Below are 115,343 nucleotides of genomic sequence, written 5' to 3' on the forward strand. Positions count from 1 at the left end.
CTATGCTCCGGGGACGCTGGGCAGACTCTCGTTTCATTTTTTGGATAGCTAACGAACCTGACACACTCTATTTAGCGAATATTTGCCGATTTTCAAAAGTAACGAATCGTAGACACCCTATGCCTCCATTCCCCCTGTTTTACCGCCCATTTCTACCCAACATAGCCCATTTAACGTCGCTGAGATTTGTTAGATTTCTCAATTCAATCGAATCAGTTGGTTCGTTAGATTATGATGAAAAATGAGTACTGAGCATATATGCCACGCCTCTCTTCATGCCCCATCTGGATTTCCCGAGTTCTTTATTGTACTCTAAATGCTGTGACTTCAAAGCTCAGGACATTTGTCCTTGGCGTTCAGAGTCAATTTATCATTTAATAATAGAAGTCGAAGTGATTGAATAAGGAGCGTACATATGAGAGGAATTATTTTTGCATTACTGGGCGGCGCGTGTATCACGCTCCAAGGTGTTGCCAATACTCGGATTAGCACCGACATGGGCACATGGCAAGCCGCTACGATTACACAACTGACAGGGTTCATCTTAGCGGCGCTGATCCTAATGTTTGTTAGAGACACCAACCTTCAAGGACTCAAACAAGTAAAACCTATGTACTTGGCTGGAGGTGCTTTTGGCGCTGTCATTATTTTCAGCGAAGTGACGGCCATTCAGCAAATTGGGGTTACGTTCACGATCTCGGCCCTGCTCATTGCTCAGCTGTTCCTGACTTTTCTGGTGGATAGTAACGGATGGTTCGGCGTGGTGAAACAAAAGATGAAACTGCCGCAATTTCTGGGCATTGCCTTAATGGTGACTGGTGTCATTATTATGAAACTATAGTTTTTGGAGAAGGATTGAAACATATCGTCGGGGGTGAATCACAGCGTGCAAGAGATCCATAACGAGCAACAATTAATACAATATCTGAAGCAATATCAACTCGAAACTGTATTTCACGAGCCCCTGCGTACACATATGACGTTATGCCACTTTGAGAAGTGTGAACTGATCTGTCGTGAAGGGGAAACTTCCGAATATTTGTACGTACTGGTCGAGGGTAAAATCAAGATTTTCACCACCTCCGCTCAGGATAAAACGCTGGTGCTTTGTTTCAAAACACCGCTTGAAGTCGTCGGTGACATAGAGTATGTCCGTGAAAGCGATATTGTTAATACAGTTCAGGCCGTGTCACCTGTGGTGATGCTTCGCATTCATTATCAATGGCTTGCTGAGCTTGCCAGCGATTATGCACCTTTACTTAAATTTTTGCTTAAAATCATCTCTCACAAATTCTACATTGACTCGAATTTTTCCAATTTCAACCTGATGTATCCCGTTGAGGTTCGTCTAGTCAGCTACCTGCTCTCCATCTCAACAGAAGAAGCGGGCAATGTCGTTCATGAAGAGCTGGACGCGTTCAATCTGACCGACATCGCGAATCTGATCGGCACCAGTTACCGACACCTGAACCGGGTCATCCAGAAGCTCTGTGCAGACGGGTTAATTGAACGACATCAGGGATTGATTATGATCAAGGACCGGGCGGGTCTACGTGAAATAACAGGCCACAACATTTATGAATAAGGAGTTCGACAACCATGTTAATCACAGGTATTTCGCTTGCGCTACTGGCAGGTGCACTTGTCAGTCTGCAAACGATTTTTAATAGTAAAGTCAATGAACGCACCGGTTCATGGTCTACAACAACGATGGTGCTTTTCACCGGATTCATTGCTTCTTTCCTCATCTCCCTGCTAGTGGAGGGCAAAAATACATTCAGCTTCCAGCATATGCAACCCTGGTACTGGCTCAGTGGAGCCATCGGCGTTGGCGTGGTCTTCTGTCTCGTGCAAGGCATGAAGCTGCTTGGTCCCACATATGCCATCTCGATCGTGCTAACATCCCAACTGAGTTTTGCTCTATTGTTTGATTCCATGGGATGGCTCGGTCTGGAGCAAATTCCTTTTTCGTGGAATCAGCTGCTCGGTGTACTTGTCATTGTTGGGGGAATTGTATTGTTCAAGTTCGGTGGGGGGAAATCGAAAAAATCAGAGCAGTCCCCTGGAACGTTGCAGTCTGACTCGTAAACGAACAAAAAAGAGTGTCCGTCCAATCCCATAGATTGGTCAGACACTCTTTTTATACAATCAAACCACATATCGTTTCGTTATCTTAAACAAACTCTACGTTGTGGTAAACTTGCTGAACATCTTCAAGGTCTTCAAGCGCATCGATCAGTTTCTCGAACTGAGCTTGTGCATCCTCTGGAAGTTCAATATGGTTTTGCGCAAGCATGGTCAGCTCGGCTACTGTGAACTCAGTAATACCAGCAGCTTTGAATGCTTCTTGTACAGCGTGGAATTGATCCGGTTCTGCATATACAATTACAGCATCGTCTTCGTCCACGATATCACGTACATCCACATCTGCTTCAAGCAGAAGTTCCAGTACTTCCTCGGAGTTTTTGCCTTCTATACCAATAACCGCTGTTGGATCAAACATGTAAGCAACAGAACCACTGACACCCATGTTGCCAGCGTTTTTGTTAAACGCAGAGCGCACTTCAGGCGCTGTACGATTCACATTGTTAGTGAGTGCATCAACGATGACCATCGCACCATTCGGTCCGAAGCCTTCATAACGCAACTCTTCATAGTTCTCATCCCCGCTGCCTTTTGCTTTTTCCATCGCACGATCAATGATGGCTTTGGGTACATTATACGTTTTGGCACGTTCCAGCACGACTTTCAGTGCACGGTTCGCTTCCGGGTCCGGTTCGCCCTTCTTGGCAGCTACATAGATCTCAACGCCGAATTTAGCGTAGACCCGGCTCGTGTTTGCATCTTTTGAAGCTTTCTTTTCCTTGATATTATTCCACTTACGACCCATATCGTTTCCGCTCACTTTCAACATTTAATCTGCTTTCTACTATGCCATTATATCTTGTTGAGCGTACTTCAACAAGTTAATACACACGAAATAATGGGAATAACTGCGGTGATTATCCATCTCCATTTGAAGATTAGCTTCAGTTTATCCTCTCATAAATCTCTCAGCAGCAACTAACGTTACCTCTATTCACTCCATATATAGCAGACAAGAAGCACCCCATAAAGGAATGCTTCCGCCCTAAATCAGTCCTAATTTCAGTTATCTTACTCGGTCAATTAAGCGTGAAATTGTCGACCATCCAACACTTCAGGAACATAACCCGCACGAATGACAAAGTCTCCGAAATGTTCCCCTTCATTGCGCTCCTTGGCATACTGATTCACCATTGGAGTTAACGTGTCCAGAATCTCAGTTTCACCAATGTTTTCTTTGTACAACTTATTCAAGCGATGTCCAGTGAAGCTGCCACCGAGATACATATTGTATTTCCCTGGTGCTTTACCGATAAATGAAATCTCTGCCAGCATAGGTCTTGCGCATCCGTTCGGGCAGCCGGTCATCCGAATGACAATTTCTTCGTCTCTCAGCCCGGCTTCGTCGAGTACAGGCTCCAGTTTGTCGATCAGGGACGGCAAGTAACGTTCGGACTCAGCCATCGCAAGGCCGCAGGTCGGAAACGCAACACAAGCCATTGAACTTCTGCGCAGCGCTGAGTAATGTGCACCATCAGTCAGATTATATTGCTGAATGAGTGCTTCAATCTTTTTCTTTTTCTGGCTGCTAATATTACCGATGATTAGATTTTGGTTCGCAGTCAGACGGAAATCACCCGTATGCACTTTGGCAATTTCACGTAAACCCGTCATGAGAGGATATCCATCAACATCCTTTACACGACCATTCTGAATGAACAGCGTGTAGTGCCATCTGCCATTATTACCTTTTACCCAACCATATCGATCTCCGTTAGTCTCAAAATGATATGGACGTGCCGCATCCAGTTTCCATCCCAGACGGGTGGTCAGCTCTTCGACAAACCACTCCACACCACGATCATCCAGCGTATATTTGAAACGAGCATGTTTACGAACTGCACGATCTCCATAATCACGCTGAATCATAACTGTTTTCTCTGCCACATCAATCATTTGCTCCGGCGTACAGAAACCAATGACTTTGGACACCTGAGGATAGGTTTTGGCGTCACCATGAGACATCCCCATCCCACCACCAACGGAAACGTTGAAGCCTTGCAACTTGCCATTCTCCACAATAGCAATAAAGCCAAGATCCTGTGAATAGACGTCCACATCATTGGATGGTGGTACAGCAATACCGATTTTGAACTTCCGTGGCAAATACACTTTGCCATAGATTGGTTCAACTTCTTCGTCCGAGTCCTGGGAATCAACCACTTTCTCTCCGTCCAGCCACAGCTCATGATAAGCCCGGGTCCGAGGGTCCAAATGATTGCTCACCTGACATGCCCACTCATACACTTCAGCATGCACATCAGATTGATTCGGATTCGGGTTACACATCACGTTACGGTTTACGTCACCACATGCAGCCAGTGTGCTTAACAACGAATCGTTCACTTCGCGAATGGTGTTTTTAAGATCCCACTTCAGTACGCCATGCAGTTGGAAAGACTGACGTGTAGTCAGACGAATCGTCTCATTCGCATATTTATGCGCTACCCGATCCATCATCAACCACTGCTCCGGGGTTACAATCCCACCGGAAGCACGCACACGTAACATGAATTGGTATGCAGGCTCCAGCTTGGATTTGTGACGCTCGTTACGCAGGTCACGGTCATCCTGCATATAACTACCGTGGTGTTTCATCAGACGGTTGTCGTCCTCTGGAATAGCCCCCGTGATACGATCAGCCAACGTTTCGGTCAGACTTCCGCGCAAGTAATCACTTTTGATCTTTATATCTTCCACATCGCTATTCGTGCGCTGTGGGTTAAGTAAGTTATTATAAACCATGCTGCTTTCTCCTCTCGTCTCTGCGGGATGGTGCAATCCGGCTGGGCCGGTGATTAATAGACGTCCCGCTGATAACGTTTCTCCTGCTGTAACCGTGTCAGATATTCCGATGCCTGCTCAGGCGATAAACCGCCTTCTTGTTCAAGAATCGTGGTGAGCGCAGCATGCACATCATGTGCCATTTTTTTCTCGTCACCACAGATATATACGCTTGCACCTTCCTGAAGCCACTGGTACAGTTCTTTGCTGTGTTCCAGCATGCGATGTTGTACATACACTTTCTGTTCCGTATCACGTGAAAAGGCTACATCCATCTTCGTGAGCACACCATCTTTGAGCCAACGTTGCCATTCCGTCTGGTACAAGAAGTCCGTGGCGAAATGCTGATCTCCGTAGAACAGCCATGTCTTGCCCTCTGCTCCTGTCTCTTCACGCTCACCAAGGAAAGATCTGAACGGCGCCACACCTGTACCTGGGCCAACCATGATGATCGGTGTATCCGGGTTCTCAGGCAGCTTAAAATTCGGGTTATGCTGTATATATACAGGCAAGGTGTCGCCAGCTTCGATTCGTTCAGCCAGATGTACCGAGCATACACCGTAACGTTCTCTGCCACGTGCTTCATAACGTACCGAACGAACAGTAAGATGAACTTCATCCGGGAAAGACTTCGAACTACTCGCTATGGAGTATAGACGTGCCGGAATTTTGCGAAGAGCAGCTACAAATTCTCCGGCAGGAATCCCTTTCAGATTATAATCATGAACCAGATCCAGCAGATCACAGCTATTCATGACCGTGCGGAATTCGGAATCATCTGCGAGTAACGCTGTCAGGCCACTCCCAGGATTCAGTTTCGAAAGTTGTTCCACGACGGGTTTCGTCACAGCTGTAATTTCAAAATAACGCAGCAACGCTTCTTGCACAGATGCCTGATCGCCGTTTTTATTCACGGTCACGCGTTCATCGGCATTCCATCCCATGACTGCAATCAATTCCTCCACAAGGCGCGGATGATTCTCAGGGAATACCCCAAGGCTGTCACCTGGCTCGTAGTCCAGGCTGGAACCTTCCAAAGACAACTCAATGTGGCGTGTTTCACGGTCCGATCCTCTGCCATTCAGATTGAGATTCTCCAACACTTCAGCCTTGAATGGATTCGTGCGATCATATTCGGATTCCCCGCCGCTCACCGCAGCTGTAACAGCCTCCGTGGTTACCGTACTCGCAGCAGCAGATGTACTGCTTAAGGATGCCAGTACTTCATTCATCCACTCTGCAGCTGCTTCATCAAAATCAACATCACAGTCCACGCGTGGTACAAGGGCTGTACCACCCAACTCCTGCAACCGATTATCGAAGTCCTTACCTGTCTGACAAAAGAACTCATAGGAGGTATCTCCCAGAGCCAACACCGAGTAACGAAGTCCTTCAAGCTTCGGAGCCCGTTTGCTGTTCAGGAATTCATGCAGCGGAATCGCATTATCCGGTGGTTCGCCTTCGCCATGCGTACTGACGATGATGAGGAGATTTTCAATTTTCTTGAGTCCGTTCGGTTTGAAATCTCCCATCGATGACAACGTTACCTGAAGACCTTGCTCTTCAAGTTTCTTGGCCAGCTTTTTCGATAGGCCACTGGAATTCCCGGTTTGTGAACCAAAAAGCACGGTAACTTCCCGGGATACTGGCGGAGCACTGACAGGTGCAATACCTGTAGCTGGTGCAGCCTGTACCAGGTTAGCTGGAGCTGTTATTGTCGCGCTTGCCTGAATTGCTGCAATATATCCGCTCAACCAAGTACGTTGTCCATCGGTCAATGTAGGAATAAGACGATTAAGCAGTTCAACTTGTTCTTGATTAAAAGGGCTGTTTGTCACTTGAAGTTCCACTGTTTGCCACCTCGCGCATTGCTTCGATTTTAATTCCGACTAAAATCATCACATTAATTTAATTTCTTCTCTCTAAAACCTAACACACCGGGTGTTAAGGGTCAATTTCGATGATTTTATAGCATTTATCAGTTTCGCTGATAAAGGACAAAAAACAACAAAAACCCTCCTTTTCAAATCAAGGACGGTTTTTGTTTTAATTTTAATTTGGCGGCCAGCTCAAGTTGAAGTTGAAAGTGGAATATAGTCACTAAAATGATCTCCAAGCACTCTGCTTTTATCTCCGTATACTCTGTCCAAGTGATTTTCTCCCCACAGACATATGCGGTCAATGATGTCCTGTAGTGTCAAGCCGTACTCTGTCAGCTCATACTCTACCTTGGGCGGAATCTGGGGATGAATGATCCGATGGATGATTTCATTCTTTTCCAGTTCACGCAGCTGCTGGGTTAAGACCTTCTGGGTAATGCCAGGAATGGCTCTGCGAAGTTCGCTTGTTCGTTTTTTACCTGATATCAGCTGGTGCAGAATAAGAATCCTCCATTTTCCACCGACTAGTTCCAGCATTGCCTGCACGCCACTCTCATATTTTTTCATTTCTTGTTCCACTTGTACTCCCCCATAATTCACATATATGTATACCCGTTATTAAAAGTAACCGAAGAACCCCAAAGTATCTACAGCACTCTCAGGTGCGTACTTCTCAAGAAGATGTCATGAAACTTATAATAACATTGGTCAGAATGTTTAACCAAAATAAAAAGAAAAAAGGATGGTTACTCCTACATGAAAGTTAAACTGGTCGTTACTCACCCAAGACAGGATTCCCTAACATTTGCCGTGATGAATCGTTTTATAGAAGGTATGCAGGAGAATTCCCATGAAATCGATATCCTCGATCTATATCATGACGGATTCGATCCCCTATATCGTGTAGAAGATGAGCGAGACTGGCAAAATCCCGATAAACAGCATGCCCCTGTGATTCGCAAAGAGCTGGATCGTGTGCTTGCGGCTGATGCGATTGTATTTGTTTTCCCGATCTGGTGGTACAACGTTCCCTCCATGCTCAAAGCTTATCTGGACAAAGTATGGAACATGGGGCTGCTGAACAAGGCAAACTCCAAAAAGGCACTGTGGATTGCACTAGCTGGGGGGACGGAGGCTTCATTCCATAAATACGACTATTACAACATGATTTCGAATTATCTGAATAACGGTATCGCGGGTTATGCAAGAATGCAGGAATCCCGAGTCGAATTCCTCTATGAAACCATTTCAGAATCCAAAGAACATATCGAAGGCTTGCTTGAGCAAGCATATCAAATCGGCAAACATTACAATTAACAATTCGCAGATATTACAGATAATAATTCGCAGACATTAGAGATAACAACTGCAAAACGATAGGAGGTTACTCGTTCGTTGAGTAACTGACTTTTCGCCCATGACGGGCGTACAATCAAGAAGGCTTACTCCAACCTGGGTTCCAGGTTAAAGTAAGCCTTCTTTTTCACACGCTACGATTCTGGTGTAACATCATTTCTTCCATACCAGTTTGCTCATCATCGCATATAACAACGTAGCCGATTCAGCTCGGCTCGCTTCGGCAAGTGGTTTCACCTCACCATTGTATCCGTGAGCGATGCCCAGATACACAAGTAATGCCACACTATCCCGGGCATAGGAGCGAATCTCGGAAGCGTCGCGGAAACGAGTAAGGTTATCTGTTACAGCCGTCTCGGAGTCAACCAGTCCAGCCGCCGCAAGTGCCCTCACTGTCAACGTCATCATCTCTTGACGAGTGATCGCGGACTCTGGCAAGAAGCGCCCGTCACCGGTACCACTGGTGATACCTAGCGAACGCGCAGCTGTAACTGCTTCGTAGTACGGAGCAGTTTCGTTTACATCAGAGAACGCATTCCCGGATGCAGCATTCAAACCCAGCGCAGTCATCAACCATTGCATGTATTGGCCGCGGGTCATCTCCTCTTTTGGATGTAACTGCGTGGAATCACCGCTTGCCTCAGCATCAATTACACCTCGGACAGCCAAAGCCTCCATTGCTTTCTTGGCCCACTGCACTTCTGCAAGATCTGTGAATGTCTGCTCCACAGGCACAACAGCATAATTTCCTGTGAGTGATGTTACGGAAAATACAAGCTGCCCGCTTTTTTGATCGTAGTAACTTTGCGGCAATGGGGTTGCCACACCGTTCGCGCCAATGGCAAATGCTACAATCCGATCCTGCTGAGCATTTTGTGAGGATTGGAATGGCAGACGAACTATTAACTGGCTTTCCGATGGCCATGGTTGACCATCCAGTTGAAGTTCAAGCTGGACTCCATATTTCGTGCCAAGCTGATCTGCGACTGTTTTTGGCAGCTCCGTTCTGACCAATCGGATTGATGCAATCCCATCACCAACGATATCCTTTGTTAACAGTGTCGCAGGAAGCTCCAACGTTCCCAGCTCTGTAACAATGTTGAACACATGTGACTCACCCTGATCTATCAAGGCAGCGGCAGGCAGAGACAATTCATATGCCGTTGCTCCCGAAACCGGCTTCAGCCGAAGTTCGACCAAGCGCTGGCCCGCATCTGTTGAGGGGGCAACTTTAAAAGCATCTTTAATCGTTGAAGCATCCACGTTGGACTGCACTAAACCCTTCTGATCTGACTGTCCCTGCAACTCCAGAACAGAACGGTCCTTTTCCGGTTTAGGTTGTGGTACCGCATTCTCTGCACTTGGGTTACCACTTCCTGATTGTCCGCCATTGCTGGATGAACCAGAAGCATCTCCTGGATTTCCACCGGAATTGCCGCCTGGACTACCGCCCGAACCAGGGTCCGTGCCTCCAGGGGAAGGAACAGATGCTGGCACCTTCACTGTCAACGGTATAGTCAGGGCTCTACTGTCGTCAGAAGTTCGAGTAATTTCCAACTCCAGTGTTACTGTTGTTTCCTTGGATGGTGGGACAATCGTTCCATCGGTTTGAATGACCGACGGTACCGAACTGGAAGCGATCTTCACCGTGAAACCTTGCGGCACGGATGGTAACTTCAGTTTTTTCGCACCTGCGGAAGGCTGTTCCAATGCTGTGATGCCTGTAGCTACATCGGCAGCGCTCTGCTGAGCCGTATGCACCTGATAAGCGGAAGATACACCTCTCAAGGATTGCCCCGTCGCATCCAAAGCTTCCACTTTGTAATAATATTCCGTGCCGGGGTTCAGTTCACTGTCCGTGTACTTCCGTCCATTGCCACTGTAAACCACCTTATACTCCCCTTGCTCACGATCTGAGCGGTAGAGCTTGTAGCTTGCTGCACCAAGATGAGCATCCCAGCGAAGCGTTGCGCTCGTTGAATCTAACGCATCAGCAGTAAGGCCAGCACTATCATTTGCAGGTGGAGCGGCGTCAGGTTTAACGATCATAATCCAGCTAATCATCGGGTCTTGCGATGCCGTGTTGCGCACGGTCAGTTCTAGCTTGTTGTCCGACACGCTGATGCCTTTATGGGCTCTAACACTGGCAGGCGTAAAAGTAACTGCTCCGGTATTGGTGCCATTGATGATTAAATTCGCTCTGCGCGATGTATTGGTCCACGGATCGTTGAATCCGGCGTACACATCGTATGACCCGTTTGGCACATCAAATCTATAGGTTAAGTCCGTGCCTTTAGGAGAATTGCCGACATTGCCACCGTTCAGATAACGTACGGTCGAGAATATATCCCCGCCATTCGAACCGGATGCCAGTGCATCTGCGCTGACATAACCCCAATTACGTCCCTCAGCCGGAGCGTACATCTGATCCGCAGTTTCCGGGTTCGCAAGCGTTCCTTTCATATAAGCACCCATGAGACTGTAATCAGCCGTTTCGTAACCTCCGCTATTCACGAAATAGAGTGTATTCTCCGGAATGACATTTACGCGAACTGCCTGCTTTTTGTTGTTATATTCCGGTGTCGTTACCTGTAATGTGAGCGGTCCTGGCTTGGCAAAATCTTCTGCCGTCATGGCCCGGTTATCAATCGTCCATACTGCTGGCGTTGATACCAGTGCTCCACCGTCGCGCACATTCAATGTTGTTGGCAGGGATGGTACTTTGCCAAGCGCCACAGCTTCTGGCAACGGATCAGCAATATCAACCTTGCCCATCGAATTCAGCAGATCAGGTGTCCAGCTGTTATACCACTTGATCGCGATGTCGGAGCCTATTCCAAACTCAATTGGCAAGAACACGTATTTTGCAGCGTCATTCGAGAAATTGCCACCATTCCAGGTATCCCCCACGTAAATGAATTTTCCTTTTTCTGGATCGACCGGAATGACGGAAGTGGTCTGTGTGCCAAATGCTTTGCCTGGATCGGGATCACTCGGCAACGTGCGCACGAACGGATTGGTCTGCGTTGACCACGGGCCAAAGATGTTGTCCGCCACCGTCACTTTGTTTTCGTTAGGGGCCCAGCCAGAAGCTCCGGAAGTCAAAATATAATATTTCCCCTGATACTTGAACATCGCCGGTGCCTCGCGTTGCCCTCCCGGGAACACACGCACGTAATCGACGCCGTATTCCGCCTGATAGGTGGAATCTCGTACCGGATTGCCTTTGTCATCCGTTCGTCCTTCCTTATGCCACCCTGTTACGTCACTGTAGTCTTCATTCAGTTTGGAGATATAGAGCGTCAGGTTTTCCTCACTGGAGTAGATCAGATAGCCAGTGCTGTCATCGTCCTTGAACAACGTCATGTCACGTGCCATACCCCGGTCGCTTGGGAAGAAATCTTTCTCCCCTTCGGGAGCTCTGTCCATGCGGTAACTCTTCTGATACACAAAAGGCCCTGTTGGAGAGTCGCTGATCGCATAACCGGCCCGCGCCTTACCGTAATTCGCATTATCGTTATAGGGGTCCTTGTCGCCGTCCATGTGGGCCCACATCACATATTTCTTCGTTTTGTCGTTGTAGATGACCTTTGGTCGTTCAATAATCCGTCCTTTGCGGATATCTGCCCAGATATCCACGCGGTCTTCACGCCCCGCATACAATTTGGAGATCAACGGGTCATTGTCAAAATCATCCATGGATTGAAGTGTTGTTAAAGCCATGCCTTCATCCGTCCAATTCATCAGATCCTTGGATGAATACACACGCACACCGACAGCTGGCCAGCCACCCGTGTGGTATTCACCATACCAGTAATACATCTCCGTCTGTTCATCATAGAAAAAGCCTGCCCCATGCGCATCAATCGGCTTACCGTCCAGATCTGGCCACAATTGCCCTGGTGTAATGCTTGTGCGAACTGTGGCAACACCAAGCGGTGCGGATGCTGGAGAAGTTACGCCTTCCACGGTCGCCTGAATGATGTAAAAATATCCTGTGCCCATCGTCAGACCGCTATCGTTAAACGTGTTTTCATTGCCACTATAGACCTGCTGATACGTACCCGTAGCACTGGTTGAACGGGACACGATATACGTTACATCAGATCCAGGCAAGACATTCCACCCCAGAGAGATTGATGTGTCCGTCACAGCTGTGGCAGCGAACTCTGCTGGAGAGTCAATGGAGTATGTCGTGGCTTCTGCAACAGTGAATGCTGACTCCCCAGCTGCGTTATAGGCTGTTACGCGATAGCTGTAGCTGGTGCCCGGCTCAAGTGCATTATCCGTGAATGTGAGCCCTTTCCCTTCGTATATCTGCTCGTATTGCTCACTGCCAGATTCGGCCCGAACCACGCGATAACCAGTTGACTTGTCCACAGCGGACCAAGATAGCTTCACGCTTGTGGCATTGAGTGCTTCGGCCTTTAGTTCGCCCGGAGCCTGTGGTGCTGCGGCTGTCGTCCGAACTTCCAGCGGAGCAGTCCATAATGATTCGGTTAGGCCTCCGTATTCATAAGCGAGCCTGTAATAATACACCGTATCCCCGCTCAATCCTTCATCCATGTGTTCCAAAGTTCCGGTACTGGTTGCCAGAGAATAACCGCCTTCAGGCGTAGAGGAACGGTACAAGCGATAGGCTGATGCTCCCGCGATTTCAGACCATTGCAGTGAAACCGAAGAAGCCGTCTGCTCAGCAATAGAGAGCTGAATATCGTTCCCAGGCGGTTGCTCGGCAATGGTCACGTCATCTGCATGTACCGACTGCCACTTATTCCGAATGCCCACAGTACCTGACCCGTATGTAGGATCGACCAGATCAAATACCAACCGATCGGAGCCGTTTTCCGCGATATACCCGCGAATGGTGGTACCTGATAACACCACTTTGAGCGTGTACCATGCGTTTTTGGCAAACGCATAATCCACCGTTTTCAGAGGTGTGTCTGATCCGTTCACCCGTTTGGAGAAAACGAGTTTATTATTGGGAACCTGCATTTGAAAATAGTAAAAGTTGCTCTTATCCTGAAACCGCGGCAATATTCCCGGATACCCCTGACCGGCTCCCGTGTAAAATCTCATGGACACGGTCATGTCCGACATGGAGTCTCCAGTAGAGATGATGCCTTCATTGGTATCACTCTGGAAAAGCGTGAAGTTGGACGTATCTGTCGGGTCCGCGAGTACTTCCCAATTGCCTGAGCTTACGTTCCACGCAGGTGATTCCGTGTAATTACCATCCGAAAAATCGTCCTGCAACAACGTGGCGGGTATACTGCTCAGATCGGCATACGCCTTACTCGGCAACATCAACGGTCCCGAAGACAGCGCAAGTGTTGCAGATAACATAAATATCATGGGTTTCCTGAGTTTATCCAATGTTCATTCTCTCCTTTGGCGTGAAAGATGAAAGCATGGTTCTTGTATGCGCGGTGTTGTTGTTCAGCCTATCCTTAGCAACCAGTGGTCAGTAACGAGCTCTTGTCCACCTCCTTATTTTAATGAAACCGGTTTCATTGGAGCGCAAAAAAAGACCCGTCTTCCCTTCTAAGTGCAATGATACTCATACGGAATACCGTGTTTTCTTTGCCCCTATGCAGTGAAACAGGTTTTTAATATATAAATGTAATCGCTTTCCTGAATTATATTATTGCCTTATTCAAGCTGTCAACTGTGAATTGGGCTCAAACATTTTTCGTTAAAACCACGCAAAAAAGGCGCGAGTTCTGCTTGTTCTGCAAGCAAAATTCGCGCCTTTTCTCACGCTTCGAGCTTGTTCGCAAGCTCGTACATGATTCGTAATCAAAAGCGGACTTTTTGAACAACCTCTATTTAGAATACCTTTGTTGTCCACGACTCACAGTTCCACGTCTCCGTAACGACATCACGGTAGAATTCCGGTTCGTGGGAAATCAGAAGAATACTGCCTTTGTAAGCCTTGAGCGCACGTTTCAACTCTTCCTTGGCATCAACGTCCAGATGGTTCGTCGGCTCATCGAGCACAAGCAGGTTGGTTTCATTATTGATCAGCTTACAGAGACGCACTTTAGCTTTCTCGCCACCACTCAGTACAGCTACCTTGCTCTCAATGTGTTTTGTAGTCAAACCACATTTTGCAAGTGCAGCACGCACCTCGAATTGGGTATACGAAGGAAACTCCTGCCAGATCTCTTCAATACACGTATTGTAGTTGGCATCCTTCATCTCTTGCTGGAAGTAACCAATCTCCAGATGTTCACCACGTTGAACGGTTCCTTCCAGAGCTTGAATTTCACCCAGAATACTGCGCATCAGGGTTGTTTTACCAATTCCGTTCGCACCAACGAGGGCAATCTTCTGTCCACGCTCCATACGCAGATCCAGTGGTCTGGACAACGGTTCGTTGTAACCAATCACAAGTCCTTTGGTTTCAAAAATGAGCTTGCCGGATGTTCTTGCATCACGGAAGTTGAACTGCGGTTTCGGTTTCTCCTTGGCGATCTCAATGACATCCATCTTGTCGAGTTTCTTCTGTCTGGACATCGCCATATTACGTGTAGCTACACTTGCTTTGTTCCGCGCTACAAAGTCCTTGAGGTCAGCGATCTCTTGTTGTTGGCGTTTGTAAGCCGACTCCAGCTGCTGTTTTCTCATCTCATGCACTTCCTGGAAGTGATCATAATCGCCCACATAACGAGTTAGATTCTGGTTCTCCATGTGATAGATCAAGTTGATTACACTGTTCAGGAACGGAATATCGTGAGAGATCAGAATAAAAGCATTCTCATATTCCTGCAAATAACGTTTCAGCCATTCGATATGCAATTCATCCAGATAGTTCGTAGGCTCATCGAGCAGCAAAATATCGGGTTTTTCTAGCAGCAGCTTGGCAAGCAATACTTTGGTACGCTGTCCACCACTCAGGTCATTGACGTCTTTATCCAGACCGATATCCGTCAGACCCAGACCACGTGCGGTTTCATCCACTTTGGCATCGATCATGTAGAAATCCTGGTTTGTCAGTGTATCCTGAATCGTACCCACGTCTTCAAGCAGTTGTTCAAGCTCCTCCGGTGTAACATCGCCCATTTTGCCATACATATCATTCATTTCCTGTTCCATATCAAACAAGTACTGGAACGCGCCGCGAAGTACGTCACGGATCGATTGGCCTTTGTTCAATACAGCATGCTGGTCCAGATAACCAACACGCATCCGTTTGGACCACTCCACCTTGCCTTCATCCGGCTGAAGTTTTCCTGTAATAATGTTCATGAAGGTGGATTTACCTTCACCATTGGCCCCGATCAGACCAATATGTTCGCCCTTCAACAGGCGGAATGAAACGTCGTTAAAGATAGCACGGTCACCAAAACCGTGACTTAATTTTTCTACATTTAATATGCTCATTCATGACACCTTTTCTATATAGACTTAATTCTTTGTATATTATAAGCGTTATATCCTGCACAACTCAACGCCATATTAAAAATTATTCCACCTTTTTGTCTGAAATTTGCCTTATATGAAAGTATGGGTTAAAATTTTGCCTTAACGAATTACTATTATATAGAACGGAGCTCTTCGAAGAGCATCAGGTGAAGATTATGATTGAAGTGAAACAATCCAAGTTGGGTGATGGTGGTGAGTTTAACCGCGGGGTATTTGCTACCGTTGATATTGCCAAAGGAACGCTTATCCATCAGGCACCCGTTGTGCCTTACCCAAATGAAGATCATGAGCATGTCGAAAAAACGATTTTGGAAGATTACGTGTTCGAATATGGGGCGAATCATACCGCGATTCTGCTCGGCTACGGCAGTCTGATCAACCACTCCTATGAACCTAACGCTACTTACGATATCAATTTTGATAACCACACCTTTGACTTCTACGCGTATACAGACATCAAAGCTGGAGAAGAAATCGTGATCAATTACAACGGTGAGGAAGACAGTATGGACCCGTTATGGTTCCTGGACGATTACGAGGAGCGTATGCTGGAGTTCAATAAGTCCAATGATGATGAGGTTGAAAAAGAGACCGAACCCCAGTCCCTGGATACGGACCCGAGTAAATAAACGTTAAACTCAAGTAAAGTTCGCAAGCACTCTATTGTATGTGCGAAAAGAACTCACTGACCCCGGTGAATGATGAAATGAGTAACTGAAGACTTTTCATAGTCCAAAGTTTAAACACACAAATAAGCAAGTCCTCCGTTAGTGGAAGACTTGCTTATTTGTGTTGTCTTGCTTTCTAAACCAGGTACACGTGTTCATGTTTCATTGTTTATCGTGCATCTTAACTTGTTTTAATCTGTAATCGGCGGATCTGTATGCAAGTCTTGATCGGGTGTCGTGGATCTCCACTTGGTAAAGGCTACCTCGAAACCTGCTCGCTTTGGTGAACACAGAAATGGACCAGCATGTTTGTTCGTCGGATAGGCAAAACGTGCAACCCGAATCGTACGCCAAGGATGCTCATCTGTGCGAGCACGAATGACAACAGCCTCATTACTGTAGGAGGCTCTGATTGTTACGATTCGTCCACCCCACTCTGGCACAGGAGAGAGTGACCAATCTGAATACGTATCCGTCACGACAGCTCCAACATGTGCCACGCCATCATTAACCTCAACTCCAGCCTTGATCCATTGGTCTTCTCCGTACCATAACATTAGTCCAGCCTGATCATACAATTCGGTGAATGAGCTTAGATCAAACGATACCTCAATCGCTTCCGTTCCGTCCCATGGAGCAAGCATGGCGTGTCCATCCCGATGACAGAACCCGTAGAATGTGTTCTCCCAGAAGTCACTGCCTTCCCGAGCTTCCACAACGAAACGATCCCCATCCATCCGTGCAGCAACGGGTTCCTTCGTCCACTTTCCTTCATGAAGCCCAATAAAATCCGATGACATCGTTGTTTTCATCCTTCCTTCCATCCCAAAGGGGAGTTCATCATCACTTCTAAATTAAAGAACCCAGGTCCGATGCAGCAGTAGGATATGCAAAATTCATGGTGTTTAACTGATCGATAGTCAGATTGAACTGAATCGCCATTGCAAAAAGATTGATCAATTCTTCTGTTTTGCTCCCGAGCACATGTGCACCCAGAATACGCCCGGTTGATTTGTCGATCACCACTTTGGCCATGGCAAATTTTTCATGAGTTCGCTTGTAAGTATACCATTTCGACATATCATTTACCTGCACCTCGTAGCCCTCTTTCTTGGCTTGTTCCGTGCTCATACCTACAGCTCCAAGGGCAGGGACAGTAAACACAATAGAAGGCATCACTTTATAATTTGGTTTGTGTTGATTTCCCTCCAACAAATTGAACGATACAGCCCGGGATTCCTGACCTGCTAACGGGGTTAAAGGCAACCCTTTTGTATCCGTTACATCGCCAGCAGCATACACTCTCGGATTACTTTCACTTTGTAAGTACTCGTTCACCGTAATCCCCTTTTTGCTGTAGCTGACGTTGGCTTTCTCCAATTCCAGCCCATCCACATTAGGAACACGCCCGGCTCCATGAACGACAAGTCCGCACTGCCACTGGTGATCTGCACCATTACGTGTGCCATGAACAACATAGGCGTTCCCCTCTTGCCGTATGGACTTCACCTCCGCATTCAAGTGAACATGAATGCCGATCTCTTTCGATTTTTGTAACAGAGATTCCACCAGCTCCGCATCAAAAGATTTTAAGGGCTGATCACTCCGATGCAGGATATGGACTTCCGTCCCGGCTCTGGCCGCAATATGCGCAAACTCAAATGCAATGTATCCACCACCTACCAGAACTAAACGATCCGGCAACTGTTCCAGATCCAGAAAGTCATCACTATATATAAGATGCTCTGAGCCCTCAATCTCAAGTGGCGCAGGTCTTGCACCGGTAGCAATCAGGATGTGTTTGCCATGGAGCACTTCTTCTCCAACTTGAATATGATTTTCATCGACAAATGAAGCTTTACCATGGAACGTATCCATTCCGGCCTGTTTGAATTGATCTTCACTTGCTCTAGGTATGCTCTCGGTAAAGGTGCGTTTAAAGGCCATAAGTTCAGACCAGTTGATGGTCGCCTGTCCCTGAATTCCTTTTCCTTGCATCCGTTCATTCCAGTCAATCAGCTCAGCCGCTCCAGCCAGCACTTTCTTGGGATCACAGCCACGCAGTGCACACGTTCCGCCGAACTCACGTTCATCAATTACAGCGATTTTCCAGCCAGCTTCAGCGCAACGGGTGATAACAGAGCTTGCCGCGCTTCCTGTGCCAATTGCAATCAAGTCATACGTTTCTTGTGTCATCATGGTTCCTCCTCATCCTTTTGGTGCATCTATTGCAGGGATGCCTGAAGTTACAGCAATCCAGCCTGTTTAAGGTACTCTGCTGCAACCTGTTCAGGATTCTCTCCCTCTACGTTCACGTCATAGTTCATCTGACGCATCTCATCATCCGTAATTTTGCCAGCAAGCTGATTCAGCACCTCAACCAGTTGTGGATATTGATCTGCCGTTTCTTGACGCAGTATCGGCGCACCTTGATACGGCGGGAACAATTCCTGGTCATCCTCCAGCACAACGAGTTCATATTGTCTCAACTCACTGTCTGTGGAGTAAGCATCAACGAGATTAATATCTCCGCGCTGAAGAGCACCATAGCGAAGCTTGGGTTCCATTGTTGCAACGTTTGGGAATTCAATCCCATACTTTTTCTGTATGCCAAGGTATCCGTCTTCCCGATCCGAGAATTCAAGTGTGAATCCTGCTTTGATCTGCTGCTCAACCGGTTTGAGATCCGAAATGGTCTTGAGATTGTATTGATCTGCGATGCTCTTTGGAACGGCCAACGTATACGTATTGTTGTAATCCATAGGGTTCAGCAGCACCATGTTGAACTGGCTTAACATTCCGTCTCTTGCTTGTTCGTAGACCTCGGTTCGATCCGTACTCACAGCCGTCTCCTTCATAAATTCGGAGATCGCTGTCCCCGTGAATTCGGGATAGATGTCAATATCACCCGACTTGAGTGCATTGAAAAGGAATGGCGTTTTACCCAATCCGGGTTTTAGTTCAACGGTCAGGTCTGTGTCTTTTTCGATTAACAATTTGTACATATTAATGAGAATTTCGGGTTCCGCCCCCAATTTCCCGGAAATGACGAGATCCTTCTGACCACCACGTGCCACGAAGGGAATGGTAATCACAAGTATCGCGATTATTGCCAGCGAACCAAGGGTAACCAATGTTTTCTTGAAGGATAACCGCTGGAACTGACGTAATAGTACATCAAACAAAATCGCCAGCAATGCGGCCGGAATGGCTCCAAGAATGATCAGTGCCGTATCGTTCCGATCAATGCCCAGCAAGATTAATGCACCCAAACCTCCTGCGCCGATCAAGGCAGCAAGTGTCGCCGTTCCTACAATAAGCACCATCGCGGTCCGAATTCCGGCCATAATGACAGGCATCGCCAGTGGCAGTTCCACTTTGATTAGACGTTGCCAACTATTCATGCCCATCGCATTCGCCGCTTCCACCATGGAAGGATCAACTTCGGATATGCCTGTGTACGTGTTGCGGAGTACCGGAAGCAGCGCATACACCACCAGTGCAATGATTGCAGGAAGTGTGCCTATGCCGAATAACGGGATGAGCAATCCGAGAAGCGCCAAGGAAGGTATCGTCTGCAACACAGCCGTAACCCCAATAATCGGTTCAGCGACTTTTGGCTTGCGTGTCAAGTAAATACCAAGCGGAATAGCGATGAGGACAGCAAAGAACAATGCGATAAATGAGATCTGAATATGTTCCAGCAGAGCAGACAACAACTGACCTTTGCGCTCACTGAACACCTCCGTGAATCTACTCATGTTCTTCACCTCGTTCCTGTAACTGACCAGACCAGTATTTCATCAGATCAACTCGACTGATCTCGCCAATAATCTGGCGGTTACGTTCAACCAGCAGATGGTCATGGGAAGCCATGATATCAACTAATTCCGTTAACGTAATGGATACAGGAACGGCAGTTTTGGCTGATTTTGGCACATGACCCGGTGAGAGTGGTGACATGATGGATTCGAGATCAAAATCAGATTGTGAACTCGTATCGGTGTTAGGACTTCCAACAAATTCACGTACGAAATCATTAGCTGGCTGTCGGATCAGTTCTTCCGGGGTGCCTACCTGCAAAACCTGTCCATCCTTCATAATGCAGATGCGATCCCCCAGCTTCATCGCTTCCTGAATATCATGGGTGACAAACACAATTGTTTTTTTCATCTGACGCTGGATATCCAGAATATCGTCCTGTAATTTCTCCCGACTCATTGGATCGAGTGCACTGAACGGTTCATCCATCAAAACTATCTCGGGATCGGCAGCGAGTGCACGCAACACACCAATTCTCTGCTGTTGTCCTCCGGATAACTCGGACGGTTTACGCTCACTGTACGTATCTCCGTGCAAACCCACCATGTCCAGTAACGTATGTACACGCTCCTTGATTTGATCTGACTTCCACTTTCGCAGTTCAGGAACAACTGCAATATTTTCGGCAATTGTCATATGCGGGAATAGTGCAATCTGTTGCAGCACATATCCTATATTCCAGCGCAATTCGTGAATGTTGTATTCATCGATTGGGCGTTCATTAATGCGCACTGTTCCATCTGTTCGTTCAATCAGGCGATTGATCATTTTGAGCATGGTGGTTTTGCCACATCCACTCGGACCAATCATGACAAACAGTTCTCCCTTGTTAATGTTGAGGTTAACCTGACGCAAAGCCGTTGTTCCATCAGGATATTGTTTTGATACATTTTCGAACTGAATCATTCGCTCTCTTCGCCCCTTTATCTAGGGCGTGTTTCAGACACGCCCTAACATTCATCTTCATCTATTTCCCCAAAAGTGTGTTCGTATAATCACTGCTTTCCTTAGTGTCCCTTGTTAGGGAGAGAACCATATTCGAATCAACGATGTCAACATGCTGGTAGACATGCAAAAAGACGGGCACTAGGCACCGTCTTCTCATAATATGAAAATGTTTCTTCCATTATTTCCATACTTCCATATGATTCTGAATAAATTGCTCGAATGAAATCGGGTTATTCCCCGTTAATTTTTTCACCGTATCCGTCGTCTGATCTTCTCTCCCCTCCTCCCGGATAGGCACATCCAGTCCTGCGAGGGCAGTAGCGTATTCTTCTGACATTCCTGCGCGAATCATGCTATTCCTCAATTCATCATCGGACAAAGATTCATGCTGGATGGACTGACCCAGTACACGGCTCAAGACGTCTGCAACCTGTCCATAGGACAACGTCTCCGGCCCTGTAATAATATGCTCCGTATTATGAGGAACAATATCCGTCAGAGCATGGAACACAACTGCCGCGATATCATCTGCACTAACAAATCCAATTTTCCCTTCACCCGTAGCACTGTATATTTTCCCGAGTTGTTTCGTCGTCTCCCGATGCGGTCCCTCCGTAAAGTTCTCCATAAAATAGGAAGGCTGCAATACAGCCCACTCAGGAGCATGGGCTTTTATATACTGATGTACTTTGCCAAAAATAGGGCCATCTCCATCAATTGAAGCACTGCCAAGTAAAACGAATCGCTTAACGCCGTTCCACAATGCTTCCTTGATGAACGGAATGATGACGTCTTCTGGGTTCATATCCATGACTGGCATGACAAGGTACACCTGATTCACATTTTTCAGCGCCAGCGCATATGTCTCGGAATCATACCAATCAAAATAGACATAATTATCGGCAGAACCAGAAAGAGATGGTTTAGTTCTTCCTGCCAAACGCACCGGATAATGATGCTTTTGAAGTATGGCCGCAACACGGCTTCCTGTCTTTCCATTAGCTCCGGTAATAAGTGTCAACGGTTTATCATTGATCATGCTTGTTTCCTCCTAAGTCCGATTCGAGTACGACCATCGGATTCCAATAGTCTTTATAATGTGTAATTTTTTCATTAGAGTGGCTCACTACAGAGATGTACGTTTGGTTGTATGGCTTGCCTGTAACTAATGAACGCCCTTTACAAGTAAATTCAGCCACAAACTGTTGTTTCGTGGAATCAGCCAAGATCACCGGTTCAGAAAACTGCTGAATTTCAATCATCTCCAGTAGATTATGAAGATGATTCGTAATTGCGGCTTTGCCTTCCAGTTTCTGAGGATATCCTGCTGGTGCATATGGGAATTCGAAAATAGCGTCAGATGTATATAGCTCCAACCATTGTTCTAGTTTTCCCTCCAGTAGCAATTGAGTAAATCCATGCATGATCCGATACGGTATACTATTGCCCGCTTCCAACTGCTGAGATTGTGTCATCCTTATTTCCTCCTTCAGTTTGTTTGGTGTTCTTTTTCCAGACCAATCGGTCTATAATAGTCAAAAAATAAACGCTCTAAGCGTCCATTTTCAAGAAAACGTAAAGAATTCTTACTCAAATCATGTAAAACGTTAATCCATAGCCCTTAGGGTCATCTGTACAAAATCTCGTAGCGCTTCTGCGCTTGCACCGCTCTTCGCTGTAAAGGTCAATGAGAGTCGGGAATAATTCAGAAAACGGGCAAGCCCGGGCAATTCTTCCTCTGCATGCCTCAATTCGCCACTCCTCTGGCCTCGTAACAGCGCAGTATGGAAAACATCTTCCATTTGTTGGTTAGTGGTTTGAATAAAGGCCGCGATTTCGTGATTTTGTGGTGCCTGTTCAACCGCGCTATTAATGATGAAACATTCATTACGACGTTCGTTGTCTGTCAACACGTTAACCGCTTCGTTGAACAACTCGGTCACGCCTTGCCTCACACTTGTGCATTCGTTTAATAGTTTGATCCCCGCCTCTGTCTTCTGCTGAATATAGAATTTAAGAGCAGAGACAAATAAATCATGTTTAGTTCCGTAGGTGTCATACAGGCTTTGCCGCGCAATGCCAAGTTCACTCAGCAGTAAGCTCAAAGATGTACCTTCATAACCGTACGCTCCAAATACAGACGTTGCTTTTCTTAGAACAGTCTCCGTGTCGAACTCCTTGGCTCTTCCCAATTTAAGACCTCACCTCCCTATTCATTAACTAAAGAATACCTTTTCCAGACTGATCAGTCAAGAAAATAAATGCTTTGATTTTTGCCAAAGTGGTATAATGGGAATAGAAGCTGAATGAATTCTTTTACCATTTACCAACCATGACCACATATAAAGGAGTGTACCTATATGTATATTCAAATTACAGATTTGGCTGCAAAACGATTGACGGAAAGCCTGAATGACCAACCTGGATATTTCAAAGTGATCTATGACTTGGAAGGTTGCGGATGTAACGGAGTTATCGCTATTATCATTGTTGATGAACTTGCGGCTCTCGACGCGCAGATTGAAACCAATCTGGTGCCATTCTATGTTGATCCGAAGCAGCAGCTAAACCTTGAACAACACATGAAGCTGGATACAGAAGAGAATTATCCTTCTTTCAAATTAAGCAGTGATTCTGGTGTGCTCAGCGCCAACGTTCGCGTTCGTGACACCCGTGCAGTAACTGCGGGAAGCTCCGGTGGATCCGACGCCTGCATGCTGTAACACAGTCTCCAGCATATTCGAAGTAATCTAGCATTATCTCTCTTCACATCAAAAGCCGTTGCATCTAATGCAACGGCTTTTTCATGTATACTGCCTCTACGAGAGTTGAAGAAGAAGAATCTAGCAAACTTTGTTTACAACTCGGAAACAATTGGAGAACCTATGGATATAATCCTCTAGTATACTCGGTATATAGATTCATATATTCCGAGGAGGAACACACATCATGAAATCTTTTACTCGTAAATCCATCATATCTACAATTCTCATAGGCTCTGTTGTAGCAGGTTCTGCTTTTACTACGTTTCCCATCACTTCAAGCCTGAATCCTGTCGCGTCTGCTGCAAGCTCCAGCTTCACTCAATTTCTGCATGATAATGCACCTGGTCGTACAATCAAAACGATTAAAAATGTGGCAACTGTGACCAATGTGTCCAGTACGGTTGTACTTGTCAATAAAAAGAGAAATCTACCTTCAACTTATGCACCTCAAGATTTGGTTTTACCTAATATTCCTTTTAGCTTCTCAGGTTCCAGTCCGAAGAAACAAATGCGTAAAGTGGCTGCAACCGCGATAGAGAAATTATTTGCCGCTGCCAAAAAAGACGGCATCGATATCAAAGCGGTGTCGGGCTATCGCTCGTATGCGACTCAGAAATCGATCTTTGACCGTAATGCCAGCATCAAAGGTGAAGCTGTTGCCAATAAAACAAGTGCTCGGCCAGGACAAAGCGAACATCAAACGGGTCTAGCCATGGATATCTCCAGCGCTTCGGCTGGTTACGATCTTCAGCAAAGCTTTGGCAACACCAAAGAAGGCAAATGGCTGAAAGCCAATGCCCACAAATACGGCTTCATCATCCGTTATGGCAAAGATCAGGAGAAATTGACTGGTTACTCCTATGAGCCATGGCATGTACGTTATGTTGGGGTATATATTGCTGGTGAGATTACCAACCAGAAACTTACGCTGGAGCAGTATTTGGAACGTGCCAAATAAGACAGGTTTGAACCCAGAGCTTAGACAGTTATGTGATTAGATAAAAGAAGCGTGACTATAGATAACATGGCTGAAGGAGAAGATGGGGCCACAACTGGCCCTCTTCTGCTTCAATTTTTCATTTACACACTTCATCATGTCCCAACGATTTTTCTAAAGACCAGTGGCAGTCTCTTCAGACCTTCTGTTCCAGCCCAAGAGCCTACTCCTGCAAGTATTACATTATGGCACAAATAAAGTGCGACATTGTACACGATAGGGCCTAGAATAATCTCCACGACTACAAAACGTTTTAACGTCGAAGATTGGATCACATATACCCGAAATTCATGAGGGTCATGTCCTCCCATATACCTTGCGATCAATGCTTTCATGAATCACCTCTAGTGTTTTATTTTAGCGTATGGCAGACGATCCTTGTCTTATTCTAAAATAATACTTACATAAAGTAACTAAGTGTGTTATAGTCAGTTTATAAATCATACATAAGCGAGGGAAACTACCATGAGTGAGTTGGAGAATCTAGTCAAAAACCGTAGATCGGCCGTTATTTTTGAAGAAGGAATTGAAATTTCGGATTTGGAACTGCAAGAAATGTTTGCCCTGAATAAATTTGCACCATCTGCCTTTAACCTGCAACACACGCACTATCTTGTGATTAAAGACGAGGAACAGAAAGAGAAAGTCTATGAGGCTTCCCAGCAATATAAGGTAAAAACAGCTTCTGCAGTCATCGTGGTATTGGGCGACGTCAACGCGCATCATCATATCCGCACGATTAACGAAGGCCTGCTGAACCTGGGCGCTCTTACTCCGTTCCAATACGAGCAGGAATCCCAAAGTGTCACCGAATTTTACGAATCTCGCGGCAGATTCTTCCAACGTGAGGATGCGATTCGCAATGCCAGCCTGTCTGCCATGCAATTGATGCTGATCGCTCAGGATCGCGGTTGGGACACTTGTCCAATGATTGGTTTTGACTCGGAAGAACTGCAACGGAGTCTGGAAATCCCTAACCATTACGTACCCGTTATGCTGATCACCATCGGCAAAAAGTCGGAAGCCAAACAGCGCCCACGCGGTTACCGTAAACCGATTAACGAATATGTTAGCTTTAACAAAATGCACGCTGAATAACATATAATATAAGTTGAACTAACATTTACACGATAACGGAGAGGACAGAAAAAACCTGAAAAAGCGAAGCGTTCGCCTAAAAGCTTTCTGAAAGAAAGCTGCATCGGAAGCATACGCTATCCCCGGATTTTCCCCTTTAGAAAAGGAATGGAATTAAAATCTGGGGATAACAGCGATTGGAAGGTTGTTCTGTCATCGTAGTGTCAGTGTAAATAATCTTTAGTTCAACACAACAAAAAAGCCACGATCTCGTGGCTTTAATACGTTTCATAGATCAACGTATCCAACATGTGAAATTCATCGTCAAACTCCGCATATATGTACAGTCGACCAGCAGGTGTATCCCCCGCATCATAACCCAATCGGAAATATTGATCTCCCTGAAATTCTGCATCAGCCAAAATCAATGCATTGATATCTTCGTCCGGATGACCCTCGGCAATGGTTTTAAGTGCCTGCTCACCTAGCATGTCCCACCGTTTCCACGTCTCTTCCATATATGGGGATAAGTCCTCCATCTCTGTCTTAGTTGAAACCTGTGCAGTGACTACCAGTTCTTTATCCTGAATAAGTAAGCTCATCTGATAGTTGGACATCGAGACGTCATACTGAAACAACCCCATACCCGGAACTTCATGATTGGATTCAAACATTAGATTATCTGCATACTGCAGTCTTTCCATCTTGGGATTAGCGCTATAATCCAACTCGGTTAATTTGTTCTCGGAACAGTACAACTCTTTTAGTTGTACGTTATGGCGAATATCCAGCTTGCTAATATGGTTGTTAAAACAACGGACACTCTCTAAAACCATATTTGAACGAAAATCCAACTGTTTGATATGATTGTGGTTACAACGAAGTTCAATCAAGTTTGGACAACTTGTTACATCAAGTTCTAACATGTAATTGTTGGCGCAATCAAGTCGCCGCAGTTGCTTATTGTGTTCAAGTTCAAGTGAGAAAAGAGCGTTATAACTGCAACTAAGTTCCTCCAACTGCTCAAGGGGCTCCGAAGCCAGCTCCGACAACATATTCCAATGACACTCCACCGTTATAAGTTTGGAATTATGAGAAAGATCCAATTTGCGAAGTCGATTAAAACTGCAATCCAGCACCTGCAATTCCGAATTGGAACTGAGGTCCAGTGTAAGAAGCTGATTCTCTCTGCAACGTAATATCCTCAGCTTGTGATTCTGAGTAAGATCCAGACCGGTCAATTGATTATAGGCACAATCCAACTCTTGAAGACCCCTGAAATACTCGATTCCATTAAGATTGCTAATATTGTGATTGGAAAGTTGCAATATCTCAACCTCACAAACGTCACTCTCCTGAATGACATCCCGCTGATCACAAAAATGATCCAACACAACTTGCCTGAAACGTTTATCCGTGAAGACATAAGTAATATCCATGTATGACGCCTCCCCCTCTCGTTTTGCTCTATTGGAACAGTCTTCCAACATATTATCACTATTCTATGAGTTTCGTCGCCGGGATTCAACAATTACCTAAGCAAATTCTTTTATACCATGTTAGCATCCAACATGTAAGAGAAAACCATATAGAGAGGATGATTTTCATGGAAATGGTTATCGAAAACCTTCCGTCATACCGTATCGCCTATGTTCGACAAGTTGGTCCGTATGGGCCTGCCAATGCTCAAGCGATGAATACGCTGAAACAATGGGCAGACAAAAAACAACTGCTTCATGAATCAGCAATTTTATTCGGTATTCCACAAGATGACCCGGCGAGCACACCTCCTCAGAACTGCAGATATGATGCCTGTATTGTTATCACTGAATCTGAACGTCTGGAAGATGAGTTTGTTGAGATAGGCGAGTTATCAGGCGGAGATTATCTCATCTGTAAAGTGAAGCACACGGCAGAAGCTATTCAGCAAGCATGGAATGTGATCATCCCTCATTTACAAACAAGTGGTTATCGGATGGACAACAAGCCGGTTATAGAACGATATCGTTGGGAGCTGCTCAATCAGCATTATTGCGAGATATGTGTGCCTGTAAGACCCGTGTAATCCATGTTACGAGGAAAAAAAAGTGACTTCAAATTGAAGTCACTTTTTCGTTCAGGTAATATTACTGCTACTATTTATGTTGAACTAATCATTTACACGATAACGGAGAGGACAGAAAAAACCTGAAAAAGCGAAGCGTTCGCCTTTATCCCCGGATTTTCCCCTTCGGAAAAGGGAATCAAAAAAATTCTGGGGATAACAGCGATTGGAAGGTTATTCTGTCATCGTAGTGTCAGTGTAAATAATCTTTAGTTCAACTTATATAACTAAATTAGATATTAAAATGCCCAGTTGCCTCTACGGAATACCGGCTCGATTGTACCGTCTTGTAACTCACCATCGATATCCAGTTCAGCGGAACCAATCATGAAATCAACGTGAGTCAAGCTCACATTGCACTCATGCTTCAGCAGCTCTTCGTTCGACATGGTTGTGCCATCTTTCATGTTGAATGGATACGCACTTCCCACAGCCAAGTGGCAAGATGCATTTTCATCAATACCCGTATTGTAGAAAATGCGATTCAGGTTGGAGATTGGGGAGTCATGTGGTACTAGTGCGACCTCACCCAGATAACGTGCTCCTTCATCGGTGGCAAACAGGTTCTTCAAATGCTCTTCACCGGATGCTGCCGTAAACGCTACAACCTGTCCATCCTTGAATGTGATTCTCATCTGGTCTACCAGTTGCCCGTTCAGGTTCAAAGGCATGGTGCTGCTGACATATCCATTCACTCCGCTGCGCTTAGGCATAGTGAATACTTCTTCAGTCGGCATATTGGCGACCGTGTATACGCCTTGTTTATTTTCGCTACCACCGCCACCCCAGATGTGGTTGTGGACCAATTCAATTTTCAAGTCTGTACCTGGCGCACGGTAATGCAGGCTTTTATAGTTCTTTTTATTCAACAAGTCTCCCATTGCAGTCAAGGTTTCCAGATGCTCTCTCCAATTTTGTACGGCGTCTCCGCCATCCACACGGTTCATTTTGAAGATGGTTTCCCACATCACATTGATCCGGTCTTCTTCCGGGATGTCGGCAAATACTTTGTTCGCCCAAGCTTTGGTTGGGGCCTTGATCAGACACCAGCTAATTTCATGGTTGCGTGTGTATTTAGCATATCCGCGACGTGCGTGTGCAGCTGCCTTAGTAGCACGGGAAACGCTGTCGGAGTCAATTCCATTATACAGTTCAGGATCTGGAACTTTGATCGTCAGGGTAGCGCCGCCTGCTTCTGCAAACTTCTCCATCATATCCGCTTTCCAGGCTGGATAATAGTCAAAGCTGTCATTGGAACCATGTTCAAAACGACTGCGGGTAATGTTGTCGTCATCGAAGTCCACTTGTACATAGTTTGCACCAGCCGCATAGGCTTTTTGCACAATCAGACGTGTGAATTCAAGCGTTTCGATCGGTGCAGTAACGAGCAGATCCTGTCCTTTTTGAATATTCACGCCAACTTTAACAACTAGTTCTGCGTATTGTTCCAATGACTTTTCAAAGGTCTGTTCAAATTGACTCATGGTTGTGTTCACTCCTGTTTCATATATTATGGCATGGTTTGCAAACTTGGGATCTGTTGAGTGGCCTTTACAGCGAAGGATCGTTCTTTAGATCGTCGTTGTCTCCAAATTTTCTTCATCGTATTTTTCAAAGGTTAATATTCGGAGACAAATACGACCGCTATCGCTTCTGCAGAATCGATTCCTTCTCTTTCACTACGCAGGCTTAATATCTAAAATTTCATCTATACAAAATGATCTAACCATTACGTTTTTCTTGTTCACGTAACTCGATCCGGCGGATTTTACCAGAGTTGGTCTTTGGCAGATCCGTAACAAATTCGATCTTACGTGGATATTTATAAGGTGCTGTGATTTCCTTGACGTGGTGTTGCAGTTCACGCATCAGTTCCGGTGAAGCCAGTGAATCGTCTCTCAACACAACAAAAGCTTTGACAATATTGCCACGGATCTCATCCGGACTTGCAACCACCGCACATTCCTTCACACTGGCGTGTTTCATGAGTGCTTCTTCCACTTCAAATGGTCCAATCGTGTAACCCGAACTGATGATAATGTCGTCACTGCGACCTTCAAACCAGAAGTATCCTTCTTCGTCTTTGCGTGCACGGTCCCCTGTTACAAAATAATCGCCACGCTGACTCGCTTCCTTCCGTCCCTCATCCTGATAATAGGACCGGAACAAAGCTGGCATCTCTTTGTGTACCGCGATATCTCCTACTTCACCCGGAGGCACAGGTTGTCCCTCATCGTCAATAATTTCAATCAATCCAGGTGTAATTGACTGACCCATCGAGCCAATACGTACAGGCGCATCTTTGAGACTGCCGATTAACAACGTGCTCTCGGTCTGTCCATATCCGTCCCGAATAGTCAGGTCAAAATGACGTTGGAAGATTTCAATAACTTCCTGATTGAGCGGTTCACCCGCTGAAACAGCACTGCGCAGATGAGCCAGGTCATAATGTCCAAGATCATCTGCTTTGGCCATCAACCGATATTCGGTTGGTGTACAGCAAAGGACATTAATCTGATGTTCCTGCATCAGTTCCAGATAACGCTTGGGCTGGAATGATCCATTGTAGACCAGTCCAGTCGCGCCTCTTCCGAGTACCGACAGGAACGGGCTCCAGATCCATTTTTGCCAGCCAGGTGCAGCCGTTGCCCATACGGTATCTGAAGGTTGAATATCCAACCATAATGAAGAAGCGATCCGCAGGTGGGCATATCCCCAACCGTGGCTATGTACAACTCCTTTGGGATTACCAGTTGTGCCCGAAGTATAAGCAAGGATAGCCGTATCATCACGATGAGTCTCCACCGCAGCCATCTCTTCGGGTTGATTCTGCATTAACTGATGCACATTGACCCAACCTTCAGCAGGTACGCTAACTTCTTCATTCGGTGATGCCACGATGCGATGTGCCAGTGACGGCAGATCCGCGTCCATCTTTTCCACTTCTGAGGTCGTCTCTGACCATACAATAACAGCCCGCGCCTCAGAGTGACGCAGACGATATTCCAGATCTTTTGCCCGTAACATCTCGGAGGAAGGAATAACGGCAATCCCCAGTTTCAGACAAGCAATATAAATGACATAGGCAATAATACGGCGTGGTACCATGACCAACACCCGATCACCCTTCTCTAGTCCAAGTTCACGCAAACCTCCAGCAAGACGATTCGCCTGCTTGAACAAATCACCATACGTGATCTCTTCCACCTCTCGTTGATCGCTGAGCCATCTAAGTGCAATCCGCTCTGATGGATGATTCTCCATCTCGGATGTCAGGTTATAGCTTTCAGGCGAAATCCACTGTTCAAAGTTCAAATGGAGCCTCTCCTTCGTAGTTCAATTGTATAGCTTCTATATATTATACTCTAAATCCTAGGACCAGGTGCTATGAACTAGGTTCATTCTGAAAAAAAATAAACATAGGTCAATTAATGAACTATTATAATAGATCTTATCCTATAATGAAAATGACATATACAAAATGGCGCCTTCCTGATTGATCAGGTAGGCGCCATTTTCATTCTTCATTTATATTACATTAATTTTACCTAACAATAATTTTCACACAGCTATACTGTGTATGTTACCACGGATAATTACCCATTCCGTCCAAAATGCTTTCGATCTCATTCAACTCTTCCGTTGTCAGATCCGGTGCGCTGAGCGCAGCTACATTTTCTTCAATCTGGGACACACGGCTTGCCCCAATCAATGCAGAAGTTACACGGTTACCACGCAAAATCCAGTTCAGAGCCAGTTGGGAGATCGTTTGACCTCTTCGCTCCGCAACCGCCTGAAGCGCATCGAACTTGGCAATCCGTTCGTCCGTGTAAGCTTCTTTTTTCAAATTGCCTATTGGATTGGCGCGTTCCTCCTTGATCTTATCGACATATTTATTCGTCAACTGACCGCGGCCGAGTGGACAGAACGCAATTGAACCTACGCCTTGCTCATCCAGTACGTCCTGCAAACCGTCTTCAATCCAGCGATTCAACATCGAGTAGTTTGGTTGATGAACCAGGCATGGCGTACCCAGACGACGAAGAATGGTTACCGCTTCTTGCGTCTGTTCTGCATTATAATTGGACAAACCTACATACAGTGCTTTACCTTGCCGCACGATATGATTCAATGCCGTCATCGTTTCTTCCAATGGCGTATCCGGATCTGGACGGTGATGATAGAAAATGTCCACATAATCCAGTCCCATCCGACCAAGACTTTGATCGAGACTGGCAATCAGGTTTTTGCGGGAACCCCATTCGCCGTAAGGTCCACTCCACATATGGTAGCCTGCCTTCGATGAGATAAGCAGTTCATCCCGGTAAGGACGAAGATGTTTTTTGTAAATCACGCCAAAGTTCTCTTCCGCTGATCCTGGAGGTGGACCATAGTTATTCGCCAGATCGAAATGGTTAATTCCCAGGTCAAAGGCACGCAAAATCATCTCTTCCTGAATATCCAATGTACGGTTGCCACCAAAGTTCTGCCATAAACCCAGCGCAATTTGCGGCAGTCTGATTCCGGATTTGCCGGAACGTACATATTTCATCTCATCATATCGTTGTTCACTCGCAGTATAGGGCATCGTTATTCTCACTTTCCTGTAAGGTTTGTTGAATTCCTTTTCATCTTAGACATTTTCCTGGATAAACGATATGGCATTTCACTTTGAACATATGGAATAATGATTGTTATCTATATATACTAATGTTAAATTATTAATCTTTTCAGCTATGTAGTATGTTAAAATGCAAGATGAGACGAAATCGTACAGGAGTGAATACCCTTGATTACGTATATGTTCAAAAACAATCATTTTCAGGAGCTTCAGCTCCTACATTATGGCACGGAAGCCTGTACACCAGGTCACCACTTTGGCCCTGCCATGCGAGACTATTATAAAATTCATTATATTTTGAATGGCAAAGGCACCTTCGAAGTTGGTGGCAAAACGTATAGCCTGCACAAAGGACAAGGATTTCTGATCGTTCCGCATTCCGTCGTGCATTACGAAGCAGATCAGGATGATCCATGGGAATACAGCTGGGTTGCTTTTCAAGGCAGCAATAGTTCTTCCTTTTTACAGCAGGCCTGTCTGTCCGAGCATCACCCGATTTTTGAGCTGGGTAATGAGGATGACGAGATGCGATCCTGCCTGCACCGAATGATCAATTCCCGCAATACCCACAAAGGCTGGGAGATTAGCATGACTGGTTTGTTGTATCAATTCTTCTCTATTTTGATTGATCAGGCTAATTCAGAGCATCTTCAACCCATGCCGGATTATTCGAAGGAAACGTACGTTACGCAGGTAATGGACTTTATTGAAATGAACTATGCCAATGCCATTACCGTTCAGTCCATCGCGGCCCATGTCGGTTTGCAGCGCAGTTACCTGTGCTCTCTCTTCAAGGACCAGATGGGAAGCAGTATTCAGTCGTATCTGGTCCATTATCGGATGCGCAGGGCAGCCGAATTGACCCTTGATCCCGGTCTGACCATTGGTGATATTGCCCGTTCTGTGGGCTATACGGATCAATTGCTTTTCTCTAAAATGTTCAAAAAAGTAATGGGCGAAGCGCCCACCTACTACCGCAAACATAAAACAGCACCCTCCCAGTTAAGTTGTTAATTGGGAAGGTGCTGTTTTTGTTAATCGTTTATCCTTACAATTGTTATTCCTTACATTCTATACGTTGGTTTATACCGTCTCCGGCATGGATATGCCAACAACTTGCACTTTGATTTCATCGACCATGACGCCGGCTAATTGTTCTACAGCCTGTTGAACATTATGTTGAAGTTCACGGCAGACTTCGTGCATCTTGTTGCCATATTGAATATTAATTCGCAGCTGGATGGTTGCCTGATCGTCTTTGACGTGTACGTCAATCCCTTTTTGCAGACTCTTGCCGCTGATACTCTTGGCAATCCCTTCAGTCAGTCCAACGGACATGGAGGATACACCAGCCGTTGATTGAGCCGCCATTCCCACGATCTTGGATAACACATCGTTCGAGATGTGAATGGTACCCATTTGAACAGATTGAGGTGCGATATATTCAGGTTCATTGTATTGTTTTTCGATAATTTCAGACATGTGCTCCACTCCTTCGAATAATTAAATTCTATGCATTCTGCCATTTGTCCTTGAAGAACATGTTATAGATTCGAACCAAAAGAATTTTAACGATCATATAAACCGGGATAATAATCAGGATGGCAATAATTCCACCCAAGTCCCCTGCACCCAATACCAAAATGATGGTCGTGAGCGGGTGAATATCGAGCTTTTTGCCGAATACGTACGGTGCAACCAGGTTGTCCTGAATCTGCTGAGCGACAAGAATAATAATCAGAGACCAGATGGCAACCGATGGTGATACCACGAGACCCATGATCACAATAGGCACGGACGACACAATCGCTCCAATAAACGGAACAAAGTTCATAATAACCGCGATCACCGTGAGCAGTAATGCGTACGGCAGTCCAATGATGAGGAAACCGATATACATCAGTACACCCAACGCCAGATTGACCAAAACTCTTCCCACGATAAAACCACTCAACGCCTGATCAATCTCAATTACAACATCACGGCTGTCATTTTGGAAACGTTTTGGAGCGATATGTGCCAATTTACGACCAAATTTCTCGCCTTGTAACAGCATATAGAACAAGAGGATCGGAAGTGTAAACAAGATGATCGCAAAACTGGAAACAAGTGAGAAAAATCCACTTACATAGTTAGTTACAAAGTTAAATCCTTTGTTGATATACTCCGTGATCTGGGAGAAAGGTGTCGAGCCCTCAGGGAACAAGGCCTGAATGGCACCATTTTGCTCCAGCTCTCTCAGCTGGTCACTTAATGAATTAATTAAACTTGGTGCGTTATCAACCAGATTGATCAGTTGCTCACGTAACGATGGCCATAAACCAATGATGAAGAACACTCCCAGAATAGCAATAACCAGATAGATTAGCAAAATACTTAGCGTGCGATTTATTTTCTTTTTCTCCATATAATTCACAAGCGGCCTTAGCAGATAATAAAAGAACACCGACAACATCATCGGCACGGTAATGACCGTGATCATGGTGACGAGCGGCTGAAAGATGAAGCTTACACGTGATAATAAATAGATATTAACCAATATCAGCGCCAGTGCAATACTGAACCGGACAAACGTATTTACTTTGAACAAAATATTTCCCCCCACATGGACATTTCTTCTCTTATTTAATTTGGAATCTCAATGGTAAACACGGTGGTCTCTCGCCCACGCCGGGAAAGGATCAGCCGTCCGCCCATTTTCTCCGTATTACGTCGTGCGATGGACAAACCAAGTCCGGTGCCTCCGGTCGCTGTCCGCGCCTCATCCCCTCGTACAAACGGGTCAAAGATCGTTGACCATAGTTCTTGAGGTATGCCCACTCCGTTATCTGCCACCTCTATCACCACATGGGTATGAAGCGGAATGAGTTCGACGCGCAGTTCGGTCCCGATTGGATTATAAGACAGAGCATTGGTAATCAGATTCTGGATGACTCTGGATAACAGCTCCGGATCGTACCTCGCGTAGATCACCTCATCAGGAACAAGTACATGAAGGACAAACTGTTTCTGTTCAATCTCCCCATAGGTATCTGCCATAATCTCGCGCAGGAATTCTCCAATCTCTCTTCTCTGAATATGCATGCGAAAATCGGGCGAATCCACCTTGAGCAGCTCCAGCATATTCTGTATCATGCGTGCAACTTGAACAGACTTGTTATAGATGTATCCCAGATATCTTTGCTGTCTATCCTTGTCCTCCCCACGTCCTTCCACCAATGCCTGCGCATATCCCTGTATGGATGTTATCGGTGTCTTCAGATCATGTGATAAGTCTACAATCAGTCGCTGTTTGCTCTCTTCGGCGTAACGTTTCTCCGCAGAGGTGTTCTCAATGACATCCGCCATGTAGTTGAAAGTCTCACCTATCTGGACAAATTCCCTCTCGGCTGAGATCGACATCCGTGTACTATAATTTCCCTGTATCATCTGCGTAAGACCCGAGGAGAGGATACTGAGTGGTTTTTTGATTCTCCGTGCGACCCAATAGCTATAGACAAAGATCAACAATAAAACCAAACCGATGCCAATCATAATGTAAAAGGATAATGGATGTTTCAGATTAGTAATCAACTGATTATCATTAATTCGCACGCTGACCAGATCACGCGGGATTTTGAGCAATACATACGCTGCCGCTCCTTCTGTCGAGAGGGGAGTGATCGAATAATAGTATTCCTGGTCACTCCGATTTTCCAATCCATCATATAGATCAGCTTCACTGTATTGCGTGATCGCATCTTGCTTGTCTCCCACATGATGAATGACATTGCGATTCGCATCCAGAATTTCAATCCAGCCCCCGCTATCCTTGAGACGTTGAATCTCTGTGTCTTTGCCTTTCGACACCGAACCTCCACCGGAATAAAATTCGTTCTCCAGCTCCTCCACATACATGTGGGCTTCAACATTCAGATTCGGGTCTACCACCTGATCCGAAATGCGAAAATCCACGACATCAAGTGAAACCATAAGGTACACAATCAATACCAGTAACAGCAAAAAGAAGTTGAACAGCAAGAAGTCCAAAGTCAGGGATGTCTGCAACAGTCGCTTTTCTCTAGCTTTCCATGGGCGCTTCAATTTTGTATCCAAGTCCCCTTATCGTTTTGAGATATTCCGGTTGTCTGGAGTCACGCTCGATCTTCTCCCGAATGTTGCTGATATGTACCATAATCGTGCTGTCCTCGTGCGCATAATAGTCGCCCCAGACCGCTTCGTATATTTTTTTACGGGTGAACACTCGGCCAGGTTGATCAAGCAACAATTCCATAATTTTATACTCTGTAGAGGTCAATGTTACAGGACTTCCTGAACGAAAAAGGATACATTGGGATCGATCCAGCGTCAGATCACCTAATACCAGATTCTGTTCTTTCGCTTCGGGGATCTCCGCTGCATCAAATTGATTAACTCTTCTGAGCAACGCCTCTACTCTGGCGACAATCTCAAGCGGGTTGAACGGCTTCGCTATATAATCATCTGCCCCAAGTCCAAGTCCAAGGATTTTATCGTGATCCTGACTTTTAGCGGATAGGAACAGTACAGGCATGTGATATGTAGCTCTGATCTGTTTGATCAACTGCAATCCATCCATTACAGGCATCATGATGTCCAGTATGACCAGATCGATCTGTGTTGAACGTATGCATTGTAATGCCTCGGCTCCATTCACCGCAGTTTTAATGGTATAGTCCTTCTCCAGATAGAGTTGAAGCAGTTCAACAATCTCTGGTTCGTCATCTGCAATTAATACGGTGTATCTCATGTTATTCCTCTCATTTCCTATACTCTATGCCTATCTCTACATTATTACTATATACTACGTCTCTTAATTCAACCTAAATCATTTCTAAAGATAATCTAAATAAATAGAAATAGAACCCTGGCTCATGCCAAGGCATTAACTAAAAAAGGGCTGTTTTCAGCCTACATTCAAGCTTTTCGTTCTTCATTCAGGCTTTTCAATCTTCATTCGGACCATTTGTATTAGATCATCAGATCAGTCCTTAAGCGAACGTAGCCACGGCTCCACTTTTCCGAATAAACGTTCCTTGTCATACTGCACATATTGATTCGCCCGATTGCGCACCGGATCACCCGCGTAGAAACGTTCATATAGATCATGCCTTGCTCCGAGTGGACTTCCGGTCAGCTCCCATGCAAGTTGAAAGAGACGAATCTTCTCCGCGGCTTGCATCGTTACTCCACCAAGATATTTGCCTATCAAAGAACCCATCATTTCATTAGTCTCAAACGTACCTGAAGGAATCTGAATCAGACCACCCGCAGCAATGGTCTTCAAAATCTCCACCGCGCGGGGATAATAGCGATTGCCCAGATTACGTGCGGTTTCAATATATTTGAATTCCGGCAGCCAGTTGCCAAATGTGTCTGGTTTGGACTGTGCTTCAGCAGCAATAATCAGTCCCTCGATAGTCTGCATCTGACTGATCAGCTCTCCAAGTTGTTCCTGCACATTCAGGAAAGAGTCCACCCCAATCTCCTTGGCAATGGATGAGGTCACGGCTGTAATAAACTCCAGTTTCGAGTGTAATCGAATGACACTCTGATGGTAGGCCAGACTGGCCGAAGCTGTATTGCAGCGAATCTGCCATACGGCTTCAGGGTTATTGTGCAGTAATACACGTTCCCAGGGCACAAATACATCGTCAAAAAATAATACAGCATCCATCTCATCATACTGCGCACTGAGTGGATGTGATTTATCTGTATCTTTTGTGGCAAAAGATTCACGACACATCATGTGTAAGCCCGGACTGTCCGCGGCTACAATTACCATATGGGCCAGCTCTGGCAGGTGGCCTGGAATTCGTTGAACGGGATAAGCAATGATATCATCGGCATAAGGCGCTGCTGTTGCCACCATTTTGGCCCCGCGGATCACAACGCCCTCTGTATTCCTTTTGACAATTCGCAGCATGGCATCCTCATCTTCTCCAACAGGCAAGGAACGATTAATCTGTGGGTCCCGCTGGACAATTGTCAGGAATGCATCTTTTCGTTTGGCTTGTGCAAAATAATCCGATATTTTGTCTGCAAATGCCGGGTCATGCGCTGTCATCTCATGTCGTGTTGCATACCAACCGGTCAGCCTGGATCGGGCATAATCAGACAATCGGCTCATCACCCCATACGTCCGATCGGCCCACAGCCGAAAAGCATCCGCCCTGCTGTTCACGTCAGGAAGTGAACGAGGCACAAGAAAAGAGCGATGCACGTAACTTCCCGTCTGTTCGTCCCAATAGGCCACGATTTCCCTTGTCTCCGGGTCATCCACCAGATTGAACAATCCTTCTATGGTTTGAAGTGTTCCCTGAAAGGCCTGATGCCCAGTTACTTGGATACGCTCTCCGTCCAGCCATACATTCCGCTCATCATTCAAACGCTGAATGTAAGCTTGTCCACGAGACATCGTGATACTCATGATATGTCCTCCCTCTCAGGCACCGGCCTGACATTTCTGTAACTCCATCCTTCTAACTGCTTGAAAAACTATGTAATGATACATTCTGTATCTAATGAAATAGTACTGTGCCTCAGCTAGAAAAGTCAACAGACACCGAGCGATGAGTCCGGTGTCTGTTGGGCCATGCTATTTTAGACTAATTTGGAATACATGTGACGCAGATACCGCCAGCGCACGAGTGCAAAATACAAAATCTGCATGGAAGCAAACACCAAGAAGATGCGCAGGCTGTATCCAAAGACCGAGAAATCAACCAGTTGCTGCAACGCCACAAAGGCAACCGAGCTGTGGATGACCGCCACCAGAATCGGCAGGAAGAACATAAGCAATAGCTGCCTTGTTACGATCTTACGGAGTTCGGGACGACTCAGTCCCATTTTGCCAATCATGCGATACTGCGCTTCATCCCGTTCTAGATCTGCGTAAAGTCTGAAATACGTGAAACTTGCTGCAAAGGTGAAGAAAACAATGCCGATCAGGCCGCTCAAAATTAGAATGATGCCATTGGTCTGCTTGGAATTAAGCCAGTCCACCACAAGCGCGCTGGTCTCGAAATAACCTCGATCGGATCTATCATTTTGAATGGATTCGATTAACTCCGGAGCGAAGCTGCGTGTACTCATCCAATCTTTTACGACAAATTGCGTCGTTCGCATGGAATAGAAACCTTCAGGCATCCCCACTTCCTCGTTATACGCCGGTCTCAACTTCTCAAACAATTCGTTGGTTACAACGTAGAGATTAATTTCATTTTGAAAAGGAATCACAATATCGGTACCAGGTGTCACTAGCCGAATCTGTTTCGACCGATTATCAATCTCCAGATTGACCTCCGCCCCTGAGAATCCTTGTTCGGCCTGTTCACGGTACTTCTTACGAACCGCCAAATTACTTGGTGTCATAAATGACTCATCGACCTGTTTCAACGTACGTTCTTCGTACCCAAGTGCCTTCGCCAGACGGTTATAATCACTCAGTTTGATAATCCTTCCATTATTATTTTCAGGTATATGAGCATAACTGCCCTTCACGTAGGGAACTTGATGATCAATCAACGCTTCTTCAATCTGCCGAATATGTCGCTCGGAGTTGGGAGTATCCCAGTTATTCATATAACTGAATGCGTATGGATTCGACATGGACGACAACCCCGGGTCAGCAATAGCAAGCATGGTGCCAATTCCCGTAAATGAAGAAGCCGAGATGATACTTACCATGAAAAACATGATGGCGTTATCTTTCATTCGATAGGTAAGTTCAGATAGGAAGAGCAGATTGGTTTTACGGAAAAACAACCTTGGATTTCTTTTCAGTGCCCGAATGATGTATACACTGAGCTGCGTGAACAGAAAGTACGTACCTGCAATAACAACCACGACACTTGCGAGTAATAACGGAAAGGAGAAGCTTATCCATACAAAGGTGAATACTCCTGCATAACCCCCACCAATCAACAATACGGATAACAAGGCGAGTAGACGTGAGGCTTTGGGTTCCGGTTTCGGTTTTTCCTCTGATTTCACAAGGTCAATGAGAGTTCCTTTGCGAATGAGCAAGGATGAGGACATCGCGATCACAACAAACAGCAGCAGAAATGCACCTGCCGTCAGGGCAATGCTTTTTAGCGGAAAATAGAATCGAAGACTGTTCTCAACAGCCAGCATGGAGCCACAGATCAGCAGGATCAATTTGCCGAAAATAATTCCGAGTCCAATCCCGGTAATGATGGAAGCTAGTCCGATACACATGTTCTCCATAAACAGAAGTCTGTTCATCTGTTTACGTGTCATGCCTATCATCAGGAAGATACCAAATTCCTTCTTGCGCGTCTTCAGAAATGAACCAACGGAGTAGAGCAGGAACAGGAATGAAAAGATGAATATAATGATCTCTGCAATCACAAACCCCTGATTTGCAAGCAACGTAACCGTCCCACTTGATCCCTTTAAGCCCGCTTTCAAATCAGGATGGAACAGGAGCAATGCGTAAGTAAAAAAGATCATAACGGAAAATGTACTGCTCAGAAAATGAGCCAGATAAATTCGTTTGTTACGAACAACGTTATTAATGGCGAACTGGCGAAAATTCATGTCCTGAACCTCCCATTAGGGATAATACATTAATAATCTTCTGGTAAAAGGCTGCGCGATTATCGCCGTAGTGAATTTCATTATACAGTTTGCCATCCTTGATAAAGACAACCCGACTGCAATAACTTGCAGCTACTGCATCATGAGTGACCAGCAGCATCGTAGCCTGATCCTCCTGATTGCGCGTTTCGAGAATCTCCATGACATCTCTTGCCGCCTTCGAATCCAGGTTGCCTGTTGGCTCATCGGCCAGAATCAGCTTCGGGGAATGGATAAGCGCTCTGGCAATGGCCGTACGCTGTGCCTGTCCTCCTGATATTTCATATGTCCGTTTGTTCAGAATACCCTCGATCCCCAGCTTGCTTGCCAGATGTTCAACACGAGTGTTCATCTCTGCTAGCGAAACACCGTCAAGAGTCAGTGGCAGCACAATGTTTTCCTTGACTGTCAGTGTATTTAACAGATTGAACGATTGAAAAACAAATCCAAGCTCTTTGCGCCGGAACAGCGCGAGTTCGTCCTGATTCAATTCAAACGGATTCTTCCCTGCAATCCGCAGTTCGCCTGATGTTGGGTGATCAATGGTTGAGATCATGTTCAGCAGTGTTGTTTTGCCACTACCCGATGGTCCCATGATGCCAACAAACTCACCTTCCTGAATACTGAGGTCAATACCTGATAACGCTTCATAAGATACGATGCCTTTGTAGATTTTACTGATCTGTTTCACAGAACAAATCTCCATGGTTACAACTCCTTAGTGATATATGAATTCAAAATCAAGTTACTTTTCATGCTGTGTGCATGCGTATTGTGCGTGGCCTTTCCTGTACTCTTATGACTATAGTCTATCGAAGTTTCGGCCATTCTCCTATGGTTTAACCTTTCATCAACATGACAATGTTGTAAGGTTGCATCATAAAAATCAAAAAGACGCCTTCGCCCCGATCAGGCAATAGACGTCTATACTTACACTTACACTGTAATATATACTCCACTCACACTTCTTCAACAAAAATACAGAACTCACGTCCCAATCTTATCTTCAACCTGTCACTTCAAGAGTTGAATGTAATTCGGACAGTCGTTCCTTCGCCGTACACAGATTCAAGATCAATCCTATGATTCATCCGTGTTAACACTTCTTTGGCAATATACAGCCCCATGCCTGTGGACTCTTTGAAATGCCGCCCGTTCTCCCCGGTGAAGAAAGGCTGGAATACCCGGTTTAGATCAGACTTCGGAATTCCGATGCCCTGATCCTGCACTTCCAGTATGATGGAGCGTTCGGCTTCATACGCACGCACATAGATCTTTTGCCCGCTGCCCGCGGAGTATTTGATTGCGTTCGACAGTAACTGTACCAGGACAAACCGAATCCACTTGGCATCGGATTGCACAACCAGCGCAGGATCTATATGTATCTCTGGATAGACGTGATTGCGGATGAAGAACCGTTTCAGCTCATGGATCGCCTCTTCCCCAGCGGTCCTCAGTATCACAGGTTCCACACTGAAATCCTGTTCGAAGGTATCCAACCTGGCCACATACAGCACAGTCTCCAAACCTCGCCTCATCTGGTCCGCTTCCTCCCGAATGCTTACGAGCCGAGGATCATCATCTTCCTGACCTTCCACGGTCAACTCAATAACGGATAACGGTGTCTTCATCTGATGGACCCACTGGTTCATGAATGTCAGATATTCTTGCTGCCGTTGTTCCAGCCGATGAAGATGAGCATGATACTGGCCGTATTGTGAATCCAACAACTTCTCCAGCGCCAGTGATAAAGGACTTGTTTCGTTCAATGGTACAAATTCCTTCAGCGAATCCATCGACCGTGACATCCGGGTATAAAAGGAGCGATGTGAATAATAACGATACACCAAATATCCGATGTATAAAAATAATCCCAACGCTACGGCATAAGTAGCCGTGACCCAATCGTTGTAACCGTCATACCAGAACACTGCAACAACAGTGAACAAGATGGCAACAACCCAGCACGTTAAAGCGAGATGTTCTCGTATAAACAATCTCATGATGGTGAAGGGGCCTTCCAGGTATTGTTCAATCGGTAACCCGAACCTCTGACCGTTTCCAGTGCGTCCGTAATACCAAGTTCGGCTAATCGTTTACGCACCCGAGTAACGTTTACGCTGAGTGTATTGTCATCCACAAAAGAGTCATCCCACAGCTTCTCCAAGATTGTCTCTCTGCTCACAAGCTTTGGACTGCGCCGCAGTAACGTTTCCAGCAGAATCGTTTCCTTCTTCGTCAGCTGTACTTTGCGATCACCAAGCTGAATCTCCAGTCTTTCCAAGTACACGACCAAACCGTCCAGTTCCACCTTGCGTTCTTCATCACGAGCAGCATAGTCCCCATATACCCGGCGCAGCTGACTTCGAATTTTTGCTATAACAATCTCATGCTCAAATGGCTTCGTAATATAATCATCCGCCCCGTTCTCCAGTGCCATGACCTGATCCATCTTCCCACTCCTTGCGGAGATAAATAAAATGGGGCATGTAGACAGCGTACGAATCTGGCGGCACCAATAGAAACCATCGTAACTGGGCAAGTTGATATCCAGAAGTACCACATGTGGCTGTACCTGCTCAAACTGTTGCACAATCATCTCAAAATCCTCGACCAGTACGGCCCGGTCCCCGTAGCGTTCAATATGTGATTTCAATAATCCCGCAATCTTGGGATCGTCCTCTATTATCATAATGGTATACATTATTGGATCTCACCTCTGGCAAAATCATAACACAGGATTTATTATCTAGCATCGATTTGCTTACGCCAATCCACAATATCTGCATTCAATTGCTTCAGGTCTCCGGAAGCTTTCTGATCATCGGATAACTTGTATTGTTGCTTCAATGCCAGGATACGATATACACTTTCATCAATTCGGGACTCGGTGATTTTGCCTGACTTCACTGCACTTATTAGCGTATCAAAAATTGTCTTGGCACTCTCATAACTGTGAGCTACCAACAGAATGTCACTTCCTGCTTTAACAGTTGCTAGGGCTGCCTGGTCCAACTTGTAGTTCTTCGCGATTGCACCCATACTCAGGTCATCTGTGATGACCACACCATCATACTTGAACTTCCCGCGCAGATGTTCACCTATAATGACATCCGATAAGGACGCCGGATGATCCGGGTCCAGCTTCGGGAACAAAATGTGTGCAACCATGACCGCCTCTACCTGCTCCTTCACTGCGGCGTGGAACGGAATCCATTCAAGCTCGGCCAGTTGTTTTTCCGTTTTATTCACGACAGGGAGATCGAGATGGGAGTCTACGGACGTATCACCATGACCCGGAAAATGTTTCACTACCGGAATAATGCCTTCACTACGTAATCCCTTCATCTCTGCAATCCCCATACGTGACACCAGTTCTGCCGAGCTGCCGAATGAACGATCTCCAATTACCGGGTTCTTCGGGTTACTATTCACATCCAGCACAGGGGCAAAGTCCACATTAAAACCCGCAAGCTGAACCTGTCTCGCCAACAATTCGCCCATCGTTTCAGCAAGCGCGCTGTCTTTCGTCTCGCCTACTTTTCTACTGGAAGGAATGGATTCCACCGTCTCTGGCATACGACTGACTTTGCCGCCCTCCTGATCCACACTCATGAAGATCGGTACCGGGTTGGACTGATTCGCTTCCTTGATGGACTTCACAAACTTGGCTGTTCCCTCGAGTGTTGATACATTGTTGGCATAGAAAATAATGCCCCCTACCTTTTGATCGGTGATCATCTGTTTGGCTTGATCATCCAACGTTGTCCCTTGAACACCGGCCAGTATCATCTGTCCAATCTTCTCTTCTAACGTTAATGAATTGAGCTGCTCCTGCACCGGATCGACTTCTTCTTGCGGTTCCTCTGGTACTTCTTCCTGCGGTGGAGCGGTATTCTGCTCCGGCGATGAGGAAGATTGCCCTGAGTTGGAGCCAGCGTTCGATCCGGTATTCGAGTCCGTTGCGGAGGAAGGTTTCTGTGCTTGGCCACATGCCGATAAAAGCAGAACGATCCCCAGCAGAAGACACATCATATGCAGTGGTTTTCTCCATTTATTGTTCGAGTTGTACCTATAGTTGTGCAAGGATATTCATCCTCCTTATGTAATGTCATCTTGGCAACCCTTGGGTTCAGGCCTAACCTTATCATAAGGTGGTGGATTTTCAAAATAAGTCGTACTGAAGATTGAATCGTTGTTCAGACACTTAAGTGGTAAAAAAAGTGGTTGCACTGGAACCTGAGATGTGGAACTTAATGGTGTTGTGACTAGGCGCGTGTGCGATGTATGTGGAGAATAAAAAGGAGTAACGGTGCAGAAAACGATTTTCTATTGTGAATTTTTCATATGTTGAAATTATTAGTATAGGCAAATCAAAAAGCCGCCCAAAGGCGGCCTATTTGTTCGTTTTGTTTTACTTTTTGTTGTAAATCGTTGCCGTTTAGCGTTGGTTCACCTTTCACCAAACGTCCTTAGGCTTCTATTAATGGAGTGTTTGCAACACTTCCGTTGTAAATGGAATGATTTCGGATATGCGATCTTCACGAACTTTGGCAGGCCATTCCGGATCACTAAGCAGAACACGACCCAAGGCGATCAAGTCAAATTCATTGTTCTCCAACTTCTCATTTAATTGATCCAAATGGGCATCACCTGTTCCCTGGTTCTCGGTTGCTCTGTCTACGAATTCAGCTTCAAGACCTACCGATCCAACGGAAATAGCTGGTTTACCCGTTATTTTTTGCGTCCAACCCGCAAGATTCAGCTCAGATCCTTCGAATTCCGGTAACCAGAACCGGCGTGTAGAGCAATGGAATATATCCACGCCAGCAGCACTAAGTGGGGCCAAGAATTGCTCCAATTGTTCTGGCGTCTCCACCAGACGTGCCTCATAATTCCCCATCTTCCATTGGGAGAACCGGAGCACAATTGGGAAATCAGGACCAACCACTGCACGACAAGCTTTAATCACTTCAACCGCAAATTGGGTTCGACGTACCAAATCACCACCATAATTGTCGGTCCGTCGATTCGTCTGCTCCCAGAAGAATTGGTCAATCAGGTATCCATGGGCTCCGTGCAGTTCAATGCCGTCAAACCCGATTCGCTGTGCATCCGCTGCCGCTTGGGCAAATGCCTGTACAAGACCTTGAATCTCCTCTTCCGTTAATGGTTCACGTGATGGTTCACCTGCCATGCTTACCCCTGACGGACTTACAGGGTCAGCTTCTGCGTTAGGCAAGTCACCGGAACGACGTGCTGTACCCACATGCCACAATTGTGGCATGATTTTGCCACCCGCTTCATGTACTGCTTTCACTACATTAGCCCATCCTTGCAACGAATCTTCACCATGGAATAATGGAATACTCGCTCCACTAACCGAAGATGGATGATTAATGCCTGTACCTTCCGTTATGATGAGCCCCACTCCACCTGCTGCTCTGCGACGATAGTATTCAGCAACTTCTGGTCCAGGTACGCCCTCTGGTGAGAATCCGCGAGTCATGGGTGCCATAACGATTCGATTAGACAATGTTAGCTTGTCCGAGGTGAAAGGTTTGAATAATGCTGAAGGTACGTTCATAGTACATTGCTCCTTTGCAATTGGAAGTGTGGAACTCCGCATCCACATGAAATGCGACATGCTTTTGTATATTGTAACACGTGTAATCCAGTTGACTGGTTTAGGATTATTTCTCTATCCATTTTATAGTTTCTTAATTTTATTTTCAAATTTTCGAAGTTGGGCGTTCAAACTACTCTTATAGAAAAAAAAAGAAAGCTACCTTACGGCAGCCTCTGTTGGATCACACTACCGAAGCAGTCTGATATACACTCTACTACATCTTAAAGTATTTTCCCGGTCACCAATAATGTGGATGTAGCATAGTATATAATCCATAATCTTCCTTCCAATTTAATTAGCATTCACGGGGATATCACTGCGGTTCACTCGAAGCAATTTCCCTGATGAAGTTGATAACACATCCGGATCGGTACCCAGACCAAAGTAGAAGTCACCCTCGTTCTCTTCGAAAGACTTGGCATACGTGTCCTGGTTAAAACGTAAAATCTCATTCCATGTGGTCAGATCCGTGGATTGGTAGACCCGATTAATATACAGATTGGCACTTTGGCGAGTGTACGTAAGCACATACACCTTGCCATCACGCAACAGCACATCGGTTGGGAGCGCCTTGGCATCCGGGAGATCAACTCGCCTTGCCTGATTGATGTCCGTCATGACATTCAAAGATTTGGGCAGCAACTGCCCATCATTAAACACGCCACCTGCTATATAGAGCAACTTGTTATTGAAGTTAACATTTTTGCCTATTTTATTATAAGGAATCGTGCCCGTTTGATAGGTTAGTCCAGGTAGCATTTTGTTACCATAGATGACAACATCCCGTTTCTCAAGATTTTCATTAATCTCCAAAATATTAGTTTTGTCATTCCATATTTTATTGGCAGGATACATCATGCCAGATGCATATAACTTGCCATTAAGATGGAACATGGTATAAGCCCGGAAACCAAACGTATTAATGGTCGCATATTTTTGCCAAGTTTCACCTTCATTATGAGAGATTAGAATGGTTGGTTTGGACTCTGTACCCAGCGCGGCAAACATCTTGCCCTGATAAGATGCCAAATCGTATACGTGTACACCCAGCGGCAGATTGCGATATTTGGTCCACACCTCTCCATCCAGACGATAGAAGTTACCCAGTTCCCACTGTTCACTATCGGAATCATTGCCAGGAATATATAACTTATCGTTTAGTACTCTGTAGATATCAATCTGTTCCTCATCCACATACATCTTCGTTGATGGCAAGATGCCCGGGTTGCTGTTCGTCACCGACTGGGTCTTGAATTTTGCATTCGCTGTATCATAATAAATGACTGGGATAGGGCCTGAATTAGGAGCTACGCCCAGATTGCTGCTATTTCCGTGGCCCAAATATATCTTGCCGTTGTACAGTTGCATGTCCCAGACGTTATTAGCATATGGTGTTTTGGTAAAAGGTCTGCCTAGCAGTTCGATCTTCGATGTTACATCCGCTGAACTGATCGGTGCATTCGACACCTTGGCAAGCCCACGTTCCGTCGCAGGGGGTTGACTCGTTGACGTGGTGTTTTTCGGCTTGGAGTTCCCCATAAGCATCCAGCTCATTCCTGCGACAATGGTCAAAATTACGGCTGTCCATTTTGTATGTCTCTGCATGTCCGCTTCCTCCTTCATTTTTTCATCATCATTACCTTCACACCAAGATGATACAATTTGTATCTTTTTATACTATGTAAAACCACCCGCACATGCAACAAATTCCGCCCGATCTATACAAAAAAAGTAGACAATCACATCTATTGATGTGTTGTCTACTCGCTCTTACTGCCTATGGTTCTATTCTGCTTTTACCAAAATCTTAACCTGATTTTTCTCTTTCAATAGTGCTTCAAATCCATGCTCTACCACTTCATCCAACGTAATTCGTTTGGTCACCAGCTTGTCAGCCGGGAAGAAACCTTTATCCATCAGACTGATAACAGCCGGGAACACATCGCGATAACCAATAATGCCATTAACTGTACGTTCTTTCATGACAATTGAGTTCGGGTGAATCGGCGCTTCCTGTTCAAAAATACTGACGATCATCAACTCTCCACCAATACGTGTTGAATCGATGGCTTGTTGCAGAACACGTGGAACACCGGTTACTTCATAGGCTACGTTAACGCCGCCTTGTGTACGTTGATGGATCTCTTCCACGACATTAAACTGCATTGGATCAATCACAATGGCACCGAGCTCTTCGGCTTTTGCTTTCCGTTCATCCGATAACTCCACCACATAAATATCCGACGCTCCCGAAGCTTTAAGCGCTTCGATGACCAGTAGTCCAATTGGGCCTGCGCCAAACACGGCTGCTGTATCTCCCACTTTCAGCTTGCTTTGGCGCACAGCGTGAAGTGCTACAGCTGAAGGTTCAACCAACGCACCTTGCTCATACGAGATTGAATCCGGAATAGCATGTACCATGTTTTCTGCAGCAGTTACATACTCGGAGAATCCTCCTCCGCCTCCAGCGAGTCCAAGGAAACCCATCTGATCGCACAGATTGTATCTACCCTGTTTACAAGCTTCACAGTGTCCGCATGCATAGATGGGTTCTACCACAACACGATCGCCCGCCTTGAAACGTGTAACACCTTCCCCTACTTCAACCACCTGTCCTGAGAATTCATGCCCCATAACTATAGGCGCTTGTTCCCCTGTTAGCGGATGCGGTGCTTGAGCGGGAATGAAGATTGGACCTGCTGTGTACTCGTGCAAATCACTGCCGCAGATACCGCACCATTCCACTTTTATTTTGACCTTTCCTTCTTCAGGCTGAGGTTCATTAATATTTTCGAGACGTAAATCTTTGACTCCATGCCAACGTAATGCTTTCATTCATTTCATCTCCCAGATCATAATTTGTGATATAATCGGAAACGTTTCCGTAAATTAAATATGTCACATTTTAGATACGCTGTCAAACATATTTCTCCACTAATATGTCTATTTCGTGGTCATATCGAGTTCACTTTAGAATGCTTATATTTTAATTCAAGTGATCTTAGCGGTATTACAAACGATGTAATCCTTGTTATTAACATATATTATGGCAAATATTATTGTAGATCTATTGAAATTTAATCAGGCCTCGCCATAAATCTAGCCCTTTCACGGGATACTTGATTGTTCAAATGTTATAATCAAGTTATATAACTATCGTGAAGTTCATACATATTCCTAATAATTCGGAATCGTTTCCGATAAAGTGAGGTAACCGTACATTGAGGAACGAACAGAAACTTACGATCAAGGACGTTGCAGAGCGTGCCGGCGTGGGCATCGCTACCGTATCCCGGGCCATCAACAATTCAGAAGGCATCAGCAGTAAAACACGGGATAAGGTGATGCAGGCCATTGAAGAACTGGGGTTTGTACCCAACACCTCGGCACAGAGTCTGAAAATCCGGCAAACGCACCAGATCGCGCTTGTTGTACCCGACATACGTAACGCCATCATTCCGGAAATCTCCTGGTCTGTAGAGCAAACGGCGAAGCAGCATGGGTACCATGTCGTGCAGATCAATACGGCAGGCAATGCCAGAACGGAGCTTGAAACCATTCGTAATGTCAAAAAATTGCATGTGGACGGACTAATCTTCATGCCTCTGGCGTACCCCAAAACGTTACCCGGACTGATTGATAAAGCGCCGCTCCCTATCTCCATGATTAATTACGGCAAAAAACTGGAACCTGGCATGAAGGCAGATATCGTCTCTCTCTCTCAACCTGAAGGCAAACTAGTGATGGAACATCTGTTCAAGATCGGCCGGACTCGAATCGCTTATGCGGGAGCACCGAAGGACATTATTGAAGAGCGCTTTCGTGCGTATGAGCAAGCTGTAGGCCATGTGGACATTTCTCTCGTCTACTTTGGTGAGGACTTTTCATTAAATACAGGTGCCAATGCTGCAGATTATTTCTATGGACTTACGCATATGCCAGATGCTGTCTATGCCATTAATGATATGGTTGCCATTGGATTGGTTAATCGGTTCAAGGAGTTAGGGGTTCGTGTACCTGAAGATGTGGCTGTTGTGGGTGTGGATAACAATCAATGGACAACCGTCACGTCTCCTCAGATTAGTTCCGTGTCCATTATGGGCGAAGAAGTCGCCAGACTTGCTACTGAGCTGTTGTTAAAACGAATTCGGGAGATGAGCACGACCGATTACGAACACATCCAATTTGAACCGCGCTTAATCGTTCGTGAATCAAGCGTAGCCATGATTCATTCTTCCCAGCGAGGGCCACACAGTTAAATTTGGTGAGGGGGATGGGTCACCGGGATAGAATGTATTTTACATCCGTCCCTTCATTTGTTTTCTACACAGATATACTAAAAAGGTGTTGCTCAGGTCTAACTCTTTCCTGGCAGCACCTTATTTGTCGTTGATTCTATATAACTATAGCAGAGTCATACTCCGCATACGTTCATTCTAAGAAAGCAGTTGCCTGATCGGTGTTCCCTTCAGGAACATCGCTATATTCTCTACGGTATGATTATAATAGATCTCATAATTTCCACGAGTCACATAACCCAGATGCGGTGTGGCCAGAACGTTGGGCAATGTTCGCATCACATGGTTAACTGGTAGCGGTTCCTGCTCATATACATCCAGACCTGCACCAGCAATCACACCACTTTGCAATGCCTCCACCATAGCTTCCTGATCGACAATGCCCGCTCGTGACGTATTTATTAATAGCGCACTCGATTTCATTTGTTGAAATTCGGCTTGTCCGATCAGATTCCGCGTACGATCACTCAATACCAGATGAATGGATACGATGTCGCTCTGTGCAAGCAACTGCTCCTTGGTCTCGGACCAGATCACACCATGTTTTTCGGCTTTCTCTTGTGTCAGATTCTCGCTCCAGGCCATCACATTCATACCGAATGCTTGTGCGATCTCAGCCATGCGAGTGCCTATCTTGCCCAAACCAAGCAATCCAAGTGTTCTCCCATGCAGATCCAACCCGACCGTGCTCTGCCAGTTTCGATTGGAGCGAAGTGCATTATTTTCCGTAACCAGTTGTCTGGACAGCCCCAGAATCAGTGCCCATGTAAGCTCTGTCGGCGGATTAGAGCTTCCCTCGGTTCCACACACAATGATCCCGTTCTGCTCTGCAGCCTTGAGATCTATCGAAGCGTTGCGCATACCACTTGTAATCAGAAGTTTTAGATTAGGGAGCTGCGAAATGACCTTCTCTGGAAACGGTGTACGCTCCCGCATCAGAACCACAATATCAAAACCCTGCAATTCCTGAATGACTTTTTCTTCCGATCCCATATAGTTGTTGAATGTCTGAATCTCCACCTGATCCATCAACGGACCCCAATCCGCGGACGTCAGCGCAACGTTCTGATAGTCATCCAAAACAGCACAGCGCAACTTCGTATTCATTTCTGATCTCCTCCTATATCTGCTCAATTCTTGTATATATTGTAGCAACTCCGCATCACTTTAAACAGAATAAATCCCTATTACTGCAGCAAAGACAGTGTAACCTGGATGCTCTGCTCTACAAACAAGCGGTCCGGTGCTGATTTCATCAGTACGGTCAGTCCAATCATGGATACTACCAGAGACTGTGCGACCGCACTCGCGTTCATGTCAGTGGACAACTCCCCGCTCTGTTGCCCTCGTTCTATCGTTTCTTTAAAAAGAACACCCAGGTACATCTGATGCTCCCGTGTAAGGACAGCGAATTTGGGATCATGTGGAGCCAGCTCAACCATCGTATTAATGCAAAAACAGCCGTGACTAGGCTCGGTCACACTCCCCTCTGCTCCAATATGTTCAAACAATCCACGAAAGGCTTCCCGCACGGAGGAGCCCTGTTGAAGTCTGGCTCTGACTTGAGCCGCGTGCTGAGTGGTATACCTGCGAAGTGCTGTTTCAAATAATTCCTTTTTATCGCCAAAAGCCGCATACAGACTGGGACGTTGTATGCCCATTGCGGTCGTCAAATCATTTAAAGATGCCGCTTCGAACCCTTTGTCCCAAAACGTATGCATCGCTGCATCAAGTGCTTTATCCGTATCAAATTCCCGTTGTCTAACCATAAAATTCACCTCTTTATGTATCGATCAGTATGTTTATATATTTTAACCTCACTCTTATTACAAAGTCAAAACCTAATAACCGGAAAGGAGTTTTTAGCTAGAAATGAATCGAAAAGTCTGGAATAGAAGCGATCGCATACCCTCACCCAATTCTCTATTGACAGAATTCACGCAAATAAAGTATGGTTATTCCGAAACATAACATACTGATCAGTACAGAATAGAAAGGTGACATCCATTTATGCAAACTTCTTCTCCAGATGCACAATTATCCAATAAGGATCGTCCTGCCATGTCACGGTTAGTTGCTCTTCTCTTTGCCGTGTGCAGCGGACTTGCGGTCGCCAATATCTATTATGCTCAGCCTTTACTGGACTCCATCGCTCAAGAATTCAGCCTCTCTCCATCATCCATAGGGATCGTCATCACAGTGACTCAAATATGTTATGCCTTGGGGCTGTTCCTTCTTGTTCCGCTTGGTGACCTCTTAAATCGTCGCAAGCTGATTATCATTCAAATGCTCTTCTCTGTACTTGCACTAATTCTGGTAGGCACCTCACAGTCCAGCTCCCTCTTATTCACGGGCATGGCTGTCGTCGGTCTACTCGCGGTCATTACGCAAACGCTCGTTGCCTTTGCTGCACACTTGGCAGCTCCTTCCGAACGTGGTCGCATTGTCGGTCAGGTAACCAGCGGAATCGTCATTGGCATTTTACTTGCACGAACGGTTGCAGGTACGCTGAACGATTGGTTCGGGTGGAGATCGGTATATCTCTTCTCCGCCAGCCTTACATTACTCGGAATTGTCGCCTTATTTTTTGTTCTCCCAAGGCAACAATCCCCACAAGTAAAACAAAGCTACTTCCAATTACTCGGTTCCGTCTTGCAACTGTACCGTGAGTTGCGTGTGTTACGAGTACGAGGTGTGCTGGCCATGCTGATTTTTACAGCCTTCAGCATCTTATGGACTTCTATGGTACTGCCACTAAGTAGCCCTCCACTGTCCCTGTCTCATACAGTCATAGGTGCATTCGGTCTCGCAGGAGCGGCGGGAGCATTGGCTGCTGCCCGTGCAGGTAAACTTGCCGACTGGGGCCTTGGGCAGAAAACAACCGGTGTCGCCCTTGTCATTCTGCTCTTGTCCTGGCTACCCATCGGTTATGTCCATCATTCTCTCTGGTTTCTGATCCTGGGTGTTATCCTGCTCGATCTCGCCGTGCAGGCCGTACATGTTACCAACCAGAGCCTGATCTACGAAGTTCGCCCCGAAGCGCAGAGCCGCCTGACGGCAGCTTATATGATCTTTTATTCCATCGGCAGTGCAACTGGCTCCATCGTTTCTACCCAAGTGTATGCATGGGCAGGCTGGACAGCCGTTTGCTGGTTAGGTGCTGGCGTTAGTGCAGCAGCCCTTGTATTCTGGATGATCGATCGTTGTATGCATCGGAATATCGATCGTTGAATTAGTCCAGTTTATTCCACACCACAATAAAAAGAGTTGCCAACGGACCAAATAACAGGGAAATCAGAAACCAGTTCCGACCACTTCTGTTTTTTCCCTGAGCCAGTCCGGCATTAATCAAGGCAAGTGTGCCCCAACCTACAAAATATTCATTATCCATCAAATGTCTTCTCTCCTCTATCCATTTAATTCTGGCTACTGCTCAAGCATATCTTTGAGCTTACGATTACGATCCTCCAGAAATGCCTGCATGTATCTCTTCAGCACAAGTCGTTCGGTTGCCCATCCCAGCAATCCAAGTGGAGCTTCGAATCGAAGTGTGTCTCTCATGCAAGTCATCTGATCCCCAATTACGCTGAAATGATGTTCATGTCGCATGCTCTTGAAAGCCCCTTTCTCCATCTGATCCACAAAGAGGAAAGGTCGTTCAAACTGCACAATTCGGGACTTCAACTTCTGTCTGACCCCAAAATGAGTAGCCTGAAATGTAACGGTATCCCCTGCTCCAATTCTTCCTGTGGTTACTCCTGCAACTGCTCGCTCTCTTGTATGTTGCCAGACGGTCTGAGTATGTACATCAATATCCCGGGCATAGTCAAAGCATCGTTCAATCGAGGCATGTATCCTAATCTCGGTTGTCACTTCAATCATGGCGATCGCTCCTTGGCAGGAAAAATAAGGTCTTAGCAAAGTATACGCTTGCTTCCTTGGTCGAACAACACATCTAGGATGATATAACAAAAAACGGGTCCCCTGTCTTCGTACAGGAGGCCCGTTCTCAATATAAGTAAGGAATACAGATCATATTTAGATTAAATAAGCAATTCATCAATGGCAAGCGTACGCTCTTTGGAGAGATCGCGATATTCTTCAGACTCCACTTTGATGAGTGGTTTGAAAATATCGGACGTATTGTTCATGACAATAACACCTTTTTCTCCATTGCTGAGCAGCACCTGTTTCCCGATGAAATTAGGAAGCAAATGTTGCATCAATGCCTGAACCGGTTTTTCATTCAATTTACCAAATCCCATTCCATAGATATCTCTAAGGTTGTTGATCAGGTTTGGATTGCTTCCTCCGTGGTTCCCGGATCTCATGCCTATATAGATATCCGCTACAGATACAATCTGTGTATATGGATGAATTTCACTTTTCTCAAGTTGCATCGGATAACCCGACCCATCTTCCCGCTCGTGATGTTGCAGAGCAACCAGTGCTGTCGCTTCATCCGTCATCGAATTTTTGATAATTTCATGGCCATATATAGTGTGACGCCGCATTTCAAGCTGCTCATCAGCTGTCAACGGTTCTGTTTTGTTCCGAATCCGGTGGGAAACTTTGCACTTTCCAATGTCATGCAGATAACCACCGCGACTAATCTGATAACTCTCCTTCTGAGAATATCCAAGCCAATTCGCGAGGTAGAAAGACAACAATCCTACCTGGATTGAATGTGTATAGTTATTGACGTCATCCCGCTCCAGCATCATCAGGAGATGAACGACATCTTTCTGCTCATCCAGTCCCTCAACCATCGGTTGCAGTGCATCATCCACCATGGTGGCGTTGAACTTACCAACGGTCAGAGCTTCGAGAAAAGCATTTTGATAATTATGTACAGTCTGAATAAATTGGGACTTCAGCTCTTCTTCAGGCGGTTCTTCCTTCGTAGTTATCCCCGAAGCATGCTTTGCGGCTGCTGCAAAAAATTCTGCTTCAGTGATTTCCTCTTCGCGTGATTCAATATCTACATAATCTACACGGTGCTGCATAAGCAAGGTGATATCCTCACCTTTGATCACAGTTCCCTTCCCGAGAACGTGTAATCCTGCATCGCTGAATGTATCCGCAGTTAGACGGTCTCCGTCTTGCAGGTTCATAATATGGATTCTCAAATCGGTATTCCCCCTGAACAATTCATTATAGTAACAGCACCCAACGGAACGGGGCCACAAAAATACCTATACTTCTTTATATCGTTATAATTCTTCAATTCATACATAGTTCAAACGACCTTAATCACAATGGTAAATACGAACGCCTAAGACTTTATCCTCACTCCAACATCCAAATTAGTCCCGGTTTTAAACTTTTACACACTTTTGTGCCTCATTGCCGTATCAGAGTAAGCCAAAGAAGTTCAAACGCTCCGTTTGAACTTCTTCAAGACATCTCAAATTAGATTTTGATCGAACCCAGACTAGCACCTTTAACAAAAAATCGTTCAATGCTCTTCTCGACCGAAGCATCGGGAATCAGCGGCGGTGCCTGATGGGGTTTGGTACGTGCATCAATAATCACCTGATCACAGCCCCAATGCTTGTGGTCATATCCGCTATTAACCCCGTACATGTCATGTGAAGGGTTGCTGCGAGTAAAGGTTGCCCATAAGAAGTTGCTGAGGTTAGCACTCAGGAACGAACTGTCGTCACATAGAATGATCATCGGACACGAGTCCAGACCTCCCTGTTCTTTCAATAGAGACGTGAATGCTTGCATCTCCTGTGCTGTATCCGCATAACTCGTAAAGGCCGATGTCTGGATCGAAACGATACCCGGCATGATGAGCTGTGGATTCTCATAACCACGAATGTTTTTCAAAGACTCCGGCACTTCCGTGCACAACTCTCGAACCTTGTCGCCATATGCTGCAAAAACGACCTTGCTACCGCTGTTCAGCCCTGTACCCGAGTAATCCAGTGTATCAATCGTTGTATGGGTATGGAAATGAATATCCCGCTGCATATCCATACGCTCCAAGATATAGGTCAGGAATTCAACTTCCTTATGGGTATCCAGAGGTTGCTGATCCTCAGCAGTAATAAACAGGTACTTCGCCAGACTGAGCTGACCCGTACCCAAAATGCGATTGGCAATCGTGAGCAACTCTGTCGGCTGCTTCACAGCCTGATACGGCGTGTAACGTTCACTGCCAATGGCAAACAGCAATGGATGAACCCCTGCTGCATCGACCGCATGCACTTCTTTGACACCAGGAATCTCCTGTTTAATCGCATCTCCAGTAATCTCATGAATCAAATCACCAAAAGCCGTATCCTCTTGCGGCGGACGACCAACAACCGTAAACGGCCAGATAGCATTAGGTTTGGCATAGACTTTATGCACACGCATTAACGGGAATTCATGTGTCAGACTGTAATAACCCAGATGATCACCGAACGGCCCTTCGGGTTTTGTCTCACCTGGGTAGATATCACCCGTGATGACAAAATCGGCATCATTACTGATGCAATATCCGTCCTTGTAACTGTACCGGAAGCGACGTCCAGCGAGCAGACCGGCAAATGTCATCTCACTAAGTCCTTCAGGCAAAGGCATAACCGCTGAAAGTGTATGTGCAGGCGGACCCCCAATGAAAATACTCACTTTCAGTGGTTCTCCCTTTTTGACAGCTTTGGCTTGATGTATACCAATTCCGCGATGAATCTGATAGTGTAACCCTATTTCCTTGTTCATTTCAAAATCATTGCCATCCAGTTGAACCCGGTACATCCCCAAGTTTGAATTCATGATTCCTGGTTTGTCCGGATCTTCCGAATAAACCTGTGGTAACGTCACAAATGCCCCACCGTCCATAGGCCAGTGTTTGATGAGTGGCAGATCCGAGATTTGAATCTCTTGCGCCGACACGGGTAGGCTTATAGATTTCTGTTTTGGCAGCGCCTGCCACGCAGCAAGACCTGTGCGGACATGCTGAAATGGCGTCTTAAGCGCCTTCATAGGATCGTCACGAACAGCCATGACCCGTTGTACGCCTTCCAGCGTACCGCGGAACATGAATTTGCTTCGTTCCACCGTACCGAACAGATTCGACACAGCCTGGAACTTTGAGCCTTTTACATTTTCGAATAACAACGCCGGGCCTTTAGCCTCGTGCACTTTCATGTGGATCGCTGCCATCTCAAGATGAGGATCAACCTCTTCTTTGACCCGAATCAAATGACCATGCTGTTCCAGATCGTTAATACAATCTTCCATATTGCGATATTTCATTGGATGGCTCCATTCTCTGTATGATAAATTAATTAAGTTCATAGATTCACATAACGTCTCTTCTATTTTATCAAATGATCCACTGCTAAACAAAACTATATGTGAAATTTTGTCGCGAATACAGATATCAAAAAAGCAATATGTCAGCAATCTGAATCCTGAACGCACAGGGATCCGATTGTTTCCATACTGCTCTCTCTGTTCTGACTTGCCTTAAGGTGTAATGGTCGATCTGGGGATCGTGACAATAAACTGTGTGCCTTTACCCATTTCGCTCTCTACATCAATTGTACATTGATGCAATTTCAAGATTTTAATGACAATGGACAACCCTAATCCATTCCCTCGAAGCGAGCTGCTTCGCGCTTTGTCCACCATGTAGAATCGATCAAAGATATACGGGAGAGCTTCCTCAGGTATTCCTTGTCCAGAATCTCTAATCAATACCTTCACAAATGAAGATGACGTCTCAATTTCGACATGAATGATACCCTGTGGACCGGTGTATTTGATCGCATTGTTTATTAAATTTTGCCAGACCTGATCAAACAAATCTTTGTCCACTGTGATCTCGCAGGGCAACAAGTCCAGTTCGATCTGTATGTCCTTCTGAGCCCACTGCGGCTCTGCCAGTAAGATCGCCCTTCTTAATTGTTCATCTACCTGGAATGTGGTGAAATGAACCGGATGATGCTCCGAATCCAGCGAGGCTAGCCGAAGCAGATTATCACTGAGCCTCGATAAGCGCAGCGTTTCCTCATAGATAATATCCAAATGCTCTTTCTGCTCTTCTAATGGAATAACACCATCTTGTAGTGCTCTGGTGAATCCTCTAATTGATGTGAGCGGAGATTGCATTTCATGAGAGACGTTGCTGACAAAGTCATCACGAACCGAATCGATTTTTTGCAACTCACTGGCCATATGATTAAAGCTCTCCATCAGTTCGCCAAACTCATCCTGATTATTATGTTTCAAGCGAACCGACAGGTCACCTGATGACATCTCCTTCGCTGCAACCGTTAATCTCTTAATCGGTTTCACAATGTACCCGGACATGAACAGGATTAATAAGCTGCCAATCACCAGAACTGTTAATAGTGAGGTTAAGAGCGTGTTTCGCAGTGTATGAAAAAGAGAGGAGAAATCGCTTTGAATCAGAAATGTGCCGATCCCCTCGTTTGTTCCAGGAACACCTATGGTCGCGATTCCATCTTTACTGGACAGAAAAATGGCATCCGTTGTACCCGTTTCAAATAACGAATGAACTTTGTCCTCTGGCAAGGAAGATAACACTTCACTTTGTTCATTCACGGGAGTGATATTTAAGCCGTAGCGAGCAAAGATACCTAAACTTGATTTCACTTTTTCCGGATCATCAATCAGGTCAATCAGTGTAGCGAGATCTTGAGCAAAGGTAACCATAAAACGATTCGGTGTCTTTTCCTGGGACCCGTTATTTATCATAAAGGAGAGAATTAAACTCACCAGAACAATCCCGATAAACGTAGCTACGATGCGAAGTCGCAGGCTTTTCCTAAACATTTTCATGCCCGCTCCAGCCGATAACCGAGTCCTCTTATCGTTGAGATCACTAGCTCAGGTACGGGTTCAAGCCGTTCCCTTAACCGTTTGATATGTACATCAACCGTACGCTCATCTCCTTCGTAATCGATGCCCCATATGTCATCTATAAGCTGTGTACGTGTGAATATTTTCCCTGGCGAACTCGCCAGAGAAAATAACAATTCACATTCCTTCTTTTTCAATTCGATAGTTTGTCCATCCGAAACAACCATCAGATTGCCCAAATCAATCGTAACACCGCTGATCTGAATCATGTTTGATGAACTTTTGTTATATCTTTTCAGTAACGATTTCACACGCAAGATTAACTCCACAGGATCAAACGGTTTAACCAGGTAATCGTCTGACCCGGCATTAAATCCTCTGACTTTGTCCTTGGATTCTCCCTTGGCAGTCACCATCAGGATGGGAATATCCAGATAAGACCGGATATCTTCCGTCAGTTCAATACCGTCTATTCGCGGCATCATCACATCCACAATCGCCAGATCAACTTTCGTATGCGAGAGGATATCTAACGCCTCTTGACCGTCTGGCGCTTCCAGCACGGAGAATTGATTCTTTTCAAGATAGATTCGGATTAATTTGCGGATATGGGAATCATCGTCCACCACCAGAACTGTGTTCATGTAGCCATTATCCTTTCCAAAATTGATATTTATTCGTATCGTAAGGATTCCATCGGGTCCAGCTTCGCCGCTTTTGATGATGGCATCAAACCGGCAACAATACTAATCGCTGTACTTACCACGATACCAAACAAGATATAATATCCCGAGAGATTAATGAGTTTGGCTCCAAACGCATTGTTCAAAAGAATGTTTAACACATAACTGATGATCACTGCAAAGATTACCGCAATAATACCACTAAATACGCCTAATAAGGCAGATTCGGAGAAGAATATTCGCTTGATGTCTTTCTTTCTTGCTCCAATCGCCCGAAGAATTCCGATCTCCTTTGTCCGTTCCACGACACTAATGTAGAGTACTACCAGTATCATAATACCGGATACGATCAACGAAATACCTGCAATACCCGCAAGTACAATGGAAGCCATACTTACATATGTGGTGATATTCTCCATCACCTTGGCCATTTGGGAGCCTGCGAAGCCAGCGTCTACAGCAGCTTCATTGATATCATTTACATATTTCATATCGGTTGCATAGGCGTTAACCTGAATCGGCCCGATAGTTATTCCCTTGTCTGTATACATTTGCTCCAGCGTTTCTGATGAAATGTATCCCGGGGATTGTTGCATTGGAGATTGCGGATCTGCCGCTTCGTAGATCCCTGAGATCGTTACTTCTTTCTCCAAGGTCACTGGTTTATTATTACTATCCATCTCATTGATATATAGAAACACGGACTTGCCGATCATGGTTTCAGCTTGATCATTTCCGCTTAATTGTTTCGCTGTATCGAGAGGTAACAGCATCTGATTTTCTACCGGCAGAACACCAGTTGTCATCAATGCTGGATCAAAAGCATCCGTTAACGTTGTTAACTGTGTGAGTCCTACACTTTGTTTTTCATTCACCATAGTGGATTTGCCTGTAATAGTTGTAATTGTTTCTACATAATCCACATTAGGAAAATTGCGAATCGTCTCAACATCAGCTTCGGTGAACGGTTCACCTGGTGCCATCAAGGCCTCGGGACCTTGCATGTCCTTGGCTTCTTCACTCGGCTTTGTTATATCCACGAGCAAAGGGTCCATACTTGAATTGATTTCGTCATTCATATATGTCGTTATTCCATTTCCCAAGGAGAGCATCAGGAGTACACTTAATATACCTATAGATCCACCCAATGCTACCAGTACATTACGCTTGCCGTTGAGTTTCATATTTCTAAGTGCCATCTTGAATGAAGCAAGCAAGCTCAGGCTCCGGGAAGAATCCTGACCACTCTCGTAAACAGCCGTAGAAGGATCTTTCAGGTGAATATCGTCACTAATGCGCCCCTCTTCAACCTTCACAATCCGTGTACCGGAGTCAGCGACTTTCTGCGAGTGAGTTACGGCAATCACCAGCATTCCCTTTTTGGCTATACTGTCGAGCAAAGCGAGGATTTGATCTCCGTTTTCCCTATCCAGAGCACCCGTCGGTTCATCTGCAAGAATAATATCCGGATTGTTGGATAATGCCCGTGCGATGGAAACCCGTTGCTTCTGACCGCCAGATAACTGGTTAGGACGTTTGTTCAGATGATCCTTCAGCCCAACCTCTGTTAATATATCAACGGCACGTTGGTTCCGCTCCTTCTCATTGGTATCCGTCATTTGCATCGCAATCGTCACATTTTCGAGGACAGACAGATGCGGGATCAGATTGAAATTTTGAAAGACAAAACCGATATTATTCTTCCGATAATCATCCATTTCCTTCTCTGTCATGGCACTTAAGTTCTTGCCACGAACTACGACATCCCCTTCATAGTCGGAGTCCATGCCACCAATGATATTCATCAGTGTCGACTTACCGCAGCCAGATTCTCCAAGGATGGAGACAAATTCCCCTGTCTCAAAACTCAGGTTCAAACCGTGGAGTACCGGAACTCTTTCTTTTCCATATAAGGTGTATGATTTCTTCACATTTTTAACTTCTAGTATTTTCATATGGATCTCTTCCTCTCCTGATCATGCACGATATCTATCTATTTGATGTTTATATCGTAACAAATCAGTATGAACTGATAATGAACTGGACCATTGCATCTATAAGAGGTTCGAGAAAAACGATATACAAAAAAACACCTACAGCTTGCTTGAAACAAATCATTTCAAGTAAGTGTAGGTGTCCAAATTTGATTAGATTAATCCCGCTTTTGCAAGTAACCTTTTTACAATCGCGGCTGACTGTGCACGACTAATGTCTGCATCTGACATCAGTTTACCATCAGCACCTTGTACCAGCTCTTGTTTAATCGCCGATGCAACTGGCTCTGCTGCCCAAGCCTGTACTTTAGCGCTATCGCTGTATGTGCTCAGCAGACTTGTTGTCTCTGATGCGTCGGCCTGTGCCAGACCGACCAGTTTCATCGCACGTGACACAATAGTCAGCGCTTCAGCACGAGAAATTTCGCTATTCGGACGGAAGCTGTCGTCAGCATAACCTGAGATCAGGCCGTAGGACACAGCCGTCTGAACCTCATCCTCATACCAGCTGCCAGTCTTCACATCCGTGAACGATGCCGCTTCTGTACTGCGCGGGGAGTGCAGACCCAAACCTCTTAACAGAACAGCCGTAAACTCTGCCCGTGTAATACTCCGGTCTGGCGCAAACACGTTCTCACCGGTGCCTTGTACGATCAGACGGGATGCCAGATCCTGTACGTCATCCCGACTCCAGTGACTTGATACATCGCTGAATGTTGCCGGATGATAGATCAGAGCGTAAGTGCTGTTCGTCAAGCTGTTAATAATAGCAGAATCTTGCACGTTACCTTTGATAACCTTGGTCGGTACATGCAGAAGGCTGCCATCTGGCTGAAGCACAACTCCTGTCGTGATCTTTGAACCATCGACACCCTCTGGCAAAGTAATGGAGCGCTCTACATAAGAGTTGAAACGATCTACATTAACTTGCTGTCCATTCCAGATCGCTTTTACTTCAAAATCAATCGGAGCTGCGATCACCGTTGTGTTCTCCAGCTTATCCGCTGCAGCCTGAATTGCTGTTTGTTTAGATGTGGCACTAGGCACAATAGCGATTTGGATTGTGATATCTTCCAATGGAACCGTGCTTCCGAATTGGTTCAGAATCTGATCCACCTGAATCTGGTTAGCTGGAAGTGTGTACGTACCGCTATCAGTCTGAATGACAACTTCGGCATTACTTCCTTCCATTGTTTTGACCAACTTGCCGTTCAGTTCACCAACGACCGCACCCTTGCCAGTACCTGTAATAGGCAGCAGAAGCGTTTTTAGTCCACTTCCAATCTGATTGATGACTTTTTCATTATCCACATGAACCGTGGTGGTAACCTGATTGTTTACCGTTGATGTGGTGGCCGTTGCAGATTTTTCTTGTTTCTGACCGTTCACATAGATGTCTACGCCTTTAGTTACCGCTGGAGTCGATGGAACTGGGGTAACGACTGGTGAAGTTGGTGATACACTTCCTCCTCCTCCTCCACCTGAAGAGTTACCAGGATTCGGTGTAGGTGTCGAACCGGAATTGTCGCCACCTGAATTTGCTGCTGTAATTGTGATTGTTCCACCAGACAACTGAGCACCACTATTGTGTTCTACATTTGTAAAATGCCAATGTTCTGAATCAGTATGATCTACGGATAGCTGTTTCGTTCCAGGAGTCGCATTACTTTTGGCTTTGACCTCAATATCAAATAATTGCTGTTCGTCTGAAATCAGACGTTCACCTGCATTAAAATCAACCCAGATGATCCGTACCCAGCCTTCTTCGTTATTAATTACGTACTGGAAGTCTCCTGTACCGGTTTCTTCTGGAGATGTGCTAATCGTGCTGACAGATTTAGGCGTGATACGGACAACTTCCAGGGCAGATGTATCATAATCAATCTGCATATTATAAGCGCTAACCTGAGAATAGGACTGCTTTAATGTAACAGGGACATGAACCGTCTGCCCCGCCTGTACACTAACATTTGCAAATTGCACCTGTGATGGTTCTGCCGGTTCTGCCCCAGCTATACTCGGGAATACGAGAGACAAGAGTAGCGTCAGTGCGATGAGACCTGACATTGTTCTTCTGATTCTTGGACGTTTCTTTTTCGGTTGAAACATGTATTAGCCTCCATGTCTGTATCAATTGGTAGAATGTATGGTGACGATAGAAAAAAATATTGTTATTCGTTATTTAAATTAAAAAATATGAATTAATCAGGGCGTTGTATTTTTTCTTTTCCAACAATGTATACTCGTCTAGGCTCCGTATTCGTATCCGAAGTGGAATGAGTAGTCACTTCGAGCACAAGATAATAACCTTCGTCCTCAGATGTAACGGTATGCTGTTCTCGTGTCTCCCCTTCTATTGGAACCATATATTCTCCTGAAGGGTCTGTTGCGCGGTACCACTGATAAGAAGGAGTATTAATGTAATCAATATCATCACCATCAACATCCATTAAATAATAATCTGTGGCAATTGTGTTCTCCATGTAATTCTTCAATTGACCATTCAGCACATACGGCACATCGTCCACTTGTTGAAAGGTCAACACATAATCATTGTTTTTCGCGCCAAGTGTTTTATTGGCATATCCGTTTAACAACGCATTCATATCCCCCAAAGTGGGTTCCGCATTACGATCCACGTCCATTCGGTTCATCTCTACATAAGAATAACCGCGGCGACTGACCATATTACGAAGATAAGTCAAAAGTTCTGCTGCATCCGCAGAATTCACTTTTCCGTCTGCATTTACATCCCCTTTTTTACTAATGTTAAGTTCAAAGTTATCCGTAACCGTTTCCGGTACATCAGATACAGTATATTGAGCTTTCAATTCAATATTGATCTTGCCGCTCTTGTAAGGAATAACAACCAATGTATTTTCATTTTCTATCGTTTCTACATAAACCCTAGCTATACTGTTATCACTTGAGTTGGCTGTGAGCATACTAAACTCATCAGATCGTAAATGGGTACTCAAATCAATTCTAACTCTATTGTTCGTTACCTCGATGGGTACACCGGACACAAAAGAAGGATCGTTTTGTTCCGATGAATAATTTAACCAATGGATGCCGTCATTGAGCACAGGCCGTGAAATGTTAATCTCTGGGCCAATTTCTCCTGCGTTAGCTTGAGGAAGCGCTCCACCTATAGGCAATGCAATGCTCAGCCCGAGTGCAGTCAACATGCTTTTTTTCAATATCGGCTTAAGCCGTTTTTTGTTTTGTTTCCCCTTCAATTCATGTTCCTCCTCGTATACATTTCAAATTTGAACAACTACATGCTCAGTATAACGACCCATTCTGAACCGATTCTGAACAGGACCACAGAACTACTTCCAGTTGAAATTCGACAAAAAACGCCATGGAGTAAGCCTCCATAGCGTTTTGAACACAAATCATTTTCCAGTTTGGATCATATTCACCTAAAATTAAATTCCCTCAACAATCCTTTTGGCTCTAACCTTCACCTCACGGTAAAGTTCATCCTCATCAATCGTGAGCAGCTTTCTGCCTCTCATGAGGATCTGACCATTCACGATCGTGGTGTCCACGTCCGCCCCATTTACGCTGTAAGCCAGTAACGATTCTACCTCATGTACCGGTTGAAGATGTGGTTTCGCCAGATCGATCAGGATCAGATCAGCTTTGCACCCCACCTCAAGCATACCCACTTCATCCTGTAGACCAAGCAGACTAGCACTTCCGCGTGTAGCCATGCTTAGTACGTCCTTGGCTGGCAAGCGAGTTGGGTCGCCATAATCCAGCTTTTGCAGCCAGGTCGCGGCTTTGATCTCCTCGAACATATCCACGGTTGTGGCACTTCCCGCTCCATCCGTTCCGATTCCCACGTTAATTCCCTGGGCCAACATCTCGGTAATTGGAGCAATTCCACACCCCAGCTTCAGATTGCTGACTGGATTGTGTGCTACACCACCGCGCATGCCCTTCAATCTGCCGATGTCCCTGCGATTGAGGTACACACCATGTGCAAGCAACACATGTGCCTGTTCGAACATCCCCGCCTCTTCCAAATACTCTGTCGGTGTCATGCCATAGCGCTCACGAATCTTCACAACTTCTTCCTTTGTCTCAGCCAGATGAATATGTAGCGGAATATCCTCCGTGACTGCCAGAGCAATGACTTCACGTAGCGGCTCCATGGGACAAGTGTAGGGTGAGTGGGGCCCATACATGGTTGTTATCCGCCCATCGGCCGCTCCAGACCAACGTTGCACAAGATCAATCGCCTCCTGCAACCTGCGTCCCCCATCCTCCTCCATGAATACCATCCCACGTGTAAGCGATGCCCGCATACCCGTTTGTTTAACCGCTTCTGCAATTTCGTTCATATGGATATACATATCCGCAAAAGCAGTGGTACCCGAACGGATCATCTCCGCGATGGATAACTTGGCACCCCAATAGATATCTTCCGGGTTCATCCGTGCTTCGGCGGGCAGCATTTTGCGTTCTAGCCAGTCCATCAGCTTCAGATCATCCGAAAATCCCCGGAGCAGACTCATCGGTGTATGTTGGTGGGCATTAATTAGTCCTGGCATGGCAACCTTATTACGTCCATCGATAATCTCATCTTGCGGGTGAGGCAGAATGTGATCAGCAATATGCGTAATGCGATCACCCTCGACACGAATATCCCCCGTAAAGGGGGCATCGGCATCTTTCATCGTTAGGATCGTAGCTTGCTGAATCAGTATACTCATTACATTCACGGCTCCTCTGAATTGGTTATGGTCATTCCATATCCGAGGGTAAGCCTTCACGTAACGGCAAGGTCAAGTCATTTTAATTTTTGGATCGTCATCTTTCTGAAATGTTGTATAAACGGTTTCGGGTCGATTTCGACCATATATGGATATACTCCTGTGCTTGTGTGCAAATAGAAAAATCCACCTTCATCACCCATACGGCGAAATGACATATCAAACACTTCCGTGATGTTGAACTCGCGGTATTTGGTCACGATTTTATCTGAATACAGAATCATGGAGCGGGCATTCATCTCAATCTCTTGGGCGAGACCCGTCACTTCTCTCTGTACTTTGTAATAAGGTAATACAGCAACGCAGTTCATGATCTCCCTCCATTCATGCCATGATTATTGTTCCATCATAACAGATCGGAGGTTCTCAGCAAAAGAACATGAAACTAGGTGATCTTGGTCATCACCTTTAGTGGCGTATGAAGTGCATCCTGAATGTCTTGCAAAGAGAGACACTGTTCAATATGAAATACACCATGAGGCAACTCTGACTCCGTTCTATATACGCGTTCCGCCACGGCTGCTGCCACGGCCGCTGTTGCATCTGCTTCCTTTGCACCGACCAGTAGTTGTTCGACGCGGATTTGCTCACCATTTTCCCATCCTACGGCATCGACCTTGACCGCATACATCGGTTCTCCCCCAGGAATAAGGCCAAATGCCTTAACCGTTCCATTCCGAATAGACGGGATACGCAACAATGAAAACAACCCTGCACGTTTGGAGATTGCCATGGATCTTGTGATCCAGCGGGAGTCCAGACAGAGTCTGGTAGATACGGTTGGAATACGTAACGTCCGAGCAACCACATGCTGATCCGAAAAGTTAAATCGATAGGCCTTCCGCTGCCCAAGTTTTGCTCCAAAATCAATACGTTTGCCATCTCCGAAACTTTGTACCTCAGCAGGTTTGCCCTTTTGCATCACTTGGTAAGTGGCATTCATCTGATCAACGGTCCACTCCACGGCAGCTTTTCCGTGCTTCTCTCCAAGTCCCAGCATGACGGTAATGTCTGCTTCCTCCACCTGATCCATATGCATGGTCGCTTCGCGCACAAGCAAATTAGTCACTCCGGGTGATAATCCAACGCTGAGGATCGCGGTCGATTGGGAACGTTGCATTTTGGTGTGCAGTTGTTCCACCTGGGCGAGAAAATCATATTTTGCAGAAATATCAATATAGTCGGTTCCGGCTTGTGCGCAGGCTTCAACAAACCGGGTATCGCTCTGATCCACACACATGATGACCAGCTTCACAGGCCGTAACATGGATGGCTCCACAGGTTTTGTTACATCCAGTTGAAGCGGTAGTACAGCACCACCTGTAGACCTGCTGAACTCTTCCGCACGGTTCATGCGTGTACCCGCAGCCCATACTTTACCCGGGAACAATTTCCCCAGTCGAGTACATATCATCTGCCCCACTTGACCATAACCACCAACCACCCAGATCTGATCTTTAATAGGCTTCACGCTAGTTTCGAATTGCATAATACCCCTCCACCCAGAACGCCCCGAAGTAACGTGTAATATGTGAGAAACCGCATTCGGTCAGTAGCTGAGTCATCTCTTCAGAGGATATTGGATCGGATTCACGGCCCAGGGAAGCAGCAAAGCGCTCCCACTCTTCTGGAAGGACGCCCACACTCAACATGTGATCCTTCCAAGCTTGCATCATGATTGGATGTGCAGGTGAACGAAGATCGGCATTCACAGCCGCAATGATCAGTGGTGCACCCGGTTTAAGTCTCGCTGCGAGGCTGGTCAGAAACGTTCTCTTGGCCTCCATCCCCTGAAGGAAATGTAACATGAGCATGCTTGTCGCCCCATCATATACAATATCCTCCGGCAATTCTTCAACCGTGACAGATTGCAACTTCACTCTGGAACCGATGCCTGCTTCCGCGACTCGTTTCTCAGCAAGTTGCAGCATCGGCTGTGAAGGATCTACTCCAGTCAATGTCCAACTGGCATGACGTGATCCGAGCAGAGCAATCTCTTTTCCCCCTCCTGCTCCGGCAACAAGGATATGAATATCGTTGTTATTCGCAAAAGATGCTGAAAGCAGCCGTTCCATTAGATCATGCATATGAGAATAACCCGGAATTTTCAGGGCTATCGATTGTTCGTAACGATGAACATCTGCTGTTTCCCAGCTCATTGGTGATGGATTGTGATTCATAGACACCGCACTCCTCTTGAATTGAAGTTAGACTTGACTCGTCGTTCGTCTAATTTCATTATAGAAGGATACGGCGAGCCTACAATCCCAGAACATTGGGATATGCGCACAGAGAGAGGAGTAATCTTGTTGACATCACGTATTGATCGGAACCACAGACTTATCACTTCTCTTGAAAAAGGAACCTGGACCTCACATACCTATCGGGAAGCTGTTCTCAAGCAGATCCATACGGTTATACCTTACGATGCATACTGTTTCACTACCGTTGATCCTCTGACTCTTCTCTCCACAGGAGCCGTGACAGAAGATGGCATTGAGGCCATTCATGATCGGTTATTCATCAATGAATACATGGAAGAAGATATACATAAATACGCTGAATTAATTCGCAGCGGTGAGCATACAGCTACACTTCATACGTCCATGAACTCACAGCTTGAACAAAGCCCACGTTATATCAACATTCTTCAGCCAGCGGGGTTTGGTGATGAACTACGTGCTGTATTGGTTAGTGGAGACGCTTGCTGGGGATATCTGACCCTATATCGTAAGACAGAAAGTGCTGTCTTTACAGAGGGGGAGCGGTTGATGATTCAGTCCTGGACCGCTTCTATTGCATCGATGCTGCGGTCCACGAGCCTGACACTGATCGATGAGATCACGAGTGAAAGTCCTGAGGAACCCGGAATTTTGATCACCTCAGACACGTTCCAACTCTTATCCCTGAACGCCTCCGCTCAATATTGGCTGTCCCAATTACGTATGCTGGAACATGTAGGGCCGGATGTGTTGCCCCGTCCGGTACGTGCAGTGAGTTCCCACTTGCAGCGCAAGAATCGGGAAGAACTGGTCGTGGGTACTCAGATTGCAACCGACCCACCCTCCAAAGTTTGTATCCAACTTCCGGATGGGCGTTACCTCATACTTCATGCCAGTCTTATGCAACAGCTTACGGGACCAGATCAGATTGCTATCCGTTTGGAGCAGGCGATGCCACAGGATTTGCTGCCCTTGCTCGCCGAAAGCCATGGATTATCCAGTCGAGAGCGGGAACTTCTCGGATATGTGCTCCGCAGTTATTCGTCCAAGGAAATTGCTGCTGCGATGCATATTTCTGTCTACACCGTTCAGGATCATTTAAAATCCATTTTCGCCAAAACCAAGGTATCCTCACGTCGCGAGCTCATCTGGTATTTCGTTTCCCGTTTTCAGCTGTCGGATGAACCTGCCATATAAATCTTGAATAATTCTCCAGTATCAAATTAACTATCAAATGAGAAAAAATCAAAAGATGCCAATACGATATCCTCGTAATGGCATCTTTTTCTATATGCTATTGTTTAAAAAGCATAGCGGTAATACAGGGTAACTTCGATGTTTGAACTTTTGATATCGTGCATTCTGCTTTAAAATGCAGCGCACAGTCCTGCCAAGCCGTTTTCCACAAAAAATTCCGACTATATTATTGATTGTGTTATTTGGCTTTTGCTAGTAAATAAAGAAAATATGGAACACTAATGACTGTAATAACGATTCCTGTCGGCACATCTCCTACGAGGCTAACCGTGCGCGTAATCGTGTCAGCCAACACCACGACTAGTCCCCCAGCCAAGCTGGCAGCCGGAATGAGCAATTTGTGATCGGGACCGACCAGTTTTCTGGCCATATGCGGAGCGATCAATCCAACGAAAAAGAAACTACCTCCCACAGCTACACTGCCAGAGGATAAAGCAACAGCAGCGATTGACAACCCCAAGAACTGTCGCTTCACGGAAACACCAAGCCCCTGTGCTGTCTGATTGCCCAAATGGAGGGCATTCAATATGCGAGCCTTGTAAAAAATATAGCCGAGTAAGATCAAGACCCATGGTGTCAGTATGGAGATATAACCCCAATCATCGCCCCATAGGCTCCCCGCCAGCCAATACAGCATGAAGTTCATCTGCGAATCATCCAGCTTGAGTGTCAAGAAGGTTGTCAGCGCCCCGTACCCGCTTCCTAGCGCGACCCCGGTCAAAATCAAACCGATTGGCGAGATGTCTCGTCCGCGGCGATACGATAATAAGAAGATCAACCCCGCCGCCAATAGTCCGCCAACAAAAGCCAACAGAGGCAGAGCAATAAAGGAACTCTTGCCTGTGGATGCAATGAATACAACAAAGAACAGGACAAACAAACCCGATCCCGAACTAATACCCAGTGTCCCCGGACTAGCCATGTCATTACGCAGCAAACTCTGCATCACGACCCCCGCCGCTCCCATTCCCAGACCTACCAAGATCGAAAGTACAATTCGTGGCAAACGAAAATCAAAAACAATCAGATTTTGCTTATCGGTACCGTTTCCTATGAGTACGTTCAGCACTTCTAGCGGTGAAAGATTCATTTTGCCAGAATTCATGCTAATGATCGCAAACACAAGGATGAGCACCATAAGCACTACATTGATGATAATGCCTCGTTTCATCGTATAACGCCGCTTGATCATTCATATTCCCTCCTTTGTCTTCGAGCCAAGAAGAGAAAATACGGCACACCAATGATAGAAAATATAATAGCAATCGGCGTTTCGAACGGTTTATTGATCAAACGTCCAGCCAAATCAGCCGATACGGTCAGCAACGCACCATATAAAGCCGCTGCCGGAATAATGTATCGATAGTCGACACCTACCATATATCGCACAATATGCGGGGTGATCAGACCCACAAAACCAACAGGGCCAACGACAACAACAGCCAATCCAGTCAGCACAAGTACAATAATTGTCGACAAAATCTTGACCAGTCCGCTACGAATGCCGAGTCCACTTGCCACATCATCTCCCAAACTGAGCAATGTAACGGAAGGGGACAGCGCCAGTGCCAGCAGTATACCCCCAACAAAGAGCGGTGAGATAATCAGCAATTCTCCCCATTTGACCCCCGCTGTGCTACCCGCCGTCCAGAATGTCAATGCTCGCCCCAAATCATAATTGATTGCCAAGTACTGACTGAGTGCGCCAAACAACATTGAAATAGACAGACCTGCCAGTACAAGCCGCTGAGGCGTCATTCCGCGATTGCCCAGTGACGCGGTAAAGTAAGTCATACCGGTGGCGATCGCTGCTCCCAGACAAGCGAACAACATCATCTGCCAATACGAATAACCCGGCAGAAAGGCCAGGCATAGTGCAATTGCAAATGCTGCGCCAGAGCTAATCCCCATCAGCCCGGAGTCGGCCAGCGGATTGCGCGTTGTCCCCTGCATGATAGCGCCACATACCGCAAGGCTGCACCCAACGATCAGATCAGCTACGGTACGCGGGAGACGCATGGTTTGAATAATTTGATGTTCAGTGAGCATTGGATCAAATCGGAAAATAGCCTCCCATACCGTTGCTAACCTCATATCAGCAGCACCAAACATAATGGATGCCGCCGACATGAGAACCGTTAATCCAAGCCCTATTACCATGTACATGGTGAAGTTCATCGCCCCACGGCGTTTTTGTTCAGGCTTGCTTTTCATCTCGTTTCCCTTTCATCACCTATTGACAATCCAAACGAATATGGATAGTAACGTCCATAAATTCGACTGGTCATGTTTGAAAATTTGGAGTGCTCAATTAAAATTTCGTTTTAACTCTTATTTAGCTAATGCCAGCAATTGACTAACAATATAATCAATCAATGCACTGGAAGTCATTACGTCGGTGGACCAAGATAGCGAAGAATCTACCTTTACGATCCGATCATGTTGAACAGCAGGTATGGCATTCCACACTGCATTATCAGCAGCAACTGTTCCATCTCCTAAGAAGATCATATAATCCCCCGAGTAAGCGGGTAATACTTCCATGGAGACATCGCCCCAATATTTATCTGCATCGATAATATCCGTTTGGACTTTTGAAGGTGCCTGCAATTGAAGTTCATCGTAAACAAGCTCGCCAACGGCATGCTTGGCTCCAGCTATGTAGTTACTTTTATCACTGAATTCTCCAACCGTAATGGTTACATCGGATAGGCCCGCATTCTGAAAAGCTAGCTTTGCTTCTTCAATTTTTCCGGTATAAGCATTCAAAACATCCTTAGCCTCTTCCTGTTTGTTCAAAACATCGCTAATAAATTGTATCCGCTCTTCTGTAGTCATATCACCATAGGGAACATAAATGGTGGGGGCAATTTTGGATAAATCATCATACGACTCATCACTCCATGCCAAAATGATAAGATCCGGCTCAAGCGTCATGATATCTTCCGGCTCCATGGCTACTTTTATGGAGTCTGTAATCTGGTTAGCATAAACAGGCTCTGTCTCTCCCCGTGCAGCTCTAGCCACACCTAAAGGAGTTACACCTAGGGCTACCACATCACCAACCAAATAATCGACTACAACTCGCTGAGGGTTATCAGGTACCTCAACATCACCCTTAACTGTGGATATCGTTCTGGTCTGCGAGACTGCTTCTGAAGCTTTTGTCTCCGAACCTTCCTGTTGTGTCGCCTGCTGTGTCTGAGCAGGTGTTGTATTTGCCGTTCCCCCATTATTCGCTGGCGTCCCCGACGTACATGCCGTCAATAAGAGCATCATGCTTATCGCCGCCGCCAAAATCATTTCTTTACTTCTTAATGTTCCAAACATCATTGATTCCCCATCTCTATAAGACTTGACTAGACTCGCTAGTTCCCTCTCATCGTAAGGGAGATGAGAATCATTATCAATACCATCAACCTGCATGGATAGTGCGTTTATTTTCCGATAATCACTTGGCGTCATCTTGTAATGCTTCTTAAACATGCGGAACAGGTTTTTCTCATCTGTGAAACCAGCTCCCGTTGCGATTTCTTTAACCGTCGCTTCTGTATGTTTCAAATCATGACAGGCTGCTTCAATCCTTCTCTGAATGAGATACTCCTGTAAGTTCATCCCTTCCCTTTTTTTGAACAACCGCGTCAATTGTCCACCACTAATCCCAAACATATCGGCAATTTGTTGGAACATAATCGGCTCCCTGTAATGTTTATCGAGATATACCTTGGCAGAACAGGCTGGATCTGGCTGGAGATACCTAATCTCACCACCCTCCAAATCCCTGAACACCTCATGAATCAATTGATATAAAAAACTTTTGGCCTGTAGCTGATCCATCGCCTTGCCACGTTTCCAGCCATTCATCATCCGTTGGAACCAATCGCGTAGCAAGATGGGATTACTTGGCGTATAACCAAACTGTTGAACAAATGGATTTACTTGCTCCAGTAATTGTTGCAGATGTTTCTTGAAAAAGAGAGGTGATTCTGCTCTATAAAACACCATAAAGGTCTTCACCATCTCCTCTTTAGGTGTAATACTGAGCAGGCTCCCCTTCCCGCCGTGAACTAAACCGAAGCGTTCCATTGCAAATGTGGATTCATTCAGTTGGATTTGCGCTTCTCCCCCATATGCATAGATAAACATGCTACTAGGCATTTTATATTGCTCCAACGGGTATTGTGACGCTACATTCTGAAAGCGTACATCTATTAATGTAATAATCGAACGTGTCCAGATACTGGCCATCATATCAATCATCTCCGGTGTAAATCCCTGTCTTGCTTCTTCCTCTTGCATCTATCCGCACTCCTCGTTTCACTTTTTCCAATGTATACATCACTCAATAATTGATATTGATTATCAATATCACATTTGATCAGGTAAGTATATATCATTAAGTGATATTGGGGAACAGGCAGTGGACGTTATGCTTTCCATCCGTTTTCGTAAAAAACTAAAAAGGAACACCTGATAGTACAAAAAAGAAGCCTGATCCATATGGATCAGGCTTCTTCATTATGTTTATTGTATTTAACAAGATTACGTAGTCACCATGTTTCTCTTGTCACCTGCGACCAAATTTATTAAGACTTTGCAGGTTTCCGAGAAGGTTTGGCGGAGCTGGATTTTTTATTCTTTTTCTTACTTACTTCCACACCCACAGGCTCCTGTGGGTGTTCCACCGGGTACATTTTACGGAACAATAATGTCTGTAGTACCAGGAATGAACCCCCAACGGTCCAGTAGAGCGGCATCGCTGCCGGAGCTGTAAGAGAAAAGAATGCCATCATCAATGGGGAGAGATAACCCATAATGGCGAACTGTTTTCGCTGCTCAGGCGCCATATTGGCTTGTGATACCTTGGCTTGAATCAAATATATGACCGCGACCACCACAGCGAGTACGTAGTCCGGTGCTCCCAGTTTGAACCACAGGAACGAGTGGGAGGACAACTCCGGTGTAAGTCGGATGGCTGTGTAAATACCTGAAAGTATAGGCAACTGAATGAGCATCGGCAAGCAGCCAATATTCAGCGGATTGAACTTATGTTTCTTGTATAGTTCCATCGTTTCCTGAGACAACTTTTGCTTATCAGCAGGATCATTTTTGCCTTCATATTTTTTCTTGAGCGCATCCATCTCGGGTTTCATGGCGTTCATGATGACTCGTGTTCCCTGCTGGGACTTGGCTTGACGCATCATCAAGGGCAACAATGCTAAACGAATGACCAGCGTAATCACGATAATCGCGACCCCGTAGCTTCCGTTAAATATGGTAGCAATATGCTGAATCAGATACGACAGTGGAAATACAATGTAGTGATTAAAAAATCCCGGTGTCGATGAAGTAATCTCCGACACGTTGTTGCTGCATCCGGCAAGCAGCATGACTGCAAACAAAATGACAATCAGGCCATAGATCCGTCCCTTGCCCGATCTAAAAGTGAATCCCTTGTTAGTCTTATGTTCCATATATATCCTCCTCGTTGATTTGTTGACCAATCGTTCAACGAGGAATGACAATCTGGTTCATCTTCATCGGGCGCTTCTCTTCGTCTAATCATGCGACTCCAGTCTTCCTGTCTATGCTGTCTGTCCAAACACAGGGCGGGAAGTACAGGTTCAAGTCCACCACCGGCGCCACCTTCCATCCAGTACTCTGTCATGCCACAATGAAGATGGGCAATATAGGCATAACTGACGGTGAAGATGAGTCCAATCGAAAATAAATATGGTAATAACTCCTGCAGTTCAAACAAGGGATTCACCCCCTTTATAGGTTAGTTTTTATATTATAACACTTACATATTGTTTTTGCATAAATTCGTACGTGAAAACAACTACTATTCAGCTATTCCGTTCTCAATTTGGACATTTCTAGCTCAGCTCGGTGTCTCGCCACGTTATAAGAAGGCCATGAACGATCTGATGCATCCTCGTCCAGGTAGGCTTGACGTTCCAGCATTTCCCTCTTAAGATCCGGATACTCCTCCTGAGCAAACTCTCGAAGTAACGGAACTGCATCTGCCGACAGACTTGCCAGATAGGTTGCATCAATATTGCCAGTCTGATGATAACGTTCAATATTCAGCTCGGCAATCCGTTTATCCATGCCCACATAATTGACAGCAACATAAGCTGTGAGCGCCAGCACGATATACCAGCGGATCAGCGGTATTGATGTGTACCGTATACGAAGGCCAGCAATCAGCAACAGGAGTGCGAGGAAGATCATGAATGCGTGTACCAGGAAGCGGATGTACGTATATCCATATGCCTGCTCATACAGATTTAGGCGCATAAACGCGGAATACAACATAATTGCTGAACAACTGACCAGAATCAAGAGAAGTACCTGATGCACGATGGAACCCGTTTTGCCACTCGAACGGGTATACTGCAAAGCAACAATAAGAATAAAGAAGTTAATACCAGTGACGAGAATTAACTCTGCGAATCCACTTCTCGCATAATCTGCGTAAGACAGATCTACCGGAAGATGCCCCTCTCCTGCACCAAACAGATACGAAAACTGTACAAGTACAAACAAAACGTACACACAGTTAATGACAATCAGCATCGTCCCCACAATGATGGGGTCCAATCTGAATGGTTCCCGATGAACCGGAGTGCGTTCGGGCTCGGGTGTAATCTTATTGGTAACCTGAACTTCAGTTGCCGGGTCCACAGGAGAGAATATATAGTTGTGATCACGCTTATCAACCGTGGATACTGCTCCATTTTTCCAATGTGCGTTCGCTCTCTTCTCTGCCTCATATTGCATTGGCTGTACAAATCCCCATACATAACCAAACAGCAATACACCTGCGATGACAATCCAGATGATTCTCGGTATCCCTGGAGTAAAAGCCAATTGATTCAGCCACTCCGGAAAACCGGCTAAATACTGATCAAAGACCCCGTCAGCGGAGGACAGTAATGCAACGACTACAATGAGGATAGGCAAGGACGCCACAAGACCAATGAGCACTTTGAAAACAACTGTTTTCTGGGATTTGCCCATGCCAAGCCCGCCTGCTCTCACAGCAATAGCAGCAACAGTCCCCCAATGACGTATGGCTTGAGGTAGCAAGTGGTCAATAGCCGTACCAATCAAACCAATCTCCCACCACTGCTTCTGTTTTCTGCCCATCAGATACGTCATATGTAAGATAACTACGCCAGGTATGACCAGAAAATTAAGAACATACAGCAGTTCATTGTCGTATAACAGAAACGTTAGCGACAACAATAGCACTACAGCCGCTACAAAAGCATCAATGAACTTGAAAGACCTCATGCGATCCCTTGCAAACAGATACATGAACACATAAAAGAGAATTACAAAGATAGGATACGATACGCCAATCTCATTACCATAGAATAAATACTGGTGAATGATCGCCAGCATCCATGCAGACAGTAGCGTGATTAGAGCGCGTTGCGGTGAAGCCATTATTTTATCAATCATGGGAAAAACCTCCATTAACCTTTCTATGCTATATTCTAGATGATAAAATAGGAATATAAATAGAAATTAAAATCGACAAAACTTCTTATTTTAGAGGAATACGTTAGAGTTCACCTCCAGGAGGGAATCAACACTTGAAATTACATCAGCAATATCTGCTGTTGCATCGTCATTACGGTCACCATACAGAACATGAACTTACACTCGCCGATCTCGCGGAGTTGCTAAATTGTACACACCGCAATACGTTAACGATTGTCAAAAAGATGGTTGCCCATGATTGGATTCGTTGGGTTTCCCAGCGTGGCCGGGGTCGGCGTTCTTCACTGACCTTGCTTGTTCCGGCTGATCAAATCGCCGCAGAATATATGATGCAGGCCATGAATCGCCGGGAGTTACAGGAAGCTGCCGAGCAGGTGAGCGCATTCTCCAGTTCAACAATCATGCAGGATCATCTAAACCAGTGGTTGCTTGGGTATTCAGGACATCATACGGAAGCCGGCACCAATAATGAGCAGATTGATACGCTTCGGTTGCCCCTGCGCCAACAGCTTCATGCCCTTGATCCGCTGTTCATTAATCTATTAGCTGAATCCTTTGTTACCAGCCATGTCTTTGATGGGTTGGTTCAGCGGGGTGAACAGGGAGAGATCCTCCCATGTCTCGCTCATACCTGGGATGTCAGTGCAGACCGAAAGACCTGGATCTTTTATTTGCGAAAAGGTATTACATTTCACGATGGTCAGTTGTTGACGGCCCATGATATAGTGCATACGTTTGAACGACTGCAATCTACAGATCGCCGGACACTGTACCGTGATGTAAGTAAACAGATTCTATCTATTGAAGCGGTCGATTCCTTAACCGTGTGTTTCCAGCTTAAAGATCCTCATGAATTGTTTTTGTCCTTCCTGACAACAAGTCGTGCGGCGATTGTACCCTCACCAGGAACAAACGAACATAAGATGAAGCATTCGGGTGATGTACATGGGATGCAAAAACCTGTTGGGACGGGACCGTTCAAGGTCACCGCCTGGGATGATCACTTGTGCAGACTTGAAGCCTTTTCATCGTATTTTCAGGGTAGAGCACATATGGACCGGGTAGATATCCTGCAAATTCCGTGGAGTGCCTCGGCAAAAATGGACGATAGCCAAGATATCGAAACTCCGTTCTTTCATCTTGTTCATAATCCGTCTTCGTCTGCGGGTGCAGACTGGACACAGATTAGTGCAGGTGTAATGGTTCATAAATTACTCACGTGTAATACACAAAAAACCGGACCGTTAAACGATCCGGAAGTAAGAGCACACCTTCAGTCATGCCTTGCTGGAATGTATAGAGATGACGGACATGCAGATGACTCTGAAGTCGTGGAGACTGATTTTAGTGCGGTGAGCACCGGGATGGTTGACCCAGAGGGATTTAGAGATATTACTAAACGACTTACTTCGTCCACTCCCATCTCACTGCAAATTGCGACCATCCCACAGTATCGCAGGGATGCCCAACATCTGGCGTCCATACTGGAGCTGTGCGGTTTCTCCTGTACCGTCCGAACCGCTACGATGGAGCAGTTCAAAGGAAATCTGCGGCTGGAATCTGATCTGATTCTCTTCTCTCTCATTCGGGACAGGGACGAAGAACTGCGCAGGTATGATCTTTACTCCACGTTGTCTGAGCATCTGGAAGATTCTACTCGTATAACGATCCATGAGATCTTGCAAACCATCATCGCCTCTCCCATCGCTGCGGATCGAACTTGTGAATTAGATCGAATTGAGCAATTTTTGGTTGGTCAGAATTTACTGTTCCATTTATCCGAAAAACCGGTAGAAACCGCTTATCTGCCTTCCGTGCGTGGTCTATCTTTCAACAGCCAGGGCTGGGTAAACCTGCGTCATATCTGGTTTCCTTCGCAGGTGATGAAGTGAGATTGTTATGGATTGTGCTAAAATAAGCAAATGATATTAGCTCACATCTTACACGCACTTGCACCATACTAAGGAGGCATTACATTCATGAGCAAACTAATTTTCTTTCTCGGCGGGGCCGGAAGTGGCAAGACCACCCTTGCCAAAGCCCTTTCCCGTAAACATAAAGCGGCTTTCTTTGATATGGATATTTTGCTTCGTCCCGCGGCTGAGGCGATCATGACCCTTCAGGGACTTGATCCTTCCGACCGAGATTCGCCTGAATACAAAAGGTTGTGCCGTGATCTTGGGTATCGCATTACGATGGACGCCGCTCTGGATAACGTACAGTTGGGTATCGATACGATCGTTGTGGGGCCATTCACCAAAGAAATTGGAACTCCCGATTGGATTGCTCAGGAACTTGCACGAATTGGACGTTCCTTGGAAGATACGGATGTGCGTGTAACCTATATTTATCTTGAGAATGAAGCGTTGTATCACAAACGGATCACAGCGAGACAATCCCCCCTAGATGAATGGAAGTTAGCTAACTGGGATGCCTTCACAGCTTCTCTCGTCCGTAAAGAAATAGCTTGGCCCCTCCCTGCTTCATCCGTCGCTTATATTGATAATTCCAGTGATGATCCTGCGGTTGCCTATGCTGAACTTGAACGACGGATGTACGAGTAGTTTTATAAAATCTACTTCCCAATTCCTTTGCACGATGTCGCTTTGCATGGAAAATAAAAAGACGAAACAAAAAGAGGTATTTGTCGAGATCCCCGTTGGGTCCATCATGACAAATACCTCTTTTCATATATTCAAGATCATTCAAAACTCAATCTTCATCCTCCACAATTGCGGGATCACGCAAAAAGGTTTGCGGTAGTCCTGCCGTAATAAGTGCGTACTACGGAATCGCCATTACATTCGAACTGATAGATTATAGATGTACTTGAATGTAAGAGAACGAACATATCTCAACTCAAAGGAGAATTTCATGAAATCTCATGTAGCAACATGTCCAACTCGACAACAACAACACAGCTACAAATCAAATCCTAATTGGAAACGTGCCGTAGCCAACATCCTCCTGGTTGCATCTCTGAGTTTCACCACAATGACCAGTGTATCAGCTGAAAGCAGTCTCCCCCTTCATCAGGTAAGTCCTCAGGAAACTGAATCGTTCATCAATCAATTCTTCGCCCAACCTGAAGTGAAGTCTGCTCTGAAAGGTGCGGTAGTCACCGTTGTTCACGATCAACAGATCGTTTTGAATAAAGGATATGGTTATGCCAATGTGGAAAAACAAATCCCCGTCGACGCCGACTCCACTCTATTCCGTGTAGCCTCCATCTCCAAAACGCTGACAGCAACCGCTATTATGCAATTGACCGAGCAAGGTAACGTAAAGCTTGATCAGGATATCAGCGCATACACAGATGCTTTGCATCTGACCAACCATACCGGAACAGCGTTAACATTGGAACATCTGATGACCCACACCAGCGGGTTTGATTTCACAGATGCAGCAGCTACACCCAGGGAGTTGAATCATTCTTATCCGCTTGAGCAATTCATCCAGGACAACAAACCGTCCGTTGTTCGCAATCCAGGAGAAGTTTTCCGTTACGACAACTACGGTTATGCACTCTTGGGCTACATCGTTCAGAAACAGTCCAAACTTCCGTTTGAGACTTATGTACAACAGCATATATTCAACCCTCTTGATATGTCGGATAGCCATTTTACACTAAGCAAAGACACGCTGAGTAAACTCGCAATTCCTTATGGCGCTGAAGGACAAGAACTTCCGCAATATCCCAATGTACCGGACAGCTCCCCTGAGGGCGGATTCATTACAACTGGACGGGATATGGCTCACTTTATGCTTGCGCAGCTCAATCAAGGTTCGTACCAGGGTGCACGTATACTAGAACCGTCATCCGTCCAAGCAATGCAAACGCTGGATGTCTCCATACACCCGGATATACCTGGAACAGGTTACGGATTCGAATCCACCTATTCCCAGTATAATCATGGACGGAAAGTCGTGAGTAAAGCAGGCGATCTGGACGGATTCCACTCCAATCTGTGGCTGTTGCCTAACGAGAAGACTGGACTATTTATCGTCTCCAACAGTGATGGACCAGATCTGCGAGAAGCGCTTTTTCAAGCATTTATGGATCATTTTTATCCGAGTAATGAGGTCCAAGATGTCAATTATAGCGTACCCGAGTCTTCACTCCATTCCTACGAGGGACTATATCGTGATATCCGCCTGCCTGCATGGTTGTATGATATTTCAGCAACAGAGAAAGGTCTTCAGGTTATAGATGCTTATGGCACTCACACTTTAACACCCGTTAAGGACATGTTGTTCATGGATGAGGAAGGCAAGCTCGCTGGTTTCAAAAAAAATCAGTCAGGTGAAATCACGTATTTCTATTACAACAAGTCAGATAGCTGGTCCGAGAAATTGCCAGAAGCCAAACCTTATGAAGATGTGCCAGAAGACCATCCCTATGCTCCGTACATCTATCGTTTAACACAGATTGGCCTGTATCCACAGGATCAATCCCTATTTGAACCAGAGAAGCCTGTTAGTCGTGGGGAGTTTGTAACACAGGTTGTGGGCATAAGCGGAATGTCCATTTCAGCTCAATCACCAAAATTTAAAGATACCCAATCAAGTCCCTACGCCGCCTACATTCAAACCGCTCTTGAACTGGGTATTGTGCAAGGTAATACTCGTGGATTGTTCCATCCTGACCAAGCCATAACAAGGCAAGAGGCCGCGGTGATCATATCGAGAACGGCACAACAACTCCTTGGCGCACCTGCCGTAACTGCCGATCTCATCGGTTCACAGGATCGTTGGGCTGAAGAAGGTGTCCAGTTTGTGGTTGCTCTAGGTCTCTACGGTCCGGAAGTATCTGTATCCAGCACCGGTGCTGTGGATTATAGATCGAAGCAACCTATGCTGAGGCAGGAATCATCAGTTTTGATGTACAAAATGTTAGGCACTCTGCTACATTAACATAGAGTGATGCTCGGCAAGCCATGTCATTGCTACATGGCTTGTTTTTCCACTTCATTTTACCAATGATGCATTTTATAAGAACGGATGATTTTACCATGCGACTAGGACTCTCATTACATAGATTCATGAAAACTAAATTTAATATCGTGTGGTTTGTAACGATGTTGTGCTTTATACTGACAGCCACGTATATCCATATCTCTTCATTTATGAATCCTTATATCGGACTTTCGTTGACACCAAATGCCTCCATTTCTTGGGCAGTACATGATGTAGATCCGCAAGGTTTAGCTTATACATCCGGGATTAGATCAGGTGACACCGTTATCTCGCTGGAACCCAAAGGAGGAGTCCAGTTACTCCATCAAAAAGGTGTATTCTTAGTGACTGAAGCCTACACCATCGGCGTTGAGAATTCTCATGGTCAGGCATCCCAACATACAATGAAGCCTGGACCACGTGAATGGTTCAACATCGGCTTCTCATCCATAGTAGAATTATTGCTATTGTTGACCGGAACCTATGCCTTGTTTAGCCAACCCGGTTCACGAGTGATGCGTCTGTTCTACCTCCTTAACCTGTCCATGGCCATATGTATACTGACGATATACACATCCCAGTTGCCTTTATCCAATTATATTTTGGCCTTTTGTGCGGCATGGTTACCTTACTGTCTAACTGCTTTTTATGTGTCTTTTGTATTCCGTACCCGTCTGCATCGTTTTCGATGGTTATTAATCATCAGCAGATGTATTGCGATTGCCTACTCTACTGGCCTTGCCTTTCTGTACATCAAGCAGTGGATGATGACCGATATTCAGATCAATCAAGGCATTACTACCGTCAGTACTCCTGTTGCACCGTCTGGTCCAACCAATCTGCTCAACTTTATTCTTTGTGCAACCCTTCTGATCTTAATCTGGATGACATGGGTTAATCGTAAAAGCTACAATCGCAAGGAGCAGAACCAGCTATTGCTCATGTTAACAGGAATTATTGTCAGCCTGATTCCCTTCATCATCTGTTTTGCTATTCCAACCCTGCTTCAAGGTGAACCGTTATTGCCTGTAGAGTACACATTAATTGGATTTCTGCCTTTATCATGGATGTTCACTTATGTACTTGTACAACGGAGTATGCTTGACCTCAAACTGGTTATGCCAAGATTGATGATTCATGGACTATATGCTTTAATCGCATTTTTACTGTTTCTGGATGCTTCTCACCTGCATTCGTTAATTCATATCAGCTTGCTGTTTGTCTCGTTTTTGCTGATCACTTGGGTGTATCAGTACACGCTCACACGCTCACGCAAGAAAAACAAACTTAACAAAGACTGGCTGGAACACCAGCAGCTGCGGTTGACTGTGCGAATGGCTGAGCAGCAAAACATGCGGGACATGATTCACGTGTTTGCCGAGATGTTCCACAAGATGCTGGATATTGAAGGTGTAATTCTCATATGGATTGATGATAAACACAGATATTCTCAGGAAGGCACAGGGATTTTTGCTTCCATTCAGAATATAGATAACCAGATTTTGGATATTGAAGTTTTACGACAAAAATATGATTTGGCACAGGTTTGGGAGCTCTCAGGTGAACCCACTACGGAGACGATAGGATTTTTGGGTATCGGTCACAAAGAAAATCGCACCCTTTTTTCAGCAGAAGAGCAGGATATCATTGATCAAGGCAGGCTGGAAGCAATTCGAATGCTCGTCAATGGGAGACTCTTATCCGATCTGCAGAAGCGATATGAATACCGTGTAGACCAGACAGCTCTTCATGAACACCAGATACGCCGTCATCGGCAGTTCAATGATATTATGATGGAAGCCCAACAGGCAGAGCGTATGAAAACCTCTTATTTCCTTCATGACCAACTGCTTCAAAACCTGATTTTCCTGTCTCGTGATTTGGAGGAATTACACGATACCGGAGAGACGCATAAGGATCAAACGGCTGTTTGGCTGGAGTGCCTGTATGCTTCCCAGAGAGATATACGTCAATTATGTGATGATCTCTACCCTCATATTATGGATCGAAGTGATCTTGAGGAAGCGTTGCAATGGCTCATCCGTACACTTCAAATACAAAGTGGCATCAGAATGGAACTAAACTACAACGCCCTCTCTGAAGAGTTGAAGCACGAACCTCTGAAGTCCACCGTCTTTCGGACGGTCCGCGAACTCATTATGAATGTGATGAAGCACGCACAGGCGTCGTTCTGCTCCATTCAGGTATATACAAGGGATACTGACTTGATTCTCCAAGTAGAGGATGACGGCTTGGGGTTTAATGTTCATACCACATTTGATACTGCAACAGGGCACTTCGGTTTGATATCCATACAGAGCAGCATTCAGCATCTCGGTGGAGAATTCACCATACATTCCAGCCTTGGCAAAGGAACCTCAATCAACATCCGTTTGCCTTTAACCAAAGGAGCAACTGAACAATGAGCGAACCCATTACAGTCGTACTGCTTGATGATCACCCCCTGGTCATGGAAGGTCTCAACAACCGCTTAAACCGCGAACCCGGCATAGATGTACTGAAAACATTCAGCGATCCATTGCTTTTTTTATCCGAAGTAGAGGCGTTGCGACCAGATGTCGTTGTGATGGATATCCGCATGCCCCAGCTTGACGGGTTCGAGGTTGTGAGAAGATTGAAAGATCAATACGGGTTATCCGTCAAAATTATATTGTTATCCGGATACAACTATCACGAATTCCAGTTAAAAGCTTATGATCTGGGCGTTCATGCCTACTTGTCGAAACAAGCAACGTATGGACAGATTATCAACGCCATTCACCAAAGTATGTTGGGTCATGTTCTTATTCCAGAGACCATGTTATCCCCTAATCTGGAGGAATCACTCACGGCAACAGAACGGGAAGTGCTTAACCGAATTGCACTGGAGATGACCAACAAGGAGATTGCACAGGATCTGGCGATCAGTCAACGTACAGTGGAGTATCATATAACCTCTATTACGCAGAAATTTGGTGTTAAGTCCAGAATTGGTGCTGTAGTCAAAGGCTATCAGGCAGGGATTCTCGGTGACGTAACACTCCCTGAGAAACGGTAAAAACATGTACCCGTTTAAAAGAACAACAAAAGAGCGTCAGAACACCCTGTAATACAACCTGAGGTTTGTTCTGAACCGCTCTATCTGTTGGTTAACTTTTCTATAAGGAGCATTCATGCTTGATACGTCTGCTCCTTTACCCGCGCTGACGCGCCGCATGACGTTCAGCAATACGAGCCGTGATTATTCCATGACTCTCATCAATCTCTTCCGGTGTGCACGCGGCTTTCAGCTCATATACTTTCACTGGCGAACGTTCAATGATATCCAAAAATGAATCAAAAAAGGTCATGTCTTTACTATGGATGTATGGACACCAATGATCTGATAACCCTACGGTTTCATGAATATGCACGCCAACCACGTGATCAATCAACGCGTTAGCCTCACGTACATTATCGTACAGCCCCATTCGATCCATCATCATGCCGTGACCAATATCGTACCAAAGACCAAGCGGCGCGCCCTTCATCTGTCCAATAATCGTTCCCGCTTCGTGCAAAGTCGGCATCTGATAACAGCGTGAACGGGTCTCAATACCGAAATTCACCCCGTATCCCCGCTGCTCCGACAAGTTACATACCTCTTCCAGACTCTCCTGAATCCGGCTCAGATAATGTGCGCTGCCATCTTCCCGCTTCTCCAGCATCTCTTGCCATAACGATTGATATGCCAGTGAGTCCGGCCCCTGATCGTGGTATATCTTTTTCAACGCTTCATCTATATTGTATTCAAACGGAACCTCACCGGGATGTACAACAACAGCCTTGGCCCCATAACGATGTGCGTACTCGGCTGAGCGAAGTAACAGCTCAATCGCCCGTCTGCGGCGCGGCTCATCATTGAACCCAAGCAGGACGGAATCCGTCCCGTAATCAGGATCAGCCACATGCGGGAATGTATTATGCACACTGGATATACCGATCTCGCCCTGTTCAATCATCGGTTCTATCGTCTGCAGCATCTCTTCCGTTACGTTATAATTCAGTTCAACTTGTTTGAATCCAAGGGACTTGATCTCCTCGATCATGCCTTGTCCGGTCGTATGACGTTTGATATTCCAACATGTTGAGAACGAATATTCCTGTTTGTCCGTATACATATGATTGGTCCTCCTATCTCTCATTCTATCGCCTATTCATATTCCATTTATCTCTATCTATATAAGTTGAACCAATAAACTTACACTAGATCACTCCAATTGCAGTACCATCTTCCAATCGCTGTTATCCCCAGATTTTTTTGATCCCTTCTCCAAAGGGAAAAATCCGGTGATAGCTTATGCTTCCGATGCAGCTTTCTTGCAGAAAGCTTTCAGGCGAACGCTCCGCTTCTTCAGATCGGTTCTGCACTCTTCGTTCTCGTGTAAATGTTCAGTTCATCTTATATACCTATTTATTCCTCAAACCGTTGTCTTCACGAAAAGTCAATTCGAATCTCATCTTGTTCGCAGTCTTCCCAGGCACATAACGATAGATGATCTCCGCATGATTCACGTACATTAACACGGATGGTTCAGGTGCTTCAGCCTTCACGGTACACGTAAGTCCAGGGAACTGCCATAACGTTGGTGTAATATCCTGCTGACGAAGGAATGGCCCTCTGATTTCAAAATAAACGTCGATTTCTTCAGCCGTATCCAGCTCCACATCAATGATTAACGAATCTGGTGTGAGATCCGCATCAAACGTTACTCCGCGCAGATGACTGTTCCACCCCTCGCCTACCTCACGGCGGATCAAGCGAAGATAATAACGCTCCCCCGTCTCTGTCTGCCAGTGGATCGTGGCTGGATGCATCTGTCCATTCGTATTCACACTTCCCGACATGGCCCCGATCATCCGATCCTCACCGATCCAGGCTTTGGCTGTACACAAATTCCGATTGGACGTTGGATCATTGCGCTCACACAGTTCCACGAACTGTTTCTGCACAAGCCGATCTTCTTGATGAGCCTTGAAATACGGCACGGCTTCAGCGGGCACATCCACCCCAAGGAGCGCAATCAGTGGATCATGGCCTGACTCACAGTTGATTCCTGCCAGATATTCATACCCTTCTCCAAGCAAGAGATAGATAAATACACCGATCGAACTATGCTCTCGTATCTCCATGTCGTACGCCCGGGAGAACGGGCCGGAGAGATTCTCCAGGTTGGCATTGTAATATAGCGCAATGTTATTCCACAGCCCATGTTCAATCCGGTGTCCAATTTCGATCAAACGTTCCGTGAGTCCATACTTTCGATACATGCCAAGCACGGACAGATCCACCCCGTAATACGTTGTCGTGTTGAACTCGGCGAATGTACCGTTGTATTGTTCGAACTCCTTCATCAATCCCTCCGCCTGTTCATCCGAATGCCGAATCCATTCTGTCCGGTTCAAGCGATGGCCGTAGTAGTGGGTGATGAAAATGTGCATCAACTCAATATTCGTGTTCATTGGGATTACGTCGGATAACCTGCGTTCTATTGACCCTTGTACAGCCAACTCCATTGCATGATCCATCCGCTTCATGAGTGTCTCCGGCAGTAGTTCGGCGAATTCGGCAGTCACAACCACACAGACACAAGCGATAAACTCGCGCCAGTTGGGATCATAGCTGATCCAGACCGGTGGCAGAACCTGATTCACTGCCGAATAAAAAAGGTTTTTCAGTTGTTTGGGGTCTGCTGCCTCTGTTAGCAGAGAACCCCCTTCCTGTAGTTTATGGATAAACTGCGCAGACACCTTCTCAAAGGTGCGTTCCAGGAAATAGGCCGTGCCTGGCGCAAAAGATTTCCAAGCATAGTGACCCGCTGGTGGATGCACATCAGTTGGTCGGGTCGCGAAGGTTCCGTGATAGATCTCATCCGGAGCGTCATATTGAACATCGAGCACCTTGTGGAACACCCGTATCGCGCGTTCCACATCACCAGGCTCATTTCGAATTAACAATCCGAGCGCATAATGTGCACTGGCTCGTGTGCTGTGCTGCGATGAATCCTCTTCTTCGAAACTCCGAATCAGATCCAGTTTCTCGTCATAAAAGCTATCCATCATCAACATGGACTGATTTACAAGATACTGTTGCTCTTTCGACATCTTCTCTACCCTTCGTTGTGTCATGTCATGTGACCTCCCGAGACTATAGGTGTGTGTTCAAAAAGATCAGTTTTCAGTACCAAGAAGATGGAATTAAGCTAGAAATGGAGTAGCGGAGCGTAGGACAACTACGTGAGCAACGGACATTTCGGCTAAATTTCATATTCGATGCTGATGATGCCACTAGGCATCATTCGTAATCAAAAGTGAACTTTTTGAACAACCTCTATTAACCTTTTACAGCACCTACCATTACGCCACTGATAAAGTACCGCTGCAACCACGGATACACAAGCAGGATCGGTAACGTTGAGAATATAACGCTGGCTGCTTTCAGACTCTCAGGCAGGACCTGAACAGCACCAATTCCTTCGTTCTGCATCAATTCTGTAATCTGGTTTTGCTGAATCATCTGATACAATTTCAATTGCAAAGGGTATAGCTCAGGCTTCGTAATATACATGAGTGCATCCTGGAAACCATTCCACCGTCCTACCGCGTAGAATAGGCTCAGTGTTGCCATAACCGGAAGGGATAGCGGCAAAATAATGCGCATAAGTGTTCCGAAGTGGCTGCTTCCATCAATACCTGCTGCTTCTTCCAGACTTTCGGGAATACCTCGGAAGAAGGTAATGAGGATAATCATGTAGAACGGACTAATCAATCCAGGCAGAATAAGTCCCCATGTGCTATCGAGTAGATGTAGATTTTTGATCAGAATGTACTCGGGGATAATGCCGCCACTGAAGAACATCGTCACCACAATGACAAGCATGAACCACTTGCGCCCTTTTAGATTACTCTTTGCCAGTGGATAAGCTGCTGCAATGGTCATCACCATGCTTAGCACCGTACTCAGGACGGTCAGCCAAATGGTATGAATGAGGGAACGAATCATCGATCCATCTGCAAATACCTTGGTATACGCCTCAAACGATAACTCTTTGGGGAAAAAGGAAACTTCTCCTGAACCGATCGCCCGGTTTGAGCTGAGCGAGATCGCAATAATATGAATGAATGGTGCAAGACACAGCACCATCGTAATGATAATAAGAATAACGTTTACCGTGTTGAATATTCGATTCGCCGTGTTTTCAGACATCCCACTCACTCCTTACAGATCATATGTGATTCAATCCACTACATAATGCTCTCATCGGTTAATTTCTTGGACGTATAGTTCGCTCCGAGTATGAAGACAAGTCCAACTAAAGCCTGGAACAAACCTACAGCTGTTGCGAGCGTAACTTGACCAGACTGTAAACCGACACGATAGACAAATGTGCTGAGCACATCCGAGTATTCACGTACAGCCACGTTACCGATAATAAATGGTCGGTCGAAGCCGATAGAGATCATGTTGCCGACATTGATGATCAATAAGGTAACAATCGTTGTTTTGATGCCTGGCAAGGAGATGTGCCAGATTCTGCGTAGCCGACTTGCTCCATCCACTTCTGCGGCTTCGTAGAGTTCCCGGTTAATGCCCGTGAGAGATGCCAGATACAGAATCGTACCCCAGCCTGCACTCTGCCACACGCCTACCGCAAGATACGTGAAGAGCCAATAGTTTTTGTCTGAAAGGAAAGGTAATGGATCAAATCCCATGCTCATCAAGATATTGTTAATAAAACCGGATTGTGTACCGAATACCTGAAGTACGATCCCTCCAATAATGACCCACGAAATAAAGTGAGGAATGTACAGTAAAGTCTGTGCCAACTTTTTGAACCAGGCCTTCTTCAGCTCGAACAATAAGATGGCTAATATAAGTGGTGCCGGGAAGGAGACCAGTAGATCCAGCATGTTAAGCACTAACGTGTTGCGTAATGCCGTGTAGAATCCCTGATTTTGAAACACTTCTCTGAATGCATCCAAGCCAATCCACTCACTACCGGCGATCCCTTGAAAGAAGTTAAAGTCCTTGAACGCAATCTGCACGCCATACATTGGCCCATACTTGAAAATAATGAAGTAGATCATGGGCAGTAGGAGCAACGCATATAGTTGCCAGTTTCTGCGGAAATAGATGCTTGTTTTCATATACCTTCCCCCCATGTCATTCAGGATTCTTCATCAAGGCGATGTTGCCATCACCCTAATGAAATCCCTGTTCTTGGTTGTCATACACATTAGATGTGATCTCTACTCTACTTATTTCATCGCTTTGTAAGCTTCTGTACGTTCATCCAGGATTGCTTGACCACCGCTCGCCATGTAATCCTTCATCATGCTGTCATACGTAGCTTCAAAATCAGCGGGTTTGGAAATGGTTGTTTTCACGAAAAACTCCATAAACTTGTCTTTCAAGCCGTTACCGTAACGTGCTTCTGCGTCAATCGGTTTGGAGAAACGTACCGGTTGAATGGTGTCCGTGTTAGAGATCGCTACCGACTTGCGCATATCATCCCGATACTTCGACTCTACCTGTACGACATAAGCCTCTTCATTTTTCTTGTCATCTCCAACGTATTTACCATTGACGATAATGGCAATGTCACCGGAATTATAGATACGACCTGCGATTTCAGGAGAAGCATCATCTTTGATCAGTGGAACTCCATCCACGAGCTCATAGTTCTCGTTTTCAACACCGAATTGCAGGTCGAACAGGTTGTTGCCCGAAGCCATCCAATCCAGATACTTCATCGCTGCTTCCGCATTTTTGCTCGATTTAGGGATCATGACATACATCGCATTGGGTGCATATGCCGGTTTTGCGAATTTGCCCTCGGAGTTTTTGAATGCATCAATCGGTGTCATCACTGCACCAGGTTGATTGGTTTGCAGGTTTTTGTACGTACCGGAGATATAAATCTCCCCTGCATCCTCGGTGTAGAATCCAACTTTGCCGTTAGATACATCTTCCCACAGCTTTTTCTTGTCTTTGTCGAGTCCAAAGTCCTTGCTCATTAATCCTTCATTATAAAGTGTGTTCATATATTTTAGGGCTTCCTTGAAACCAGGCAACAACGTTGGATAGTCATTAGAACCCAGTTGTTGCGTTAATGTATATTTCTGTTCTTCCGTCAGCGGTTCAATGAATGACCAGATCAGTGGTTCATATTGAGCCGAGGCAATGGACATCCCCATCGGAATAAGTCCTGTGCCAACCTTACCCGGATCTTTTTCCTTGAAGGCCTTCAGTGTTGTATGCAGCTCCTCAGCTGTCTCAGGGGAAGGCAATCCGAGTGCATCCAGCCAGTCCTGACGAACATAGGATGCGTACTTGCCAAGTACAAGACGTTTACCTGGAACCGCGAACTGTTGTCCATCGTATTGACCGTAGGCCAGCGTTTCATCTCCCAAGAACTTCTTCAGGTTAGGACCACTTTGATTGATCAGATCCGTAAGTTCGGTCAGACCTCCTTGCTCTGCATACCGGTTGAATGTTCCCGAATCGTAGGTAAAGACGATATCAGGTACTTCAGAGCCACTCGCCATCAGAACGTTAAGTTTCTGTACTTCCTCCGAGCGTGGTACCGGAACAAATTGAACATCGATGTTGTTTGGATCACCAAACTTCTCTTGAATGAAGCGAGTCAGATAACTGTCCGAAATGGTGTAGCCCGCCGGAGTGTTTCCCCGATCGAAGATTTCCACTTTCAAAGTCGTTTTTTCCCCCGAACCCGACTCTCCAGATGAAGATGTTGATTCGCTTCCTGAAGAACATGCAGATAATAATAGAGTGAAAGCCGTTACCACTGCGAGGATTGAACTTGCCTTGTCTGCCTTACGCCTTTGAAATAATCTCATTTGACCTTTCCCCTTTCGCACACTCTCTGAATGGATTCACATGATTGCCACTCCACTTTGTTCATCCCATTTTGTTGCACCTGTGAATGTCACTAATCATTACATAAGATCTGATATTTAGACAATAAACTATTTTCAAAATGTGAAATTCACGTTTTTTAAGTTAAATACCGCGATATATAAACATATTTCCTGACAATATGCAATTTTCATGTCTTAAATGTTAACTATATTAACATATTATGTTGCGTTAAGGTCGATTTCTCATACCCAATCTGGCATCCCCTAACTTGCAATAATCTTTTTTCCATTAAATCTCTCTTCAAAAAATGAAAAAGAGACCACATCTTATGTGATCTCCTTGTTTAGCAACACGAGTAGAACGATTCGACGTATTAATTCCTTGGCGGAAGATTAAACTTCATTTGACCAAACAACGTATCGATGGCATTTCCCGCAAATTGATCGATGACATGTTCGTTGGTCGTGTCCGTATGTTCCAAAATCAATACATTATACTTCTCATCATAATGCATTCCGCCCAAAATAAATCGTACAGGAATGTTCTGAGCCACCCCTGCCTTCGAAATGACCTGAATAAGTTCGGATTCATGCCTTTGTTGACTTGTTGTGTAGGTACCAACAGGTATAGTTATCGTATAAGACGAGTCATCTACATGAAATGTAAATGTGTTGTTGCTTGCTGTAATGGTAACCCGTTTACTGATATCTACCGATCCCCACACTTGCTGTCCGTGTTTGTACACCATCTTCACTCCTGCCCTATTAATCTATGAATTGTCATACTGCTAGTATAGGACATTCGTAAAATTCCTTAACAACATATCAGCCACACTGGCCTAAGATCGTGGTTGAACAGCCAAAAAATCTCCTGTAAAGGACGATAAGGGACAAAACCTTATTGCCTCATACAGGAGATTTCATTGATATCTCTAAGATTATTGGATTTCACCCGATACTCGGATGTTCTAACAGGTGCAATTCCGTTATTGATCCCCTTGTTTTCCACCCTGCTTGCGGTAGTCTCCTGGTGTCACGCCCATAATCCGTTTAAATACTCTGCCGAAGGAAATTGCATTGGCGTATCCCACTTGAAGAGCAATATCCTGAACAGCCATATCGGATGCAGACAACAGACGACAGGCCTTTTCGACCCTCAGTTTCACCAGAAAATCAACAAACTTCATCTCAAACTCTTCCTTGAACAAATAACTCGCATATTTGCCCGAGATTTGGAACCGATCACTCAGATGTTTCAGCGACAGATCCGGATCATCAAAATGCTCTTCAATATATATCCGCAGCTCGTTGATCATCGCGCGATGACTTTTCGTTTCATTCACAGATACATAATTGCGATAAACCTCTTTAAGCCACTCCTGCAAAATCTCTTGAATCCCCTCCAGTGTCTCCACCTGCTGGATATCACTGCGAAGACGAGTCAGGATTTCCTCGGAAAATTGGCTTTGCAAACGCTCAGACAGTTCCCCGAATTCACGGGACAACATCTGGATTAACGCCTGCAGCAACATTCGAATATCGTTATCTGTAATCTGATCTTCATTAAACGCAACAAACATCTGATCCAGCTGCGTTCGCCAACCATCGCCGGTTAGTCTGAATTCACGGACAAAGTCTGCGAGCATCTGCAAATACTTGTACGATTGCAGCTCAATACGATCCGGCAGTTGCTCACTGAGAACGATCGCATCTTTACCTAGGGTAAGTCTATGCTGCAAACCCGCATCTGCACTCGCATAGGAACGAGTAATCTCCTCCCAGCCCGGTACGGTTCGTCCAATCCCGAACGTAAACCGTAGGCGGAAGTTTTCCGCAATCCACATATGCATCTGCTTAGCCAGATCCATAAGTAATTCACGGTCCAGTCCTTCCTGCTCATCCGATGCAATCACTACAATAAGCCTGCGGTTCCCAAACCATTCAGCCCAACCGCCGAACTGGGTCTCATTCTGCACAAGTTCTTCCACTACGTTCATAAGCGCAATCTTCAGAATATTCTGATTGGTCGAGAGATCGTCACCATTCATCTCCGCAATGAGGACAGCAACACTCTTCGGTTCCATGAATCGTTCCTCTAGCGGTTGCAGATGGCGAAGTCGCTGACGGAACGAATCCATCCGCTCTCCTTCCATCAGATCAACAAGCAACTGTCTGCGATGAATCAGCAAGTTTTCATGATGTTGTTTCTCATAGTCAACCGTTTGAGCAATCAGATGTTCCAGCGCACGGTCGATGAGTGCCAGTTCATCTTTGACGGATGGAGTTGCTTCATTCTCCTCGGCACGTGGCTGTAACGCCTGAATTCGATTCATGATCAGCTGGATGGGGCGTGTATTTCTGCGAGTAATGTAGATTAGTCCCGCCACCGCACCAACAATCGTTAATAAACCAATACCGATCCACACATAAGAAACAAGGGATACCCATGAATACAGCTGTCCGGATTGAATACCACTCTCGAAGACCAGACCAAGCTTGTCCGCAGTCACACGATTAAGGATTTCACCTGCTGAAGGGTCCATTTGATGCGCGGTATAGATCAGATTGTCGCTTTTATCCCGAACCTGAAGAACAGATAACTTTTCATTGGTCATGTTATCAATCTGCCGTTCCACTGCGTACATGCGGATGGTAATGACGAGCAGTCCTTCCCCGCCCCACGGTAACGGAAGCCACTTATTCATGCTAATCACCTGTGAAGGTACGTCGAAGGAACGTTCCTTATAATCACGTGGTAGATTCCAACCGAGGTTATCCCGATCTTTCAAGGCTTGCTCAATATAGGCACGATCTTCGAAATCTTCCAAACGCATCATGCCTCTGGGCGTAAGAATCTGGGAATCGGACATGCGATAGAGATAAATGGATTGAATCATATCCTGCTGATCCAGCATACGTCCCAGCCCACTTGCCGCATCATAGATGAACTGACTCGATAATTGTCCCTGTCCAGCTTCCAGAAAGCGACTATATGTTTTGTTTGCACCAATGTCTTCAAGCAACCGAAGTTCAATGTCGCTTAGCGAGCGCTCCAGTGTATCCACGATATAGCGGGTGGAGATCATGTCGGCTTTTTGTGTTTCGTTACGTGAGAGTTCGTTGACAATCAGGAAGGAGAGAAAGATCAGAATGGAAATCGTAAGCAGAAAAATAGGAAAATACGAATACATCAACTTGGTGTGCCAATTCCGCTTCAGATTTACTTTCATAGGCTCCAACTCCTTCCATCTCTATTCTAATGAGTATGCTCTTCTCTGTTCTTTGGCCTGCCTGCTGACGATATATAGAATCACTGATCCTAGTCCCGCACTGATCGCGCAAGCCAGATACATCAGTGATGGACCGCCTGAATCGAGTAAATATCCGTTCAGCATATTACCAACAATTCCGCCCAGGCCAGCAAACACCATGTTAAATAAACTTTGTCCTGTGGCCTGCATTTCCCGTCCCGTAACCGAAGCCACATATTCCACTGCTGCGATATAAAAGAATCCGAAGGATAACCCATGCAGCACCTGAACGCCAATCATGACCTCAGGTGTCGGCCATAGCCATTGTATCCCCCAACGTAACATATACGCCCCCGCTGCAAGCAGCAACGTGCGTTCATGCCCCCATTTTCGGAGTATGAATGCCGCTGCCAACATGGATGGAACATTAGTAATTGACGCCAGCAACAGTGCTGTACCCGTCATGGTCACCGAACCGCCAGCCATCTGAAATGAAATAACAAAAAAGGAGTTAAACGCAGTGAGCGTTTGGTTAACCAGGAAACAGCCTGTTAGAAATAGAAGGAATGTCCGGTTTCGGAGCAATCTTGCCAAACCTACGGAGAAGGTTACCGAGGACGAGGATATGCTCGTCTGCCGGGGGAGTGTACTTGCCAGTATAGCGCTCAGAATGTTAAACAGGAGAAATGGTAGCCATAACATGTGAATGGAAAACTGGGAGAGATACATCCCTGCGGCAAATCCCCCAACTCCCGTTCCTATGCTGCCGAAGAGTCGGATCATGCCATATGAGGTGTTCGCGACTCTCGCGGCTGTAACCGCATAGGAGTCAGCAACGGGTATTTGAGTCACTTGGAATATAGTGCATAAAGTATAAATCAATATTAATATAAAGTACACTTGAATATTGTAGAAATACGCTAACGATGCAGGAACAAGCAGGCTTATCACCAGTACGAACCGTGTCTTTTTAAACTTATCTACCAGAATTCCCCATATTGGTTGAAGAATAATGGATACGAGTGTGCCAAACGCCATAATAAATCCGGTTTCTTTACTGGAAAACCCTTGTGCTACCAATATGGGATTAATGTACGGGTTAAACATCCCCCCAGCAAGCCCCATAAACAGATATAGGCCCTGTAATTGGAGTAAAACACGTTTTGCATCATTGGAATCGGCTTTTATTTTCTCTGTGTAAGCCTTCATATGTCTACTTCTCATCCGGATCTCCATCCTTTATTTCTGTAGTTGCTTCGCCTATTCTCTATTTTTATGTGCGTGTCAGACTGGACTTGATTGCAGCCAATGCCCCGATTGCTCCTGCTTTGTTCCCCAGTTCAGCTACAGCTAAAAGTGTAGGCAGAACAGTGTAACGTTGGAGGCGTGTGCGCACTTCGTTTAGATAATAGGATGGGTTGGATGCAGCCACGCCACCACCGATCACTATAATGGAAGGATTGAGTAAAGCCGTAATATTCGCCAGACCTCTCGCCATATAACGCATGGGTAGTTCCAGAATCTCCAGGGCAGCAAGATCACCCGACTCCGCTGCTTTGAATACATGCCTGGCTTCAATCTGTTCCGCTTCCCCTCCTGCCAGACTCATGATCAGGGATAAGGAACTTCCCTTTCCAGCAGCAAAATAACGCCTCGCCTGTTCGGTAATTCCCGTACCTGAAGTCACTTGCTCAAATACGCCAAAGAAATCCGCATCCGCAACATAACCGGTATGAAGCCCTTCGTCTCCTGCAATGAAATGCCCAATCTCACCTGCTGCTCCATTCTGGCCGCTATAGAGCTGTCCATTCAGGATAAGAGCAGATCCAATGCCTGTTCCAACCGTGACCATTACGCAGTGTTGATGTCCCTGTGCTGCCCCTTGATCATACTCGCCCATTGCGGCCATATTCACATCATTATCCAACATGATATTCCCGCTGTAATACTTCGCAATAACAGGGCGAATATCTAGCTCAGGCCACTGAAAAGCCGGAGCATTTCGCAGTATCCCCTCCTCTTGCAGAATCACACCAGGGAATCCCAAGCCTGCACCTTTAAGTTGATCCAGACTGCATCCAACTTCGCGGCAGAATGTTTCTAATTCAGCGAATAACCATCGGAAGAACTCATCCGGCTGATCACTGGCAAGCGTAGGCAAGATACGTTCATGAACTTCATTTCCAGCCTGTTGTGATGACAAGAGCATTAATGTTTTGGTACCTCCAATGTCAATACCTGCAATCCAGCCGGATGGATCACCTCCAACCGTACCATTCTGATTGGTCTGATAGTTATTACTTACGTTTTTCACGGATTCTGTCATCCCTTTTCCCTCCTCACATGTTGTATATCCAATCTCTTATTCCATGGCTTCCTGCTGAAGGTTCAGCATCGTTTGTTGTATGGCTACCTGTACCGCGCCAGTGACAACAGCCTGCTCACCAAGCTTGGAACAGATTAACTGTGGTTGCACAGGGAATTGCTCAGAGATGATCTGCCTCAGTAAAGGCAATAACACATCACCGTTCCCTCCTACACCTCCGCCAAGCACAATGAGATCCGGAGCAAGCACAACGCTAAGCTGACGCAGAGCGGAAGCAATCTTCTGGCTGTATTGTTGTAGAATGTCTAACGCCTCTACTTCTCCACTGCGCGCAGCTTCAAATAACCTCTCGGGAGTCAGGTGTCTGTGAAGATCATCTGCACCCGAATCAGCAGCCTCCAATAATAGTTCATCATGCTGATCTAGATAATCTTTCGCCAGTTGCATCAGACCATCAGCGGACAGCACTTCCTCCAGACGTCGGCCATCGTCCACCAGCATCTCCGCGATCTCTCCAGTTAAGCCACCTAAACCTCGAAGCAGTTGGCCATGTACCATGATCCCAGCGCCTGTCCCTGTACCGATGGAGAAAAAAACAAACAAGGGATATCCTGCTGCTGCACCACTCCGATACTCCCCAAGGGCTGCAAGATTCACATCATTTTCCAGAATTACTTCACAGGGAAAAGCTCCTGACAACGACTCTAAAGAGAAGGCTTCTTCCAGACCCGCTAAAGGGTCCACAATACGATTGATACGCCCTGATTCAGGCAGCACTACGCCTGGTATACCGAACCCGATGCACTGAATCTGATCCCAGTTCAGATGATTCTCATCAAGCAGTTCGTTCATATGGCTTCGAAGAAGCTCCAACATCGTCGCTTCTCCTCGCTCATAAGCTCCTTGAACAACCATGGGATATGTTCTATAGGCAATGATCTCTCCATTCAGATCGGATAATGCAACCCGAATACGTGTTGCCCCGATATCTATACCACAGACATAATAAGCCGTTTCGTTGAAACGAATGAGGGTTGCTTTTCGACCCTGAGCGTTGTCAGCTGGCCCCATTTCCCTCACCAGATTACGGTCAATCAGATGTTCGACTGCCAAAGATACTGTTGGTTTACTAAGTCCGGTCTGACGGCTGATTTCCGCTCTCGACATGGTTCCCTGAATTATGAGGGCATCCATAATGAGATTTTCATTCAGATTGCGGATATACTGCGGTGTGCCAGCCATGTTATCGCCTCCTCTTATAGTTAGTTAGCATTTTTCATAATTCGATTAAAGTCGCTCTCGGGTACAAAATATAGACGAATATCACCGTTTCGATCTATATCTTGCTGATTGTAAAACGCTCTTGGAAATTATGCTAAATGCTTAGTTAGTTAGGTTTATTAACAAATTGATTAAATTCAATATATCATCGTGTTTGGTAGGTGTACAGCTTTTTGTCATTGCACTCTTTTAGTAGAAAGTTTTACTAGAAAGAACCAACCTCCACCTGTAACACAGAAGCCCAATAAAGGAATTATTATACAATAATAGACGTTTATACATTTCCGAAACAGTGACACGCTCATAGAATACCTTATCACGATCAGGGAGGTTTTAATATGTATAGAAAACATCATAAATGTCATCATCCAAGACCAAAGTGTTTTTACAAAAAAATTACGAAAACTTGTGTTACCAAAGTTAAATATGTCCCTACAAAGTGTAAAAAACACTGTCATGTCACTGTTGAATATTGTGGAGTCAAAAAAAGAAGACATTACTAATACTCTTTTGCCCTTCTCTTCGGAGAAGGGTTCTTTCTTAATTGAACTAGATTAATATCGGATACCATTAACCTATCAAAAAAGTTGCGGTGATATTCACCGCAACTTTTTTCTTCCTTATATACATATATTCATCAAGTTTTAGAGAGTTCAATAAATCCTTCACCGAAAACATCACGCACGTCATGAATGGTGATAAAAGCAATCTCATCTTCTGCTCGGACAATCTTCTTCAGCATTGAAACTTCCTGTTTGCTAATCACAATGTATAGAATTTCTTTCTTATTTTTTGTGTAATAGCCATGACCGGACAGGACGGTTACTCCGCGATCCATCTTCTCAATGACTTGCTTCGCGATTTCATCCTGTTTGGAAGAGATAATCATGACTGCTTTTTTCGGATTGAGCCCTTCAATAATGAACTCCATTGTTTTGGTTCCAACAAACAGCAAGACAATTGTACACATTAATCCTTGCGGTCCAATGATGAAGTATGAGGAGAAAGCCACAATCAGATCGAAGAACAGAAGTCCGTAACTGATATTCCAATCCAGATATTTGTTGGCAAGTCGGGCCAAGATCACTGTTCCCGCCGTTGTGCCTCCTACTCTAACAATCAAGCCAATACCAAGACCGGCAAATAATCCAGCAAAAATGGTATTGATCCAGAGTTCATCCGATGCAATCGTCCAACTCTCCGTCAGATGCAGGAACAACGAATTGAATACCACTGCAATAATCGTATATACCGTAGTCGTTTTATCAAGAAACCGATATCCCACAATTAACAAAATACCGTTCAGGATCAAGTTCATCAGTCCAGGGGACCATTCAAACAGGTAATACAAAATAATCGTGATACCCGTGACGCCGCCTTCAGCCAAATCGTTCGGGATGACAAACAGGTTCACCGCCAGTGCAAACAGAAATGCACCTGCCATAATAAATAGGATATCCGTAATTCGTTTCTTCATTATGCATTCCATCCAATCCATCAGAAATCAACCTAATCGACCCGTCTCATAAGTTGTCATAATCACTCAAGGATAGATTTTACCATGCTCACAACAAAATTTGTATACATAATACAAATTGTTGCGTAATTTGTGCAAAGGAATTAGTAAAACCTGCTCTTCTGTCTTCTGCAGAGCTATTGAGCATCATACACCCATGACAAATGTCATGGTCCGTCATTGATATTCATCATTACAGAAGGCTGACGTTTATGACTTACTGTCATGTTCGGATTGTTTTACAATGATAAAAACGCTTCCTACAGGAAAGTCTAGCGGGAAACGCCAAGTTGTAGCTGATTACAGTTATAACGATTGAAGGAGGACACAATTTTATGAACAGATCAAAAGAAATGGCCTTAAAAAAAGAAGTTACCCCTTACGAAAAAAATGATCTCAGACTAAGTATCCGCCAGTTAATCAATACATTGCTCCCGCTCTTCTTGTTATGGGCTGCAGCTTACTTTAGCTTATCGGTTTCCTACTGGCTGACCTTCCCGATTGCCTTGGTGGCATCCGGATTTGTACTGCGGACCTTTATTATTTTCCATGACTGCTGCCATGGTTCATTCTTCAAGAGCAAACGCGCCAACGATATTCTCGGTACCATTACTGGTGTATTAACAGTGACACCCTATCAGCAGTGGAAAAACGAGCATTCTATCCATCACGCAACAAGCAGTAATCTTGACAAACGTGGTGTAGGTGATATCTGGGTTATGACGGTTGACGAATATAAAGCAGCTTCTCCTTGGGGTCGTCTCTTCTATCGGATTTATCGTAACCCGTTTGTATTGTTTTGTATCGGACCCATTTACGTGTTTCTGTTGGCTTACCGTTTTAACCGCAAAGGTGCTAGACGTAAAGAACGTATCAATACACACCTGACTACCGTATTGATCGTAGTGCTCTATGCATTCATGTCCTGGTTAGTCGGATGGCAGGCTTTTGTAATGGTGCAGGCACCTATCTTCTTCTTCTCCGGTTTCTTTGGTATCTGGCTGTTCTACGTTCAACATCAGTTCGAAGAGACGTATTTTGAACATGAAGATGAGTGGAGTTATGTAAAAGCAGCTGTTGAAGGCAGTTCTTATTACAAATTGCCAAAATTATTGCAATGGATCAGTGGTAATATCGGGTTTCACCATGTGCATCACTTGAGCCCACGTGTACCTAACTATTTCTTGGAAGAAGCACATAACGCAACACCACCTTTGCAAAAAGCAACGACTATTACACTACGTTCCAGTCTGGTTGCCCTGCGCTTCCGTCTGTGGGATGAAGATTCTAAACAGTTTATTAGCTTCAGACAGCTCAAAAAGCTATCCCGCAAGCCGTATGTTCAACCGCCTATCCGAGTAACCAATCCAGCGGGTCTGACAGAGAAGCCTTAACTCTGTCGGATTCGTTTTCTTGTGTTCAAGCCATAGTCATGCTACAGTCATGCTAAAGTTGAGTACAAGTTTGAGGAGGAGAATTCCATTCAAAAGTGGATGCAAAATTTTTATAAAAAAACAGGGTTGAACCTTTATGTATGGCTCGCCTTTTTCATCCTACCATTCTATTTTATATCGCAATATTCTAAATTATGGACGATGGTAACCGGCATCATCATTATCCTCGTTTTCTTCGTCTGTTACCTGCTCGCCTTCATCACCAAGGGCTGGCAGGTGTACATGTGGATTGGAATGCTTATTGCCATATCCATTACGATGACGATCGCCTATGATTATGCGTATTTCTCATTGTTTCTTGCTTTCTTTATTGGGAATATTAAAAATAAAGCCGGTTTCTTCACCCTCTACTCGGTGAACCTGGGAGCCAGTTTCGTAACCATTAATTACGGTTTCATTAATCAGAGTTCTCTGTTGGTGAGCCAACTCCCGTTTGTATTCATCAGCTTAATGGCCTCCATCCTGCTCCCAATCAGTACGTATAACAAAAACAAAACTGAACATTTGGAAGGCCAATTGGAGAATGCGAACAAGCGACTTGATGATCTCGTAAAAATGGAAGAACGCCAGCGTATCGCTCGTGACCTGCACGATACACTTGGACAGAAGCTCTCTTTGATCGGTCTGAAAACCGATCTGGCGAGACGGCTGCTCCGCAATAATCCCGATCAGGCCGAGATTGAATTGAACGACCTCAGACAAACGGCAAGTACAGCTCTGAAGGAAGTCCGGGAAATGGTCACCACTATGCGTGGTACACAATTGGTCGATGAACTGTTCCGGGCGGAGCAGATTCTGAAGGCCGCTTCGATTGAATTTGTGCTGGAAGGTAATCCGAAGTTACAGGATACGTCACAATTGAATGAAAATGTGCTCGGTATGTGCTTGAAAGAAGCTGTCACGAATGTCGTCAAACACAGTCAGGCAACAACCTGTACTATCATCATTAAGGAAACACTAGCGGATAATGTAGTAACCGTTCAAGATAACGGTGTTGGAATAGAACGAACTCGCAAACAGGATCGGCGCGGAACAGGAATTTTGGGCATGAAGGAACGACTTGAATTTGTGAACGGATGTCTGGATATTCCCTCTGCGACAGACATCCCGGGTACAGCGATCATTATTCATGTTCCGAAACTCGTTCGCAAACCGATAAAGGAGGCAGAATCATGATTAGAATTGTAATCGCGGAAGATCAGCGCATGATGCTCGGCGCCTTGTCCTCCCTCCTCAATCTGGAGGAAGATATGGAAGTCGTCGGACGTGCCAGCAACGGCCAGGAAGCCCTTGCCCTTGTCCAAGAGCTCGCACCAGACATCTGTCTGATGGATATAGAAATGCCTGTAAAAAGCGGCCTTGAAGCCGCAGAAGAACTCAAAGGAATGAGCTGTAAGGTCATTATCCTGACCACTTTTGCCCGGACCGGATATTTCGAACGTGCCCTAAAGGGCGGTGTCCGTGGTTACCTGCTCAAAGACAGTCCAATTGAAGAACTTGCCGAGTCGATCCGCCAAGTTATGAATGGCAGACGTATCTTCGCTCCCGACTTGGTAGATGAAGCTTATGTAGAAGAAAACCCACTGACAGAACGGGAGAACGCTGTACTAGGCCTCATGGCAGATGGGAAAAACACCAAGGAAATCGCCGGGCATCTGTTCATTACAACGGGAACGGTGCGTAACTACATCTCCATTATTCTCAACAAGTTAAATGCCAGTAACCGCATTGAGGCCATCACTCGCTCCAAGGAAAAAGGGTGGTTCAAATGAAAGTACCGCTTTAACCCATTGAAACAAAAATAAGCATGTACCCCGGCTGCATAAGCTGCGATAACATGCTCAAAATAAAAAGCTTGGCCCAGCACTTCCTGGGCCAAGCTTTTTTAGGTGTATCGTAACAATCCCACACTCATCTCTTCTACATAGCAGAATATCCGTAAAACACTCAAGATTTATTTCACAGATACAACCATGCCAAGAGCTTCTAATGGCACTTGATCGGTCTTAAACTGATGAATTTGGTTACCGTCCTGCCATGAGATCGTTACAAGAACAGACTGTCCACCACTTGGATATTCAACCTTGATATACCCTTTATCTTTAGGTACAGGCAAGGTATGTAACTCCAGGTACTCCACCATTTTTTTCGCTATGCCCGGATTATTCATTTCATCTTCGGATACCGAACGAATTTCCAGCGTCCATCTACCTTCTTGCCAAGTCAGATATTGACTGCCTGCGGCACCTTCACTCATGCCTTTGATGCCATGTCCCAGATCCACAGCCATATCTGCTGGAATATCTTTCAGGTCCGTCTCAGGGAATATTTCTGGCTGATCCGGGTCCTTATAGGTCTTCACTTCATAGGAAGCCAGTACAGGTATCTTACTGTCGGATGCAGTTAAAGATTGATCATTAATGGCAACAGACTGAGTGGTAGCGTAGAAGTTTACCTTAAATGCATCCGCAGTATTGGACAGTATTGCCGCCCCCAAAGATGTACCCTTGTCCAATGTGAATGAAGTGGGTAACGCTGCATCCTTCATCTTCAACTGGTTGCGAACTTGCTTGATCACATCATTCACACCTGAATGACCAGTGGCAACTTGGTTGTCATTTGCCTTCGATCCTGATGTGTCTACATTATCTGTTGTGCCCGTATTCTCTTTGGTTCCTGTTTCATTTTCATTAGAGAAATCAGCACCACCGCTGCCGGTCTCGGTCTGCTCCCCCACTGTTGTTGTTGGTGAAGAGCTATTCTCTGATGATGCTGCATTTGAATCCGGTCCGCCACATCCTGCCAGAGCAAGTAAAACGGCTGTCGTTACTGGAATCATGATCCATAATGGCTGTTTCTTCATGATGTGTACCTCCTTCGTTGTAGCCAATCTAAAAATTCAAAAGATTAACGCTTGTCGTTCCAGAAGTTAACCGGCTGTACTTTTTTGCTTAATACTTCAAAACGATACCCTTCTGCCTTCAATGTTTTCAATACTTGCGGTAATACTTTCAGCGTTGCTTCCTGGTCGTGCATAAGCACAACAGGTGTTGTTCCGCTCTTTTGCACATTGTGGATCTGCTTCATTACACTGTTATAGACTTTCTGGTGATCCTTCTTGTATTTCCAATCTTCCGAGTCGACATTCCAATCCCATAGATGGAATCCACCCTGGCCCAGAAGTACACTACGGAACGCAGGCTTGAGGTATGGTTTACTACCGTATGGCGTCCGCACGAGACTTGTTTTAACTCCGGCAACCTTGTTCAGACTTGCATTGGCCTGTTGCATTTCTTTCAATCCGCTATATGCAGATTTATAGAATTTGCCTGGAACGTGAGTCACACCATGCAGACCCAATCCATGCCCGTCAGCTACGATACGTTTGGTAGCCTTCTGAAATTGCTCCATTTGAGGTCCCAGCATGAAAAACGTTGCCTTCGCATGATATTGATCCAGAATATCCAGTAACTGACCCGTATGAGCAGTTGGCCCATCATCAAACGTCAGGTATATGATTTTGGAATTTGCTTTGCTTGCACCATCCTTGGATGCAGCTGATTTGGCAGATACCGACTGCGGCAATAATAGTGGAATGATTAATAAAATAGCAAGTGTGACCATGATAGATTTACGAATATGTAGCATAATTAAAAGTCTCCCTTGTGTGTTAAATTTCCCCGGGTGTCCATGTTTTTCTACCTTCATCCCTTGGCGATTAATCCTAATACTATCAAAGATAGTGGCTCCTGTTCTCGCTCCAAAGGCTACGGTAGAGTTACACTTTTGTCAGATAAACCTAAAATTTAATACGAATTTGATAGATTTGCGCAAAATAAGATCCCGTCAGGATAGATCAATTGTGACATATCCTCTATTACCCACATTCAGAATTTTGATAGACCTTTCCTCCAATTCAAGTAAATCTATACAATCATTAAATATCGTTGCATGCAAAAAAACCTGCACAAGTGCAGGCTTCTTTGTCTTCAATCAGCATATGGCATCAAACCATCATCCCTTGCAAGGGGATTGCCCCCATTGCTTTCAGGATCATTACCTCATGCTGTATGTAAATGGTGTTTTGACGCTGGAATCTTCTCGACTCCCAACATGCATTTATTCAGCAGGAGCAGTGAACGAACGTTTGCCAAACTCGGCATCCAGCATGTAGAAGGCATTGCTGTCTTTTTCAATGCGGCGCAGCTTCTGAATAATATTGTCAAACAAAGCTTCCTCTTCAACCTGCTCATCAATGAACCATTTCAGGAAATACATCGTTGCATGTTCACGTTCATTCAGAGCGATGTCAGCCAGATTGTAGAATTTTTTCGTGTTTTGCTGTTCATGAGCATAACCATGCTCAAACACATCCAGCATCGAAGCATATTCATTCTTCGGTTCTGGCAAAGCCTCAAGTGTGGCACGTTGCCCACGATCATTCAGGAATTTGTATATTTTCATGCCATGGAATCGCTCTTCTTCCGCTTGCACGATGAAGAAGTTCGCAAATCCATCCAGACTTTTGCTGGAACAATAGGCTGCCATAGCCAGATATACATGAGCGGAATAAAACTCAAAGTTCATCTGTTCATTTAAAGATTCTGTTAACGTTTGGCTCATAATCAAAACACCTCTTTCTTTCTCTAGGGATGGTTATATTCTAACATAACGTAAGCAGGACTTACACCGATTTTCTACAAAATTCGCCAAGGACTGAACGAACAAAAAAGCTCTGCCGCGATGGCAGAGCTTCTTTCATTCTTTAGAGATATGCAATTATACCAAGAACGCTTTGGAGATGATAACCAACAGGATGAACAGAACCAGAATGGCACCTACAGAAGTGAAACCTCCGTATCCGTAGCCTCTTGTTTCTCCACCTAATACTTCGCTCATTGACCGTACCTCCTCTGCAACAGGTATGGGTTATCTTATGCAGGAAGAACGACTTTGACAGGGCGGATGCCCTAATTATTCAGATTGCTGTTTTTTTCGTTCAGTACCGGGGAGATTGCACACGCATGATATCCAGAAAAGGTACCTTCGCTGTGAACTCTTCTTCGGTATACTCTACATGCACAAGTCGTGTACGGGAGTCCATTTTGACGATGACTCCTTGCACCTGATCTTCTTTGCCCCATACCGTCAACAGTACTTCCGAACGTTCCCGAAAAGCTTCAACCAGCTGGTTTCCCAACTCTTCGAGTTCAAACTCATCCCGTGTAGGTCTTTTTGCTACTTTTGCTTTTGCCAATGTGGCTGCCTCCTCTACTCCGACGTCCCGATTCCACGGGTTGATTGCCGAGTTCATATTCAATTAGTATACCATTCATTTACGTTCGTGTAATCTCATGGCAACCAGAATGAGCAAATTCCTCAGGCAAGTTACCGTTAACCGTGATACCTCCTATTCTTCTCTATACTCCACAATGATGCTGTACTCATTCGATCGGGTTTCGCCAGCCCGTTTTTGTCCATTCCATTCATACGTGTACCTGGCAATCAAGTCTCCTTGCAGCGTCCCCACCTTCTCAGAAGCTAACTTCGCTACATACGAGATGTTTTTTTCCGTTCCAGGCTCAATCACGCCCACATGCAGAACCCGTGGTGTGGAATACTCTGATATGCTCAATTGGAGCTCACCCGTAGCTTGACCAAGCCATCTGGCACCCTCAGGTAAAATGCTCCCAAGTTGTACACGTGCCGGCAAATTACCCGTATTCCCCACACGTACCTGAAAAGTGACGGTACCTCCCTGCTCGACCAATGTGGGTGTCACTTGAACATAAGCCTGAATTATCGGCGCTTTCAATTCGACCACAGCTTCATTGGATGTAATCATCCGCTGCACTGACCGTGAATCTGGCAATCGAAATGTATACATCAGGCTAGCATGATTCACATACCTGTAGTCATCAGGCATCGATTCATCTCGATCTGGAAGTTTCGCTTCGAACTGAATATTCAGAACCGACCGGGCTGTCAACGTCCCCAGATTAAGCCCTTTAGCCAGATTGGTTCCGGGACGTTTAACCCCATTCCAGCGCAGGCTGCCTTCGACAAATGTCACACCTGTGGGCAGTCCATCCAGGAGAGTTCCATCGACCGCATAACTGCTTGCATTGGAGACGGTAATATTATATTGGACGACATCGCCTAATGTGGCCGTTACCGGGAGCACACTTTTCACCACAGAGACCTGGGGCTGTATCACTTCCAGGGTAACCTGATTGGAGTAGACCGTCTCCTGCTGTCCTGCCGAGATATACGCCAGTACAGCTACACTTGATATTCCGTTTGCATCGCTTCCCCCAATAACCTGAACCCGATATTGTATTCTAATTGAGCTTCCGGGTAAAATCTCTCCAAGTTGTATGCCCGTATCAGGCGTTACTTGTGGCGCAAACATTTCATCTACGATGACACTCGCAGGTATAAAAACAATACCTTGTGGCAAAGAAATCGTTACTTGGGCATTCGTGGCTGCAATAAAACCCGGATTGCTAACGATGACGGTGTACATGACAATATCCCCTGAGAAGGTATAGATGTGATCCGCCTGAAAGGAGATCTCCAGCCGGGATGAGACCAGATTGACCTCCACGATATTGGATTGTTCCATACCTGTAACCGTTCTGCCTTCCGGTGTCAAAAACTCATAGTTAACCTGTGCCTGATTCAGCAGCTTCAGTGTCTCAGGTAAACGCAAGATTACAACTTGGAAGTGGTATCGCAACGTGGCTCCGGGCGCGATTTCAGCTGGAGGCAATCCTCTCTCCGGTGATGCTCCCGGTAACGGAATACCATCACGCAGTACACTGTTGGGAAGCAGTGCCGTCTCTGCAGATAGCTGATCCAATAGGTACACTAGGGCCGTAAGATTTCCGGTGTTAACAATTTCAACACGGTAGATAAGAGACTGCCCTAAGGCAGCCTCCGTGACATTGCAGACTTTTCTGACTTCAAGCCTGGGGCCGATCCACGGTGTTACAACCGTATTCGAATAGGATACCTGTTCCAGTTCAGTCGCACCAGAGCTGAATCGAACCAGGGACTGATTCTTTAGCCAGTGGGACAACGGACCGGAAGATTGGCTCATATCACCACAACCTCTACTCTGAATGTAACCGTAACGGAAGCACCCGCAGCAATCGAACCAAGCGTGATGCCTGTATTCGGATTCCCTGTTGGTCTTGGCACACCATCCACCGTAACACTTCCTGGCACAAATACTGTACCGACAGGTACCGGGTCAACCATGACCACATTATTCACCACTTCAATGCCGCTATTGGTTACTACAACCGTATAGGTGATTACATCACCGACAACAGCATCAATGGCACTTGTACTTTTGGCAACAACAACATTTGGTGCAGATACCGGGATAACCAGAACATTCGAAGATACGGTCCCCGTCAACAGACGGCCATCGGGTGGACTAAATGTATAGTTGGCCACCGCCTGGTTAACCAGTTGCTGATCCTGCGGCAACGTATCTACAGTCACCTCGAGGGTAACCGTTACAATAACCGTACCTCCGGACGGTATGGTACCCACAACGATACCCGTCTCTGGATTGGCACCTGGCTGTGGAACACCATCAATCAGAACACTGTTGGGAAGCAGTACGGCTCCATTCGGTATATTGTCCGTTAATGTCAAACTTGCATCCAGATTCCCGCTATTGTTAATGGCAAAAGAATAGGTGATGGTGTCACCAATGGTTGCATTGGAGGTGCTCCCTGTTTTGGTTACGGCAATAATCGGCTGATAGATTGGTGTTACAACCGTATTGGAATACGCTGCTCCCGAGAAAACACCCGATGTGAAACTTACGGAAGACTGACTGCTCACTTGTGGTGGTGTTGGAAGCGTATTGACCCGTACTGCATACGATACCGCTATCGATGCTCCAGGCGCTAAACTACCAAGGGCTATGCCCAGCGCCGGGTTTGCCAAGGCCCGTGGGACGCCGTCCACCAGAACACTGCCTGTAACAAATGTGGTGGCTGGGTTAATCGGATCGGTGATCACAATGTTGTTTACCGGGTCAATTCCTTCATTGGTCACAACCATTTCATACACAATCGTGTCGCCTACCACGGCATCAACTACCGAAGCCGTCTTAACTACACTCACGTTCGGAGCAGATACTTGAATGTTGAGTGCGTTGGACGTAATCGTGCCTCCAAGTGTTCTACCATCAGGTAATGTATACGAAAATGTCGCAGAAGCCTGATTGGTAATGGACTGGCTCAAAGGTAACGTCACAATCACAACGGAGAAGGTAACCAGAGTTGTTGTGGAAACGACACCAAGCGGAATACCCGAAGCTGGATCTGCACCTGGTGCAGAAGCCCCGTTAATAATAACGCTATTTGGAACAAACTCTGTTCCTGCCGGAATGGTATCCGTTAACGTGACAGATGCCCCATAGTTCCCGGCATTGGAGATGGCGATGCTGTACACAACGGTATCCCCTACCGTTGCTATCGTCTGATCTCCCGTTTTGACTGCCGACAGAATAGGTTGATAGACCGGAGTTGTAACTGTATTGGAGAATGTGGTCGCTGAGAAAACACCTGATGTAAAGCTGACAGTAGACTGATTGTTTAACACTGCACTTGCCGGGAGCGCCGTAACCTGCACACTAAATACAACGGTTACCGTAACACCAGGTGCGATGGAACCAAGTGTTATTCCCGTAGAAGGATTGGCACCAGGGCGCAGAACACCATCGACAAACACGCCGGTTGGCGCAAGAACGGTACTTGTCGGCACTGCATCCGTGAAAACCACATTGTTGACCGTTGCAATTCCGTTATTGGTTACAGCGATGCTATACGTTACGATATCACCAACTGATACCGCCGTTGAAGTTGTGGATTTGACGACATCAACATCCGGTGCCGATACGGTAATGGTCAACACATTGGATAGAACAGACTCCGTGATGTTTCGCCCATCCGGCAATGTATATGATAGAGCCACCGAAGCCTGATTCACCAGTTGTTGCGGACTTGGCAGCGTATCAACAACTACTGAAAAGGTAATGGTGGTCGTAGCTCCGGGAGCCACATTACCTGCGGGGATGCCCGTTGCTGGATTTCCTGCTGGCAGCGGTTGACCGTTCACAATAACGCTATTTGGCACAAGGATGGTTCCGGCTGGAAGGTTATCTGTCAGGTTAATCTGGGCTCCATAGTTTCCCTGATTGCTCACGGTTATCGTGTAGCTGACTGTATCCCCAACGGTAGCATTTTGTGTACTGGCTGTTTTTTGTGCTGAAAGAATAGGCTGGTACACCGGAGTGACCACGGTATTTGAAAAGGTTGTGCTTGAGAATGTACCTGAGGTAAAACTGACCGTAGAGCGATTGCTCAACTGATCACTTGGCGGGATCGCGTCGATACGGATACTGAATGTGACCGTCGCGGACGTTCCGGGCCCCAATGTACCAAGGGGTACCCCACCTGCCGGATTGGCTCCGGGTTGCGCAACCCCATTCACTGTGACACTCCCTGTAACAAAAGAGGCTCCAGCTGGAATCGGGTCTGAAAACTGAATATTGTTCACCGGTGCAATTCCGCTGTTGGTCACCAGAATGGAATAGGTCACTGTATCTCCTACCGTAGCCGCAGTGGAAGCTGTGCTTTTGACAACAGCGACGTTTGGTGACGAGACCGGGAACGTGAGTGTATTCGAAGTGGCTGAGCCAGTCAACGTCCGCCCATCTGGAGGTGTAAATGTAAAGGATGATGTAGCAAAATTGCTAAGCTGCTGTGGGGATGGAAGTGAATCCACAACAACGGCAAACGTGACAACAGCCGTCGCCCCCGCTGCTACAATGCCTACCGGAATACCTGTTCCTGGTGTTACTCCCGGCTCTGGCACACCGGATACAACCACACTGTTGGGTACAAAAGTAGTCGCAGAAGGAATGTTGTCTGTGAGAGTAACATTTGCTTCCAGATTGCCAGCATTGCTGACCGTTACCGTGTATACAACCGTATCACCTACAGTTGCATTTACGGTATTTGCTGTTTTGACAAGTGAAATCTGCGGTTGTATGACCGGAGTCTGAGTGGTATTGGACGATGATGACCCTGAAAATGAACCGGATGTGAAGCTGACCGTCGACTGATTGTTAATCTGCGAAGGAATCGGCATGGTAATCGTCACCTCAAAAGTTACGGTAACCTCGGCTCCTGGAGCCAACGTACCGATTGGAATGCCGGCGGTCGGATTGGAGAGCGGGAACGAAGTCCCGTTCACAATGACACTTCCGGGTACAAATGGGGTATTCGAAGGAAGAGGATTGACATATACCACATTATTAACGGCTACTGTGCCGTTATTACGAATAACAGATGTGTATCGAATGACATCTCCGACTACGCCGTACTCTACATTGTCACTGTTGACAATCGTAACATTGGGCAGAGACACTGGAATAGTGATGGTGTTTGATGACGAGAGACCGGCAATCGTTCTCCCACTTGGGAGTGTGTAGGCAAATGAAGCAACCGCCTGATTAATTAACTGCCTTGCATCTGGCAAACTGGTAACCGTTGCAACAAAGGTGACCGTTGCACCTGAGCCCGCAGCAATCTCTCCTAGACTGATACCCGACTCCGGGCTGACTCCAGGTGTAGGTACGCCATTAATAATGACACTATTTGTGCTGAATACTGCTCCTGCTGGAATGGGATCTGTCAAGGTAACCGTTGCAGCTATGTTACCTGTATTGTTAATTTGGATGGTGTAATTAAACGTATCGCCTACAGTCAAACTTGTTGTACTTGCTGACTTCACCACTTGGATCACTGGCAGAAATATGGGGGTATTTACTGATATAGAAGAAGAAACACCGTTAAAACTGCCTGATGTAAATGCTGCATTGGCCTGGTTACTAACCAAACCCGTAGATGGAACGGAATTCACTCGGGTCTGATAGGTCACAGTTACACTGCTTGAGCTATTCAATGAACCCACTGCGATTCCCGCAACGGGGCTTGCGCTGGGAACAGCAGATCCATTAATCGTGACACTACCCGGGACAAATTCAGAGCCGGATGGTGCATCCGAAATCACCAGATTTTGTACTGTACTAATTCCTGCGTTTGTTGCAACAACGGTATACGTAAGCACATCTCCAACTGTCGCATCTGGTGTGTTTACTGTTTTACTAAGAGAAATATTGGGAGCCGATGCAGATATACGAACGATATTGGATAAGCTACTGCCTGAGAGATTCCTTCCACTTGGAAGCTGGTACGTATAACTTGCTGTCCCTTGATTCTCCAGTGTCGGGGGATTCGGGAGTGTGGTGAGTGTAGCGCGAAACACCACCGTAGCCGCAACTCCCGGCAGGAGGCTGCCCAGTGTTATTCCGGTTAATGGGCTTGTTCCAGGACGTGCAGTACCATTCACAGTTACCGAATTCGGGACAAACGTCAGCCCCGCTGGAATCGTATCCGTCACATTCACTTGAGTCGCTATATTCCCACTGTTCGTGACCACAAGTGTGTATGCAATCTGATCCCCCAGTGTCGCATTGGTTTGGCTTGCCGACTTGTTGATACCAACAACAGCTTGGTATACAGGGGTTGTAATGGAATTGGAGTTGGAAATGCCCGTGAACGAACCAGAGCTATAGGACACTACCGCTCGATTGACTAACGAACCTGAAGCAGGCAAAGACTGCACATTCACCTGAAACGTCACCGTCGCAGAACTTCCGGCCGCCAATGTCCCAATGGAGATACCACTGCTCGGATTCGCAGACGGTACAACAGTTCCCCTTACGGTTGCACTGCCGGGAACAAAAGTTATTCCAGCAGGGAGCGCATCTGTAAGTACCACATTGTTAATCACCTGAATACCGCTGTTGGTAGTAACTACGGTGTACGTGAAGGTCTCCCCGACAGCAACATCGGTGACTGATGCTGATTTTACCGTGGTCACATTGGGCAATGTTACCGGAATCGTTAAGGTATTCGAGGCGATGTTTCCCGTGATCGTCCGACCATCAGGTGAATTGAAGGAATAAGAAGCTGTCGCCTGATCCACAAGAGTCGGCGGTGTTGGCAAGCTTGTTACAAGTACCTGAAAAGTCACGGTATTGGCACTTCCTGCCGCGAGGCTCCCCAGATTAACGCCAGTAACCGGATTGGCGCCAGCAATCACATTTCCATTCAGACGAAAGCTGCC

At 45.7% G+C, this 115,343-nt stretch carries 91 protein-coding genes (1 of these 91 cut by a window edge); 21 read left to right on the forward strand and 70 right to left on the reverse strand.

Features of this window, described 5'->3' with window-relative positions; all coding sequences use genetic code 11:
* The first annotated feature begins 415 nt into the window (after positions 1-415).
* Genes MKY28_RS12650 through MKY28_RS12660 form a run of 3 tightly spaced genes read left to right on the forward strand, consistent with a single transcriptional unit; the run spans position 416 to position 2,088 of the window.
* On the forward strand, positions 416-841 hold the full coding sequence (locus MKY28_RS12650) for a DMT family transporter (protein WP_036608521.1): 426 nt from the start codon (positions 416-418) through the stop codon (positions 839-841).
* Positions 842-886: 45 nt separating this feature from the next.
* Entirely contained in the window at positions 887-1,585 is a 699-nt protein-coding gene (locus MKY28_RS12655) for a Crp/Fnr family transcriptional regulator (protein ID WP_036670692.1), read from the forward strand.
* A gap of 14 nt (positions 1,586-1,599) precedes the next feature.
* Entirely contained in the window at positions 1,600-2,088 is a 489-nt protein-coding gene (locus MKY28_RS12660) for a DMT family transporter (RefSeq protein WP_036608524.1), read from the forward strand.
* A gap of 85 nt (positions 2,089-2,173) precedes the next feature.
* Here MKY28_RS12660 and MKY28_RS12665 read toward each other — a convergent pair whose 3' ends face one another.
* The 4 genes from MKY28_RS12665 to MKY28_RS12680 form a co-directional block, all read right to left on the reverse strand.
* Positions 2,174-2,890 carry a YebC/PmpR family DNA-binding transcriptional regulator gene (locus tag MKY28_RS12665; protein WP_036608916.1) on the reverse strand — a complete coding sequence of 239 codons (717 nt, stop codon included), beginning with the start codon at positions 2,888-2,890 and terminating at the stop codon, positions 2,174-2,176.
* Positions 2,891-3,168: 278 nt separating this feature from the next.
* The gene (cysI, locus tag MKY28_RS12670) at positions 3,169-4,890 is read right to left on the reverse strand and encodes an assimilatory sulfite reductase (NADPH) hemoprotein subunit (protein ID WP_315373188.1); all 1,722 of its coding nucleotides are present in this window, start codon (positions 4,888-4,890) and stop codon (positions 3,169-3,171) included.
* A 53-nt stretch (positions 4,891-4,943) separates the two neighbouring features.
* Positions 4,944-6,779: an assimilatory sulfite reductase (NADPH) flavoprotein subunit gene (locus MKY28_RS12675; protein WP_340936104.1), complete on the reverse strand. Its 1,836-nt coding sequence runs from the start codon at positions 6,777-6,779 to the stop codon at positions 4,944-4,946.
* Between the two features lie 219 nt (positions 6,780-6,998).
* Positions 6,999-7,388 (reverse strand): winged helix-turn-helix transcriptional regulator, encoded by a 390-nt coding sequence (locus MKY28_RS12680; RefSeq protein WP_280523071.1) that lies wholly within the window; start codon positions 7,386-7,388, stop codon positions 6,999-7,001.
* A gap of 177 nt (positions 7,389-7,565) precedes the next feature.
* Here MKY28_RS12680 and MKY28_RS12685 point away from each other — a divergent pair, with 177 nt between their 5' ends.
* A complete protein-coding gene (locus tag MKY28_RS12685; RefSeq protein ID WP_036608534.1) occupies positions 7,566-8,126 on the forward strand; it encodes an NAD(P)H oxidoreductase in 561 nt (186 codons plus the stop codon).
* A gap of 192 nt (positions 8,127-8,318) precedes the next feature.
* Here the strand turns inward: MKY28_RS12685 and MKY28_RS12690 are convergent, their stop codons facing one another.
* Positions 8,319-13,544 (reverse strand): S-layer homology domain-containing protein, encoded by a 5,226-nt coding sequence (locus MKY28_RS12690; RefSeq protein ID WP_340936105.1) that lies wholly within the window; start codon positions 13,542-13,544, stop codon positions 8,319-8,321.
* A gap of 453 nt (positions 13,545-13,997) precedes the next feature.
* The gene (locus MKY28_RS12695; RefSeq protein ID WP_017688769.1) at positions 13,998-15,554 is read right to left on the reverse strand and encodes an ABC-F family ATP-binding cassette domain-containing protein; all 1,557 of its coding nucleotides are present in this window, start codon (positions 15,552-15,554) and stop codon (positions 13,998-14,000) included.
* 197 nt (positions 15,555-15,751) lie between these two features.
* On the opposite strand from MKY28_RS12695, the gene MKY28_RS12700 reads away from it, so the two are divergent.
* A complete protein-coding gene (locus MKY28_RS12700) occupies positions 15,752-16,225 on the forward strand; it encodes an SET domain-containing protein (protein ID WP_036608537.1) in 474 nt (157 codons plus the stop codon).
* Between the two features lie 230 nt (positions 16,226-16,455).
* On the opposite strand, the gene MKY28_RS12705 is transcribed toward MKY28_RS12700, so the two are convergent.
* From MKY28_RS12705 to MKY28_RS12735, 7 genes are all read right to left on the reverse strand, one after another.
* A complete protein-coding gene (locus tag MKY28_RS12705; RefSeq protein WP_235200736.1) occupies positions 16,456-17,076 on the reverse strand; it encodes a DUF1349 domain-containing protein in 621 nt (206 codons plus the stop codon).
* Positions 17,077-17,113: 37 nt separating this feature from the next.
* Complete coding sequence (locus MKY28_RS12710) at positions 17,114-18,460, reverse strand: dihydrolipoyl dehydrogenase family protein (RefSeq protein WP_340936106.1); 1,347 nt, start codon at positions 18,458-18,460, stop codon at positions 17,114-17,116.
* A gap of 50 nt (positions 18,461-18,510) precedes the next feature.
* Positions 18,511-20,025 carry an osmoprotectant update ABC transporter permease/substrate-binding subunit OpuFB gene (gene opuFB / locus MKY28_RS12715; protein WP_340936107.1) on the reverse strand — a complete coding sequence of 505 codons (1,515 nt, stop codon included), beginning with the start codon at positions 20,023-20,025 and terminating at the stop codon, positions 18,511-18,513.
* Positions 20,018-20,992, reverse strand: coding sequence for an ABC transporter ATP-binding protein (locus MKY28_RS12720; protein ID WP_036608547.1), 975 nt, complete (start codon positions 20,990-20,992; stop codon positions 20,018-20,020). The genes opuFB and MKY28_RS12720 overlap by 8 nt, the downstream gene beginning before the upstream one ends.
* 220 nt (positions 20,993-21,212) lie before the next feature.
* Positions 21,213-22,073, reverse strand: a complete 861-nt coding sequence (locus MKY28_RS12725) for an ergot alkaloid biosynthesis protein (protein ID WP_076327885.1) — start codon at positions 22,071-22,073, stop codon at positions 21,213-21,215.
* Positions 22,063-22,509: a nuclear transport factor 2 family protein gene (locus MKY28_RS12730; protein ID WP_076327884.1), complete on the reverse strand. Its 447-nt coding sequence runs from the start codon at positions 22,507-22,509 to the stop codon at positions 22,063-22,065. Before MKY28_RS12730 ends, MKY28_RS12725 begins: the two co-directional genes overlap by 11 nt.
* A gap of 132 nt (positions 22,510-22,641) precedes the next feature.
* Positions 22,642-23,226, reverse strand: a complete 585-nt coding sequence (locus MKY28_RS12735; RefSeq protein ID WP_076327883.1) for a TetR/AcrR family transcriptional regulator — start codon at positions 23,224-23,226, stop codon at positions 22,642-22,644.
* Positions 23,227-23,394: 168 nt separating this feature from the next.
* On the opposite strand from MKY28_RS12735, the gene MKY28_RS12740 reads away from it, so the two are divergent.
* Both MKY28_RS12740 and MKY28_RS12745 read left to right on the forward strand, forming a co-directional pair.
* Complete coding sequence (locus MKY28_RS12740; RefSeq protein ID WP_076214772.1) at positions 23,395-23,757, forward strand: iron-sulfur cluster biosynthesis family protein; 363 nt, start codon at positions 23,395-23,397, stop codon at positions 23,755-23,757.
* A gap of 226 nt (positions 23,758-23,983) precedes the next feature.
* Complete coding sequence (locus MKY28_RS12745) at positions 23,984-24,757, forward strand: M15 family metallopeptidase (RefSeq protein WP_340936108.1); 774 nt, start codon at positions 23,984-23,986, stop codon at positions 24,755-24,757.
* A 134-nt stretch (positions 24,758-24,891) separates the two neighbouring features.
* Here the strand turns inward: MKY28_RS12745 and MKY28_RS12750 are convergent, their stop codons facing one another.
* Complete coding sequence (locus tag MKY28_RS12750; RefSeq protein WP_235193803.1) at positions 24,892-25,131, reverse strand: hypothetical protein; 240 nt, start codon at positions 25,129-25,131, stop codon at positions 24,892-24,894.
* Between the two features lie 130 nt (positions 25,132-25,261).
* Here MKY28_RS12750 and MKY28_RS12755 point away from each other — a divergent pair, with 130 nt between their 5' ends.
* Positions 25,262-25,894 (forward strand): nitroreductase family protein, encoded by a 633-nt coding sequence (locus tag MKY28_RS12755; RefSeq protein WP_047842731.1) that lies wholly within the window; start codon positions 25,262-25,264, stop codon positions 25,892-25,894.
* 257 nt (positions 25,895-26,151) lie between these two features.
* Here the strand turns inward: MKY28_RS12755 and MKY28_RS12760 are convergent, their stop codons facing one another.
* Positions 26,152-27,312: a leucine-rich repeat domain-containing protein gene (locus MKY28_RS12760; RefSeq protein WP_340936109.1), complete on the reverse strand. Its 1,161-nt coding sequence runs from the start codon at positions 27,310-27,312 to the stop codon at positions 26,152-26,154.
* 167 nt (positions 27,313-27,479) lie between these two features.
* Here MKY28_RS12760 and MKY28_RS12765 point away from each other — a divergent pair, with 167 nt between their 5' ends.
* Entirely contained in the window at positions 27,480-27,938 is a 459-nt protein-coding gene (locus tag MKY28_RS12765) for an AraC family transcriptional regulator (protein WP_340029658.1), read from the forward strand.
* A 278-nt stretch (positions 27,939-28,216) separates the two neighbouring features.
* On the opposite strand, the gene MKY28_RS12770 is transcribed toward MKY28_RS12765, so the two are convergent.
* From MKY28_RS12770 to MKY28_RS12780, 3 genes are all read right to left on the reverse strand, one after another.
* Entirely contained in the window at positions 28,217-29,461 is a 1,245-nt protein-coding gene (locus MKY28_RS12770; protein WP_340936110.1) for an aminopeptidase, read from the reverse strand.
* A 238-nt stretch (positions 29,462-29,699) separates the two neighbouring features.
* Positions 29,700-31,292: an acyl-CoA synthetase MbcS gene (mbcS, locus tag MKY28_RS12775; RefSeq protein WP_340936111.1), complete on the reverse strand. Its 1,593-nt coding sequence runs from the start codon at positions 31,290-31,292 to the stop codon at positions 29,700-29,702.
* A gap of 268 nt (positions 31,293-31,560) precedes the next feature.
* A complete protein-coding gene (locus MKY28_RS12780; protein ID WP_340936112.1) occupies positions 31,561-32,565 on the reverse strand; it encodes an aldo/keto reductase in 1,005 nt (334 codons plus the stop codon).
* Between the two features lie 201 nt (positions 32,566-32,766).
* On the opposite strand from MKY28_RS12780, the gene MKY28_RS12785 reads away from it, so the two are divergent.
* Positions 32,767-33,612, forward strand: a complete 846-nt coding sequence (locus tag MKY28_RS12785; protein WP_340936113.1) for an AraC family transcriptional regulator — start codon at positions 32,767-32,769, stop codon at positions 33,610-33,612.
* Between the two features lie 69 nt (positions 33,613-33,681).
* Here MKY28_RS12785 and MKY28_RS12790 read toward each other — a convergent pair whose 3' ends face one another.
* From MKY28_RS12790 to MKY28_RS12850, 13 genes are all read right to left on the reverse strand, one after another.
* The gene (locus MKY28_RS12790; protein WP_047842725.1) at positions 33,682-34,080 is read right to left on the reverse strand and encodes an Asp23/Gls24 family envelope stress response protein; all 399 of its coding nucleotides are present in this window, start codon (positions 34,078-34,080) and stop codon (positions 33,682-33,684) included.
* Between the two features lie 28 nt (positions 34,081-34,108).
* Positions 34,109-35,188, reverse strand: coding sequence for an AI-2E family transporter (locus MKY28_RS12795; RefSeq protein ID WP_036608593.1), 1,080 nt, complete (start codon positions 35,186-35,188; stop codon positions 34,109-34,111).
* A 35-nt stretch (positions 35,189-35,223) separates the two neighbouring features.
* Complete coding sequence (locus MKY28_RS12800) at positions 35,224-36,645, reverse strand: sensor histidine kinase (protein WP_253508007.1); 1,422 nt, start codon at positions 36,643-36,645, stop codon at positions 35,224-35,226.
* Between the two features lie 13 nt (positions 36,646-36,658).
* Entirely contained in the window at positions 36,659-37,366 is a 708-nt protein-coding gene (locus MKY28_RS12805) for a response regulator transcription factor (protein WP_047842723.1), read from the reverse strand.
* Positions 37,367-37,600: 234 nt separating this feature from the next.
* On the reverse strand, positions 37,601-39,046 hold the full coding sequence (locus MKY28_RS12810; RefSeq protein WP_340936114.1) for a 4-hydroxyphenylacetate 3-hydroxylase family protein: 1,446 nt from the start codon (positions 39,044-39,046) through the stop codon (positions 37,601-37,603).
* Positions 39,047-39,219: 173 nt separating this feature from the next.
* The gene (locus MKY28_RS12815; protein ID WP_340936115.1) at positions 39,220-41,178 is read right to left on the reverse strand and encodes an ABC transporter permease; all 1,959 of its coding nucleotides are present in this window, start codon (positions 41,176-41,178) and stop codon (positions 39,220-39,222) included.
* A complete protein-coding gene (locus MKY28_RS12820) occupies positions 41,153-41,923 on the reverse strand; it encodes an ABC transporter ATP-binding protein (RefSeq protein WP_076318070.1) in 771 nt (256 codons plus the stop codon). Before MKY28_RS12820 ends, MKY28_RS12815 begins: the two co-directional genes overlap by 26 nt.
* A gap of 313 nt (positions 41,924-42,236) precedes the next feature.
* Complete coding sequence (locus MKY28_RS12825; protein ID WP_083669688.1) at positions 42,237-43,220, reverse strand: sensor histidine kinase; 984 nt, start codon at positions 43,218-43,220, stop codon at positions 42,237-42,239.
* The gene (locus MKY28_RS12830; RefSeq protein WP_340936116.1) at positions 43,217-43,921 is read right to left on the reverse strand and encodes a response regulator transcription factor; all 705 of its coding nucleotides are present in this window, start codon (positions 43,919-43,921) and stop codon (positions 43,217-43,219) included. The genes MKY28_RS12825 and MKY28_RS12830 overlap by 4 nt, the downstream gene beginning before the upstream one ends.
* 41 nt (positions 43,922-43,962) lie before the next feature.
* The gene (gene nagZ / locus MKY28_RS12835) at positions 43,963-45,303 is read right to left on the reverse strand and encodes a beta-N-acetylhexosaminidase (protein WP_340936117.1); all 1,341 of its coding nucleotides are present in this window, start codon (positions 45,301-45,303) and stop codon (positions 43,963-43,965) included.
* 397 nt (positions 45,304-45,700) lie between these two features.
* A complete protein-coding gene (locus tag MKY28_RS12840) occupies positions 45,701-46,804 on the reverse strand; it encodes an NADH:flavin oxidoreductase (RefSeq protein WP_340936118.1) in 1,104 nt (367 codons plus the stop codon).
* Between the two features lie 333 nt (positions 46,805-47,137).
* Entirely contained in the window at positions 47,138-48,451 is a 1,314-nt protein-coding gene (locus tag MKY28_RS12845) for a hypothetical protein (RefSeq protein ID WP_340936119.1), read from the reverse strand.
* A gap of 180 nt (positions 48,452-48,631) precedes the next feature.
* Positions 48,632-49,681 (reverse strand): 2,3-butanediol dehydrogenase, encoded by a 1,050-nt coding sequence (locus MKY28_RS12850; RefSeq protein ID WP_340936120.1) that lies wholly within the window; start codon positions 49,679-49,681, stop codon positions 48,632-48,634.
* A 386-nt stretch (positions 49,682-50,067) separates the two neighbouring features.
* Between MKY28_RS12850 and MKY28_RS12855 the strand changes: the two genes are divergently transcribed.
* Complete coding sequence (locus MKY28_RS12855) at positions 50,068-51,105, forward strand: LacI family DNA-binding transcriptional regulator (protein ID WP_340936121.1); 1,038 nt, start codon at positions 50,068-50,070, stop codon at positions 51,103-51,105.
* A 177-nt stretch (positions 51,106-51,282) separates the two neighbouring features.
* Here the strand turns inward: MKY28_RS12855 and MKY28_RS12860 are convergent, their stop codons facing one another.
* A complete protein-coding gene (locus MKY28_RS12860; protein ID WP_340936122.1) occupies positions 51,283-52,251 on the reverse strand; it encodes a D-2-hydroxyacid dehydrogenase family protein in 969 nt (322 codons plus the stop codon).
* 80 nt (positions 52,252-52,331) lie between these two features.
* Positions 52,332-52,913, reverse strand: coding sequence for a TetR/AcrR family transcriptional regulator (locus tag MKY28_RS12865; RefSeq protein WP_340936123.1), 582 nt, complete (start codon positions 52,911-52,913; stop codon positions 52,332-52,334).
* A gap of 241 nt (positions 52,914-53,154) precedes the next feature.
* Between MKY28_RS12865 and MKY28_RS12870 the strand changes: the two genes are divergently transcribed.
* On the forward strand, positions 53,155-54,375 hold the full coding sequence (locus MKY28_RS12870; RefSeq protein WP_340936124.1) for an MFS transporter: 1,221 nt from the start codon (positions 53,155-53,157) through the stop codon (positions 54,373-54,375).
* Position 54,376: 1 nt separating this feature from the next.
* Here the strand turns inward: MKY28_RS12870 and MKY28_RS12875 are convergent, their stop codons facing one another.
* The 13 genes from MKY28_RS12875 to MKY28_RS12935 all read right to left on the reverse strand — a co-directional run bounded on the left by MKY28_RS12875 (position 54,377) and on the right by MKY28_RS12935 (position 69,584).
* On the reverse strand, positions 54,377-54,538 hold the full coding sequence (locus MKY28_RS12875) for a hypothetical protein (protein WP_155985038.1): 162 nt from the start codon (positions 54,536-54,538) through the stop codon (positions 54,377-54,379).
* Positions 54,539-54,570: 32 nt separating this feature from the next.
* A complete protein-coding gene (locus MKY28_RS12880) occupies positions 54,571-55,026 on the reverse strand; it encodes an SRPBCC family protein (protein WP_100528889.1) in 456 nt (151 codons plus the stop codon).
* A 161-nt stretch (positions 55,027-55,187) separates the two neighbouring features.
* Positions 55,188-56,273, reverse strand: a complete 1,086-nt coding sequence (locus tag MKY28_RS12885; protein ID WP_036608620.1) for an HD-GYP domain-containing protein — start codon at positions 56,271-56,273, stop codon at positions 55,188-55,190.
* 283 nt (positions 56,274-56,556) lie between these two features.
* Positions 56,557-58,392 (reverse strand): UbiD family decarboxylase, encoded by a 1,836-nt coding sequence (locus MKY28_RS12890; RefSeq protein WP_076249532.1) that lies wholly within the window; start codon positions 58,390-58,392, stop codon positions 56,557-56,559.
* A gap of 213 nt (positions 58,393-58,605) precedes the next feature.
* Positions 58,606-59,937: a sensor histidine kinase gene (locus MKY28_RS12895; protein ID WP_340936125.1), complete on the reverse strand. Its 1,332-nt coding sequence runs from the start codon at positions 59,935-59,937 to the stop codon at positions 58,606-58,608.
* A 2-nt stretch (positions 59,938-59,939) separates the two neighbouring features.
* Positions 59,940-60,608 carry a response regulator transcription factor gene (locus MKY28_RS12900; RefSeq protein ID WP_076318082.1) on the reverse strand — a complete coding sequence of 223 codons (669 nt, stop codon included), beginning with the start codon at positions 60,606-60,608 and terminating at the stop codon, positions 59,940-59,942.
* A gap of 29 nt (positions 60,609-60,637) precedes the next feature.
* Positions 60,638-62,602 (reverse strand): ABC transporter ATP-binding protein/permease, encoded by a 1,965-nt coding sequence (locus MKY28_RS12905; RefSeq protein WP_340936126.1) that lies wholly within the window; start codon positions 62,600-62,602, stop codon positions 60,638-60,640.
* Between the two features lie 192 nt (positions 62,603-62,794).
* Entirely contained in the window at positions 62,795-64,750 is a 1,956-nt protein-coding gene (locus MKY28_RS12910; protein WP_340936127.1) for an S-layer homology domain-containing protein, read from the reverse strand.
* Between the two features lie 92 nt (positions 64,751-64,842).
* The gene (locus tag MKY28_RS12915) at positions 64,843-65,880 is read right to left on the reverse strand and encodes a dockerin type I domain-containing protein (RefSeq protein WP_340936128.1); all 1,038 of its coding nucleotides are present in this window, start codon (positions 65,878-65,880) and stop codon (positions 64,843-64,845) included.
* Positions 65,881-66,072: 192 nt separating this feature from the next.
* Complete coding sequence (locus MKY28_RS12920) at positions 66,073-67,365, reverse strand: amidohydrolase (protein ID WP_340936129.1); 1,293 nt, start codon at positions 67,363-67,365, stop codon at positions 66,073-66,075.
* Between the two features lie 77 nt (positions 67,366-67,442).
* Positions 67,443-67,736 carry a hypothetical protein gene (locus tag MKY28_RS12925; protein ID WP_036608638.1) on the reverse strand — a complete coding sequence of 98 codons (294 nt, stop codon included), beginning with the start codon at positions 67,734-67,736 and terminating at the stop codon, positions 67,443-67,445.
* Positions 67,737-67,810: 74 nt separating this feature from the next.
* Positions 67,811-68,914: a saccharopine dehydrogenase family protein gene (locus tag MKY28_RS12930; protein WP_340936130.1), complete on the reverse strand. Its 1,104-nt coding sequence runs from the start codon at positions 68,912-68,914 to the stop codon at positions 67,811-67,813.
* On the reverse strand, positions 68,898-69,584 hold the full coding sequence (locus MKY28_RS12935; RefSeq protein ID WP_340936131.1) for a class I SAM-dependent methyltransferase: 687 nt from the start codon (positions 69,582-69,584) through the stop codon (positions 68,898-68,900). Before MKY28_RS12935 ends, MKY28_RS12930 begins: the two co-directional genes overlap by 17 nt.
* 150 nt (positions 69,585-69,734) lie before the next feature.
* Here MKY28_RS12935 and MKY28_RS12940 point away from each other — a divergent pair, with 150 nt between their 5' ends.
* The gene (locus tag MKY28_RS12940) at positions 69,735-70,844 is read left to right on the forward strand and encodes a helix-turn-helix transcriptional regulator (protein WP_340936132.1); all 1,110 of its coding nucleotides are present in this window, start codon (positions 69,735-69,737) and stop codon (positions 70,842-70,844) included.
* A gap of 238 nt (positions 70,845-71,082) precedes the next feature.
* Here the strand turns inward: MKY28_RS12940 and MKY28_RS12945 are convergent, their stop codons facing one another.
* The 6 genes from MKY28_RS12945 to MKY28_RS12970 form a co-directional block, all read right to left on the reverse strand.
* Positions 71,083-72,096, reverse strand: coding sequence for a FecCD family ABC transporter permease (locus tag MKY28_RS12945; RefSeq protein WP_017688818.1), 1,014 nt, complete (start codon positions 72,094-72,096; stop codon positions 71,083-71,085).
* Positions 72,093-73,118, reverse strand: a complete 1,026-nt coding sequence (locus tag MKY28_RS12950; RefSeq protein ID WP_051447083.1) for a FecCD family ABC transporter permease — start codon at positions 73,116-73,118, stop codon at positions 72,093-72,095. Before MKY28_RS12950 ends, MKY28_RS12945 begins: the two co-directional genes overlap by 4 nt.
* A gap of 117 nt (positions 73,119-73,235) precedes the next feature.
* Positions 73,236-75,203 carry an AraC family transcriptional regulator gene (locus MKY28_RS12955; protein ID WP_340936133.1) on the reverse strand — a complete coding sequence of 656 codons (1,968 nt, stop codon included), beginning with the start codon at positions 75,201-75,203 and terminating at the stop codon, positions 73,236-73,238.
* Positions 75,204-75,490: 287 nt separating this feature from the next.
* Positions 75,491-76,378 (reverse strand): membrane protein insertase YidC, encoded by an 888-nt coding sequence (gene yidC / locus MKY28_RS12960; RefSeq protein WP_340936134.1) that lies wholly within the window; start codon positions 76,376-76,378, stop codon positions 75,491-75,493.
* Positions 76,315-76,665 carry a hypothetical protein gene (locus tag MKY28_RS12965; RefSeq protein WP_176872672.1) on the reverse strand — a complete coding sequence of 117 codons (351 nt, stop codon included), beginning with the start codon at positions 76,663-76,665 and terminating at the stop codon, positions 76,315-76,317. Before MKY28_RS12965 ends, yidC begins: the two co-directional genes overlap by 64 nt.
* A 92-nt stretch (positions 76,666-76,757) precedes the next feature.
* On the reverse strand, positions 76,758-78,377 hold the full coding sequence (locus MKY28_RS12970; RefSeq protein WP_340936135.1) for a DUF4153 domain-containing protein: 1,620 nt from the start codon (positions 78,375-78,377) through the stop codon (positions 76,758-76,760).
* A 134-nt stretch (positions 78,378-78,511) separates the two neighbouring features.
* Here MKY28_RS12970 and MKY28_RS12975 point away from each other — a divergent pair, with 134 nt between their 5' ends.
* The 5 genes from MKY28_RS12975 (at position 78,512) to MKY28_RS12995 (ending at position 86,433) form a co-directional block, all read left to right on the forward strand.
* On the forward strand, positions 78,512-80,311 hold the full coding sequence (locus MKY28_RS12975) for an ABC transporter substrate-binding protein (RefSeq protein ID WP_340936136.1): 1,800 nt from the start codon (positions 78,512-78,514) through the stop codon (positions 80,309-80,311).
* 87 nt (positions 80,312-80,398) lie between these two features.
* The gene (locus tag MKY28_RS12980) at positions 80,399-80,983 is read left to right on the forward strand and encodes an AAA family ATPase (protein ID WP_340936137.1); all 585 of its coding nucleotides are present in this window, start codon (positions 80,399-80,401) and stop codon (positions 80,981-80,983) included.
* 310 nt (positions 80,984-81,293) lie between these two features.
* Positions 81,294-83,333 carry a serine hydrolase gene (locus MKY28_RS12985; protein ID WP_340936138.1) on the forward strand — a complete coding sequence of 680 codons (2,040 nt, stop codon included), beginning with the start codon at positions 81,294-81,296 and terminating at the stop codon, positions 83,331-83,333.
* Positions 83,334-83,461: 128 nt separating this feature from the next.
* Complete coding sequence (locus MKY28_RS12990; protein ID WP_340936139.1) at positions 83,462-85,801, forward strand: sensor histidine kinase; 2,340 nt, start codon at positions 83,462-83,464, stop codon at positions 85,799-85,801.
* Positions 85,798-86,433 (forward strand): response regulator transcription factor, encoded by a 636-nt coding sequence (locus MKY28_RS12995; RefSeq protein WP_100528869.1) that lies wholly within the window; start codon positions 85,798-85,800, stop codon positions 86,431-86,433. The genes MKY28_RS12990 and MKY28_RS12995 overlap by 4 nt, the downstream gene beginning before the upstream one ends.
* A gap of 136 nt (positions 86,434-86,569) precedes the next feature.
* Here MKY28_RS12995 and MKY28_RS13000 read toward each other — a convergent pair whose 3' ends face one another.
* The 11 genes from MKY28_RS13000 to MKY28_RS13050 form a co-directional block, all read right to left on the reverse strand.
* Complete coding sequence (locus tag MKY28_RS13000; protein ID WP_340936140.1) at positions 86,570-87,535, reverse strand: sugar phosphate isomerase/epimerase family protein; 966 nt, start codon at positions 87,533-87,535, stop codon at positions 86,570-86,572.
* 289 nt (positions 87,536-87,824) lie between these two features.
* Positions 87,825-89,543 carry a hypothetical protein gene (locus MKY28_RS13005; protein ID WP_340936141.1) on the reverse strand — a complete coding sequence of 573 codons (1,719 nt, stop codon included), beginning with the start codon at positions 89,541-89,543 and terminating at the stop codon, positions 87,825-87,827.
* Positions 89,544-89,748: 205 nt separating this feature from the next.
* Positions 89,749-90,621, reverse strand: a complete 873-nt coding sequence (locus tag MKY28_RS13010) for a carbohydrate ABC transporter permease (RefSeq protein WP_340936142.1) — start codon at positions 90,619-90,621, stop codon at positions 89,749-89,751.
* 38 nt (positions 90,622-90,659) lie between these two features.
* Positions 90,660-91,562 (reverse strand): ABC transporter permease, encoded by a 903-nt coding sequence (locus tag MKY28_RS13015; protein WP_017688833.1) that lies wholly within the window; start codon positions 91,560-91,562, stop codon positions 90,660-90,662.
* Between the two features lie 111 nt (positions 91,563-91,673).
* Positions 91,674-93,275, reverse strand: a complete 1,602-nt coding sequence (locus MKY28_RS13020) for an extracellular solute-binding protein (RefSeq protein WP_340936143.1) — start codon at positions 93,273-93,275, stop codon at positions 91,674-91,676.
* A 395-nt stretch (positions 93,276-93,670) separates the two neighbouring features.
* On the reverse strand, positions 93,671-94,042 hold the full coding sequence (locus MKY28_RS13025) for a hypothetical protein (RefSeq protein ID WP_340936144.1): 372 nt from the start codon (positions 94,040-94,042) through the stop codon (positions 93,671-93,673).
* 240 nt (positions 94,043-94,282) lie between these two features.
* Complete coding sequence (locus MKY28_RS13030) at positions 94,283-96,526, reverse strand: helix-turn-helix domain-containing protein (RefSeq protein ID WP_340936145.1); 2,244 nt, start codon at positions 96,524-96,526, stop codon at positions 94,283-94,285.
* Positions 96,527-96,547: 21 nt separating this feature from the next.
* The gene (locus tag MKY28_RS13035) at positions 96,548-97,771 is read right to left on the reverse strand and encodes an MFS transporter (RefSeq protein ID WP_340936146.1); all 1,224 of its coding nucleotides are present in this window, start codon (positions 97,769-97,771) and stop codon (positions 96,548-96,550) included.
* Positions 97,772-97,820: 49 nt separating this feature from the next.
* Positions 97,821-98,873, reverse strand: coding sequence for an ROK family protein (locus MKY28_RS13040; RefSeq protein WP_340936147.1), 1,053 nt, complete (start codon positions 98,871-98,873; stop codon positions 97,821-97,823).
* A 36-nt stretch (positions 98,874-98,909) separates the two neighbouring features.
* A complete protein-coding gene (locus MKY28_RS13045; protein WP_340936148.1) occupies positions 98,910-100,115 on the reverse strand; it encodes an ROK family transcriptional regulator in 1,206 nt (401 codons plus the stop codon).
* 676 nt (positions 100,116-100,791) lie between these two features.
* Positions 100,792-101,631 carry a YitT family protein gene (locus MKY28_RS13050; protein ID WP_017688839.1) on the reverse strand — a complete coding sequence of 280 codons (840 nt, stop codon included), beginning with the start codon at positions 101,629-101,631 and terminating at the stop codon, positions 100,792-100,794.
* Positions 101,632-102,005: 374 nt separating this feature from the next.
* Here MKY28_RS13050 and MKY28_RS13055 point away from each other — a divergent pair, with 374 nt between their 5' ends.
* The 3 genes from MKY28_RS13055 (at position 102,006) to MKY28_RS13065 (ending at position 104,896) form a co-directional block, all read left to right on the forward strand.
* Entirely contained in the window at positions 102,006-103,064 is a 1,059-nt protein-coding gene (locus tag MKY28_RS13055) for a fatty acid desaturase (RefSeq protein ID WP_076249560.1), read from the forward strand.
* Positions 103,065-103,151: 87 nt separating this feature from the next.
* Entirely contained in the window at positions 103,152-104,300 is a 1,149-nt protein-coding gene (locus tag MKY28_RS13060) for a sensor histidine kinase (RefSeq protein ID WP_036670646.1), read from the forward strand.
* Positions 104,297-104,896, forward strand: coding sequence for a response regulator transcription factor (locus MKY28_RS13065; RefSeq protein ID WP_036608692.1), 600 nt, complete (start codon positions 104,297-104,299; stop codon positions 104,894-104,896). Before MKY28_RS13060 ends, MKY28_RS13065 begins: the two co-directional genes overlap by 4 nt.
* Positions 104,897-105,078: 182 nt before the next feature.
* Here MKY28_RS13065 and MKY28_RS13070 read toward each other — a convergent pair whose 3' ends face one another.
* From MKY28_RS13070 to MKY28_RS13100, 7 genes are all read right to left on the reverse strand, one after another.
* On the reverse strand, positions 105,079-105,987 hold the full coding sequence (locus MKY28_RS13070) for a hypothetical protein (RefSeq protein WP_051449717.1): 909 nt from the start codon (positions 105,985-105,987) through the stop codon (positions 105,079-105,081).
* 44 nt (positions 105,988-106,031) lie between these two features.
* Positions 106,032-106,772 carry a polysaccharide deacetylase family protein gene (locus tag MKY28_RS13075; RefSeq protein WP_036608702.1) on the reverse strand — a complete coding sequence of 247 codons (741 nt, stop codon included), beginning with the start codon at positions 106,770-106,772 and terminating at the stop codon, positions 106,032-106,034.
* A 471-nt stretch (positions 106,773-107,243) separates the two neighbouring features.
* The gene (locus MKY28_RS13080; protein ID WP_036608705.1) at positions 107,244-107,747 is read right to left on the reverse strand and encodes a ferritin; all 504 of its coding nucleotides are present in this window, start codon (positions 107,745-107,747) and stop codon (positions 107,244-107,246) included.
* 156 nt (positions 107,748-107,903) lie between these two features.
* Positions 107,904-108,023 carry a hypothetical protein gene (locus MKY28_RS13085; RefSeq protein ID WP_017688846.1) on the reverse strand — a complete coding sequence of 40 codons (120 nt, stop codon included), beginning with the start codon at positions 108,021-108,023 and terminating at the stop codon, positions 107,904-107,906.
* Positions 108,024-108,123: 100 nt separating this feature from the next.
* A complete protein-coding gene (locus MKY28_RS13090; protein WP_036608707.1) occupies positions 108,124-108,381 on the reverse strand; it encodes a YolD-like family protein in 258 nt (85 codons plus the stop codon).
* Positions 108,382-108,534: 153 nt separating this feature from the next.
* The gene (locus tag MKY28_RS13095) at positions 108,535-110,226 is read right to left on the reverse strand and encodes a DUF11 domain-containing protein (protein ID WP_051449716.1); all 1,692 of its coding nucleotides are present in this window, start codon (positions 110,224-110,226) and stop codon (positions 108,535-108,537) included.
* A protein-coding gene (locus tag MKY28_RS13100; protein WP_051449715.1) for a DUF7507 domain-containing protein crosses the window boundary here: on the reverse strand, positions 110,223-115,343 show its 3' portion. Its footprint extends 1,590 nt past the window's final position; 5,121 of the gene's 6,711 nt are visible here — the last part of the coding sequence; the start codon falls outside the window, past its right edge — the gene reads right to left on this strand; the stop codon is at positions 110,223-110,225. The genes MKY28_RS13095 and MKY28_RS13100 overlap by 4 nt, the downstream gene beginning before the upstream one ends.

The organism is Paenibacillus sp. FSL R5-0473 (assembly GCF_038004565.1).
In the GTDB taxonomy this organism is placed as follows: domain Bacteria; phylum Bacillota; class Bacilli; order Paenibacillales; family Paenibacillaceae; genus Paenibacillus; species Paenibacillus amylolyticus.

Excerpts from the sequence above, each read along its gene's own strand:
- MKY28_RS12950 (WP_051447083.1), bottom strand. The coding sequence starts at position 73,118 with ATGAAAAGCAAGCCTGAACAAAAACGCCGTGGGGCGATGAACTTCACC.
- MKY28_RS12980 (WP_340936137.1), top strand. The coding sequence starts at position 80,399 with ATGAGCAAACTAATTTTCTTTCTCGGCGGGGCCGGAAGTGGCAAGACC.
- MKY28_RS12755 (WP_047842731.1), top strand. The coding sequence starts at position 25,262 with ATGAGTGAGTTGGAGAATCTAGTCAAAAACCGTAGATCGGCCGTTATT.
- MKY28_RS12935 (WP_340936131.1), bottom strand. The coding sequence starts at position 69,584 with ATGAGCTGGGAAACAGCAGATGTTCATCGTTACGAACAATCGATAGCC.
- MKY28_RS13015 (WP_017688833.1), bottom strand. The coding sequence starts at position 91,562 with ATGAAAACAAGCATCTATTTCCGCAGAAACTGGCAACTATATGCGTTG.
- MKY28_RS12685 (WP_036608534.1), top strand. The coding sequence starts at position 7,566 with ATGAAAGTTAAACTGGTCGTTACTCACCCAAGACAGGATTCCCTAACA.
- MKY28_RS12845 (WP_340936119.1), bottom strand. The coding sequence starts at position 48,451 with ATGCAGAGACATACAAAATGGACAGCCGTAATTTTGACCATTGTCGCA.
- MKY28_RS12900 (WP_076318082.1), bottom strand. The coding sequence starts at position 60,608 with ATGAACACAGTTCTGGTGGTGGACGATGATTCCCATATCCGCAAATTA.
- MKY28_RS12725 (WP_076327885.1), bottom strand. The coding sequence starts at position 22,073 with ATGATCAATGATAAACCGTTGACACTTATTACCGGAGCTAATGGAAAG.
- MKY28_RS13040 (WP_340936147.1), bottom strand. The coding sequence starts at position 98,873 with ATGACAGAATCCGTGAAAAACGTAAGTAATAACTATCAGACCAATCAG.
- MKY28_RS12830 (WP_340936116.1), bottom strand. The coding sequence starts at position 43,921 with ATGTATACCATTATGATAATAGAGGACGATCCCAAGATTGCGGGATTA.
- MKY28_RS13080 (WP_036608705.1), bottom strand. The coding sequence starts at position 107,747 with ATGAGCCAAACGTTAACAGAATCTTTAAATGAACAGATGAACTTTGAG.
- MKY28_RS12890 (WP_076249532.1), bottom strand. The coding sequence starts at position 58,392 with ATGAAATATCGCAATATGGAAGATTGTATTAACGATCTGGAACAGCAT.
- MKY28_RS13070 (WP_051449717.1), bottom strand. The coding sequence starts at position 105,987 with ATGAAGAAACAGCCATTATGGATCATGATTCCAGTAACGACAGCCGTT.
- MKY28_RS12765 (WP_340029658.1), top strand. The coding sequence starts at position 27,480 with ATGGAAATGGTTATCGAAAACCTTCCGTCATACCGTATCGCCTATGTT.
- MKY28_RS12930 (WP_340936130.1), bottom strand. The coding sequence starts at position 68,914 with ATGCAATTCGAAACTAGCGTGAAGCCTATTAAAGATCAGATCTGGGTG.
- MKY28_RS12750 (WP_235193803.1), bottom strand. The coding sequence starts at position 25,131 with ATGAAAGCATTGATCGCAAGGTATATGGGAGGACATGACCCTCATGAA.
- MKY28_RS12730 (WP_076327884.1), bottom strand. The coding sequence starts at position 22,509 with ATGACACAATCTCAGCAGTTGGAAGCGGGCAATAGTATACCGTATCGG.
- MKY28_RS13065 (WP_036608692.1), top strand. The coding sequence starts at position 104,297 with ATGATTAGAATTGTAATCGCGGAAGATCAGCGCATGATGCTCGGCGCC.
- MKY28_RS13050 (WP_017688839.1), bottom strand. The coding sequence starts at position 101,631 with ATGAAGAAACGAATTACGGATATCCTATTTATTATGGCAGGTGCATTT.
- yidC (WP_340936134.1), bottom strand. The coding sequence starts at position 76,378 with ATGGAACATAAGACTAACAAGGGATTCACTTTTAGATCGGGCAAGGGA.
- MKY28_RS13085 (WP_017688846.1), bottom strand. The coding sequence starts at position 108,023 with ATGAGCGAAGTATTAGGTGGAGAAACAAGAGGCTACGGATACGGAGGT.
- MKY28_RS12815 (WP_340936115.1), bottom strand. The coding sequence starts at position 41,178 with ATGAATTTTCGCCAGTTCGCCATTAATAACGTTGTTCGTAACAAACGA.
- MKY28_RS12925 (WP_036608638.1), bottom strand. The coding sequence starts at position 67,736 with ATGAACTGCGTTGCTGTATTACCTTATTACAAAGTACAGAGAGAAGTG.
- MKY28_RS13005 (WP_340936141.1), bottom strand. The coding sequence starts at position 89,543 with ATGACACAACGAAGGGTAGAGAAGATGTCGAAAGAGCAACAGTATCTT.
- MKY28_RS12970 (WP_340936135.1), bottom strand. The coding sequence starts at position 78,377 with ATGATTGATAAAATAATGGCTTCACCGCAACGCGCTCTAATCACGCTA.
- MKY28_RS12705 (WP_235200736.1), bottom strand. The coding sequence starts at position 17,076 with ATGAAAACAACGATGTCATCGGATTTTATTGGGCTTCATGAAGGAAAG.
- opuFB (WP_340936107.1), bottom strand. The coding sequence starts at position 20,025 with ATGAGTAGATTCACGGAGGTGTTCAGTGAGCGCAAAGGTCAGTTGTTG.
- MKY28_RS12945 (WP_017688818.1), bottom strand. The coding sequence starts at position 72,096 with ATGATCAAGCGGCGTTATACGATGAAACGAGGCATTATCATCAATGTA.
- MKY28_RS12820 (WP_076318070.1), bottom strand. The coding sequence starts at position 41,923 with ATGGAGATTTGTTCTGTGAAACAGATCAGTAAAATCTACAAAGGCATC.
- MKY28_RS12955 (WP_340936133.1), bottom strand. The coding sequence starts at position 75,203 with ATGCAAGAGGAAGAAGCAAGACAGGGATTTACACCGGAGATGATTGAT.
- MKY28_RS12985 (WP_340936138.1), top strand. The coding sequence starts at position 81,294 with ATGAAATCTCATGTAGCAACATGTCCAACTCGACAACAACAACACAGC.
- MKY28_RS13055 (WP_076249560.1), top strand. The coding sequence starts at position 102,006 with ATGAACAGATCAAAAGAAATGGCCTTAAAAAAAGAAGTTACCCCTTAC.
- MKY28_RS12770 (WP_340936110.1), bottom strand. The coding sequence starts at position 29,461 with ATGAGTCAATTTGAACAGACCTTTGAAAAGTCATTGGAACAATACGCA.
- MKY28_RS12860 (WP_340936122.1), bottom strand. The coding sequence starts at position 52,251 with ATGAATACGAAGTTGCGCTGTGCTGTTTTGGATGACTATCAGAACGTT.
- MKY28_RS12810 (WP_340936114.1), bottom strand. The coding sequence starts at position 39,046 with ATGAGTATCACGATGTCTCGTGGACAAGCTTACATTCAGCGTTTGAAT.
- MKY28_RS12720 (WP_036608547.1), bottom strand. The coding sequence starts at position 20,992 with ATGATTCAGTTCGAAAATGTATCAAAACAATATCCTGATGGAACAACG.
- MKY28_RS12660 (WP_036608524.1), top strand. The coding sequence starts at position 1,600 with ATGTTAATCACAGGTATTTCGCTTGCGCTACTGGCAGGTGCACTTGTC.
- MKY28_RS12995 (WP_100528869.1), top strand. The coding sequence starts at position 85,798 with ATGAGCGAACCCATTACAGTCGTACTGCTTGATGATCACCCCCTGGTC.
- MKY28_RS12870 (WP_340936124.1), top strand. The coding sequence starts at position 53,155 with ATGCAAACTTCTTCTCCAGATGCACAATTATCCAATAAGGATCGTCCT.
- MKY28_RS12865 (WP_340936123.1), bottom strand. The coding sequence starts at position 52,913 with ATGGTTAGACAACGGGAATTTGATACGGATAAAGCACTTGATGCAGCG.
- MKY28_RS12910 (WP_340936127.1), bottom strand. The coding sequence starts at position 64,750 with ATGTTTCAACCGAAAAAGAAACGTCCAAGAATCAGAAGAACAATGTCA.
- MKY28_RS12825 (WP_083669688.1), bottom strand. The coding sequence starts at position 43,220 with ATGAGATTGTTTATACGAGAACATCTCGCTTTAACGTGCTGGGTTGTT.
- MKY28_RS12840 (WP_340936118.1), bottom strand. The coding sequence starts at position 46,804 with ATGAACGTACCTTCAGCATTATTCAAACCTTTCACCTCGGACAAGCTA.
- MKY28_RS12920 (WP_340936129.1), bottom strand. The coding sequence starts at position 67,365 with ATGAGTATACTGATTCAGCAAGCTACGATCCTAACGATGAAAGATGCC.
- MKY28_RS13030 (WP_340936145.1), bottom strand. The coding sequence starts at position 96,526 with ATGAAAGTAAATCTGAAGCGGAATTGGCACACCAAGTTGATGTATTCG.
- MKY28_RS12695 (WP_017688769.1), bottom strand. The coding sequence starts at position 15,554 with ATGAGCATATTAAATGTAGAAAAATTAAGTCACGGTTTTGGTGACCGT.
- MKY28_RS13075 (WP_036608702.1), bottom strand. The coding sequence starts at position 106,772 with ATGCTACATATTCGTAAATCTATCATGGTCACACTTGCTATTTTATTA.
- MKY28_RS12990 (WP_340936139.1), top strand. The coding sequence starts at position 83,462 with ATGAAAACTAAATTTAATATCGTGTGGTTTGTAACGATGTTGTGCTTT.
- MKY28_RS12880 (WP_100528889.1), bottom strand. The coding sequence starts at position 55,026 with ATGATTGAAGTGACAACCGAGATTAGGATACATGCCTCGATTGAACGA.
- MKY28_RS13000 (WP_340936140.1), bottom strand. The coding sequence starts at position 87,535 with ATGTATACGGACAAACAGGAATATTCGTTCTCAACATGTTGGAATATC.
- MKY28_RS12760 (WP_340936109.1), bottom strand. The coding sequence starts at position 27,312 with ATGGATATTACTTATGTCTTCACGGATAAACGTTTCAGGCAAGTTGTG.
- MKY28_RS12650 (WP_036608521.1), top strand. The coding sequence starts at position 416 with ATGAGAGGAATTATTTTTGCATTACTGGGCGGCGCGTGTATCACGCTC.
- MKY28_RS13020 (WP_340936143.1), bottom strand. The coding sequence starts at position 93,275 with ATGAGATTATTTCAAAGGCGTAAGGCAGACAAGGCAAGTTCAATCCTC.
- MKY28_RS13010 (WP_340936142.1), bottom strand. The coding sequence starts at position 90,621 with ATGTCTGAAAACACGGCGAATCGAATATTCAACACGGTAAACGTTATT.
- MKY28_RS12805 (WP_047842723.1), bottom strand. The coding sequence starts at position 37,366 with ATGAGATACACCGTATTAATTGCAGATGACGAACCAGAGATTGTTGAA.
- MKY28_RS12740 (WP_076214772.1), top strand. The coding sequence starts at position 23,395 with ATGTATATTCAAATTACAGATTTGGCTGCAAAACGATTGACGGAAAGC.
- MKY28_RS12710 (WP_340936106.1), bottom strand. The coding sequence starts at position 18,460 with ATGACACAAGAAACGTATGACTTGATTGCAATTGGCACAGGAAGCGCG.
- MKY28_RS13045 (WP_340936148.1), bottom strand. The coding sequence starts at position 100,115 with ATGGCTGGCACACCGCAGTATATCCGCAATCTGAATGAAAATCTCATT.
- MKY28_RS12700 (WP_036608537.1), top strand. The coding sequence starts at position 15,752 with ATGATTGAAGTGAAACAATCCAAGTTGGGTGATGGTGGTGAGTTTAAC.
- MKY28_RS12905 (WP_340936126.1), bottom strand. The coding sequence starts at position 62,602 with ATGAAAATACTAGAAGTTAAAAATGTGAAGAAATCATACACCTTATAT.
- MKY28_RS12850 (WP_340936120.1), bottom strand. The coding sequence starts at position 49,681 with ATGAAAGCATTACGTTGGCATGGAGTCAAAGATTTACGTCTCGAAAAT.
- MKY28_RS12745 (WP_340936108.1), top strand. The coding sequence starts at position 23,984 with ATGAAATCTTTTACTCGTAAATCCATCATATCTACAATTCTCATAGGC.
- MKY28_RS13095 (WP_051449716.1), bottom strand. The coding sequence starts at position 110,226 with ATGAGCCAATCTTCCGGTCCGTTGTCCCACTGGCTAAAGAATCAGTCC.
- MKY28_RS12780 (WP_340936112.1), bottom strand. The coding sequence starts at position 32,565 with ATGCCCTATACTGCGAGTGAACAACGATATGATGAGATGAAATATGTA.
- MKY28_RS13035 (WP_340936146.1), bottom strand. The coding sequence starts at position 97,771 with ATGAGAAGTAGACATATGAAGGCTTACACAGAGAAAATAAAAGCCGAT.
- MKY28_RS12790 (WP_047842725.1), bottom strand. The coding sequence starts at position 34,080 with ATGTCTGAAATTATCGAAAAACAATACAATGAACCTGAATATATCGCA.
- MKY28_RS12895 (WP_340936125.1), bottom strand. The coding sequence starts at position 59,937 with ATGTTTAGGAAAAGCCTGCGACTTCGCATCGTAGCTACGTTTATCGGG.
- MKY28_RS12665 (WP_036608916.1), bottom strand. The coding sequence starts at position 2,890 with ATGGGTCGTAAGTGGAATAATATCAAGGAAAAGAAAGCTTCAAAAGAT.
- cysI (WP_315373188.1), bottom strand. The coding sequence starts at position 4,890 with ATGGTTTATAATAACTTACTTAACCCACAGCGCACGAATAGCGATGTG.